Source organism: Leuconostoc rapi (assembly GCF_016908715.1).
Lineage (GTDB): Bacteria > Bacillota > Bacilli > Lactobacillales > Lactobacillaceae > Leuconostoc > Leuconostoc rapi.
The window spans coordinates 1-115,343 of the sequence record NZ_JAFBEK010000004.1; the positions used below are offsets into that span (position 1 = coordinate 1).

At 37.9% G+C, this 115,343-nt stretch carries 124 protein-coding genes, 1 pseudogene and 2 riboswitches (1 of these 127 running past the window's edge); of the genes and pseudogenes, 34 read left to right on the plus strand and 91 right to left on the minus strand.

Going from position 1 to position 115,343, the window contains the following annotated elements:
• Nucleotides 1-89 precede the first annotated feature (89 nt).
• From JOD28_RS04980 to JOD28_RS05130, 31 genes are all read right to left on the minus strand, one after another.
• The gene (locus JOD28_RS04980; RefSeq protein WP_239531110.1) at nt 90-293 is read right to left on the minus strand and encodes a hypothetical protein; all 204 of its coding nucleotides are present in this window, start codon (nt 291-293) and stop codon (nt 90-92) included.
• Complete coding sequence (locus tag JOD28_RS04985; RefSeq protein ID WP_204769776.1) at nt 283-1,224, minus strand: carbohydrate ABC transporter permease; 942 nt, start codon at nt 1,222-1,224, stop codon at nt 283-285. Before JOD28_RS04985 ends, JOD28_RS04980 begins: the two co-directional genes overlap by 11 nt.
• Nucleotides 1,225-2,301 carry an ABC transporter ATP-binding protein gene (locus JOD28_RS04990; RefSeq protein WP_204769777.1) on the minus strand — a complete coding sequence of 359 codons (1,077 nt, stop codon included), beginning with the start codon at nt 2,299-2,301 and terminating at the stop codon, nt 1,225-1,227. It lies immediately after the preceding gene.
• A gap of 213 nt (nt 2,302-2,514) precedes the next feature.
• Nucleotides 2,515-3,435: an aldo/keto reductase gene (locus JOD28_RS04995; protein ID WP_204769778.1), complete on the minus strand. Its 921-nt coding sequence runs from the start codon at nt 3,433-3,435 to the stop codon at nt 2,515-2,517.
• Between the two features lie 267 nt (nt 3,436-3,702).
• A complete protein-coding gene (locus JOD28_RS05000; protein ID WP_338087867.1) occupies nt 3,703-4,959 on the minus strand; it encodes an ATP-binding protein in 1,257 nt (418 codons plus the stop codon).
• Nucleotides 4,949-5,947, minus strand: a complete 999-nt coding sequence (locus JOD28_RS05005; RefSeq protein WP_204769779.1) for an AI-2E family transporter — start codon at nt 5,945-5,947, stop codon at nt 4,949-4,951. The genes JOD28_RS05000 and JOD28_RS05005 overlap by 11 nt, the downstream gene beginning before the upstream one ends.
• Before the next feature lie 136 nt (nt 5,948-6,083).
• Complete coding sequence (locus JOD28_RS05010; protein ID WP_204769780.1) at nt 6,084-6,572, minus strand: glutathione peroxidase; 489 nt, start codon at nt 6,570-6,572, stop codon at nt 6,084-6,086.
• 109 nt (nt 6,573-6,681) lie between these two features.
• Nucleotides 6,682-7,731, minus strand: a complete 1,050-nt coding sequence (locus JOD28_RS05015; protein ID WP_204769781.1) for a 2,3-butanediol dehydrogenase — start codon at nt 7,729-7,731, stop codon at nt 6,682-6,684.
• Between the two features lie 118 nt (nt 7,732-7,849).
• Entirely contained in the window at nt 7,850-8,422 is a 573-nt protein-coding gene (locus JOD28_RS05020; RefSeq protein ID WP_204769782.1) for a uracil-DNA glycosylase family protein, read from the minus strand.
• A 34-nt stretch (nt 8,423-8,456) separates the two neighbouring features.
• Nucleotides 8,457-9,194 carry a 3-oxoacyl-ACP reductase gene (locus JOD28_RS05025; protein ID WP_204769783.1) on the minus strand — a complete coding sequence of 246 codons (738 nt, stop codon included), beginning with the start codon at nt 9,192-9,194 and terminating at the stop codon, nt 8,457-8,459.
• The gene (locus JOD28_RS05030) at nt 9,194-9,754 is read right to left on the minus strand and encodes a QueT transporter family protein (protein ID WP_204769784.1); all 561 of its coding nucleotides are present in this window, start codon (nt 9,752-9,754) and stop codon (nt 9,194-9,196) included. Before JOD28_RS05030 ends, JOD28_RS05025 begins: the two co-directional genes overlap by 1 nt.
• Before the next feature lie 3 nt (nt 9,755-9,757).
• Nucleotides 9,758-9,805: riboswitch (PreQ1 riboswitch) on the minus strand.
• Between the two features lie 65 nt (nt 9,806-9,870).
• Nucleotides 9,871-11,169 (minus strand): RNA polymerase sigma factor RpoD, encoded by a 1,299-nt coding sequence (gene rpoD / locus JOD28_RS05035; protein WP_204769785.1) that lies wholly within the window; start codon nt 11,167-11,169, stop codon nt 9,871-9,873.
• Nucleotides 11,170-11,237: 68 nt separating this feature from the next.
• Nucleotides 11,238-13,097 carry a DNA primase gene (dnaG, locus tag JOD28_RS05040; RefSeq protein WP_204769786.1) on the minus strand — a complete coding sequence of 620 codons (1,860 nt, stop codon included), beginning with the start codon at nt 13,095-13,097 and terminating at the stop codon, nt 11,238-11,240.
• A gap of 432 nt (nt 13,098-13,529) precedes the next feature.
• Nucleotides 13,530-14,522: an IS30 family transposase gene (locus JOD28_RS05045; RefSeq protein WP_204769787.1), complete on the minus strand. Its 993-nt coding sequence runs from the start codon at nt 14,520-14,522 to the stop codon at nt 13,530-13,532.
• Between the two features lie 762 nt (nt 14,523-15,284).
• The gene (locus JOD28_RS05050) at nt 15,285-17,255 is read right to left on the minus strand and encodes a thioester domain-containing protein (RefSeq protein ID WP_204769788.1); all 1,971 of its coding nucleotides are present in this window, start codon (nt 17,253-17,255) and stop codon (nt 15,285-15,287) included.
• A gap of 22 nt (nt 17,256-17,277) precedes the next feature.
• Nucleotides 17,278-18,099: a sortase domain-containing protein gene (locus tag JOD28_RS05055; protein ID WP_204769789.1), complete on the minus strand. Its 822-nt coding sequence runs from the start codon at nt 18,097-18,099 to the stop codon at nt 17,278-17,280.
• A gap of 11 nt (nt 18,100-18,110) precedes the next feature.
• Nucleotides 18,111-20,177: a GumC domain-containing protein gene (locus JOD28_RS05060; protein ID WP_204769790.1), complete on the minus strand. Its 2,067-nt coding sequence runs from the start codon at nt 20,175-20,177 to the stop codon at nt 18,111-18,113.
• A 15-nt stretch (nt 20,178-20,192) separates the two neighbouring features.
• Nucleotides 20,193-20,582, minus strand: a complete 390-nt coding sequence (locus JOD28_RS05065) for a hypothetical protein (RefSeq protein WP_204769791.1) — start codon at nt 20,580-20,582, stop codon at nt 20,193-20,195.
• A gap of 204 nt (nt 20,583-20,786) precedes the next feature.
• Nucleotides 20,787-21,131 carry a hypothetical protein gene (locus JOD28_RS05070; RefSeq protein WP_204769792.1) on the minus strand — a complete coding sequence of 115 codons (345 nt, stop codon included), beginning with the start codon at nt 21,129-21,131 and terminating at the stop codon, nt 20,787-20,789.
• A gap of 23 nt (nt 21,132-21,154) precedes the next feature.
• Nucleotides 21,155-21,628: a hypothetical protein gene (locus JOD28_RS05075; protein ID WP_204769793.1), complete on the minus strand. Its 474-nt coding sequence runs from the start codon at nt 21,626-21,628 to the stop codon at nt 21,155-21,157.
• 33 nt (nt 21,629-21,661) lie between these two features.
• Nucleotides 21,662-21,982 carry a hypothetical protein gene (locus JOD28_RS05080; protein WP_204769794.1) on the minus strand — a complete coding sequence of 107 codons (321 nt, stop codon included), beginning with the start codon at nt 21,980-21,982 and terminating at the stop codon, nt 21,662-21,664.
• Between the two features lie 11 nt (nt 21,983-21,993).
• Nucleotides 21,994-22,590: a hypothetical protein gene (locus JOD28_RS05085; protein WP_204769795.1), complete on the minus strand. Its 597-nt coding sequence runs from the start codon at nt 22,588-22,590 to the stop codon at nt 21,994-21,996.
• 2 nt (nt 22,591-22,592) lie between these two features.
• Nucleotides 22,593-23,150, minus strand: a complete 558-nt coding sequence (locus JOD28_RS05090; RefSeq protein ID WP_204769796.1) for a hypothetical protein — start codon at nt 23,148-23,150, stop codon at nt 22,593-22,595.
• Nucleotides 23,137-23,580, minus strand: coding sequence for a thioredoxin family protein (locus JOD28_RS05095; protein ID WP_204769797.1), 444 nt, complete (start codon nt 23,578-23,580; stop codon nt 23,137-23,139). Before JOD28_RS05095 ends, JOD28_RS05090 begins: the two co-directional genes overlap by 14 nt.
• A gap of 14 nt (nt 23,581-23,594) precedes the next feature.
• On the minus strand, nt 23,595-24,842 hold the full coding sequence (locus tag JOD28_RS05100; RefSeq protein ID WP_204769798.1) for a phage tail tip lysozyme: 1,248 nt from the start codon (nt 24,840-24,842) through the stop codon (nt 23,595-23,597).
• Between the two features lie 3 nt (nt 24,843-24,845).
• Nucleotides 24,846-25,040 (minus strand): hypothetical protein, encoded by a 195-nt coding sequence (locus tag JOD28_RS05105; RefSeq protein WP_204769799.1) that lies wholly within the window; start codon nt 25,038-25,040, stop codon nt 24,846-24,848.
• A 1-nt stretch (nt 25,041) separates the two neighbouring features.
• On the minus strand, nt 25,042-26,997 hold the full coding sequence (locus tag JOD28_RS05110; RefSeq protein ID WP_204769800.1) for a type IV secretion system protein VirB4: 1,956 nt from the start codon (nt 26,995-26,997) through the stop codon (nt 25,042-25,044).
• Between the two features lie 2 nt (nt 26,998-26,999).
• On the minus strand, nt 27,000-27,653 hold the full coding sequence (locus JOD28_RS05115; RefSeq protein WP_204769801.1) for a hypothetical protein: 654 nt from the start codon (nt 27,651-27,653) through the stop codon (nt 27,000-27,002).
• A complete protein-coding gene (locus JOD28_RS05120) occupies nt 27,653-27,982 on the minus strand; it encodes a hypothetical protein (RefSeq protein WP_060391577.1) in 330 nt (109 codons plus the stop codon). The genes JOD28_RS05115 and JOD28_RS05120 overlap by 1 nt, the downstream gene beginning before the upstream one ends.
• A 194-nt stretch (nt 27,983-28,176) precedes the next feature.
• Nucleotides 28,177-28,551: an ASCH domain-containing protein gene (locus tag JOD28_RS05125; protein WP_204769802.1), complete on the minus strand. Its 375-nt coding sequence runs from the start codon at nt 28,549-28,551 to the stop codon at nt 28,177-28,179.
• Entirely contained in the window at nt 28,529-29,602 is a 1,074-nt protein-coding gene (locus JOD28_RS05130; RefSeq protein WP_204769803.1) for a hypothetical protein, read from the minus strand. The genes JOD28_RS05125 and JOD28_RS05130 overlap by 23 nt, the downstream gene beginning before the upstream one ends.
• Nucleotides 29,603-29,860: 258 nt before the next feature.
• Between JOD28_RS05130 and JOD28_RS05135 the strand changes: the two genes are divergently transcribed.
• From JOD28_RS05135 to JOD28_RS05150, 4 genes are all read left to right on the plus strand, one after another.
• The gene (locus JOD28_RS05135) at nt 29,861-30,640 is read left to right on the plus strand and encodes a ParA family protein (protein ID WP_204769804.1); all 780 of its coding nucleotides are present in this window, start codon (nt 29,861-29,863) and stop codon (nt 30,638-30,640) included.
• Nucleotides 30,640-30,921, plus strand: a complete 282-nt coding sequence (locus JOD28_RS05140; RefSeq protein ID WP_204769805.1) for a hypothetical protein — start codon at nt 30,640-30,642, stop codon at nt 30,919-30,921. Before JOD28_RS05135 ends, JOD28_RS05140 begins: the two co-directional genes overlap by 1 nt.
• Nucleotides 30,922-31,016: 95 nt before the next feature.
• Complete coding sequence (locus JOD28_RS05145; protein ID WP_204769806.1) at nt 31,017-31,517, plus strand: helix-turn-helix domain-containing protein; 501 nt, start codon at nt 31,017-31,019, stop codon at nt 31,515-31,517.
• A complete protein-coding gene (locus JOD28_RS05150; protein ID WP_204769898.1) occupies nt 31,469-32,365 on the plus strand; it encodes an IS3 family transposase in 897 nt (298 codons plus the stop codon). The genes JOD28_RS05145 and JOD28_RS05150 overlap by 49 nt, the downstream gene beginning before the upstream one ends.
• 52 nt (nt 32,366-32,417) lie before the next feature.
• On the opposite strand, the gene JOD28_RS05155 is transcribed toward JOD28_RS05150, so the two are convergent.
• From JOD28_RS05155 to JOD28_RS05185, 7 genes are all read right to left on the minus strand, one after another.
• The gene (locus tag JOD28_RS05155; RefSeq protein WP_204769807.1) at nt 32,418-32,915 is read right to left on the minus strand and encodes a hypothetical protein; all 498 of its coding nucleotides are present in this window, start codon (nt 32,913-32,915) and stop codon (nt 32,418-32,420) included.
• A gap of 62 nt (nt 32,916-32,977) precedes the next feature.
• Nucleotides 32,978-35,080: a pLS20_p028 family conjugation system transmembrane protein gene (locus JOD28_RS05160; RefSeq protein WP_204769808.1), complete on the minus strand. Its 2,103-nt coding sequence runs from the start codon at nt 35,078-35,080 to the stop codon at nt 32,978-32,980.
• The gene (locus JOD28_RS05165) at nt 35,077-38,097 is read right to left on the minus strand and encodes a type IV secretory system conjugative DNA transfer family protein (RefSeq protein WP_204769809.1); all 3,021 of its coding nucleotides are present in this window, start codon (nt 38,095-38,097) and stop codon (nt 35,077-35,079) included. Before JOD28_RS05165 ends, JOD28_RS05160 begins: the two co-directional genes overlap by 4 nt.
• Nucleotides 38,084-39,985, minus strand: coding sequence for an AAA family ATPase (locus JOD28_RS05170; RefSeq protein ID WP_204769810.1), 1,902 nt, complete (start codon nt 39,983-39,985; stop codon nt 38,084-38,086). The genes JOD28_RS05165 and JOD28_RS05170 overlap by 14 nt, the downstream gene beginning before the upstream one ends.
• The gene (locus tag JOD28_RS05175) at nt 39,982-40,473 is read right to left on the minus strand and encodes a hypothetical protein (RefSeq protein ID WP_204769811.1); all 492 of its coding nucleotides are present in this window, start codon (nt 40,471-40,473) and stop codon (nt 39,982-39,984) included. Before JOD28_RS05175 ends, JOD28_RS05170 begins: the two co-directional genes overlap by 4 nt.
• A gap of 15 nt (nt 40,474-40,488) precedes the next feature.
• The gene (locus tag JOD28_RS05180) at nt 40,489-42,744 is read right to left on the minus strand and encodes a toprim domain-containing protein (protein ID WP_204769812.1); all 2,256 of its coding nucleotides are present in this window, start codon (nt 42,742-42,744) and stop codon (nt 40,489-40,491) included.
• Complete coding sequence (locus JOD28_RS05185; protein ID WP_060391591.1) at nt 42,731-42,997, minus strand: hypothetical protein; 267 nt, start codon at nt 42,995-42,997, stop codon at nt 42,731-42,733. The genes JOD28_RS05180 and JOD28_RS05185 overlap by 14 nt, the downstream gene beginning before the upstream one ends.
• Before the next feature lie 456 nt (nt 42,998-43,453).
• On the opposite strand from JOD28_RS05185, the gene JOD28_RS05190 reads away from it, so the two are divergent.
• The 13 genes from JOD28_RS05190 (at nt 43,454) to JOD28_RS05250 (ending at nt 48,389) form a co-directional block, all read left to right on the plus strand.
• Nucleotides 43,454-43,885 (plus strand): JAB domain-containing protein, encoded by a 432-nt coding sequence (locus tag JOD28_RS05190; RefSeq protein ID WP_060391592.1) that lies wholly within the window; start codon nt 43,454-43,456, stop codon nt 43,883-43,885.
• 113 nt (nt 43,886-43,998) lie between these two features.
• A complete protein-coding gene (locus JOD28_RS05195) occupies nt 43,999-44,376 on the plus strand; it encodes a hypothetical protein (RefSeq protein WP_060391593.1) in 378 nt (125 codons plus the stop codon).
• Nucleotides 44,358-44,573, plus strand: a complete 216-nt coding sequence (locus JOD28_RS05200; protein WP_060391594.1) for a hypothetical protein — start codon at nt 44,358-44,360, stop codon at nt 44,571-44,573. The genes JOD28_RS05195 and JOD28_RS05200 overlap by 19 nt, the downstream gene beginning before the upstream one ends.
• An 81-nt stretch (nt 44,574-44,654) precedes the next feature.
• Nucleotides 44,655-44,927: a type II toxin-antitoxin system RelB/DinJ family antitoxin gene (locus JOD28_RS05205; RefSeq protein WP_060391595.1), complete on the plus strand. Its 273-nt coding sequence runs from the start codon at nt 44,655-44,657 to the stop codon at nt 44,925-44,927.
• On the plus strand, nt 44,914-45,195 hold the full coding sequence (locus JOD28_RS05210) for a type II toxin-antitoxin system YafQ family toxin (RefSeq protein ID WP_060391596.1): 282 nt from the start codon (nt 44,914-44,916) through the stop codon (nt 45,193-45,195). The genes JOD28_RS05205 and JOD28_RS05210 overlap by 14 nt, the downstream gene beginning before the upstream one ends.
• Nucleotides 45,196-45,603: 408 nt before the next feature.
• Nucleotides 45,604-45,831: a hypothetical protein gene (locus tag JOD28_RS05215; RefSeq protein ID WP_060391597.1), complete on the plus strand. Its 228-nt coding sequence runs from the start codon at nt 45,604-45,606 to the stop codon at nt 45,829-45,831.
• Complete coding sequence (locus JOD28_RS05220; RefSeq protein WP_224132426.1) at nt 45,828-46,142, plus strand: hypothetical protein; 315 nt, start codon at nt 45,828-45,830, stop codon at nt 46,140-46,142. The genes JOD28_RS05215 and JOD28_RS05220 overlap by 4 nt, the downstream gene beginning before the upstream one ends.
• A gap of 222 nt (nt 46,143-46,364) precedes the next feature.
• A complete protein-coding gene (locus JOD28_RS05225; RefSeq protein ID WP_060391598.1) occupies nt 46,365-46,583 on the plus strand; it encodes a hypothetical protein in 219 nt (72 codons plus the stop codon).
• 365 nt (nt 46,584-46,948) lie between these two features.
• Nucleotides 46,949-47,191, plus strand: a complete 243-nt coding sequence (locus JOD28_RS05230; RefSeq protein ID WP_060391599.1) for a hypothetical protein — start codon at nt 46,949-46,951, stop codon at nt 47,189-47,191.
• On the plus strand, nt 47,166-47,531 hold the full coding sequence (locus JOD28_RS05235) for a hypothetical protein (RefSeq protein WP_060391600.1): 366 nt from the start codon (nt 47,166-47,168) through the stop codon (nt 47,529-47,531). The genes JOD28_RS05230 and JOD28_RS05235 overlap by 26 nt, the downstream gene beginning before the upstream one ends.
• Nucleotides 47,518-47,811, plus strand: a complete 294-nt coding sequence (locus JOD28_RS05240) for a hypothetical protein (protein WP_060391601.1) — start codon at nt 47,518-47,520, stop codon at nt 47,809-47,811. Before JOD28_RS05235 ends, JOD28_RS05240 begins: the two co-directional genes overlap by 14 nt.
• A 17-nt stretch (nt 47,812-47,828) precedes the next feature.
• Entirely contained in the window at nt 47,829-48,122 is a 294-nt protein-coding gene (locus JOD28_RS05245; RefSeq protein WP_060391602.1) for a hypothetical protein, read from the plus strand.
• An 18-nt stretch (nt 48,123-48,140) separates the two neighbouring features.
• Nucleotides 48,141-48,389 (plus strand): hypothetical protein, encoded by a 249-nt coding sequence (locus JOD28_RS05250; RefSeq protein ID WP_060391603.1) that lies wholly within the window; start codon nt 48,141-48,143, stop codon nt 48,387-48,389.
• A 1-nt stretch (nt 48,390) separates the two neighbouring features.
• Here JOD28_RS05250 and JOD28_RS05255 read toward each other — a convergent pair whose 3' ends face one another.
• The 6 genes from JOD28_RS05255 to JOD28_RS05275 form a co-directional block, all read right to left on the minus strand.
• Complete coding sequence (locus tag JOD28_RS05255; RefSeq protein ID WP_060391604.1) at nt 48,391-48,579, minus strand: hypothetical protein; 189 nt, start codon at nt 48,577-48,579, stop codon at nt 48,391-48,393.
• A gap of 164 nt (nt 48,580-48,743) precedes the next feature.
• A complete protein-coding gene (locus tag JOD28_RS05260; protein ID WP_060391605.1) occupies nt 48,744-49,493 on the minus strand; it encodes an SDR family NAD(P)-dependent oxidoreductase in 750 nt (249 codons plus the stop codon).
• A 28-nt stretch (nt 49,494-49,521) separates the two neighbouring features.
• Nucleotides 49,522-49,821 carry an alpha/beta fold hydrolase gene (locus tag JOD28_RS09765; RefSeq protein ID WP_224133035.1) on the minus strand — a complete coding sequence of 100 codons (300 nt, stop codon included), beginning with the start codon at nt 49,819-49,821 and terminating at the stop codon, nt 49,522-49,524.
• The gene (locus tag JOD28_RS09770; protein ID WP_224132440.1) at nt 49,793-50,284 is read right to left on the minus strand and encodes an alpha/beta fold hydrolase; all 492 of its coding nucleotides are present in this window, start codon (nt 50,282-50,284) and stop codon (nt 49,793-49,795) included. Before JOD28_RS09770 ends, JOD28_RS09765 begins: the two co-directional genes overlap by 29 nt.
• Nucleotides 50,285-50,379: 95 nt before the next feature.
• A complete protein-coding gene (locus JOD28_RS05270) occupies nt 50,380-51,387 on the minus strand; it encodes an NADP-dependent oxidoreductase (protein WP_060391606.1) in 1,008 nt (335 codons plus the stop codon).
• 11 nt (nt 51,388-51,398) lie between these two features.
• A complete protein-coding gene (locus tag JOD28_RS05275) occupies nt 51,399-52,406 on the minus strand; it encodes an NADP-dependent oxidoreductase (protein WP_060391607.1) in 1,008 nt (335 codons plus the stop codon).
• Nucleotides 52,407-52,574: 168 nt separating this feature from the next.
• Between JOD28_RS05275 and JOD28_RS05280 the strand changes: the two genes are divergently transcribed.
• The 3 genes from JOD28_RS05280 to JOD28_RS05290 all read left to right on the plus strand — a co-directional run bounded on the left by JOD28_RS05280 (nt 52,575) and on the right by JOD28_RS05290 (nt 53,935).
• Entirely contained in the window at nt 52,575-53,123 is a 549-nt protein-coding gene (locus tag JOD28_RS05280; protein ID WP_060391608.1) for a TetR/AcrR family transcriptional regulator, read from the plus strand.
• 187 nt (nt 53,124-53,310) lie between these two features.
• Nucleotides 53,311-53,457 carry a hypothetical protein gene (locus tag JOD28_RS05285; protein WP_156415752.1) on the plus strand — a complete coding sequence of 49 codons (147 nt, stop codon included), beginning with the start codon at nt 53,311-53,313 and terminating at the stop codon, nt 53,455-53,457.
• 10 nt (nt 53,458-53,467) lie between these two features.
• Nucleotides 53,468-53,935, plus strand: a complete 468-nt coding sequence (locus JOD28_RS05290) for a hypothetical protein (protein ID WP_180384638.1) — start codon at nt 53,468-53,470, stop codon at nt 53,933-53,935.
• 181 nt (nt 53,936-54,116) lie between these two features.
• Here JOD28_RS05290 and JOD28_RS09910 read toward each other — a convergent pair whose 3' ends face one another.
• From JOD28_RS09910 to JOD28_RS05395, 20 genes are all read right to left on the minus strand, one after another.
• Nucleotides 54,117-54,194, minus strand: a complete 78-nt coding sequence (locus JOD28_RS09910) for a putative holin-like toxin (protein WP_404819044.1) — start codon at nt 54,192-54,194, stop codon at nt 54,117-54,119.
• 334 nt (nt 54,195-54,528) lie between these two features.
• Complete coding sequence (locus JOD28_RS05305; protein ID WP_167343926.1) at nt 54,529-56,589, minus strand: ATP-dependent DNA helicase; 2,061 nt, start codon at nt 56,587-56,589, stop codon at nt 54,529-54,531.
• A 313-nt stretch (nt 56,590-56,902) separates the two neighbouring features.
• Nucleotides 56,903-56,983: a putative holin-like toxin gene (locus JOD28_RS05310; RefSeq protein WP_167343931.1), complete on the minus strand. Its 81-nt coding sequence runs from the start codon at nt 56,981-56,983 to the stop codon at nt 56,903-56,905.
• Between the two features lie 331 nt (nt 56,984-57,314).
• Nucleotides 57,315-57,911: a hypothetical protein gene (locus JOD28_RS05315; protein ID WP_060391611.1), complete on the minus strand. Its 597-nt coding sequence runs from the start codon at nt 57,909-57,911 to the stop codon at nt 57,315-57,317.
• Nucleotides 57,912-57,940: 29 nt separating this feature from the next.
• Nucleotides 57,941-58,330 (minus strand): hypothetical protein, encoded by a 390-nt coding sequence (locus JOD28_RS05320; RefSeq protein ID WP_060391612.1) that lies wholly within the window; start codon nt 58,328-58,330, stop codon nt 57,941-57,943.
• A 215-nt stretch (nt 58,331-58,545) separates the two neighbouring features.
• On the minus strand, nt 58,546-58,788 hold the full coding sequence (locus JOD28_RS05325) for a hypothetical protein (RefSeq protein ID WP_089896169.1): 243 nt from the start codon (nt 58,786-58,788) through the stop codon (nt 58,546-58,548).
• A 15-nt stretch (nt 58,789-58,803) separates the two neighbouring features.
• Nucleotides 58,804-60,288 (minus strand): MobP2 family relaxase, encoded by a 1,485-nt coding sequence (mobP2, locus tag JOD28_RS05330; protein ID WP_143471123.1) that lies wholly within the window; start codon nt 60,286-60,288, stop codon nt 58,804-58,806.
• Nucleotides 60,272-60,580 (minus strand): hypothetical protein, encoded by a 309-nt coding sequence (locus tag JOD28_RS05335; RefSeq protein WP_089896168.1) that lies wholly within the window; start codon nt 60,578-60,580, stop codon nt 60,272-60,274. Before JOD28_RS05335 ends, mobP2 begins: the two co-directional genes overlap by 17 nt.
• Nucleotides 60,570-61,283 carry a hypothetical protein gene (locus JOD28_RS05340; RefSeq protein ID WP_089896165.1) on the minus strand — a complete coding sequence of 238 codons (714 nt, stop codon included), beginning with the start codon at nt 61,281-61,283 and terminating at the stop codon, nt 60,570-60,572. The genes JOD28_RS05335 and JOD28_RS05340 overlap by 11 nt, the downstream gene beginning before the upstream one ends.
• Nucleotides 61,284-62,069, minus strand: coding sequence for a DNA/RNA non-specific endonuclease (locus tag JOD28_RS05345; RefSeq protein ID WP_089896173.1), 786 nt, complete (start codon nt 62,067-62,069; stop codon nt 61,284-61,286).
• 365 nt (nt 62,070-62,434) lie between these two features.
• A complete protein-coding gene (locus JOD28_RS05350) occupies nt 62,435-62,812 on the minus strand; it encodes a hypothetical protein (protein ID WP_089896160.1) in 378 nt (125 codons plus the stop codon).
• A gap of 208 nt (nt 62,813-63,020) precedes the next feature.
• Entirely contained in the window at nt 63,021-63,989 is a 969-nt protein-coding gene (locus tag JOD28_RS05355; RefSeq protein WP_089896158.1) for a hypothetical protein, read from the minus strand.
• A gap of 4 nt (nt 63,990-63,993) precedes the next feature.
• Complete coding sequence (locus tag JOD28_RS05360) at nt 63,994-64,428, minus strand: single-stranded DNA-binding protein (RefSeq protein ID WP_089896156.1); 435 nt, start codon at nt 64,426-64,428, stop codon at nt 63,994-63,996.
• Nucleotides 64,418-64,774 carry a hypothetical protein gene (locus tag JOD28_RS05365; RefSeq protein WP_089896154.1) on the minus strand — a complete coding sequence of 119 codons (357 nt, stop codon included), beginning with the start codon at nt 64,772-64,774 and terminating at the stop codon, nt 64,418-64,420. Before JOD28_RS05365 ends, JOD28_RS05360 begins: the two co-directional genes overlap by 11 nt.
• Nucleotides 64,743-65,021 carry a hypothetical protein gene (locus tag JOD28_RS05370; RefSeq protein ID WP_224132441.1) on the minus strand — a complete coding sequence of 93 codons (279 nt, stop codon included), beginning with the start codon at nt 65,019-65,021 and terminating at the stop codon, nt 64,743-64,745. The genes JOD28_RS05365 and JOD28_RS05370 overlap by 32 nt, the downstream gene beginning before the upstream one ends.
• A gap of 18 nt (nt 65,022-65,039) precedes the next feature.
• Nucleotides 65,040-66,005 (minus strand): replication initiator protein A, encoded by a 966-nt coding sequence (locus JOD28_RS05375; protein ID WP_089896152.1) that lies wholly within the window; start codon nt 66,003-66,005, stop codon nt 65,040-65,042.
• A gap of 4 nt (nt 66,006-66,009) precedes the next feature.
• Nucleotides 66,010-66,270 carry a helix-turn-helix domain-containing protein gene (locus JOD28_RS05380; RefSeq protein ID WP_204769813.1) on the minus strand — a complete coding sequence of 87 codons (261 nt, stop codon included), beginning with the start codon at nt 66,268-66,270 and terminating at the stop codon, nt 66,010-66,012.
• Nucleotides 66,271-66,566: 296 nt separating this feature from the next.
• Nucleotides 66,567-66,884, minus strand: a complete 318-nt coding sequence (locus tag JOD28_RS05385) for a MazG nucleotide pyrophosphohydrolase domain-containing protein (RefSeq protein WP_204769814.1) — start codon at nt 66,882-66,884, stop codon at nt 66,567-66,569.
• A gap of 300 nt (nt 66,885-67,184) precedes the next feature.
• Nucleotides 67,185-68,447, minus strand: coding sequence for a 2-hydroxycarboxylate transporter family protein (locus JOD28_RS05390; RefSeq protein WP_204769815.1), 1,263 nt, complete (start codon nt 68,445-68,447; stop codon nt 67,185-67,187).
• Nucleotides 68,448-68,463: 16 nt separating this feature from the next.
• Nucleotides 68,464-70,092: a malolactic enzyme gene (locus tag JOD28_RS05395; protein WP_204769816.1), complete on the minus strand. Its 1,629-nt coding sequence runs from the start codon at nt 70,090-70,092 to the stop codon at nt 68,464-68,466.
• Between the two features lie 141 nt (nt 70,093-70,233).
• Between JOD28_RS05395 and JOD28_RS05400 the strand changes: the two genes are divergently transcribed.
• Nucleotides 70,234-71,133, plus strand: coding sequence for a LysR family transcriptional regulator (locus tag JOD28_RS05400; protein ID WP_204769817.1), 900 nt, complete (start codon nt 70,234-70,236; stop codon nt 71,131-71,133).
• Nucleotides 71,134-71,255: 122 nt separating this feature from the next.
• Here JOD28_RS05400 and ribH read toward each other — a convergent pair whose 3' ends face one another.
• The 4 genes from ribH to ribD are packed head-to-tail and all read right to left on the minus strand — an operon-like array spanning nt 71,256 to nt 74,560.
• On the minus strand, nt 71,256-71,729 hold the full coding sequence (gene ribH / locus JOD28_RS05405) for a 6,7-dimethyl-8-ribityllumazine synthase (protein WP_204769818.1): 474 nt from the start codon (nt 71,727-71,729) through the stop codon (nt 71,256-71,258).
• Nucleotides 71,730-71,748: 19 nt separating this feature from the next.
• Complete coding sequence (gene ribA, locus JOD28_RS05410; RefSeq protein WP_204769819.1) at nt 71,749-72,939, minus strand: GTP cyclohydrolase II; 1,191 nt, start codon at nt 72,937-72,939, stop codon at nt 71,749-71,751.
• Nucleotide 72,940: 1 nt separating this feature from the next.
• Nucleotides 72,941-73,531 (minus strand): riboflavin synthase, encoded by a 591-nt coding sequence (locus tag JOD28_RS05415; protein WP_204769820.1) that lies wholly within the window; start codon nt 73,529-73,531, stop codon nt 72,941-72,943.
• Between the two features lie 12 nt (nt 73,532-73,543).
• Nucleotides 73,544-74,560, minus strand: a complete 1,017-nt coding sequence (gene ribD / locus JOD28_RS05420) for a bifunctional diaminohydroxyphosphoribosylaminopyrimidine deaminase/5-amino-6-(5-phosphoribosylamino)uracil reductase RibD (RefSeq protein WP_204769821.1) — start codon at nt 74,558-74,560, stop codon at nt 73,544-73,546.
• A gap of 116 nt (nt 74,561-74,676) precedes the next feature.
• A riboswitch (FMN riboswitch) is annotated at nt 74,677-74,826 on the minus strand.
• A 191-nt stretch (nt 74,827-75,017) separates the two neighbouring features.
• Here ribD and JOD28_RS05425 point away from each other — a divergent pair.
• From JOD28_RS05425 to JOD28_RS05440, 4 genes and pseudogenes are all read left to right on the plus strand, one after another.
• Nucleotides 75,018-76,721: an alpha-glucosidase gene (locus JOD28_RS05425; protein WP_204769822.1), complete on the plus strand. Its 1,704-nt coding sequence runs from the start codon at nt 75,018-75,020 to the stop codon at nt 76,719-76,721.
• Between the two features lie 21 nt (nt 76,722-76,742).
• Nucleotides 76,743-78,157: pseudogene (locus JOD28_RS05430) on the plus strand (glycoside-pentoside-hexuronide (GPH):cation symporter).
• Nucleotides 78,158-78,179: 22 nt separating this feature from the next.
• Complete coding sequence (locus JOD28_RS05435) at nt 78,180-78,422, plus strand: hypothetical protein (protein ID WP_204769823.1); 243 nt, start codon at nt 78,180-78,182, stop codon at nt 78,420-78,422.
• A gap of 72 nt (nt 78,423-78,494) precedes the next feature.
• Nucleotides 78,495-79,484: a LacI family DNA-binding transcriptional regulator gene (locus JOD28_RS05440; protein ID WP_204769899.1), complete on the plus strand. Its 990-nt coding sequence runs from the start codon at nt 78,495-78,497 to the stop codon at nt 79,482-79,484.
• 85 nt (nt 79,485-79,569) lie between these two features.
• Here JOD28_RS05440 and JOD28_RS05445 read toward each other — a convergent pair whose 3' ends face one another.
• A complete protein-coding gene (locus JOD28_RS05445; protein ID WP_204769824.1) occupies nt 79,570-84,234 on the minus strand; it encodes a glycoside hydrolase family 70 protein in 4,665 nt (1,554 codons plus the stop codon).
• Nucleotides 84,235-84,384: 150 nt separating this feature from the next.
• Here JOD28_RS05445 and JOD28_RS05450 point away from each other — a divergent pair, with 150 nt between their 5' ends.
• Nucleotides 84,385-84,648 carry a helix-turn-helix domain-containing protein gene (locus JOD28_RS05450; protein ID WP_204769825.1) on the plus strand — a complete coding sequence of 88 codons (264 nt, stop codon included), beginning with the start codon at nt 84,385-84,387 and terminating at the stop codon, nt 84,646-84,648.
• Nucleotides 84,572-85,234, plus strand: a complete 663-nt coding sequence (locus tag JOD28_RS05455; RefSeq protein ID WP_239531112.1) for an Rgg family transcriptional regulator — start codon at nt 84,572-84,574, stop codon at nt 85,232-85,234. The genes JOD28_RS05450 and JOD28_RS05455 overlap by 77 nt, the downstream gene beginning before the upstream one ends.
• A gap of 111 nt (nt 85,235-85,345) precedes the next feature.
• On the opposite strand, the gene JOD28_RS05460 is transcribed toward JOD28_RS05455, so the two are convergent.
• The 7 genes from JOD28_RS05460 to JOD28_RS05490 form a co-directional block, all read right to left on the minus strand.
• Nucleotides 85,346-85,645 carry a PTS sugar transporter gene (locus JOD28_RS05460; RefSeq protein ID WP_204769827.1) on the minus strand — a complete coding sequence of 100 codons (300 nt, stop codon included), beginning with the start codon at nt 85,643-85,645 and terminating at the stop codon, nt 85,346-85,348.
• Between the two features lie 17 nt (nt 85,646-85,662).
• On the minus strand, nt 85,663-86,523 hold the full coding sequence (locus JOD28_RS05465) for a PTS system mannose/fructose/sorbose family transporter subunit IID (protein WP_204769828.1): 861 nt from the start codon (nt 86,521-86,523) through the stop codon (nt 85,663-85,665).
• Between the two features lies 1 nt (nt 86,524).
• Nucleotides 86,525-87,388 carry a PTS mannose/fructose/sorbose/N-acetylgalactosamine transporter subunit IIC gene (locus JOD28_RS05470; protein ID WP_204769829.1) on the minus strand — a complete coding sequence of 288 codons (864 nt, stop codon included), beginning with the start codon at nt 87,386-87,388 and terminating at the stop codon, nt 86,525-86,527.
• Nucleotides 87,389-87,412: 24 nt separating this feature from the next.
• Complete coding sequence (locus tag JOD28_RS05475; RefSeq protein ID WP_204769830.1) at nt 87,413-87,907, minus strand: PTS sugar transporter subunit IIB; 495 nt, start codon at nt 87,905-87,907, stop codon at nt 87,413-87,415.
• A gap of 15 nt (nt 87,908-87,922) precedes the next feature.
• Complete coding sequence (locus JOD28_RS05480; RefSeq protein ID WP_204769831.1) at nt 87,923-88,354, minus strand: PTS sugar transporter subunit IIA; 432 nt, start codon at nt 88,352-88,354, stop codon at nt 87,923-87,925.
• Nucleotides 88,355-88,571: 217 nt separating this feature from the next.
• Nucleotides 88,572-89,438 (minus strand): DNA-processing protein DprA, encoded by an 867-nt coding sequence (dprA, locus tag JOD28_RS05485; protein ID WP_204769832.1) that lies wholly within the window; start codon nt 89,436-89,438, stop codon nt 88,572-88,574.
• 73 nt (nt 89,439-89,511) lie between these two features.
• Nucleotides 89,512-91,392 (minus strand): ABC-F family ATP-binding cassette domain-containing protein, encoded by a 1,881-nt coding sequence (locus tag JOD28_RS05490; RefSeq protein ID WP_204769833.1) that lies wholly within the window; start codon nt 91,390-91,392, stop codon nt 89,512-89,514.
• A 103-nt stretch (nt 91,393-91,495) separates the two neighbouring features.
• On the opposite strand from JOD28_RS05490, the gene JOD28_RS05495 reads away from it, so the two are divergent.
• Nucleotides 91,496-92,434: a dihydroorotate oxidase gene (locus tag JOD28_RS05495; protein WP_204769834.1), complete on the plus strand. Its 939-nt coding sequence runs from the start codon at nt 91,496-91,498 to the stop codon at nt 92,432-92,434.
• 99 nt (nt 92,435-92,533) lie between these two features.
• Here JOD28_RS05495 and JOD28_RS05500 read toward each other — a convergent pair whose 3' ends face one another.
• A complete protein-coding gene (locus tag JOD28_RS05500; RefSeq protein ID WP_204769835.1) occupies nt 92,534-93,781 on the minus strand; it encodes an acetate/propionate family kinase in 1,248 nt (415 codons plus the stop codon).
• A gap of 159 nt (nt 93,782-93,940) precedes the next feature.
• Here JOD28_RS05500 and JOD28_RS05505 point away from each other — a divergent pair, with 159 nt between their 5' ends.
• Both JOD28_RS05505 and JOD28_RS05510 read left to right on the plus strand, forming a co-directional pair.
• Entirely contained in the window at nt 93,941-94,843 is a 903-nt protein-coding gene (locus tag JOD28_RS05505; protein WP_204769836.1) for an N-acetylmuramoyl-L-alanine amidase family protein, read from the plus strand.
• Nucleotides 94,843-95,142: a hypothetical protein gene (locus JOD28_RS05510; RefSeq protein WP_204769837.1), complete on the plus strand. Its 300-nt coding sequence runs from the start codon at nt 94,843-94,845 to the stop codon at nt 95,140-95,142. The genes JOD28_RS05505 and JOD28_RS05510 overlap by 1 nt, the downstream gene beginning before the upstream one ends.
• A 75-nt stretch (nt 95,143-95,217) precedes the next feature.
• Here the strand turns inward: JOD28_RS05510 and JOD28_RS05515 are convergent, their stop codons facing one another.
• From JOD28_RS05515 to thrC, 3 genes are all read right to left on the minus strand, one after another.
• Nucleotides 95,218-96,201, minus strand: a complete 984-nt coding sequence (locus tag JOD28_RS05515) for a 5-formyltetrahydrofolate cyclo-ligase (RefSeq protein ID WP_204769838.1) — start codon at nt 96,199-96,201, stop codon at nt 95,218-95,220.
• Nucleotides 96,202-96,257: 56 nt separating this feature from the next.
• The gene (gene glyA, locus JOD28_RS05520; protein ID WP_204769839.1) at nt 96,258-97,490 is read right to left on the minus strand and encodes a serine hydroxymethyltransferase; all 1,233 of its coding nucleotides are present in this window, start codon (nt 97,488-97,490) and stop codon (nt 96,258-96,260) included.
• A 112-nt stretch (nt 97,491-97,602) separates the two neighbouring features.
• Nucleotides 97,603-99,063 (minus strand): threonine synthase, encoded by a 1,461-nt coding sequence (gene thrC / locus JOD28_RS05525; RefSeq protein ID WP_204769840.1) that lies wholly within the window; start codon nt 99,061-99,063, stop codon nt 97,603-97,605.
• Nucleotides 99,064-99,168: 105 nt separating this feature from the next.
• Between thrC and JOD28_RS05530 the strand changes: the two genes are divergently transcribed.
• Genes JOD28_RS05530 through JOD28_RS05540 form a run of 3 tightly spaced genes read left to right on the plus strand, consistent with a single transcriptional unit; the run spans nt 99,169 to nt 102,694 of the window.
• Nucleotides 99,169-100,455: a homoserine dehydrogenase gene (locus JOD28_RS05530; RefSeq protein ID WP_204769841.1), complete on the plus strand. Its 1,287-nt coding sequence runs from the start codon at nt 99,169-99,171 to the stop codon at nt 100,453-100,455.
• Nucleotides 100,452-101,333 (plus strand): homoserine kinase, encoded by an 882-nt coding sequence (thrB, locus tag JOD28_RS05535; protein ID WP_204769842.1) that lies wholly within the window; start codon nt 100,452-100,454, stop codon nt 101,331-101,333. The genes JOD28_RS05530 and thrB overlap by 4 nt, the downstream gene beginning before the upstream one ends.
• 2 nt (nt 101,334-101,335) lie before the next feature.
• On the plus strand, nt 101,336-102,694 hold the full coding sequence (locus JOD28_RS05540; protein ID WP_204769843.1) for an aspartate kinase: 1,359 nt from the start codon (nt 101,336-101,338) through the stop codon (nt 102,692-102,694).
• Nucleotides 102,695-102,780: 86 nt separating this feature from the next.
• Here JOD28_RS05540 and JOD28_RS05545 read toward each other — a convergent pair whose 3' ends face one another.
• From JOD28_RS05545 to JOD28_RS05585, 9 genes are all read right to left on the minus strand, one after another.
• Nucleotides 102,781-103,749, minus strand: a complete 969-nt coding sequence (locus tag JOD28_RS05545) for an asparaginase (protein ID WP_239531114.1) — start codon at nt 103,747-103,749, stop codon at nt 102,781-102,783.
• Nucleotides 103,746-104,537 carry a DNA repair protein RecO gene (gene recO / locus JOD28_RS05550; RefSeq protein WP_204769844.1) on the minus strand — a complete coding sequence of 264 codons (792 nt, stop codon included), beginning with the start codon at nt 104,535-104,537 and terminating at the stop codon, nt 103,746-103,748. The genes JOD28_RS05545 and recO overlap by 4 nt, the downstream gene beginning before the upstream one ends.
• Before the next feature lie 37 nt (nt 104,538-104,574).
• On the minus strand, nt 104,575-105,486 hold the full coding sequence (gene era, locus JOD28_RS05555; protein ID WP_204769845.1) for a GTPase Era: 912 nt from the start codon (nt 105,484-105,486) through the stop codon (nt 104,575-104,577).
• Nucleotides 105,487-105,578: 92 nt separating this feature from the next.
• Nucleotides 105,579-106,055 carry a diacylglycerol kinase family protein gene (locus tag JOD28_RS05560; protein WP_204769846.1) on the minus strand — a complete coding sequence of 159 codons (477 nt, stop codon included), beginning with the start codon at nt 106,053-106,055 and terminating at the stop codon, nt 105,579-105,581.
• On the minus strand, nt 106,039-106,521 hold the full coding sequence (gene ybeY, locus JOD28_RS05565; RefSeq protein WP_204769847.1) for an rRNA maturation RNase YbeY: 483 nt from the start codon (nt 106,519-106,521) through the stop codon (nt 106,039-106,041). Before ybeY ends, JOD28_RS05560 begins: the two co-directional genes overlap by 17 nt.
• The gene (locus tag JOD28_RS05570; protein ID WP_204769848.1) at nt 106,502-107,512 is read right to left on the minus strand and encodes a PhoH family protein; all 1,011 of its coding nucleotides are present in this window, start codon (nt 107,510-107,512) and stop codon (nt 106,502-106,504) included. The genes ybeY and JOD28_RS05570 overlap by 20 nt, the downstream gene beginning before the upstream one ends.
• Before the next feature lie 61 nt (nt 107,513-107,573).
• A complete protein-coding gene (locus JOD28_RS05575; protein WP_204769849.1) occupies nt 107,574-108,770 on the minus strand; it encodes an ammonium transporter in 1,197 nt (398 codons plus the stop codon).
• A 177-nt stretch (nt 108,771-108,947) separates the two neighbouring features.
• Nucleotides 108,948-110,369, minus strand: a complete 1,422-nt coding sequence (gene pyk, locus JOD28_RS05580) for a pyruvate kinase (protein WP_204769850.1) — start codon at nt 110,367-110,369, stop codon at nt 108,948-108,950.
• A 94-nt stretch (nt 110,370-110,463) separates the two neighbouring features.
• Entirely contained in the window at nt 110,464-113,805 is a 3,342-nt protein-coding gene (locus tag JOD28_RS05585) for a DNA polymerase III subunit alpha (protein WP_204769851.1), read from the minus strand.
• A gap of 126 nt (nt 113,806-113,931) precedes the next feature.
• Here JOD28_RS05585 and JOD28_RS05590 point away from each other — a divergent pair, with 126 nt between their 5' ends.
• Complete coding sequence (locus JOD28_RS05590) at nt 113,932-114,129, plus strand: DUF2929 family protein (RefSeq protein WP_204769852.1); 198 nt, start codon at nt 113,932-113,934, stop codon at nt 114,127-114,129.
• Between the two features lie 33 nt (nt 114,130-114,162).
• Here JOD28_RS05590 and JOD28_RS05595 read toward each other — a convergent pair whose 3' ends face one another.
• Both JOD28_RS05595 and JOD28_RS05600 read right to left on the minus strand, forming a co-directional pair.
• A complete protein-coding gene (locus tag JOD28_RS05595) occupies nt 114,163-115,044 on the minus strand; it encodes a type I 3-dehydroquinate dehydratase (protein WP_204769853.1) in 882 nt (293 codons plus the stop codon).
• Nucleotides 115,041-115,343 carry the 3' portion of a hypothetical protein gene (locus JOD28_RS05600; protein ID WP_204769854.1) on the minus strand. 252 nt of this gene lie beyond the right edge of the window, so the window shows 303 of its 555 coding nt (coding positions 253-555); the start codon falls outside the window, past its right edge; it ends in the stop codon at nt 115,041-115,043. Before JOD28_RS05600 ends, JOD28_RS05595 begins: the two co-directional genes overlap by 4 nt.

Below are 115,343 nucleotides of genomic sequence, written 5' to 3' on the forward strand. Positions count from 1 at the left end.
GATCAATGCGAGACCAATGAAAACACTCAACTGGCAATCACCACGAAAGGTTTTTCAGCAGTTTGCAGTGTTCGGTTAATTCTTGCAATCTACCATTTTAACATCGGTGTTGTTGTAAATACCTGAACGTAGTTATTCAATACAAGGTGGTTGGGAATCAAATTTCCTTGGGCAATAGATGCACTTGATGACAGACTTAATGATAATCCCAGCAGCAACGGTAGTATCAGAACTATAGCTATAACTGTTAGCCCAGTAAATCGTATCGTTTTTTGAATGGCGTTACTTTGCATTTTTATCCGCCCTTCTTTTATTCACTCTGAATTGAATTACCGTACATAACATAATAATAAGTGTTAGAATAACTGATTGTGCACTAGCCCGGCCTACGCTGTGGTTAACAAAAGCATCTTGATAAATTGCATAAACTAATAAATTAGTATGATAATCTGGCCCACCTGCTGTTAAAATGTCTACCTGACCAAATGTTTGAAATGCATTAATTAGGGTGACCACTGTCACAAAAAAGGTGGTTGGCTTTGTAGCCGGCAAAGTAATTTTACGAAGTCGCAACAATTTAGAAGCACCATCTAAATCGGCTACACGATATAAGTCTTCCGAAATTGCTTGTATAGCACCTAACAACACTAAGAAAGCAAAGCCAAGATTCATCCAAACAGTCGTCCCAATAATGGCTACTAATGACCAAATGGGATCTGATAACCAGTTAATTGGTGGTAAATGCAACTGAGACAATAGTTTACTTAATAATCCGATTTGCGGATTAAATATAAATAACCACAAAATTGAAGCCACTGTGACGGAAACACCCATGGTTGAAGAAAATATTGTTCTGAAAACAGCTATGCCTCGGATACGTTGACTAGCAAATATCGCTAACATATAGGATATTATAATTGTCAAAAACGTTGTAAAAACAACGAAAACAACTGTCACAGTAAACGACGTAATGAAGCTATCCGATAGTATTAAATTACGAAAATTTCTTAAGCCAATAAACTTAATCGGATGACCAGCTAAATCTGTTAATTGTGTGCTTAACCATAATGTTTTAACCATCGGATAAAATACAAACACACCGAGAACTAAAACAGATGGTAGCAGTAGTAAAAACCCTAAAACACCTTGCCTATATTTTGGTTTTGTTGCCTTGACTTTAGCTTGACTCTGCTGCGCCTGATGGCGTGCCTGACTAATCATCATTTAACTCACCACCAATGATTCCTTTCCAATAGTCATCCGTTGCCCATCAGAATTAAAAATCATAGCCTTCGTGTTTAATATATCAAATGTCACTGAATCACCAAGTTTGAGTGACGTTTGTTCGTTTAATTTTATCCTGATTAAGTTGGGCAACTTCATATCAATCGCAATATTTGTGCCATCACCCAAAGGCTCAATTTGAGCAATCACACCTGAAAATCGTCCTGTTGGTGTTAAAACAACATTTTCTGGTCGAATTCCTATTTGATATGAGCCACTTTTAATTGGACCGTTCAGTTGCAACGTTATACCATTACTTAGCGTGAGTTTATTCTGATCAATTTCAACTGATAGTAAGTTAATTGCTGGTGAACCAAAAAAATCAGCAACGAATGTATTGACGGGATGATTGTAGAGTTCAAGCGGTGCCCCAACTTGTTCAATTTTACCTTGATTCAATAACATGACTTGGTCGCCCATTGTCATAGCTTCCGTTTGGTCGTGTGTCACATATATAACGGTTAACCCTAATTGTTGTTGCAGCGTCCGTATTTCTTTTCTCATTTCTGCTCGCAGTTTCGCATCCAAATTAGACAACGGCTCGTCCATTAAAACAATTTTAGCCTCAGAAACCAAAGCTCTAGCAAGCGACACACGCTGTCTTTGTCCACCTGATAAATTTCCAGGCCGTTTATCTTGGTAGTCTTCTAAATGAACTAAGCTTAGTGCTTCGCGTAATTTTTTTGCTTTAATTTCCTTACTAACATGTCGTGCGGACAAGCCGAAAACAATATTTTCCGAAACTGTCAAATTCGGCATCAACGCATAGTTTTGAAAAACCATCGATAAATGTCTATTTTTAGGTGGTAGCGTCGTGACATCTTGATCATTTATGATAACCTGTCCTGAATCAATTGGTAAAAAGCCTGCGACTGCATTGAGAATTGTACTTTTCCCTGATCCTGATGCACCAACTAAAATGTAAAATTGACCATCTTCGATTGTCGCGTTAATGTCGGTTAAGACTTCCTCACCATTAGCATAGGTCTTTTTTATGTGCTGTAATTCAATAGACATTTGCGCTTATATTCCCTCTTTCATTGAACATCGATGTTAATTAGCTTTGTTAACAAACCCACTATAGCAAGTTCATGTAAATATATTATCTTTATCGCGTAACAATCAAGTGAAGAAAATCGCCAATATGTAAATAACCCTATCTTTAATCAATGACTTAAATTTTTCATACAAAAAAACAAGCTTATCAAAAAGCTTGTTTGGTTTACTACGTTAGAATTGACCAAATAAATGATCAATCGTTTGATATTCTTGTGGTGACAAGGTTACTTTTAAAGCAGCTACGTTGTTAGCTACTTGTTCAGGAACACGAGCACCAGGGATCACCACACTAATTTCTGGATTAGCGATATACCAAGATAAGATGGTTTGTGCGACTGTTGCCTGATGTTTTTCAGATATTGATTTGATTTTTTCTAAATTATTAATAATAACTTCAAAAGCATCAGGCGCCCATCCACTGAACTTGTTCGCATCCTCTATGGTATATTTCCCAGTCAACAAACCTGATGCTAATGGGAAATATGGCACAAATTGAATATGATTCTCTTTTAAATATGGCCAAACTGTCTTTTCAACGTCACGATGAACGAGATTATAATGATCTTCAACATAATCCACTTGACCGTTTTTGTTAGCTTCTTTAATCTGCGCTAGATTAAAATTAGACACACCAATCGCGCGAATCTTACCTGCTTTTTTCAGCTCATTTAATGCGGCTACTGCCTCATCTTTCGGTGTTTTTTCATCTGGAAAATGAATATAAAAAATGTCAATGTAGTCTGTTTGGAGTCGTTGTAGCGCATCGTCAACAGCTTTTTTCAAAAAAATAGGATCGTTGTTCAACGATAAATTATTCTTTGGATCTTGAGCTGCTTTCGTTGCAATTTTAAAATTTTCCCTTGGGTAACCTTTAATTGCTTCGCCAATGATTTCTTCAGAGCGACCTAAGCCGTACATATAAGCTGTGTCAATCATCTGTACACCAGAATCTAAGGCTTCTTTAACAACCTCATAACCATCATGATCATCAAGACCGTCAAATAAATTGTGCCCACCCACTTTGTTAGTACCAATACCCAATTTACTTGCCCTAGTATTAATTTTTGTTACCTGTTCTTGGTCAATTACCATACGATTTATCTCCTTTACTGTTTATATTGGTCATTATATAACAATTTTTTTCATCATGCAGCTAATTCGCTTGGTGCCTAACATAAGTAAAACTCATCTTTGAACCTTGTTTTAACGCAAGACTAAAAAAATACCAAGAAACAGGCAAGGGTGTGTCGCCCTTGCCTGTTTCTTACAATGTTATATTTATCTTGCAGCAATCTGATTAAATTTTTAAACCGCCTATTCCTCTTGAAAAAATGAATATTTTTTCGCCAAAAATCGCCCTTAAAATCTTGGGGATGCTGTATCATGCAATGCTTGTGGCTTGATAACAGTCACTTGCTTGGCTTTCTTCTTGCCAAATAATTTCAACATACCAGAACCAACTGCTAGGTGTGCGATTTTTTCTTTATTATATTTCCCAAGAATAGCGCTAATTTCTGCTTGATCTTGCAATTTATGCACTAAATAACTGCCAAAATGCCCCCTTAGTTGTACTGGCAGGTCTAAAGGTGATTGTGTTGAGAGCACAGTATAAATACCATACTTTCTACCTTCTCTCAAAATTTTAAAAATGCCAGAATCCATCAGATCTGAAGGATGATTTGGTATATAGCGATGCGCCTCATCGAGAAAAATTGTTAGTGGCAGACGATCTGAATTTTTTGATCGAATATCGAGCAACTGTTTAAGCAGTATCGATATCACTGTTTGGCTACTTTCAGTGCCTACCGCCAACGCACTAACATCAATCACTAATGAGCGATTTTTACTTGCTAAACGCGAAAAAAGCTTCAATACATAATTAAGGTCCGTTTGTGTCACCATTGGTTGTGATGGATAATTATAGCTAACACTATTGCGTATACCATAAATGCGTTGCAGACGGTCATTAGTAAGCAACAGCTTAGCGTGTATGATGTTATCCCAGAAATGTTGAATACTAGGATAATTGTATTGTTGCCCTAACAAATTAAAGTCAGGTACGTCATTAGTTGAAGGTATAATGAATTCTTCAATTATTTGGTCGGATAACATCGCTGGATTATAATCTTTTCCAGACATCACAAGCGTCTGGATTTGTTCATTAAATACAGCAATTGATTTATTTAGTTTAAGGTATGTGCCAGTTGATGCCACAACATTTTGTTGAATCTTTAAAGACTGTATTGCAGCTTCTAATTTATGTTTCAAGGTCTCAGATTTAATCGCCAATATGCTTGCCACAGCATCATTATTCAAATCTGCCATTTGTAAATTAGCATTTACACCTAATTGATAAACAACCGCATGATCAAGATGTCGATACTCACCCGTTGCATCAAAAATAATAGTCGTTTGACCCGCTTTTTGTAGCTGTTCAACTAAACTAAGCATAGAAGTAGATTTGCCACTACCCGTTGCTCCCACTACTAACAAATGATGTGCTAATAATTCATTCAGATCGACATCTATCTGTTTACCACGTTTTGTTTGAATAAAGTTTTTAATAAGACACCTCCAAAATGATTGACCAGACCGATCAATAACATTATTGACTATGAAATTTTTGAATACGGAAAAAATCTAACAAAAAGGTTAAAATGGGTAATCCAATAACCAACCCCCATACGCCAAATATTTTTTCCATAATAATCAGGTTCAGTAAAATAACGAGTATCGGCATATGTGTTCGTTGCGACATAAAATGTGGATGCAAAAAATAAGATTCAAGAAAATGAATGCATGCAACTGCGATTAAAATAACCAAGACCGTATGCCAATTGCCGATGATAAATGCCGTAATTGCTAAAGGCACTAAAGAAATAACTACGCCGAAAACAGGAATTAATCCTAAGATAAAAATCAAAATTGTAAATCCTATCAGGTAAGGAAAATGCAAAAAGTATAGGACAATAACCATTGCAATCGTGTTAATCATACCAATCATCAACTGCACTTCAAACAAACGTCCTAAAATTAGAATAAACCGATGAACAATAATGTAAAATTCGCCAAAAAATTTTTTATATGGACTGTGTAAAAAATGTAGTGACCAAGATTTCAGTTGCGGGTAGGTCATACTAAATATAAAACTAAACAGGAGCGCCAATACTAATTCATAAAGCACATGTCCCACTTGATTTAACTGGGAGAAACCTTTAGAGATCAATTGATCCGTATTAAGAGAATTAATATACTGATGAACATTTTTATAGATTTCTCTTAAAAAACCATCCGCATGCCAACTGGAATCCATTGTCAATGTAATCATACTTTTCACTTGATGCACAACCGTCGATGCACCGTGATTAATTGACAATATAATAATCGCAATGAATATGGCATATACTACGACAATTGATAAGGTCCGCGATAACTTTAAAAACCGTGATAAACGCTTGGCCGCATTGATCGCCAAATAAGAAAATATAATTGTTAGTAACAACAAGGACATAAACTGTCTTAAAAAGAAAATAAGTAAAATAATAACCAATAAGACAAAGTAACGATAAAATTGGCGTTTCTGCCAAGACGAAAAGATGTTCATATATATCTCCTTCTACATCATTTATTATATACGAAATATCTCTATGAGGTAACCCAATATAAAAACGCACCAAATCTGTTGGAAATGTTTAACAGATTTGATGCGTTTTCAATTCATGTCAATATCACATAAAGAATTAAGCTGTTTGATCTACAACACGTTTAATATCCGGTATCATATCAACTGGGTTCGTTTTGGGGGCAAAACGCTTGACAACATGCCCTTCACGATTGATTAAAAATTTCGTAAAGTTCCACTTAATCGTTGTTCCTAATGGGCTATCTGCATTTTTCTTGAGGTATTTAAATAGCGGATCTGTATTTTTACCATTGACGGCAATCAGGTGATGCATTGGAAATGTCACACCATAGGTTAATTGACAAGCTTGGGCAGCTTCATGACTAGAATCTAGTTCCTGTTTGAACTGATTAGAAGGAAATCCTAATATAACTAATCCTTGATCTTGATAAGTTTGATAGATCTTTTCAAGATCTGAAAATTGTGGCGCAAAACCGCATTTTGTCGCAGTATTGACAATGACCATTGGATGTCCTCGAAATTTGTCCAAAGAATAAGTTTTGCCATCTTCTGTCATAACAGTAAATTGGTACACATCATCAGACATAATATTCTCCTTTCTAAATGAATAAACTAGTTATCGTTGGCTTAATTCTAACACTTTTCACCGTAATATAAAAGCAGTCAGCTTCCAAAGAAACTCACTACTTTTTATCTCATGATTTTGTTAAGTCAACTAAAATTTTAGCTTGTGATTTGTCATGCGTCAGTGATTCAAAACCATCTGACACAATATTATCTAATTCAATAACGTCAGTAATGACAGGCTTGACATCAATTTGCCCGCTGCTGACAAGTTCTACCGTTTGCTCGAATGTCTCTTTTGAATAAGCAATTGTTGATGTTAATTTAACACCAGCATTTGTTAATTGCATTGGATTGAAGGTAATTGGCCTAGCAAATATTGATACAATAACTACTGTACCACGCGCACGTGTTGCATCGATGGCTTGTTCGAAAGTTGGTTGAACGCCTGCAACTTCAAAGGAAACGTCAGCACCAGTTGGTATGATTTCTTTAATTGCAGCAATCGTATCAGTGACCTGACTAGGATTTATAATATCAGTGGCGCCCATTTCAAGTGCTTTATTAAGACGCACTTCAGACAAATCAACTGCAACGATTTTAGTCGCACCAGCGGCTTTTGCTGCAGCGGCTACCAAAACACCTATTGGACCGGCACCAAATATAACAACTTTTTCACCAAATTTAAGGCCGCCTTCTTTAACAGCTTGCACTGCAACAGCTGTTGGTTCGATTGTGGCAGCCAATTTTAATGAAAAGTCTTCTGGCAAATGATACAAATTTTCTTCAGGCACGTTGACAAACGATGTAAAGCCACCATCTGTGCTCAAACCGATAAAGCTGTAGCCATCATAAACATCTAAGTCATCTGATGATACACCTTTGGTTACAGTGGGATTAATTGACACATGATCTCCTACCTTAAAGCGTGTCACATCGGTACCAATTTTTTCAATCACACCTGAGAATTCGTGACCCATTGTCAGTGGGGCCTGACCACCAGTCAATTCATCTGGCTTGTTAACAGGAATAAATACTGGTCCCTCAAGGTATTCATGCAAATCGCTACCACAAATACCTGCATAAGAAACACGTACAACTACTTCATTGTCCTTGGCTGGTTTCAGTTCAACGTCTTCCACGCGAACATCCTTAACATCATGCCATACTGCTGCCTTCATTATAATTGCTCCTTTACCAAAATATATTGCGTTACTGTCAAACAAAAATGTTTGACCTTATTATAGCACCATTCTTAAAGAAATGGGCACCACCAATGGCACATATTTTCGAGATGGATCAATGATTCAATATATGATCTACTTGCCGCCTAAGTTCTGGTACAACATCTGCTTCAAACCAAGGATTCTTTTTTAACCAAATATTATTACGCGGGGATGGATGCACAATCGGAAAATATTTCGGCAAAAAGATACGATATTCTGAAATGACGTGTGTTATTGTTTCTTTTTTATCAATAGGTAAATAGTATCTTTGCGCATAAGCGCCAATCAAAATGGTTAGTTTAATATTTGGCATTTCAGCAATTAATTGTCTATGCCAAGTTTCCGCAATGCCCTTTCGTGGTGGCTTATCACCAGATTTTGCTTTACCAGGATAGTAAAAATCCATTGGTAAAACACCAATTTTACCAGAATGATAAAAAGTGTTATCATCAATGCCCAGCCAATGTCGTAGCCGTTCACCAGAAGCATCATGCCACATAATACCACTACTTTGAACCCGCAAACTGGGTGCTTGACCAATGATTAATATTTCCGCAGTTGGTGGCGTCACAAAAATGGGTAATAAACCAGCCTTGGTATAATCAATATTTTGTTTGTCATGGACAATGTCATCAAATAGCGACATATTACATCTCCTAACTGAGTGATAACATACTAAATTAATGACCCAGTGTCCACCCGCCATCAATCGGCAAAACAATGCCATTAATGTAATCAGCTTGTGGACTAGTCAAATATAACGTCAGATCAGCTACTTCTTGCGCTGTCGCCCAACGTTTCGCAGGTGTTTGATCCGCCACTTGCTTTGCCATTTCAGCATCACCGGCAAAATCTGCACGATTCATTGGCGTTTTAATAGCGCCTGGCGCAATAGCATTAGCATGTATACCTTTTGAGGCGTAGTCAAAAGCCAGTTGCTTGGTGTAGCCAACAATGGCATGCTTACTTGCCGTATACGACGCACCACCGCCGCCAGCTGAAAAACCAGCAATTGAAGCCATATTAATAATATGACCTCGTCCACGTGCTAACATTGCAGGTAAAACAGCATTACTCAAGATAAACATTGGCGTTAAGTTCGTATCTAATATTGATTGCCATTGTGTTAGGGACGTGCTTAATGAATTTTTATAGTCATCTAAAACGCCTGCGGTATTGAGCAATATATCAAAGTTAACGACATTAGTTAACTCTTGAAGCAACACAGTTAATTGATCATGCTGACTCAAATCAATTTGAAACGCATGTAACCTTGTATGCTTGATAGGTATTTGATGTGAATCCAACGCGTAAATAGTTGCCCCTGCATTAAGGTACGTTTCTAATTGCGAAAAACCGATGCCAGATGCGGCACCGGTTAACAATATATTTTTATTTGTATAATTTTGTTCAATCATTATTTATTTAAATCAATAACCTTACTTAGGGCATATATCACAACCCCACCAACAATTAATGACACAATTTCACCCGGCACAACGCTTAAATAGTATGCTAACCATTGTGACATGATACCACCAGTTGACCCAGACGGAAAGGCACCTTTTGCACCAATGTTAAATGCCAACGTGAATTCTGCAGCTAGTATCGCCATCCCTATCGTTGCAACGACAATAGAACTGATTAAAATTTTAAGCCCTGCTTGCTTAACTCGACATGTTAATAAGTATGTGATACTGGTCATAATAACTGTGCCCAGTGTGCCAAATACCCAATCAATCCACCCCAATGGGGACACTAAGTTAGCGATAAAGACACCTAGCCCTAATGAAATGATATACCGTTTATTCCAAGCAGCTAAATGATTCAAACCCTCTGAAGCACGTAATTGAACGGGCCCGAATGCAATCGGTTGAATAACAAAAGTAATGGCAGCATAAATGGCGGCAACGATTGCAACTAATGTAATATGCCTTGCTTGGCTGTTTGTTTCATGTTCTAGCGTATTTTGTAACATAAAAATCTCCTAGTTTTTTTATAAGCGGGAAGGTTGATGAACCGCTACTTAACAGCATACCACAGGATAATAAAAAAAACCACGAGATCGCGGTTTTGAAATATAAATGACTATTTTTAGTTATTGCCATCATCCATAAAATCTTTTAATTGCTTCGATCGACTAGGATGACGTAACTTACGTAAAGCTTTTGCTTCGATTTGACGTATACGTTCACGAGTTACCCCGAATACACGACCGACTTCTTCTAATGTTCGTGTTCGCCCATCTTCTAAGCCAAAACGTAAACGTAAGACATTTTCTTCACGGTCTGTCAATGTCTCTAGAACCGATTCAAGTTGTTCACGTAACATTTCATAAGCTGCTGAATCAGCTGGTGAAACTGCTTCATTATCTTCAATAAAGTCCCCTAAATGTGAATCATCTTCTTCACCAATAGGTGTTTCAAGTGAAACAGGTTCTTGCGCAATCTTCAGAATTTCACGCACCTTATCAGGTGTTAAGTCCATCTCTGCCCCGATTTCTTCAGGTAATGGCTCACGACCTAAATCTTGCAACAACTGACGTTGAATACGAATTAATTTATTAATTGTTTCAACCATGTGCACTGGAATACGGATTGTACGCGCTTGATCGGCTATCGCACGTGTAATCGCTTGACGAATCCACCATGTGGCATATGTAGAAAATTTGAATCCCTTGGTATAGTCAAATTTATCAACAGCTTTCATCAAGCCCATGTTACCTTCTTGAATCAAATCTAAGAATTGCATACCACGACCGACATAGCGTTTCGCGATAGAAACAACTAAACGTAAGTTAGCCTCGGCTAATTCTTGTTTAGCTTCAACATCGCCATCTTCGATACGTTTGGCGATGTTAATTTCTTCATCGCCTTTCAAGAGGTTAACACGACCAATTTCCTTTAAGTACATACGTACAGGGTCATTGATTTTGATACCAGCTGGTGTCTCTTGTGCTTGATCCAATTCTTCCTTGGAAGGCTTGTTCTGCTTTGCTTTTAATACTTCTGGTGCTGGTTCGCCCTTTTCATCAACAATGGCTACACCAGCATCTTCAATTTTTTCCATTAAGCGTTCAATATTTTCACCATCTAAATTAAATGGTTCAGCCAAACGCTGTGATAAAGCCACATATGTAATCGCTTTTGCTGCTTTATATTCGGCAATTAAAGCTTTCACTGCTTTATCATATTCAGGATTTTTAATAATACCAGACTTTTTAGCAACTTTAGGCTTTGAAGCTTTGCCTGCAGCCGCAGCCTCTTCTGGTGTTTTGCCCTGTGCTAAGGCTAATAATTCGGCCTTTTTTGCACGGCTATTATATGAGATGTTTTGCTCATCTAGATAATCTTTGATGTCTGAAATTTTACTTGACGATAAGATTGTTGCCATTGCTTGTTTCCTCCTAGCATAGGGGCTTATCAGGAGTGCCCTATGCGCATACACTCCTGATCACAGAATCACTGTGATTGTTTTTTCTTGATATTAATCAATTCTGTCATTAACTGTAACAACTTCGTATCATCATGTTGCTGCTTAGCAATAGCAATGAGTTGCTGTAACTTATGAATCTGTGTTTCAATAGGCGCGTCTTGCATAATAATACGTAAATAATCGCTAATAGCCTCTTTTTCAATGGCTAAGTCGCCATACGTACGCTCCATTGCCATAATTTTTTGATTTAACTCTGGCTTTTGAATAAAATCCATATATTGTGCAAGGTTAAATGGGCCAGGATTTTGTGCCTGGTAAATATTAGTTAACATCATTAGCAGTTGATAGTCAGAATGTAAAAAAGCAAACCCAGTTGTTTCCTTCACCCGCAGCATCACCTGGGGTGACTTAATCATCGCCATCAAAAGCGCCCGCTCTGCTTGCTCGACTTGCGTAATGGTTTGATTAATCGTAACGCTTATGGGCGTTTCAGCTTCAAAATTGTTATGATTGACAGGTGGTTCAACCATGGCAAAATCGTCTCGTGTCGTACGATGACGACTTTGCTGTGGCTTTTGATCAATACTTTGTTTTAACTGTGCCTGTAATGCCTGTTTTTCAGTACCAAATTCATTAGCAATGCGTGTTAATTGGATATCTTGCTCAACTGGTGTCGCTAATTTTAACGTGTCCATCACTTCTTGTAAAAAAGACAAGTATTGTACTTGATTGCTGAGGTTTTTACCAGAACGTGCTGCATTGACTAAAAATTCAACCGGTGTTTGAATGTTTTGTTCTAATACCTGTTGTAATACTTGCAAACCACGCTGAATGCGCACTTCATCAGGGTCGAGATTATCTGGTAAATGGACCACACCAATGTCAATATTTTTAGCATGCTCATGAATAAGGTTGATAGATCGACGTGCTGCGTTTTGACCTGCCTCATCACCATCATATACTAACAAAATACGTTGAGCAACACGTGCTAACTGCTGAACATGTTCACGTGTCAACGCAGTTCCCATTGTTGCAACACCAACTGATTTGCCAGACATGTCAGCAGAGATAACATCCATAAATCCTTCAAAAATCATCACTGTATTTGTCTGACGAATATGATTTTTAGCCAAGTCAAAATTATATAAAATTTTGCCCTTCGTAAAAAATGGACTTTCAGGGCTGTTCATGTATTTAATTTTATTATCATGACTCAAGGCACGACCAGAAAAGCCAACGACTTGCCCACGTTCAGTTTTAATTGGCCAAACAACTCGCCCCGAAAAGCGATCTCTCAAATCCCCTTGAGTATTGGTTATAAAAAGTTCAGAGGCCGTCATGACTTCAGGAGAAATATTTTGATCTTTAGCATAACTCAATAATGCACTATCTTCCGGTACAAAACCAATGCCGAACTGTTTAATGGTATCATCAGTTAATTGGCGTTTATCATGAAGGTAAGCTAATGCCTGTTCTCCAGACGTTGTGTTAAGTAGTATGTGCTGATAAAGACGCTGTGCTGCTGTATGTAATTGATAAATGCTTTGTGTTGTGCCGTCCACTTGATGGGTTACACTAGCAGAAATACCACTATCGACTGTTATATCAGCCTGCTCAGCTAATGCCAAAATAGCTTCTGGATAGCTAAGCCCTTCTTTCTCCATCATAAAAGAAAACACAGACCCTGACCGGCCACATGAAAAACAGTTAAATACTTGCTTATTCTCTTCAACAAATAATGACGGGTGGCGATCGTCATGAAACGGACAAGAACCAGTCCACTGACGACCACGCTTGACAAGATCGGTATACTGACCAATCACATCAACAATATTTACTTTTTGTCGCACTTCAGCAATAAATGCTTCTGGAATTCTACTTGCCATAGACCACCTTTCAACAATAAATGTCGCAAACCACAGTCTGCGACATTTGAATTGAACTACACTAAATTATACGTCTCATTTGTTAGTTTGTCAAGTGCTGGCATGTCTGCTAGAACACTGTTACATCAACATTTTAAAATTGCACTATCGATATTATGTTAACTAATTTATGTTGGCACATGTCAACCCCAAATAGAATATTGACACACTTTTCATCTTTTTTTTGGTTATCTTTTAGCGAGCCATGCTTGCCATATCAATGCTGATAGTGTTTATTACAGTTTAATGACATTTTGAGAAAAAAACAAAAGTTTCCCTTGTTTTTTTTCACTCCTGTTCTTTACTAACGTTGTTCTTTTCTAAATGTCATCACAAATAAACCACTCCCTTTGGATTGGTTCGTCACATAGTGGCCTCTTTTAACACAACGAATTAGCCTTTATTCGTCTTAGTCTTCTTGGACAACAGGTTAAATTTATCTGTTGGTGTATGCCAATTTAAGACACGCATTGGTCGATCATTTATTTGCTTTGTTGCGGAGTTTATTCGGACCTGTAATTCAGTTGTAAATCTTGTGCCTTTAGGATAAAAATCTCTAATTCGCCTATTTCGCTCTTCATTCGAACCACGCTGCCATGGCGCAAAAGCGTCAGTAAAGTAGACCTTTTTATGATATTGATGCGTCACTGTTAGAACATTGGTCGTATTCGTAAACTCATTGCCACGATCAAACGTCATGCTTTTGACTTGGTCACTATAAAATTTAAAAAAGAAATCCATGGCTTCTCGGATTGATTTATTTGTTTTACTTCGGGCTTTAACTGCCACTAAAAAACGCGTCTTGCGCTCTAAAAACGTGAGCAACAAGGCTTGACTATCTCGAGGGCCTTCCACCCCGTCGACTTCCCAATGACCAAATTCTGTCCGTTCTTCAACCTTTTTTGGTCTTAAACTTATATGGTGGATTGTAAATAACGCCCGATCCGTTGTTGCACCGTGATAATGACGTTTCTTTTTGATACGATAAGTCTTTGGACGATATTTTAGATAACCATCACGAGCATAATTATATAATGTATTCGTTGAATAAGGCACGCGACTACCTTTAGCCACTTGTTCTAAGGACCAAGTACGCTCAAGATAGTCATTAATCACATTTTGCCAATGTCGTGTGATTTTAGTTTTTCGTCTGGATGCCAAACGTCGGCGCGTCTCAGCTTGAACCTGTGCCCAATCTGCATTATACGGGAAAATAGATGTGTTATTAGTCACATCAGGTCGCATGGTATTGCGATGGACTTCATGATAAACCGTTGAAACTGATCGATTGACGACCTTCGCAATATAGGCATAACTGCGACCCTCATGTCGCAAAGTTTCTATTTTGACGCGTTCGTTATGTTTTAAATGGCAAAAGTGTCGCATATTTACTCTCCTCGAGAACCTACTATTTATAATGGGCTTATCTTGTATCAAGGGAAAATTTGATGAAAAAAACAGACATATATAATGATGTTATATACACGGACATATCTACGGTTATACTAGCTAACATCTTTATACTATACGTATGTTATACAGGCTAATATAAATGCAACTATATGATATTGATAAATATATGATAAGTACACTATATCCAAATAATGATCGTCAAAATTGCAGTTAAATCATTGTGCTATCTGGGTATCAATACATCTTGTCAAGCTTGATTGTTTGTCTATGCAAAAAAAATAACCAGTAAAGAGCCTCAGTTCCACAGAACATCAAGGTCAATGACACAACTGATTACTGGATATTGGTTGAGTGAATAAATTGATTATATAGCTGTTTCAATACTTAATGATGATAAAATATGAAGCGTTATGATTATTTTTTGTTTGAATTTTGTCGACAATTACTTACTAATCTATCAATTAAGCCATTTAAATTTTAGCATATTGTGAAATTCATATCAAATGGGATCAACTGATAATTGATCAATCGATAAAAAGCAATGCCATTTAATGACATTGCTCTATTGCCTATATTCTTAATAACCATTTCTTGTGTGCCGAAGGGGCTCTGAGTGTGCGACCCTCTCTTATCATCTGTTGTGACATGGCGATAGGTGTTAATTATGTACCCCAAGCCAATTGCTTGGTTTTTTTGCTTAAAATCTTAAAAGTGACCTAATATGACTGAAACACATTATTTTCCGGTATGCTTACTACGATTAAAAAGCGACTTGATTTGTTCACGTTTGATAAACGCACCAATTAAAGCGATTACTGAGGCTAAACTTGTGGCAATTATTGCGCCATATGACCTTGAACCAGTGCCTGTATTGGCTGTATCTTTTGCTGCTGCCTTCGTCCATGTCAATGGTGCTTTGGCTTCTGCTTTGCGTTCCTTAGTCTGACTTGACTTCACTGCAAATTTGTCTGTCCCTGAATACGTGGCTTTTACTGGCTTAGTCTTGTCCACTTTGACTGGTTGATTCGTATTAACCTTATCCGTGCCTGTTGTGGCTTGTGTCTTCATGATGAACACACCCGTATTCTGATTGTTTGGGTCTTTTGACACATTAGCCCCTGATACATCAACGGTTGCGCCCTTCTGATACGTATAGGTTTCTGTCGCTGTTGCTGTATCACTTGCGCTTGCTTGAACTGTCGCATCACCTGTTAAATTAGTCGTCGCTGTTTCTAAGAAGTCCGCTAACGACACAACAGATTGTCCAATGATTGAAAAACTCAATTCGTTTGTATCCGTTGCTGCATCTTTTGGCACGTTAACTTGAAGATCAACGCCATTTTTAACCACAATTGTATTGTCTTGGTTAACTTTAATTTGCTGACCATCTTGGGTAATTGTGGCACCATTTGGTAAGGCCTTACTCAATTTAACTGTCAATGTATCAATTTTATCGTCGGCTTTACCACTAATTGTATTGGCCACACTAATCTTGCCACTAGCGACCGTCTTTACAGTGCCTGTATAGCCCTTATCTAATTTCAATGTTGTGGTCTTGTCTTTGATGATACTGTGAACGTCTGTTGATGTGACCTTAAATGTTGGCATAGTTGCCTTTGGCGTGAACACGAAAGTATTATCTTGACTTGTATTTGTTCCGGTTATCGTTGCTGTTGGCTGTAAATCTTTAGCACTAAAGTTGACCATAGCTTGTGAGATAACACTATCACCATCTTTTTGTGCGTCTTTCAGAGCATCTTTGATGGCTACTGTACTCTGCTTTTTCATGTAGTCAGTCATAGTACTTTTAGAAGCTGTTTCTTTTGAAGCCAAGTCCTTGTCAACTTGCGCAGTCACACTAGCTGTCTTGGCTGCAACATCTTTAGCTAAATCAGCTTGCATCGCTTTTTCAGCTTTGGCTTTTTCTTCGGCTTGAGTATCCTTAGTCAAACTGGCAACACCACCCGCCTTTTCCAGTGCTTGTGCCTTAGCATACAATGCCTTTGCACCCTTAATTACACCGCCACTATCTTCTTTCAAACTAGACAACGCCACCATTTGCTTGTTAGTATTTTCTACCTTGCCTCCATTTTCAGCTGCCCAAATAGCTAATTGCGTCACCGCGTAAGCACGTGTACCTGAATTATCGCCACTCACACCCAAGTCAGCACTCGAGACGTTAGGATAACCTAATACCATGGCACATTGAATAAGTTCTGACGCGTATTTTGACAAATTAGCGTCCCATGCGACATCTTGATTAACTGGGTTGCCCTTTTGATTTTGCAAACAATAAGCAAATTGTCCTTTGGCAACCATTGCCACAACACTTGTCACACCACTATACTGAACACCTGAATTTTTAATGGTAATACCATCAACCATCACACCTGCTGGATCATTATTAAGTTGATAAAAACTAATCTTATCACTGCCTTCATCAATTAATTTGCCCATACCATTTTTATCATTATTAATGGCACGTATTTCGCCTTTGTGACCCGTAATATCTAATAATGACTTCGGCACAGAATTTGCCGTAGCTTGTTTGGTAATTGGCGCATTATTTGTCGTATCAGCGTTAGCTACGACAGGTACTAACATTGGTGCCATAGTTAACACTAAGGCACCTACTGCTAAGCCTTTTTTACTCCGATTAGTCATATTTACCGCTAATTGCTTAAGTTGTTTCTTTGAATAATTCATTATTTGTTTTCTCCTAAAATTTCTATTCTAATATACCCGTTAAAACTAAACGTTTATTGCAAGTGAAATCTGTATAATTGGTCGCACGTAAGTGTGCTTGAAAATCAGCGTCTTCATCACAAGCAACTAATTGAATCATTGGTTTTGATAAGTGAGCCTGTTCATGAGCTGCAACCTGTTGATTAAGCATCTGGACAGGCACACCGCTTTGAAAATTTGTAATTTTATATGTGTATTGCTTTTTGCCATCACTGGCAAGAATTTTTTGCCCGACAACACTTGCTTTTGTCATGTTTTGCATCGCTGAAAACTTTGTTGGCCATGCTTGACTGTCTCCCATATTATGACCAAATACTGAAATATATCCTTGACCAAACGTCACATTTGGTTCAAATATACCCACACCAATCGCTAAGACATGCGCGCTAGTTCCTTCGTAGACTGGTTCATTAATCCCATAACTAGGTACTTGTACATAGGCTCTTAAGGACTCGACTAACGGACTATCCGCCAATTTCCTAATCTCATCAGGACTCAAGTTTTGACTTGTACCTGAGTAGTCAGGTTTGGCTACTGCTTGATTAGCAATGGCTTTTTTCATTTCGGACACACTTTTAACTTTTTGTTTTTTTGCAAGACCCTGTGATTGCCTAGCAATCGCTTGATTCTCCAATAGCATATAATTGTTTCCCAACCAATAACCCACACCCACAACAATTACTGCAAAGAAAACAAACCAATAGGTTCTAATTCGTTTTCTTATCGTATGATGACGTCTTTTTTTAAGACGGCTAGGCTTGCCATTTATTTGGCGATGCTGCATTTGTTTACGATTAATGGCCATAGCATCACCGCTTAATTGTCAAATGGGACAACATAATCATAACCATCATGATGAACGGTGATGGTCTTGTCCTGCACTGACACTACTGGTGTTGTAACCATTTGACCATTGATAGTGGCTTCAACATTCTCACCGACATGATAGCGGTCAGCTAAAGTCGATGAACTGTTTGCTTGTGATGATGAACTACTAGAACCACTCGTTGAGCTACTTTGAGAAGATGTTGTGTTCGTTTTTGATTCAGGAGCTAAAATGACCGTTGCGTTGCCTTCGTTGTGACTACTCGCTGATACTGTTTTTGATGATTGGGCTGACGTATCATTTTTTTGCTGTGCCATCGCATAACCACCAAAGCCAACACCACCAATGGCAAGTACTGCCAACAGGCCAATGACGGTTGATTGCCACTTGTTTGCTTGCTTTGATGCAGGTTTTGTTTTCATTTGCGCCGTTAACAAGGTCATCAATTGTTGATTAGTCTGATCTGGTGATGATGTAGCCTGTAGATTATTAAGTTGTTGTCGCAATTGAACTAATTCGTCGTTTCCCCCACCCTCTTTAAGTTTCAGCTGCTGTTCGAGTTGCGTATTAGATTGCTTCAAAACTTGAATTTGTTTCTCTAAATCACTCAAATTATTAAAGTGAGTTTTTGCACTTTCAAGCTGTGTTGCACTAATCAAGGCTTTCTCGTGCGCTTCTTGGTACTGTCCCCTATTTGTGTTGATGTCTTCTTCGAGCTTCTGTTGCATAGTCATTAATGACTTGGTATTTTGAGCCATGAGTTCATCGCGCATTGCTTTAAGACTGGTAACAGTTATCTCATACGCTTGAACTTTGGCTTCAGATACTTGGTCATCAACAGTCGCTTGAAGATTATTCTGCAATACCTTGGAACGCTCAAGATACCAATGATCTAGTTCTTGAGAAACTGATACTTTCAATGACTCTAAATCATTCACGTAGTTGCTTTTAAGACTTGTTAAGGCCGTTTCATGACGCATGTTTTCATCCGTCACAGCAGTATGATAATCTACTTCACGGGCTTGATGTCGTTGCGCATAACGCGTTTCGAACTCATTCACTCTTTCTGCTTTGAGTTGTGTTTCAACGGTTTGTGTCACATCAGTTTCACGCATCTCATCAACGGTAGCCTTAATTTTGAGTTGTTGTTTTTGCAGCAACTCAGTCATCACTTGTCGTATCTTTTGCGTGTAAATCGTGCTGGTATCTTCCAGGAAAGTATTTGCTTTAACTCGGTCTGAGTTTAAACGACTTTGAACATAATCGACATTTTCAGCAGGTAGATTATTTTTGACATCACTCACCTCAAAAGTGCTTGGGACGAGATTCACACGATCAATTAACTTTTGCGTCTGTTCACTATCAGATAAGGATTCTTGTGTTCTAGGACTTTCGATTCGAGTACTTGTCATGGCAGAATCAGCTTGAGTTTCAATCTCAGGTGCTTGTTTTTCCATTTGAGGAATTACCATTGCCTTTGGATTTTCAGTAACTGAGGCTTCTACCACTGACACTGGGCGTTGGAATTTACTTGGCTCAACAGCTAATACTTCCCCCGTTTCACGAGCCTGACGAAATTGATCCTCAGTAGGTAAAACAGGTAAATCATCTTGTGATAAGCTACCGTCACTAACCGCAGCATCAAGCAAGGGTTGCAAAGCTGCAACAATAATATCGTAAGACATGTCTTCATCTTGACGAATGTCAGTGTCGTTAAAAATATGATCAGCTGTACTCACAACAATGTTTTCAAAGCCAGCGGTTAACGTTGCACGCTCCCAACTCAAACCCGTTGGCTCCGCACGTCCTTTATCGTTGGTGACATAGTAAGTGACGTTTCCTAATTGAATGTCATGATCACCAGCACGCACGACATCATTGACCAATCCTGAAGCAAATTTTTGCAAGCCAGAAAGTGACACATTTGGCCAGTTCTCTGTCATACCACTCGATTCTGCTAGTTCCTGAATCACCTCATCCTCAAGATTAAGTTCAGATTGCTCAATGCGAGCAAAGAAAGGATCACTCAATTTAGTTTGTTTTTTTTTGCCAAACATCTCTCTATCCCTCCTTTAGAACGGCCAGTTGATGACGTTTCCGCCACCAGCAGTTGTGGCAGTTTGCCAAATCCATGTCACTATTAGCCCAGATAACGCACCACCACCAATACCAAAGAATGCGTGCAGCAATTTACTGTTACTTTTTTCTGCCAGTCTTTCATTCCCAGTCGCGCGCATAATGAACCCACCTAATATACCAATGGCAGCAACGACGATTAACACGATGTACAGAATAGAGATGATTTTCGTTCCTCCTGTTTTGGCAGCATCACCAATATCCGCTGAGACAAAGGTTGGTAGCCACATTGGTAAGGAAGCAACTAATCCTGCTAACAGTTGTTGCAAGCGTGATATCGGCCGCCGTTCCCATAGAAACTTGTTATTTACATTTGACTTTATCATTTAAAAAGTCCTCCTTTTCATTGTTGTGTTATTAACACACGTACAGAATAACAAGGATTGAATAAAAGTCATAAACCGCCACAGTTAGATTTTTTAAAAACAAAAACACCCTCGTATTGAAATATTTACGAGAAAAAAGCCCATCCAATTGGATGGGTTTTGAGTAGACAAATGTTCAGGATAATTTTGATTTCGTAAAGTTCATCATTGGCTATTTACTTTTTTCACATCATTGATTGTTGCATTTAGTGACACTGTTTTAAAAATACCACTGGGAAAGTTAGCCTTAACACTTTCTGCAAAGTCCTCATTTGTCTTTTCAAATTGCATTGCTGCCAAAGGGTTAGGTGTGAGTTGGACAGTATCATAAGTCCAATCTAATCCGCGATAAAATCCTTCAAATCGATCATCTATAACACTCAATGCGCCTTGAGGGCTCGCTATATTTAATTGTGTTAAACCGTTAGCGTTCAAAAACCAACCGTCAGTGACTTCAAATATCAACAACTCATCATGAAGTTTTTGTTTCATATATTCTGTTTCAATCATCTTTTACCTCTCCCACATTATTTTCAGTTGTATTTCACTGAGTAGAACTTTGCATTGAGAAACAATGTTGCATAGTGCTCTTGACAAATTTTCTGTTCTAAAGGCTTATAATGATATGCTTCATTAATATTTGGTGTCAATTCCAGAGTAATGGTTGGATCGTCAAGATGAATATGAATAGCCACGTTATTTTTTAAATATAAATTAGGTGAATATTCAATAATGGCTGAACGGTCTGCTATTATTTTGTCTAATGTTTCTAGATCAAATACTATTTTTTCCAATTTGGCATTTCCATTAATTTGTTGAGCTGCATGCAATAAATCACGAGGCAAGGAACTGTTAGGATTAGTAAAACTATATGAACCAGGAAGGTCTTTTGTCAACGCAATGTGTTCAATAACCTCCTCGCCATATGACAACGTATCATTAGAAACAAAATGACCATCAGGAAATTTTATGACATATATTGTTTTAATCTTATCTGTCGAGGTCATATACTTTTCCTTTAGAATTTAATCTCATAAATTTCATAGGTTACTACTAGCCTTTCTTAATTCACGTTTGTAATCAAAATAGTTTATCAAGCCTTCAATGATTGTAATCACTAGTCCACAGGCAATCGGAAGCCAAAACATAAATTGCCAAAAACCCAAAGACATGTGGATAGCCTCTGCAATTTTAACAGTAGAAATATGGCTCCCATTACTAATGTCACTTGATGTCATTGTCGGAATTGTTGTCATTGCAACAAAAGTAAAGCTAAAGAAAAGTGTTCCTGCCATGGCAAACGACCAAGTGCTAAATCTTTTAACATATCGATTAAAAATTTTAAATTTATTGTGATTCATATTATTCTCCTTTACAGCACACTGCTGTCACTTTGTAATTGATAAGTACCAATACGATCTAGTTGTGTCACGAGATTAGTTTTAGGGTTGTAGCTAACATTGTAAACAAAACGAGTAGTGGCATAACTTGCGTCCTTGAGGTGGCTTTTAACAAAGACAATCACCTTCCCCTTCACTTCTGTGGCGCTCGCTGAGGTTGGTAAGAAATCCATGTGATCATAAGTCATCACAACACCAGTTTGTGTAATCATTTTGTCTGGATCCGCTTTAAAGTCCAAACTATTTTTGACGACATCCTGATTCACATAAGCCGTCATCTGTTTGGCTTTGCCGTCAAATTCCTTTTGAGAGGCAATTGTCCAATCACACGTAAACAGTTTATCAAGCAATGTGGATGCGGCTGACACATTAGGTTGCTTGGAATCTAGTACTGTACCAACTTTTGCTTTCTTATTGATGAGTTTACTTTGTTGCACTGCTAATTCATTTGCGGCGGTCTGATGCGTTTTAACAGCTACTTGTGTGGCTAACCAAAAGCCTAGTCCACCAATTACCAGAAATATTGGAATAGTCCAAATCAGGACTATTTTTTTAGTTACTTTTGTCATGATTATTTCCTTCCTGAGGTATCTTTCACAGCACCAGTTTGTAGTTCAGTAATTTTGCCATTCTCAATATGCATCAATAAAGTGGTACTGGTTTCTGTTTTGCCTAATTGATACTTCACAGTCCCAAATCCAAGACCTGATCCATTAGCGGCTGTTGAATAAACAATGTCGTTACTTTCTAAATGAAACGTTGGCGTACCCTCATCGACATCACCACCAAAGGTTGCGCCCAGAAAAGCAGACGTTACCTTATCGGTGGCCACACTGCTCGTCACATCGGATTTATTGAGTTTTGGTAACAATGCAAACATTTCTTTAAGAAAAGTATTGCCGGTCTTTTCAACGGCCTGCGTGTCGCGAATATCTGCTGTTTTGACCTTATTAAGTTGTTGTGCTTGGATTTTATAATCATTCGACTTTGCTTGAGTTGTCTTGATCTCTTTTTTAACTAGGTCATTGCTTTTGACATGGCGTTGATAGGCTAAACCTTGTTGTGCTAAAAATAATAATGACAGTATCAAGACAAAAGCATAAACCCATTTTAAATTAATTTTTGTCATCTTTTTCTCCTGCTGTGACGCGACTAATTGTTTTAGAATTTGTTGAACTGGTACTATCAACGACTCTGTCACCCTTGAGGACAATCACTGTTGGTACTTGAGTGACCCCGTACTTAGCCACATAAGTCTGTGACTCATCTTTATTAACGTTAATCACGATATAATTAATTTTATTTTGATTGTCGTGAATGGCTTTTTTGATCGTACGACGTGCTTTTTTACAGTCGGAACAGCCAGGTTTATGAAAGACCAGGACTGTCGTTTTTTGACTATCACGCGACAATGAATTTATCTTGTCTGCGACATGCCTTGTATCAGGATAGCCATTATTAATCTCACTCTGATACAAGTACGTGCCACCAAGCACAATAGCGGTTGCAAAGACAGCTAATATCCCTGACACAACTGCCCCTTTTTTCATTTTAGTCATTTTCATACCCCGCCTTATTTGCTTTTATCAGTGCTAGAGTTGAACGGTCCACTTGGGACAACAACGTTCGTGCCTGCTGGTTTTGGTAATTTTAGATAATCACCTGGTGATTTTAAGCCTTTAGTCTCAGGTGCCCAACCATACTGACTTTTAGTTTGGACAGCGAAATGAACATGAATACCGGTAGCTTCGCCCGTTTGACCTTCGTGGCTAATGTGTTGACCAGCTTTGACTTTATCGCCGGTGTTGACGACAATTGCTGATTGTGTTGGCGCATGACCATAATAGGTGTAGACATTGTCGGTACCTTGAATGACAAGCCAATTTCCGCCTGTATTATCAAAGCTCTTAGCAACGACTGTGCCATCATGAACGGCATACACATTACTTTCACCACCATTCATCGTGTGCGCAACAGTTTGGAAATCGACCCCATAATGTTCTGCCCCTGTTAAACCACCATAATTTGGATAACCCCCAGTGATTTGATATTTCCCCATCACTGGCAGACCATCTGTATTAGTCACAAGACCAGTATCACACGTGGCATCAGAAATCGCACTTGAATTTGCGTCATCTGAGGTATCACCGGTCCCAGAGTCATTGCTCCCCCCATCAAAGATATTAATGTCTCCTGGATAGTCTAAATTGAATAGTTTCTTAACTTCTTTTGCTGTTTTGGCGGTATCCGCAACTTTACGTTGTGGATCATTAACGCCGACACCTTCAAACTTAGTATCCCAAGCGACCATTGAACTGTTAATATTATTAGCTGTTGCTAAATCAATTAGAGTTGCTTTGTGGGTACTGTGTAACTCATTAATTGCTAGTTGAACCTGAGCTTTTACAGTATCGGCAGTATTACCATAACGATCTCCGTTAGTCGTCCCACTTCCCCATTGCCAAATCCCTTTAACTTGCCCTAAAGGATTATAGGCTTTGGGATTAAAGCCACTTTCTCGTAGACCAATCGCAATGGCTGCGGCAATGTTATCACCAGACATTTTAACTTCTTTATGAAAACGGTCAATGGCATGTTGGATGTAATGGTGGGTGCCAGAATTAGGATCTTTCCAATCACCACCAAATACTGAGCCACCGTCATCAATAGTTGTATCGTCATTCCAGCAATCGGCGTTTTGCGTTGAAAAAACCATCACACACATCATCACAATCACGATCAGAGATAGGACTATTGTGCCAATGAGGCCAAGTTTAAGGTACAAGCGTCGCTTTTGATTTTGAATCCATTGTTTAAACATGGGTTAACCTCCAATTAATAGGCTCAAGATTTTAAGAATAAAAACAAAGATGAAGCCACCAATCACGTACCAGATAATCTTATTATCAACTGGTTGTGGTTTGTCACCTTGATCATAATTTTTTACAAGCCGCTGAGCCTCGTGCTTCATTTTTTCACGATTGTCACGGGCTGTTTTAAGTGGGTGTGGCCATTTCATCTTATAGTCCTCCACCAAATAAGTTAATTTCTGAGTCATTGAGATCAACGTGCATGAATGTTGCTTGTTTACCAACCAAATTCATTAAGAAGTCACCTTGATCTAATCCCTGAAGCGCTTGTAATTGGCCATCAGTTATATTGGTTTCACTTACCACACTACGTAGGCGTGTGGTATCGGTCTTTGAAAGACGGCCAATAATTTGCTTAGGAAAACGCCCAAAGAAAGATGAAGCAGCACGACTAGCCTCAGTATCTGATGCGTTACCGGTTGGTACCACGTTTTTTAGTCCTGGGAATATAGCAAACATACCGAAGAAATCTTTACCATGTTGCGCCATCATGTTATCGCCAAAGGTAATGCCTAATGAGTGCTTAGCATTGAAAATATCATCTGCTTCATCTTGGATCCACCAGAAGTATTTTGGTGGATTGCCATTGGTGTTTGCTTGAGTTGAGACCTCACCATGTTTAATTCGGTCACGTTGCTGCGTACCATTAATCGTGATGTAACTTTCCATGAGTGATAAAATGGTGAAATATTGGGCGTTGTATAGGTCATCTTCTAACCTTGAAAGGCCACTGGTATCAAAACGAATCAAACGTTCACCAGACAAATCAGGCATTGTTGTCACACCATTTACCATGTCACCATGATTTTGAATCAAGCTGCTAATCGTCGATAAGATATTATCTAAACGCTCTACGGCGGGTTGCGTCATATTTCTAGTGAGCATATTACGCGTTTCCAGGAAGGTTTGAAAATCTTCGAGAATCGGATAATCCTCATCACGTAAGCCAATCACACGTAAATCTTGCGGGTTATCTTTTGGTGACAACGACCACATGCGACGCTCAACGTAAAAATCGGTGATCAAGTTACCCAACATCTCTAATTCTTTTTTGTCTGCTTGCGGATTCAATGTGGCGTAGTAAGTAATGACTTTTGTACGGTGTTGGTTGAAGCTAGAAATGACATCAACATTCCCGTTAGCATCCAAGACTGTGCCAAACACTTGTAGCAGGTTAATAATATTTTGGCTGCCATCAAGGGTCAATGTAACCCCATAATAGGCATTAATAAGATCACGCCATTCGTTTGATTTATCAAATACCCAAACCGTATCACCACGAGAAACCAACGGACCAAGATTCTTTTTTCCAAAGGCACTTTTACCAGAGCGTTCCCCACCAACAACCAGATTGTAAGCAGTTAATTGTGTGCGATGGTCATTGTAACTCGGATCATACATTACCTCACCCCGTTGCATGGTCAAACCCATATACGAGCCACGTGGATGAGCAATAAAGGTCTGGTTAAAAGCATAAGAACCAGCCAAAGCATAAGCCTTCATTGGGAAGCCTCTATCCTTGATGGTTTGGTTTTCAACCGACATGGCTGGCATGAAGAACTGTTGGAAGTGTGTTAATTGCTCCGAAGGATAAATTTTCATGCGGTAGTTAGAAAGCTGTTGTTGAATTTCTTTCACGCGACGACGTAATTCCTCAGGCGACACATCCGTAACCAACAATCGGACATAAACCCGTTTGTAAATTTCACGACCATTACGCGCTTCGTTTAAATCTTGCAATGTAATTTCAGCATCTTGTTCAGCCTCTAAGGCGTCCCCTTGTGAAGTCACATCACTACGTGCCTTACTTCGCAAGGTATTTGTGGCTGTTTCAAGGGCTTTTTGGACTTCAAATTTATTTTCCGTCCCGATTTTAATGTCCACAATCGTGTTTTTGTGGTTGATGAGTTCTTTAAACCAGCCCTGTAGTTGTTCGCTCTTGGGATAGTCATAAACATTAATGATTGCACTACTGGCCATCCCATCATCAAAGTAAGTGGTATGGAATTCAATGCCGCCAAGGTTTTGCACTTCTTCAATTAAATCAAGGTTGTACCCTCTTGCCTTTAACGCTGAGCGCTTAGCAGTATTTAAACTTGTCCGCATAATTACTTTTCCTCCAATTCTAAGGTTTCCCCAGGGTTGTTAATCTGATACATGACCATTTTTTTACGGGCTAGAGAAACTGGTTCAGGGGTGAACGCCATGCCAGCATGAGCAATGAAATCACGACGATTCTTTTCTAAAGCAGCTATCGTCTTACCATAAATGACTGCGGTGTATTCTTGATGCTTAATGTCACCAACCACATTTTTTTCAATGTTAATTTCTTGTAAAATAGTTTGTCGCATCATCAATAACTGTTGGTAGTGACGATCATCCAAGTCTGCACTGTTTAATTCGTTTTCGATTTTGACCAATTCATGTCCCCATGAGGCTTGTTGGATGCGCGTGTCAGCCGGTAATTGACTGACAAAAATATCAAAGTCTTCAACATAGATGGACAATAATTGATGGAAGTCTGCAATGATAGCGTTTGAACTCTTGTCTCCTTCGGCGTTCAAGAAGTCTAAATCTTTCCCTGGTAAATTGAGCATATCAGCATATGTGTCATCAGTTAGTAGAATTGGATGACCTAGTTTGTTCAAGATGTCCTTGTAAGGTAAAGCAAAAAAGATGGGTATTGGTTTCCGACTATCCAGTGCTTGTTTTACAACCGTTAACCCTTGTTTTCTTTGCGTTTGTTTGGCTTTAATTCCCATTATTTTTCCTCTCTTTGCTTATTATCAGTCACAGCTACGAGATCACCAGTAGCGTGCTTTGTTGATTTTAAAATGCCACGTAGCATTTCTTGATACATTAACCCCATTGGGTTACTTGGACTTGGTAAAATGAGAAAGCCAGCTAATAGTGCATTACTAATAATTAAAATCAAGCCATACCTACCAATATTGTAGGGATAAAATGATTTAATCATTAAGTAAGTGATGCCAAAGACAATCGCTAGAACAAAAATTCGTTCCATCGTAAAAAATAGCCAGCGAGACACTTTCTTCCAAATATTTCGCCCAGGGGTAAAATGGTCATACATAAATAAATCTCCTTTAATCAATTATTTTTGCCTGGATTGAAATTCAATCTGATGTCATTCTATACAAAATAAGAGATAAGTCATAAACCGCCACAGTTAGATTTTTAAAAAAAAAAAACTCAGAGAATCCTCTGAGTAAATTAATATAATATTATTCATAAATAAAAAAACCTCTGAACGAGGATTTTAGGAATTTATATATATATAAAAGATTGTGGAGCGGCTTTGATAGATGGATTGAATTCTTTAAGAGATTTTGGTTCCAAATAGGGAGTAACTTTTCCCAGTTCTATTGCGTAAACCTCATCTTTATTATCAAAGTAATCAAACAATTCAGCTCTTGAAATACCACTAAAACCTTTTGTTTCATTCCAAATTTTTGATTTTGACCCTTTTAGAATATTTCTTACTTCTACTTCTGCAACTACCAATCCGTCAGGTAATGTTGAATAAATTACGATTGAGGATACGTCCTGTCGTGCAAAAATGATTCTACGATATTCATACTTTTTTGTTCCAGCCAGTATTTGACGAACATATTCTGGTTTAATCGATAATAAAGCTTTCATTGGTTTCTCCTAACTTCACAAGTTCAATAAAACTCTTCTTCTCAATTCTCTGAACAACAATTCGTTGATCTTCATTTATGATGTTATTATTCAATAGTTTTTCTCGGTTAGGATATTTTTCAAAAGAGAAGTTATACAAAAACTTAATGACCCAAGGATATGTTCGTTGCTTCCAAAATCTGGAGAGTTCATCAGAACTAAAAACTGATTTATTTTTAACGTATTGTTCAAAATCAGTAAATGTGACAAAATTAGATAAATTCTTAACTTCAATTACAGTACCAACAGAAGTGGTAACGGAACGATAATATGCCGATCCTTTATAATCAGTCATTCTGTAAGCAATAAGATGATCTCCAAAAGTCAATAACTGCGAGTTAACGGAAGCAGACAAGTATACCTTTTCGATATTATTTATTGAGCTTGTATCTGGGACAGAAATATCTTTTTCCGATTGTAGATTCACATCACCAAACATTAAGCTATGAAATTTAGGAAGAACAGCCAATAAGTAATCAGTACCGTTTTGCTGGGATATAAACGGAAATATTTTAAATGGGTTACTTTCAATATTAGAAGGTACATTTTTAACAAAAACTAGCTCGTCTTTATTCTTTGTTCCAAATAAATCAAAACCATATAATTCAAGCAGCTTTTTTAACCCTTTTGTTTTCTCGTTTTCGAACAAAGTAACATAGATTTTACTATATTTTGAGGAATAAAAAGCAAACTTTCTCATTGCTATTGCTAGCAATCTCTTCCCTAGTGCTGAATGATGATTCCAATCAACCTTAAATGTCCCTATTTTAATTCGGTTCCCATCCAGAACCGGACTTACACCCGGCTCTGGACCAGTCTCTGTTTTCAAAAATAAAAAAGCAATAAGGTGTTGATCATCATCGTATGAAACATAGGCTTTCTTACTTTGGCTTGCTTTAGTCTGAAACCAGCTGTTAAAATCAGAATATGAATTTCGTAGTGAATCAAAGAAATTATCATTAACATTTATAGACGAAAACTGCTGATATACTATATGATCTTGTTTTTCCATATTCCTACCCTAATATTTTATTAACTTCATCAAATATAAATAAATTGTATCTATCATTAATGCACATTTTACTAATAGCTTACAGTTTATCATAAAAATGAAAAAAAGAATTAAAAAACACATATTTTAATTATAGGTATATTATAACATAAAATATATTATATGTTATAATATATATGTACACAAATTTTACGTGCCTGGATTGATGGTTCACTCGTTATTTCGTTTTGACGAATAAAATAACTAAGGAGCTTCATCATGAGTAAAACAATTACATTTTCAGCCTCAAAAGGTGGCGTTGGTAAAACAACGATGACATTCAACTTTGCAAGTTACTTGATTCGTCAAGGCTACAAAGTCTTGTTAATTGATTCAGATTATCAAGGTAACCTGTCATCTACATACGAAAGTTATACGAATCAAAATACACTATATGACGTCTTCACCGGCGGTTTAGCCAAAATACGACAACTTAACCCACAATTGGGGTTAATACCTGCTAGTCCCCATTTAGATGAACTAGAAGGTACTCTACAATCAAAGAACAATAAAAACTTCATGATGATGATGTGGTTACAAGATCACCTTGAGGAAATTAAGGACTATGATTATATTTTAATTGATACGCATCCGGAATTTGGGACGTTAACAAAGAATATGATTGCCGTTTCTGATTATGTTGTCGTTCCACTAGAACCATCTGAGTATGGTTTTATCCAATCGAAACAGCAATTTGACCTGCGGATGAAAGAATTCCGCGATGACGCAGTAGATATTCGCACACGGGCATCATTGATTGAAGCAAAAGTATTATATTTAGCAAATCGTGTGAAGCATAATACTCGGTCAAGTCATGAATTTGGCCAGATGATTGATCAAATTGATAATTTAGTCGCTGTATTAAATGAACGCGAAGTCTTTAATAGCTCGACTATGCTAAAGACTCCAGTCTTTGATCTAGAACAAACTAAGCGCAACCCGAAAACACTCCAACAAATAAATGCTGCTTATCAGCAACTACTAGAAAGCGTAAAATAATGGATTACGATAAAAAAGACCCACGTATGTTTGATGAGGCTAGTGCGCAAAGGCAACTAGCAGAGGCTTTCAGAAAGCCCACCTCCGAACCTCAAGCATCATTAAGCCCTGATTTCAAAATACCAACGTCTAATATTAGTTCACGTAAGGTGCAAACCACTTACACTATTCGCCCTGAGATAAAGCAAGGCATTGATCAATTGGCTGCTAAACAGGGCTTTCGTTCATCAAGTGCTTTCGTTGATCTGATATTGGCGCAAGTTTTAGACCAGGCAAAATAAATTTAAGCAAGCAAAAAGCCGTGATATAAAAATGAAGTGAACCCAATAACTTGGACAGAATAAAAAATCTGTTCAGAAAGTTATTGGGTTTTTCTATGTCAAAATATTCAAATGAATTTAAATTAATGGTCGTTAAGGAATGGTTATCTGGTCAAAATAGTTTGATTGAATTAGTCAAAAAATATGCCATCAATAATGATCACGCGATTCGCGAATGGCGTGATGAGTATCTCGTGACTGGTTCCATTGGTTTTAAAAACCAGAAAACCTATTCAGCAGATTTTAAAATGACCGTGTTGAACTATCTTGAAACACACTCACAATCAGAGGCGGCACGCTATTTTGCGGTCTTCCCTAGTACAACAATCGCTAATTGGTTGAGAACGTATCGAAAATTCGGGTACAATGGGTTAAAACCTAAACCGAAAGGTCGGCAACCAACTATGGGGCGCAAACGCATTCATCCACTCACACCAGAACAACAAGAACTGGCTGACTTAAAGCAAGAGAATCATCAACTTGAAATGGAGAATGCTGTTCTAAAAAAATTAAAAGCCTTAGTGGATCAACGAACCGAGAAAAACAAACGGCAGTAACGTCACTAAGGCAGACTAAATATTTTAAAGTGGATGATTTATTAGCTCTAATTGGCTTGAAACGCAGTACCTATTATTATCTAGAAGCTCATCCGCTCAATACGGCATCAGACAACAAAATAGCAGACGTAATCCGTCAAATTAAGTCACCTCAATTCCAAAACGAATATGGTTATCGTCGCGTGACAACGTTGTTGCACGACCAAGGTTATTTGGTTAACCATAAGCGCGTGCTCCGCATTATGCGTCAAAATGCACTCCTCAGCACAACGTATAACACACGTAAACGCCGCTATAATTCCTATCGCGGCACAGTAGGTCGGATTGCCGAACGTGTCATTAAACGCGACTTTCAAGCTGACGCACCTTACCAAAAGATCGTCACAGACGTCACTGAAATGCAATTAAACGATCATAATAAAGCTTATTTGACGGCGTTTGTCGATTTATATGCAGGCGAAGTCCTGTCGTATCATTTAGCCAAAACACCAACCATGACGCTTGTCATGCGGCCATTAAAAGCATTGTCAAAGCATCGTGGGGCTATTATTCATAGTGATCAGGGATTCCATTATCAGACACCGCTGTTTATTAACACGTTAAAGGATTTTGGCATGACGCAAAGCATGAGCCGTAAATCAACACCAGTCGACAATGCACCAATTGAGAGTTTCTTCCATATTTTGAAAGCTAATATCGTGCATCATAAACAGTATCAATCGTTTCACGATTTCAAAGTGGTCGTGGATGACTTTATCAATTATTACAACAATCACCGTATCAAACAAAAACTCAATGGTTTGTCGCCGGTTCAATATCGGCAACTCACCACTGAGTCTGTTAGTTAATTAATTCTATGTTGTCCAACTATTGGGGTTCACATCAAAAATCACGACTTTTTTATTTCTTTATGTCATCCGGGTTCATTCCTGCGTAGTCCTTATTATATGCTTTCACAGTTTCATAGTAATTCTCTGGGTAACCGTCAGTCTTTATTTGTTTGGCAATATCGTCCAATGGCATGTCTATCCTACTATTCTCAACAGTATTAGAAGTGCCAAAGGATTCTTTTACGCCATCTTGATGTCTTTCTGATTCAGGTTTTGCAAGATAGTTATTTGCCCAGTTAATGAAATCTTGCTTAGTCCAGGTGGTGAAGTAATCATTATAGACATGACCTTTCATCTTAGCAGCCTTCTTAGCATAGACCTTTTCATTATTAGTATCTTGCACAGAAGTTGAGGCAGATGAAGCTTTTTCACTAGCTATATAACTTGAAGATTGTGCCTCAGGGGTACTTTGTTTTTGTTGGTGTAACATGGCTAGCAAAATAGCAATCACAACCACGCCAATAACCACTATCGTGATCCAAATTTTGTTTTGCTTGAGTTTCTCCATGTACACTCTCCTTCAACTTAACTACTGTTAATTTTACCGTATTCAGTCACAAATTAACAGTATCACTTATCTTCCTTTGATTTAACGGTTGATTGATTCTTATTTTTAGCCATTTGTTTAGCGACCACACTTTCAGCCCAAGCACGATCCTTTGCTTTTTGTTCATCCGGTGTGAGGGATTTGTTAACTGGCGATTTTCCTGATAACGTGCCACTCAAACGTTGCGGTATTGTTCTTGACATGGCAGATGGTGTTGCCCCTAAGCCTTTTGGTTGAACCACTGTGCCTCCGCTGACAATCGGCCGTTTATTTGTATTGGTATTGTTACTGTTTGGTTTAGAATCTAAACCTTGATGTGCCCCCGTCATCGCATGACTCATATTGTTTTGACTACCATGATCATTTGAGGTTGGTATCTCCGTCTTTTTGGCTGCACCATCTGAGGCCTTTGCTAAAGCCTCATGTACATTTTGCGGTTGATTACCTGCAGGCGTGACCTGTTCAGTATTTGGTGAAACGGGCGTATGACGCTTATTGAAAGCATCCACAGCTTGTTTACCCCCTTCAAAGTTATCAGCGACACCGCCGGCATAGTCTTTAACATTGCCAACGGCTTTATTAACGCCATCTTTAACTTTACCACCAGCTGCTCGACCAGTGTTCTTGAGTAGGCTGCTTGGATTCTTCATGGCTCCAACGGTACGTCCAGCCATTTCAGCGGCTTTTGCGCCTTTACCAGAAGCCAGAACTGTTGCATCCATACCAGTACTACCTGATTGCTGATTATTAAGTGACTTGCTATTATCCAAGCCTTGATTGCCACCAGAGTTGACAATTTTCTGGCCGAGTTCACGGTTCTTTTTCTTTTGTGCTGGAGAAATAGCACTAAGACCTTGTCCAATATGTTTTTTAGCCGATTTGGTGGCACCCCCAATCATCCGCGAAGCTTGCCCGGCTAACATCATTGATGCCACTGGATTATGACCGGAACGCACACCAGTCCATTGTTCAATCATCTCAAACCCACCTGCTAAGCCTTTACCACCAGCCAACAGTGCTGCGATTGATAGGATTGTAAACGGCCACATACCAAGGTTTGGAATACTATTAATTGTAATAAAAGCGAATTCGACCCAAGCAAAGAAGAAAATTAAAGAAATTGGCATCATCACAATACCAGTAATTTGACCCTCAATCATGCTAAGCACTTGTTGAACACGTTTTCCTTGTGTACCATCACGAAGCCCAAAATAGACAATTGACCCTGCCATAAAGGCCATTTTGTAAACTGATGATAACAAGCGAACAATGGCTCCTGCTACTACAATAATAAAGACAATTTCTCCACCAATAATCCCTAGCCAGTTGGTCTTCATCACAGGGTAATCATCTGCGAAGGTTTTCCCTAAGACAAGGGAATCACCAGTAATATCAACCATGTTGCTATTACCACCAATTTTCTTGGTAAAAACTGATTTTTGTGGTTTTGTCAGGCCATCAGTGTATCCTGCATCGCTCATGACTGAATGATAGTCAGATCCTTCAATTTGGGCGTTAGTAATGGGCTTGTTTTTCATGGCTGTTTTATACTTGCTCATACTAAAATTATTGGCTGCTAATCTAGATAACTCAGTAGAATTACCTTGCCACAATTGTGTGATTATTGACTCTGGTTTAGTTCCCATCGTATCTTGGTTAGTTGCTGTGCCAATACTGATCATTAAGCCAATAATCATTGGCAGCGCACTAATCACTGCAACAGTTATGGCAATTCCCTTTGGCCACTCACGTCCTTTACGACCTGAGGTCGCTGTGAATTGAATCCATTGCACCATCATCATGATGCCAAAAATTACAAAGCCGAGGTATAAAAAGTCTTTGAGAATATTTCCTAAATTCCAATCCATATAAACAGAGTTGCTGGGTTCAAAAAATATATTCATAAAGTCTAGTAATTTAAATGATGAAGTATAGGCGGAATAAACTGCATCCGCAATGTAATAGAAAATTAACGCAATACTGTGCATGAATAGCATGATTAGTGTTAAGAATATGTGTGGCAATGGCGACAGGTATTGTGACCATTGCGTGTAAAAATCAGCTGTTGGGCCATTCGCAGGTAATGTTTCTGCCAAGGAATTTAACCCCAGTGTTAGATTTGTCATTCGACTTCTCCTTGTTGTGTTGCAGCATTAAGCTGCTTATAGATTTCCCACATGTATTGGGGTTCGTTGTTAAGTAACCGGAGGACGGTTGCGTTATTATTGTTACTAGGTAGTTTTAAAAATAGACCTTTGTCCAAATAGCCATTAGCGCTGGTTTGTTCTTCTGTTTTATTTGACCGTGGAATGCGTGTTTTAATCGATTTTTCAACAATCAAACGTAGATCAACGTTATCTATCTGTGCCTCGGTCATAAATGGCTCATTTGGATTAAAGTTTTCTTTCCAGTTAAGATAACGTTCCTGGTCACTGATTTCCTGATTAGTAAGCATACCAGGTGACCCCACATTTTGTTGCGAGTTGTCCAAAATATCATTGATTGCCTCATCTGTTAAAGCGCTAGCTGATCGATAATCAATTGCGTTACGATCAGATTCCCCATCTTCAAGTGAGAGTTGTAGTTGTTGCGCCAATTCATCAAAATAAGGGACAAAATCATGATACAAATCATCATATTTTAAATCATTATGTTGCGCTTTGATATTGAGATCTGCCGTGTAGTAATCTAGTGAATACTGCTTGCCTAGTAGTTCATAGGCAAAGGGCATTCGATAAGCGCCTGTAGAGAAAATTGGCAGTGGCCGCACATCTCGTCCCTTCTTATCTGTTCGTTTGATCGTCCGAATGGTAATCATTTCACGTGGACTTAGCTCGCTAATTTCTTTTGCATCTAAGAGTCTAACTTTGCTGACCTGAATTTGACGATTACCACGATCTTGACGATCTAACCCAATTTGTGAGTTCACAGATTCAGTTTGAACCTCTACTTCACCTAATTGTTTTGATAAAGCTTCGTTAGTTGACTCATCATTGGTTAAAATATGGAACCAATTACCCGTGTTACCGTTAATGTCGTTAGTTTCCATTTCAGAATAGTGTAATCGTGGTTGCGTCAATGTTTGGATGTACAAATCAACTATGTGACCGTAAGTTAGGCCACGCGTCAAAATGTTGGTAAATCCTGGTATGCGTGGGAACATTGAGAACTCATTAAGTTTATATAAAATCCAATTATCCATTTTCCGACGTGTGATTGTGGCCGCAATATCAGTGTTCACCGAGAAGACCTGGGAGATAAATAAACTGGCCAAAGCAGAGAAGTCATCGTTTGATTGTGGCGTGATAATGAATACTGCCATTGGCCTTTCAGAATAGCGTAATTGTACGCCAGGGGTTTCAGTGGCATTGATTGGCTTGATACGATCTACCAGACATTGAATCACCGGCTCTTGAGAATATTTATCTCGCTTAATCTTGCCATTGAGCAACTTTCGTTGTACAATTTTACCAGTCAATGTAAATGACTGTTTACGCATGGTGATTGTGTTGCCGTCATTATCGAGTGACAGCTCAATTCGCCATGAAGTGGGTAAACAATTGTGGATAGGATAAGTTAAGGTGCCCGATTGGGACACCGTTAACTTATCCTTTTCTATTACCTTTTGTTTACCCAATTCATAAACTCGAATACTCACATGAACCCCTTTATAGCGGTCAGAGAACTTCATTTTGAGCATTCTTGGAAATCCTAGGTCAGTCAAGTTGATCGTATTAAAAGTTGTAAGTCTTGTAATGGACTCTGAGGCAAACAAGTTCAAGCGGTTCATCACAGAAAAGGAAATTGAGGACTTGGTTTCCCCAGTCGCCGACAAATATTCAGCGGCATTTAAAATAATCATGTTACGTGCTGGTGTACGCGGTAACTTACCTAGATTAGTCATATACCTGGTCAACCCATCACCTGACTTATCCGTGAATTTGTTCATATCATTGATAAATTGCAAGACGTTTGAAATGGTAACCATTGATTTATCCTGGTGGCGTACGGCCAGATATAATACGGTTAACATGACTGCTTGGATGGTGCTTTCAGCTGCACTGTCCCAAATATCTTTATGACTCGTTTCTTCACCACCAGGACCCCCAATTACCTGGACGACCTGACGTAATTCTGTATTCGCACTATCCCAGTCGCCGTCAAATGCGTAGTCCATTGCGATTTGTAAGGGATTCCAGGATTCAGATTCACTAGGATTCATGATATTTAGTAATTTGACATCGTAGCCTGCTGATCTTAACGATTTGTAACTCATTTTTGCATCTTCGTTTTTGGCGTCCGTATCAATAATATTCCACTTAATTTCTGCCCGTCGCAAAATATCAATGAACGTATAACCACGCATTTGATCCTTCGACGATCGTGTCATACCCGTTGTTTTTGAATGCGTGTTGCTAGTGTCTAGCCAATAAAAACCATCAAACCCGCCTGTCACTATTATTTGATTTTCAAATAATTTGGGTAAATGAGCCAATAATAAGGGTCGTATTTTTTTATATAAACCACTAAATACTAGTGAATTCATTCCCAGTGGCCGTTTAAACCATTGCCAAGCCCAAAGTATTGGGTGAATCATAAAGAATTCAAAGGTATAGCCTTGTGTGTGTAATACTGGTTGACCAGGTTTACCTTTGAAATTTTTATTGCGGTCAGGTATGAGCTTATAGGTCTTATCGACTTCTCGTATCTCTGCAAAACGATTCGTGTTTCGCGTTTGGTCTCTAAAAAGTTGATACCAATCATAGATACGTTGGAAAACATACTTTTTGAGGAGTAACAGAAAGACGAGTCCTAATACAATACCTGTGACTAAGGTGAGCCTAAAGAGAATTAAAAACATGTTGAGTGGGTTTAGCACCGTTAGCGTCATGTTCATCAAATCTGTAAATTCCGGCCACTGCGTGACTCCACTTTGAACATAAAACATAAAAGCTTGAATATAGGGACCGGCCACTCGAACGATTAAATCAACCAAAATCGTGACGTATAACGATACGACCATAACAATCATCGTCGCTAAAATGCCATATAGCCAAAGAAACCAAGAGCGACCACGCCAACGAATGAAACTGTCACGCATAAATTGACGTTCACCCCGATAATCCTTTTTAAATAGTTTCATTGCTTGATGCCTCCTTAACGGTTGAGACGACGACTTGCCATTCACCATAAGGACTCGTTAATGACGGTGGATTGCCAATCGCTCTAAAGATAAATGTATCAAAGTCTTGCGTAACTCCCTGACGTTGCTTGATAATTGCCGCTGCTACGGGATCACTCACATAAGTTGCAATCGTATCATCAATTGGACGAACACCTCGTGAAGGCTTATAACCCACATCAGCGATATAATTCGCAATTGGTGAACTGATTTCTTGTTGGTCATTTAAATACTCAAAGCCCAGGTCAAATGAGGGAATATATTTGGCCACATTTTCTGTACTAAATAAAATATTGAAGCCACTAGCTTGCGCTTTTTGGTTAAGACGCGTGAGTTTGAGAGCAACAATTTTCACCATGTCTGTCATATTTAAAACATCAAACACCACAATAGCCCCTATTCGAGCAATAAACTCAGGCCGATAGCCATCGCTCTGTAAAGCAATTTCAAGTTGTTCTTCAAAGTTGGCTTGCCGTTTTTTGTCTTCTTTAACGGACTCAGACTTGGAATCACGATTCATAACAGCTTTGGCCCCTGAGTTAGTTGTCATGATAATGATTAAATCTTTGAAATTAATAACACGACCATATTCATCGCTTAATCGTCCATCGTCTAAAACTTGTAGGAGCAAATCCATCACTTCTGGATCAGCTTTTTCAATTTCATCTAACAACAAGACCGCATAAGGAGTATGCCTAACTTGTGTCGTCAGCTGATCTTTAAAACGTTCCAAGCTAGTCCCTGCAAATTTAAACTCCGACATGTCAAAACGGATAAAATTTTGATTGTTACCAAAGAGATTGCCAGCTAATTGTTTGGCCGTTTCTGTCTTACCCACACCAGTCGGTCCCATAAAGAGAAATGATTCCGGTTTTGAAGTATCCGCCAGTCCTGCCTCACGATTCGTGAGTTTCATAGCTACTTTTTCTAAAGCTGTTTCTTGCCCAATGACTTGGCTCTTGAGCTGAGGTAGTAAATTCAATAGACGTTCATCGGTGGTTTGATTGATGACGTATTCGGGCACATGGTAATCATCATGAATGATCGTCGCAACATCTGTACCATCAAGGACTGTTTTGTTAGCTAATTTGGCGACACTGAGTGCACCGTCTAGCAGCATAATGGCTTTTTCAGGAAAGTAACGATCAGTCATATAACGCTGTGCTAACGCCATAATTTTGTCTTGAACTGACTCTGGCACTTCAATACCAGCATTGAGTTGTAGAGCAACTTTAGCCAAAACATTTTTTGTTTGCTCATAACTCAATTCTGGCACTTCAATCAAATCAAATCGGCGCATTAACGCGCCATCACGTGCGACGTATTCATGGAATTCTTTGGTCGTGGTTGCCCCAATAATTTGGAGATCATCACGACTCAACGCAGGTTTGATTATATTACCAGCATCTAATGAGCTGCCGGCTGTTTCAGCACCAGTACCAACGATTTGATGAATTTCATCAATAAAAGCAATAACCGTTTCCTTGTTAGCAATTAATTCATTAATGATCGCTTGAAATTTATGGGCGAACGACTCACCGTCACTACTCTTCATTAAATTGGCCAAACTAATTTGGATCAAATGTTTTCCCTTTAAGGCAACAACGTCTGTATTTAACAGCTGTCTGGCTAAATCTTCGACAATCGCTGTTTTACCAACACCAGGTAAGCCAACTAACAGTGGCGCATTTTGAATCTGTTTCATGAGTGAAACCATCATACGACGTGTGATCGCTTCACGTTGATAGGCTTGATATTTATCAGGATCAGTCATGACCTTAGCACTAATGTCTGTAGTATAGCGATCTAGATAAGGCGTGAGACTGTTATGCTGTATTATTGCATTCATTCTTGACCTCCCTGGTCGCTGAAGGGATCACCATAATCAATTGAAGCCACCTTTGTTTCGTTGTCAGCGTCGTGTTCTTGTGCTAAACGTTCTAATTCACTGCTACTCGCCTCAATTTTATCAATTGCTTTTTGACGATCAACCATCAACGCGGCGTATAGGTCGCTTTCTTTTGAATCATCTAACTGGTGATTGAGTTGTCCTATTTCTGGCAGTTCATCAGCGGCAATAAAATCGCCTTCTGGATTATAAATCGCTTCAATTTGCATTTTTTGACTCGTTTGTTTTAATACCACAACCACTTCTAAACCAAGAATTGGATCACCCGCAGGAAAGAGCTCATGATAACGATTAGTTTCAAGTGTTAAAGCCATCGCACTTTGTTGCCCTTGTTCCTGTTGTTCCTGGAAAGATAGAATCATCACTTTTGGTGATTTCGTGAGGCCAGTGATATAGCCTGTGAGTTCTTTAACGTTTTCTTGTGACATGTCTTAGCTCCTTTATTAAATATGTCTAGTACTGGTTTGATTGACAGCCTGATAGCTTTGTTCAACGACAGCGAGGTTATCAGGCTTTAGCAATTTTGATGTTTTGGTTTGGCGCACTTCGCCATGACTCAAGTTGTCGGATAAATATTGCGTCACATCGGTACTTGCTTTTAAAGCTTGACTAATCACTTTACCCGTATTTTGATCTGCCAGGGCTTTCAAATTCTTTGACCAACCAGCCATGTAATCAACACTTTTTTCACCTGGCTCAATGCCTAGATTTTTGGTGATGACATAACTGGATAGTTCTGCCTGGGTTTCTTTAATCGCCGTTGGCCAATTGTTTTGGCTTTGCAAGGAATGAAGCTGTGCATGCGCAATTTCATGCGCTAAGGTATGAATTTTATCAGTTGGTGTTAAGTCACTTCGCAACAAGATAAATTTCTCATCTTGGTTTTTCTTTGATTGCACAAAAGCGCCCTTTGCTTGTCCTTGCCAAGTCATTGGTCTTTTCGCAATTTGATCGTCCACACCCTGGTCAATGACAGGTACTTTTATTTTGTCTGCGAACTTCAACAAGGTTTTATAAGCAGCATCGAGGTGCTTTGGACTTTTATCAGTGGCCAAATCAATTGGTCGATTAGGTAACAGGCTTGGTAACTGTGCTGCTGTGGCATTGGTTTGACGGACATCAAAAACTGTTTCAACTGGATAATGTTTGATACTGCGAACTTCTAATTGCTTGTTGTTGGCCAATTCCTTTTGTTGAGATGTAGCGTCCGCCCAGCGTATCTTTTCCCCATTACGATCAATAATGGTTTTTAAATTAGCCGGTGCACCAAATATTTTGATGCCTTGTTCACCCTTATTGACCTGGATACCATCAGCCGACCATTGTTTATAGCCTTTTAGTAACGTTGCTTGAGGATTCTGCAATTGAATGAGCATTGAGTTACGCGCCGAGTAATTGAGGCCAGTTGCGGTAAAATCGAGTAACTTTTTGAGTTCCTGTTGGTCTTGTTGGTACTTGGCTACTTTCCCCATTGCTTCTTGGATGATTTTTTTGTTTTTTAAAGCATTTTCTTTGCGTCGATCAGCTTTATTTCGTCGTGGAATGTCAGATTTAACAGGTCTTTTCTCACCTTGGTTTACTGGTTTGATGATGCTCGTGTTCTCGTCGTCCTGTTTTAAATTGCTAGTTGGCGTTTCAAATGTCTCTAATGCCTCTAAACGGTTGGCATTTTCAGTCATAGTCATGACTCGTGTACCAAGGATGCCTGCTTTTAACTGTTCATTCCAATCTTTACCTTGCAAAGGAATCTGACGTTCTGCGGTAATTGCTTCATTCGTGATTGGATTTTTGAAACTAAAACGATCGAAGTAATCAGCAGCCTTAAAACCGGCTTTATCATTATCAAACGCCACAATGATTTTATTGAATTTGGCCTGCTTAGCAGTCACGGCATCATTGAGGAATTGCACCCCACGTTTGGCATCAGTGCCTGATACAGATAATAATGTGGCATTGTTTTTAACCATGTCTTGATGATTTTGTTGCGCGTAACTGAGTAAATCAACTGGGCTCTCAAATAAAACTAATGTTTGATCTCCTGTGCCAAATGAGAGATTGTAACCAGTAGATGTGTCACTTCCTGCAAATATCTTTTTTGATGACCCACGTTTTTTGAAGTGCTCGAAGTCTTGCTCAGTTCCTTGTCGATCTGCGCCGACGATTTTTCCAGTAACATCCTTCCACGGGAAGATGACTGGATTTTGATGGAGCTTATCCCCTTCTCGGTAACGGCTGCCCTGCACAACTGCGCCACTTTTCAATAAATTGTCAACGAACTGTGGATTAAGCTTTCTCTGGTTAACTAAGTAATCTTTGACAATCGTTGTTTTCTGGGTTTTAAAGACTTTATCGTAATCAAATTTGTAACGAGGTGTGGTGCCTTCATAAAGTTTGGACACGTCAATGTTTTCCCCCTTCACAAAGCGAGCGTAGGCAAGTTGATTTTTAATTGCCGGCCCTTTGCTTTCGCTATCAGATTTGCCAAGTTCGTAATAATGAATGAAATCGACTAAATCACCCTTAGCACCAGTTGAATTCCAGACAAAGCGATTAAGTTTTGTTCGAACCACCAAACTATCATGATCTACCATACGTAACTCAGAGGATGTATCAGTTGTATAGGGAATGCCCTTCCAATCACAGTATCCACGGATTGGTAGTTGCTTGAGCTGTGCCCGTTCTTCCTTACTGATCGTCATGATTTTGACCGCCATCTTCTTTTATAATTGGTAAGTGATTCAATTCGGAAAATGCCTGGTCAATGTCATTAGGACTCAAGTTCATTTTTTCCAGTAATGAGCGGCCCAGTTCAGCTATTTGCGCATCATTTAGTGCTATCATCTCTTTTTTTATCTGACGTTTTTCTTCCTGAATTGCCTTCATTTGTAAATCCAGTGCTACTACACGTGCCTGCTTTTCTTGAATTTGTTGATTCATACTCTTTTTTGCCATGTGTTATTGCTCCTTTTGTCTAATATAGGGTCAATATATCAGGAATTTAAAAAAGTTCATAAAGCGCCACAGTTAGTTTTAAAGGATTTAAAACACCCCCAGTCCCCCAGACACAATCTTGACAGGTGTGGTTTAATACCACACCAATCAAGACCGTTGGGGGTTCAAAAAAAGCCATCGCACAAATGTTTACTCTGAAAACATTTGTGCGATGGCTTTTTTCCTGCTGGCTGTTTTTTGTGCGGTTATTCTGGTGTATGTGACTACCAAAACTTTAACAAGCTAAACAAATCTAAGGACTAAAGTCCAAAGATTTGGGGCTAAATTTGCAAGGCCAAGCACTCCGTGTCGCTACGCGAGCTTTGCAAACTCGCCCTGGCTTGTTGTCGTTTGTCCGTTCACAACACCATCAGAATAAAACGGTACAAAAAACAGCCGTCAGGAAAGGTTTTTAAGATGACTATGATTAACACATCACCTCATGGCTACCAATTACGAGAAGTAGCCCCTAACTTTACCGCCAATTCGTCAACCGCTGTTGGCCAATATCTACAAGAACATATTGGCCGCCAATTACAAGAACATTTTGTGGTGTTAAGTTTGAACGTAGCACTAGAGGTGATTAGTCTTGATACAATTGCCATTGGTCAAATTACGGGCGTCAATGTAATGCCACGAGAAGTTTTCCAAATTGCTTTACTCAACAATGCCGCTAGCATTATCATTACCCATAACCACCCCAGTGGTCATGTACTCCCTTCTCAAACAGATAACAAATTTACACAAAGATTAAAGAAGTTAAGCGACATGATGCATCTACCCTTACGTGATCATTTTATTGTAAGTGGTAAATGTTATTATTCATACGCAGAAAACGAGCAACTATAAAGGGAAATCTTATTTCTGATGAATTAGCGGATACAACACGACGTTTAAAAAATGAACTCGACTATCATGAACGAACTGAAATTTTATATTATACAGAAAGTTGGTAACAAGAAATGGCATGGTACACCTCCCACAAAGCGTTAATCACTGAATATCTATGTATTGAACAAAATATTTCACTTAATGAAGAGTTGGTGTCATGGCGCGATATGCCTAAAGATTACCAACTAATTCGCTTACAAGCCTATATCAATCATTATCAAGATGGTGACTATGATTATTTTTTCTCACTACATTCTGCTAAAAACCCATTAACAAATTTAGTATTTGATGAAGATGTCACGACATTAGTTTGTGGTAATTCTAAAGCCAGTTGTGCCACAATTCGTAAACAATTGTTTAAGTTAATGAATGACTGGTGGTGTGATAACCCAGAACGTCACTCATCAAAAGCAAAGGAACAGGATAAAGCATGTCAGAATTTACAGTAATTAGTATTGAAGAAACAAATGACGGCATTGCCTTTGCCAAGTTGAAAAATGGTGATGACTTGTCGCTAGCAAGCAATGGCGTTGCCCGTTACAATGGCAGTCTATTCAAAGATTATAGCGACATAATATCTCATGTGACGTTAGAAACGATATTTGATGCCATGGCACACGAAATTTATAATAAAATGAAGCGTTAATACATTTATATCCTATTGGTTTACTATAGTAGGCAAATAGAATACTTTTGTGTTAAAATGAATACAGAGGTATAAAAGATAATGACAACACAAAAAAAAGCCAATTTAAACGTAAAAATTGATCCACAACTCAAAACAGAAGCCGAAACTATCTTTGAAGACATGGGATTAACAACAACCGCAGCAGTTAATATGTTCATTAAACGTGTGATTGATGATAGAGAGCTACCCTTTAAACCAAGAGTGACATCAACACTTGATAAAGCGCTTGATGATATTGAAAACAACCGTGTTGAAACCTATGATACGGCAGCAGACTGGAAAGCATCGTTAAAAGAATATGTACAAAGTTAGACAGTCAAATCAGTTCAAAAAATCAGTTAAACGTGTTGTGAAGCAAGGAAAAGACCTTGATAAATTATTTCATATTGTTGACCTTATTTTAAGCGGTGATCCACTGCCGGCTCACTATAAAGACCATGTTTTAAATGGAAAAAAATGGCACGGCATTAGAGAATTACACATTGAGCCAGATTGGCTCCTTGCTTATCAGATAGACAATGGCGAACTTGTCCTATTACTCGTTGACACGGGTTCTCATTCACAAATGTTAGGTATGTAAAAAGCAGTTAGTTATTAACTGCTTTTTACATATCATAAAATACTTCCCCCAGTCCCCCGGACACAATCTTGACAGGCGTGGTTTAATACCACACCAATCAAGACCGTTGGGGGTTCAAAAAAGCCATCGCACAAATGTTTACTCCGAAAACATTTGTGCGATGGCTTTTTCCCTGCTGGCTGTTTTTTGTGCGGTTATTCTGGTGTATGTGACTACCAAAACTCTAACAAGCCAAACAAATCTAAGGACTAAAGTCCAAAGATTTGGGGCTAAATTTGCAAGGCCAAGCACTCCGTGTCGCTGCGCGAGCTTTGCAAACCCGCCCTAGCTTGTTGTCGTTTGTCCGTTCACAAACACCATCAGAATAAAACGGCAACACAAAGCAGCCGTCAGGAAAGGGTTTTTAAGATGATACCAATTTACTTTAGATTTGAAAAATCAACATGTGTAACACAACGCTGGGCTTCAGCTGATAGAAATATTGTTGTTCACGGTGGCTACCCTGTGGCTTTTCAAGTTTACAATCACTGCCGTAGCAAAGATTATATTCTTAGTGACATGACAACTTTTTTTGCGGAAAGATACGGCCACAACATTCAATTGATTGAAGTAAAAACAACGGAGAAAAACGCATGACAAAGCAATTCTATGATGATTTTAGCAAATTACCAATCGCAAAAATGGCCCAATCTATTGCGGATATGACCTATTTGTTTAACGAAACTAAAATTCCCACAAATCATTACAAAAATCAATTAAGTAAAGGTTTTGAAGAAATGGTTGAAGCCAATGTGAGTGTGGCTTTGGTAAATACTATATTTAATACCCTGCAAGCTTTGCAAAAGGAAAGCCCTAAGTTGTTCTATCAAGCTATGTTGTGCCTTGACACCAAAGTGAAGCCAAGTAGTATTACCCCTAGTCAATATCAAGCAATGGAATTTACCTGATCGCAATTTGAATTGAGCAAAAAGAAAAATTTCTTTGATAAAGACTTTATCCAAATTTTTAATCAAGTCGAAGAAAATGGTCTAACCTATTACACGCAAAATCAACAGGAGACAGATGACAATGACTGATGAAGCAATGGCATTAAGTGCCTTTATTGTTGGCGAACTCACTCAGGGTCATCACATCACATTAAGAACGACAATTTAAGGGGAATAATAAATATGGCAATTGTGAACGTGACATATGTTGAAACTTTAGTTAAAACCGTAGCAGTGAATGTCCCAAATACGTTCACAGATGAACAGAAAATAGCGCAAGCTATTCTAGTTGGTAAGCAACACTATTTTGAAGAAAAAGTTGTTTTAGGTAGTAACGATTTCGATAGTCGAGAAATATATGCCGAATACAAGCAAATAACAACTGATTACGAAAAATTTTAAACGGACATAGGCGCGTGGATTGATAAAAGTTAACGGTAATACTTTTTTGCCGTGTTCCCCAGACCCGCAAGCGGGATCAAATGCGCTTCGCTTACCTGCCATGCTCATGGGTGTCATTTCGCTTTGAGTCAAACATTGTGCCACAACCAGTGACTTGTAAGCTGTGGTGGTTTTACCACAGCAACAAGCACTAGCCCCAAATAAAAGGGCTACGTGAATTCGCTCCGCTCTCCCTTTTATTTGGGGCTGCTTGTGACGCATTGTCTTCGTCAAAACGAAATAACACACCAATCACAGACAGGGCCGGCAGGAAAAGGTTTCTGATTGGTTGGTCTACATAGGCTTTTTAGCCCAGGAGCATGCACATGTCACGAGTCACAAAATTTTTATTACTGATACCAGCCGCTATTATCATGCTAGATGTTTTGCTTATGATAATTAATGGCACGCTATTAATGGTGCTACTCACCTTTTTTGGCTTTTATCTCATCGCCTCGTTGGCTTTCAAAGAATCAGCTTTCGAGTCTTTGAAACGTTGGATCAATACGGGGCATCTAAGCAACAATCACCAGGAGGTTAATTATGGTCAACCCACACGAAAATCTTAAACAGAAAATTATGCGTCAAAGTGCCCTTCAAGAAGTTCAACAAACCGTTGCCACCTTTAAGTCGCTTGAGGAGTCACTAGACCAATTGTTGGCAATTGAATTAACGCAATTGGACACCCAATATTTACATCTCGCTGAATTAGCGGCTGATATTGATGATGCTGAGTTTAGTCACGAATTGTATCTTCTAGCTAATAATCATTTAAAAGCACGTCGTCAAGGGCTTAAAACAATGATTTTGCTATGTAGAAACGCACGCATTAGTAACTCAGCAGTCTTAATCAGACTGGCAGACCGCCAATCTCACTTAGAAAAGGAAATACCTGATGTCAAAGATTAAAGCCTGGACACCTTCAAAACCAAAGAAACGCGATTCTAAAAGAGACGCTCGCCTTGATAAAATTAGGAAGAAACTTGCCCTATATGAAAAAGATTATTTACCGCAAGAATTGCGTCAAATTCAAGCACGACAAACAGAAGCACGGCAAGCTGCTAAGTTAAAACGTAAACACAATCAAGCAATCGATCAAAAACGGCGCGAACGGGCACAAAAAGCTTTGGATAATACGTCTTATAGCAATAAAAAAGCAAAAGTGCGTTTTGTCAAACATAATCAATAACCTAAGGAAGTCAGAATATGGAGAAGAAAATCCTAGAAAAACTAATCATAGTGCCAATTGATGGCCAACCTACCTACCCAAATCTAGCCAAAAAAATATACAACGACACCTTATTCGGACCACGGATTCAACGACGGGTGCAAAGGTTATTATTAGATCACCCAGAAGGCTTAAACGAACGTGGTCATGATTGGTATTTTGGCTACCTAGTCTGTGCCTACACGCAAGTTTATTTTGGCATCAAAAATTTATTAAATTACCAAAGCGTCACGCAAGAAATATTTCAATATTGTTCTCAACAAAAAAATTAACGACAGGAGGTAATCAGTATGTTGGTATTTAGTTTATGTATTTTAGCGATGGTTACTTGTTGGCTCTTAGGACATATCATTGGTTGGATTTTATATACCCTGATTATTTTGTTTGGGACACTTTTTATCCATTGGCGGGTGATTTTGGTTGGAATTATCGTATTAATTTTTGTCGCTAAGTTTGGTTGGCTCATGTTACTAATTACTGTGGTTTCACTGTTTTTTGGCATGATGATTGTGCTAGAATGTGCCAGTAAAAAAGACTAACCTACTTACTGGTGACGGTTAGCCCTGTTTCATGTTTAATTTGTTGCTTGATTGCCGGTATCTGTTCACGGTATGTTCCTTCAAGGCGAGCAATCTGTTGTGATGTTGTCGCATAGCCTATTTTATAATACTCAAAAAATATATTTATCATACCGGAATAGACTTCATCCACAATCCGAACTTCATAAATTGTGTTCGATTTTCATATCGTTACACGGACGTCGATTTTATAAGTTATGTCGAGAAATTAATCATATAATCCAATACATTTATTATAGTATTATTAAGCTTCCTTTATGACAAATGCTTAATCTTATTTTAAAAATTGCCATGTATAAAATTTCTTTATTATCCTCAACGACGACCGGCTAATGCGCCACCATCCAACACCAATTCTGAACCTGTTGTATACTTGGCTTCGTCTGAAGCTAGATATGTCACAGCTTTAGCAACATCTTCTCCTTGACCAAATGGTGGAATTGATTCATGTTGTTGCTCCATTGCTAATTTCATATCTGGTGGTAACAAGGCTGTCTCAACAAATCCGGGATGAACCGAGTTCACACGAATAGTTTTATTCATTGCAATAGCCTCTATAGCAGCAGCTTTAGTGAGCATGCGCGTGCCACCCTTTGAAGCAGCATAGGGACTTACGCCAGGCATACCAGCCATCATACCTAAAACAGAAGAAACATTGACAATTGACCCTGCTGTCATTTTATTTAACGCTGCACGAATACCTAGAAAATTACCCGTTAAATTGATATCCATGACATTTTGCCATTCTGCCAAACTTGTTTGTGACAGTAACTTACCTGAAGCACCTACACCCGCATTATTGACTAATATATCAAATTTACCAAACTTACTAATAGTTGCATCAACAACAGTGTTCCACTCGTCTTCTTGGCTAACATCTTGCTTTAAGTAAATCACGTCATCTGAAGTACCCAATTCTTTTGCAACTGAATTTCCTAATTCTTCACGACGTCCTGTGATAACAACTTTGGCGCCTTCAGACAAGAAGTCCTTAGCAATTGCTTTACCAATTCCTGAAACACCACCAGTAACAATTGCAACTTTATTCTTTAAACGATCTGTCATAATAATTAATCTCCTATTTTTCCAATAACTAGTTTTGTTCTAAAAACTTATTAACATCATTCACAAATGTTTCGTAATGTTGAAAAATGCCACCATGTCCAGCATCTGGATAAATGATAAGTTTACTTTTAGGTAATCGACGCGCCAACTCAATTGAATTTGGCGTCGGCACCATACGGTCATGATCACCGTTCACTACCAATGTAGCCTGCGTAATTTTAGATAAGTCAGCAGGATCAGCTAATCCCCAATGTCTAATAGCTTTCAATTGTGTACGATAAGACGACCAGCTGGTTGACTTATCGCGTCGTTCTTTTCTTTCCTCCAAACGTCTCAAAAATTCTTTTGCTTTTTTTTCGGCCGTTAGCAGTACGCGTAAAGAAAAGATAAGTTTTAACATCTTTTAGAGTAAAGACACTTCGAATAGTGTCTAGATCAGAGAGTCTTGCGACGTTTTCAATATTTTCACCACCTCGAGGACCGGTACCAGACAAAATTAATTTACGAACCAAATTAGGTTCGTAATTTATTAATTCTTGGGCAATCATACCACCCATCGAAAAAGATAAAACATCAATTTTTGACAATCCCAATGCCTTAATAAAATCTAAAGCATCTTGAGCCATCTGCTCAATGCTATTTGGCGTTTTTCCGCTAGATGAGCCGATACCTTTATTATCAAAGGTGATCACCCAATGTTTCTCAGCAATGCCATCAATAACTCTAGGATCCCAATTATCAAGATTGGCCGATAAATGTGTAAAAAATACGACTGGAATACCTTTTTCCACCTAACTCGCGGTACGCATATCTCGTACCATCTAAACTTGTAATCGTCTGATTTGGTGCTCTTATATAACTAGTTTTCATAAATAGCATTTCCTTTCTAATATGTGTTCTCTAAATTTAATAGAACTTTTCCTTGGCTTTGTTGCGTTGCAATTTTTTTTATTGCTTCATTAACTTGTAAAAAAGAATATTCCGAATCAATTATTGGTTCAAAGTGTGTTTGTTCAATAAATTTAGTTACCTGTTTCAATTGTTCCCCATTGGCTTCTACGTATAAAAAATCATATTGTACTTTAGATAGTTGCGCCAAATTATCAAAAACAAAACCAATGAGTGAAAACAGAATTTTTCTAGAGTACGAGAAATTTTGATTACGTTGAGCAAACCTTTTATTTGGTCCACCGTTTAAAGAAATCATACGCCCACCTGGCTTCAACAATTTTAAATGTTTTCTTACAGTTTCAACGCCACGTGTATCAATCACATAGTCATAGATATGTTCATGTTGATCATAATCTGTACTCATATAATCAATAAATCCAGCATTCAACTTCTCTGCTATTTTCCTTGAAGGTTTGCTGCCACTAACTGTTACTTGCAATCCCTTAGATATGGCGTAGGGTACCGCAACTTGACCAAAACCACCTGTACCACCGGAAATAAACAATCTCTCACCAGCTTTTGGTTTGATCATCTGGAGTATTTGCATAATCGTTAGTCCAGACAAAGGCACTGCTGCTGCTTGCGCAAAAGACAAATTTTCAGGCATTTGCGCAACATAATCAGCGTCTACTGCAATGTATTCAGCAAAAGCTCCCATATCATCAAGTGATGGCATGGTATACACATAATCACCAGCATTAAATTTATTGACCTGAGAACCAACTTCAACAACAATTCCTGAAAGTTCATTTCCTAAAGTTTTTGGAAAATCGTAGCGACCAAATAATTTCACTTTTCCAGTGAGTGCCAACACGATATGAGGATCAACACCAGCTACCATAACTTTGATCAATAGTTGATTATCTCTTATTTTAGGGGTAGAAATATCATTGATGTCTACGTTTAGTTTGGGAGAATATACTGACATTTGTACTGCTTGCATAATAATTTTCCTTAAAATCTAATAACTACTTTTCCTTTAGGGTGACCATGCGCAACCAATGATAATGCTTCGTTAATATCATCAAGCGTAAAGTGAGTGGGGTCAACAAAAGGTACAATATTATTATCTTCAATAATTTTGGTTACTTCTTGGAGTTGTTTTCCATCACTTCGTACAAAAATAAAATGATATTCAATATTCCGTTTCGCAGCTTGACTATCAACTTTCATACCCGATATGGAAAATAATTTTTGTTTCCACAATGGAAAATCATTTGCTATAGCATAACGCCTATTTGGGCCAGCTTGAAGCGAAAGTAAACGCCCACCGCCATCAGATTTGATGATAGATAATTCATGGGCAATTTCGCTTGCTCCTAATGTATCAATGACATAATCAACATCATGCAATACTTCCCAATAATTTTCTCTTTTATAATCAATATATTGATCTGCCCCTAACGCCAAAATGTGCTCTTGTGACTCGGAGTTGCCACTAACAATAACTTTCAGTCCCATACTTTTGGCAATTGGAACGGCTAGTTGTCCAAAGGAACCAGACCCACCCGAGATGAAAACTGATTCTCCAGCTTTAGCCTCTAATTCTTCATGTAATCCTTGAAATGCTGTCAAACCTGTTAGGGGGACTGCAACGCCGCTAACAAAATCAAGATTAGCAGCAAGAAGTCCAATCGCATCAGCTTCGACAGCCACATATTCTGCAAATGCGCCAATTTTTGTTAGTGGCAATCGGGAATAGACCGCATCATTAACCTGATATTGTGTAACATTCTTACCAACTTTTACTACAATACCTGACATTTCATTGCCAAGAATCAATGGCATGCTATAATTTTGTATCAGCTTTACAGCACCTGTTCCAATTAATTTTTCTAATGGGTTGACTGCTGCAGCTTTTACCTGCACCAAGACCTCATCATCATTGATTTCTGGTATTGGAACATCGACAATTTTAGCTTCAAAGTTTTTTGAATATTTTATTATTTGTGCTGCTTTCATTACTAATCACTCCTCAATTTGTTATTACGTTACATTTTACAACACTTGTTACTTTTTATATTATTCTTATGAGTAACAAATGTCAAGCTTTGTTACTTAATGATTAGTGTGATATCATGTAATAGACTTTAACTCTTCATTAATGTATAGAAAGTGGACAAAATAATTATGGAGAAACTAACACAAAAAAAAATCATCGATACCACCAAATTGTTAATTTTAGAAACAAACACAACTGATGTGACACTTTCTCAAATTGCGAATAAACTAGGTGTCACACATGGCGCTATATATAAGCATTTTAAGAATAAACAAGAATTGTGGGAGGCCGTTGCAAAAGGCTGGTTTAATCAAATGATATCTGAACAAATTACTATAACAGCACAAAATATGCCAGACAAAAAGACCTATTTACACGATTGGTTATGGCTATTTGTCAATGCAAAAAAACGTGCTTATAATGAAAACCCAAAAATGTTTGTATTAAATACGCAATATATTGATAATAACCCCTTTGCCTTGAGATCGGTTCTAAAAGAATCTTACCAAAAAATTGACGCTATAATGAATTATAATGATCCAGATTTAGAAAAGGCTGAAGCTATTATGTCAGCTTTTGCCGTTTTTACGCTACCAAATTTCAAAGAGCTATGGAATTTACCTGATTATCAAAAAAGATTCGAAGCAATTTGGAATTTAATTAGTTTTGGGATATAGGTTTTTTAAACAATCGCTGTCATCAATTAAGTATTTCAGTATTACCACGTCCATAACGTAACCCAAAGTAACAATTGATCTATTTAATACCTCTATATTTAACGATATAATTCATTCAAAGTTAAGAAAGAGGTAAAAGACATGACAAAACGCATGAAGGAACTAAACAGTAGTATGGTATCGTGATATGGAAACTGCTACAGGCGTATTCAATGATACATTTGACTTGTACCAGTTTATTACTAACTTACAAGGGTTCTCAGACAACTACAACCGTACAATTGAAGCACTAGCACGCTATGCAAGAAACAAATTTGAAAGTTACAACTCTTAAAGGAAGAATCATGAAATTAGATGAATATTTAAAATTAAATAACACCACGAGATACGAAGTTGCTAAAATATCCGGCATACCAGAAACATCATTTAAAAGTATACGTAATAGGGATGTGAACAACCTATCTGGGCGTTTTTACCGCGCCATAGGGTTAGTGTTAGGCAAGACCGGCGGACAGATATATGACGAAATCACAGCTGATGAGAACACGGTGTTTAACTTCTTGGGTAAACACCACGTACACGACAAGGAACGTGTGACCGAACTACTGGATTACATGCTGTATTTCAAAAAACATGATATTGATGTTACTAATGTATCATTTAACAGATTTGAGAATGAAATAGAAAACGGCAACATTTCAGGAGATGAAGATGATGTATTGAAAGTCATTGATAATTTGATCGAAAATTTTAAAAACATGAAAGAAAATGTTGAATCAGGTAATTTGCCAACACTTGAAAAAATAGACTAACCACGTATATATCCCCATATCTTTCAATATCAGCAAGCAAGTTATTGAAAATAGAATAACTTGTTTGCTATAATAAAGACATAAAAAGCCGTAGCACGAACTACGACTCCTAGCAAACCCGTTTCGACGGTGACTTCGTTTTTAATCAGTTATGACTATCTACTTGCCAAAGCTAAGATAGTCATTTTTTATTGCTGTTTTTTATCAGCTCAACAACTAATGCGATCAACGCTAGGACAAACATCCCAAAACTAATCATTAGTTGTAAAATATCCGGTACGGACACCAGGCATCTCCTTTCCTAGGATCTGGGTTTACAGTTTTAACACCATAAGCACCACCACCTTCCAAGATAGCCACCATCTTAACTTGTTTGCAGTAATTAGTATAATATATCTCAAAATTGCAATTGGTCTAAAACTCAAACGCTTGTGGAATTTAAAAAAACGAGTAATAATATAAGGCTTCCGAAGACTTTGTTAAAATTTTTTTGGAACCCTTATTTTTTACACCATTGACAAGCTGATATATCGGCGGTTTGAATAGCCATCTTCAGTATTATGCTATCTTGTTTTCTCTATATCCAATATTATCTAGGTGTGCCATACCTTACCTTTCATTCCATCTTTAAACAATTCTTCTCTTACATACTCCTCACCCTCGATATCAACTCCATTTAACCAATTCATGTAGAAAGTTTTCATTTCATCATAGTTTGTATGCAGAAGAATATTATGGCCTTGAAACCAGTCAACAATTCTAGGATCAGTACTTATTCTCGGATCTGTAATAACCAGGGTACCATAATCCTCTGTGGTTCTTATTAATCGACCAATTCCTTGTTCAAGTTTAATAAACATCATAAAATATTTTAGTTCTTCAATCTGTTTGGCATTACCCTCAGAATCCTCGGCATTTAGCTCATCCATCTTAATTGTATAGAGAGGATTAGAGATGACTGGGAATGGCAACTTAGTGATGACTAAACCTTGAAGTGCAGTGCCTGGAACAGAAAATCCAGTATAGTAACTTCCAGAACCAACCAGTATAGATTTTTTATCCTTTTTAAATTTATCAACGGTTATGGGATTTTGACTTTCACCTTTCTTTTGAACTAACACAGTCCTGCCAATCTTATCACTGACATTACGCAACCTTTTACCAATATTATCCTTTAACTCTAACGATGTAGTAAGTATCAATATTCCTCCTGCAATACGCTCTGCCAACACATCTATTTCATAGACTATATGAAAGGCGTGCCTATTCGCATCATTAATAATATGCGAATTACGTTTAATAGGGTTGAATTTGTCCATTCCTATTCCATAAATTTGTTTATCCCATTCAAAAATGGACGAATATTTATTCAGAATAAATTCTTGATTCGTCAAATACCAATTTTTTGCCAAAATTTTGGGTGCAGTACGCGTCCCAGCATTCGCAGAAAACGTACCTGACAACAATATCAGTGGATTATTCGAAGACAATCTCTTTAAAAATAAATTTAAATTTTCGCCAAAATTTTTAGGGGCGTAGCAAATTTCATATGTATCATGTGTAACGTCAAACTCATACCAAGATTTATAAACCTTTGTCAAAAGCATTGTGTCTAATTGCTCAGAGATTTTAGCTAATTTGTTAGTAGCAGAATAATTAAAATCATTCCTTGCTTGGGCTAAGGCTTCTTTCAAATGTTCATTTATGCTTCTAAAAATTGCAATTTGAGTGTTTTCAAATTGGAAAGTACCTCGTCCACTATAGATTTCATCAGATTTTTTATTTAATTCTTTTATCATCTGATTAAAATTAGCTTGTCTATTTAATGAGAGAAATTGACGAGCTACCTTCTTTAAATCTTTCAGTCGAAACCGTTTGGTGTGTGCTTCCAAAAAGTTTTCCTGGAGTTCATGTGCCTCATCAATCACAATTATTTTATTTTTCAAGTCGAGGACCGGTGGATAAGGTTCAAGATTGGCAGTTGTTAAGTAAGCGGATATCAGTTGCTGTTGGTTGGTAATTGTTAAGTGACTGCTTTTCTTTAAGTCTCTACGATATTGATGACCTACACAATCACAGGAATAATTTTCTCCACTGGGAATCTTAATCAAATCCCATTTCTCTGGCGTAATGTCAAATTCGAAGTCCGTTATTAATTCATCCTTTAATCCAGTTATTGTTTTTTTAAAAAAGCGATTCAGTATTTTTTGTTCTTCTGATGAAAAAGAAGTTTGATTTAATTGATATCCTTTAAAACAAGCAGTATTATTTTTCCCCATAGCTAACTTTGCCTCGTGAGGATACAACAAACCAAGATCGATCAACGTCTTTTTTTCTTCGTGCCATAATTGAGATTGAAGTCCTATTGTAGCAGTAGCATATATAACTCCTTTGAATGGAAGGTGCATATTTTTTGCTGCAACGATTGCAGGAATTAGAGTTCCCAATGACTTTCCAGTTCCAACAGGTGCTTCTTCAAATAAAACTTTGTTAGAACCATATTCAGTATTCCTACAATTTTTAATATAGGAGTAAATATCTAAAGCCATTTGAACCTGAGCATGCCTAGGAGAAGAATTATATTTTTTAGCTAGTTTTTGATCAAATATATCAATTATTTCATCGCTTAAGTCCGTCATTTCATCTCCGTTCATCTTCTCACAGAAGAGTGGTCCCATTTAATCCCAAACCAATCTGCTTATTTTACTTAGTAACCGTTAGATGAAACATATTCTTAAAAATTCATATTAAAATATTGCGTATCCATTAGTAACTCTCTATTATTATACGAACATCGGTTCTCATATGCAAGCAAAACTTTCAGTAAGACAAAATAAAGATGGCGTGTTATAATAAAGACATTAGAAAAGAGCCGTAGCGCTAACTACGACTCCTAGCAAACCCGTTTCAGACGGTGGCTATAATTTAGTTAACTAAAATAACCATTATCAGTCAAAGATAAGATGGTTATTTTTTTTTGCTAATTTTTTCGATTAACAAAACTACGAACGTCAAGATGCCTAAGATGAATCCACCAAAGGCAAGCATGAGTTGTAGCGCATCCGATACGGACACGAGGCCTCTCCCTTCCTAGGATCTGGGTTTACAGTTTTAAAACCATAAGCACCACCACCTTTCAGGATAGCCACCACCTTAACTTGTTTGCTTCAACTAGTATACCATACGCCAGAATAGCAATTGGTCTAAAATCTGATTTCTTGTGAAGTTTTAAAAAAAGTTAACCAAAATAGGTCTTCCAAAGACTTTGTGAAAGTTTTTTTGGATGACCTATTTTTTGTTACTTATAAACGTTGATGTAACGTTACTTATGATAGTAACTGTTATGTTAACTTCAATTGGTATAGTTACAAATTGAACTTTAAATGATCTTGCGAGTATAATACTGACTTTTCTGCTGCCAAAAATTTTTTTTACCATCATCAGTAAGTTCGTACATTGCAAATATATTGGATGCTTTTTCTTGTATAACTACAAAAAGCGCAGCTAATGATTCAAATAAGTATTCAATGGTGCCAAATACAGGCAATGAATTTACGAAATTATGACGTAGATTTTGATAGGCGTTATTATATTTGCAGTTGACACGTCCTTTTGTATCTAAAATAAAGTCTCCATCTTCCTTAACCATAACCACTCGTTTTTCAATCATTTCAAACACATCGCTATAATCTTTTTTACTTAGCTTATAGGAGTTCATTGTTACGAAAACTCTTGGTTTTGAATTTTCATTATTAAACTTATTGAAAAAAAATTCATCGTAATTTTGTTTGTCAGAACCTTCAAACTTGGCGACTGACTCAATCAAAGTGAAGATTCTAAGTTCTAATTCACCTATAAAAGTTGAATAGACATTTTTTTGTTTTTCGTCGAAAGTAATTTTATAAGATAAATCAACAACTTCTTTTTCTATATTTCGATATATCATCAAAAATTCTTCGGGAACTGTCTCTGTCATTTGCTTTCTCACGCTAACTCAGTTTTTACTTAGAAGTCTTTAAAACTTAATTTGACTTCAGAAACAGTATCATCATTAAGCTCTACTAATGAGTTATAAATTCTTGGTTTTTTATCGAGGACAAAGATTGCGTCTAAGTCTCTCAATTGGTCGGCCGATAAGTATGAGAATGTTGGATCTAAGTATTCAGCAAGTCTTTTTTGTAATTGCGAGTAAACTTCTAAATATTTCTCATTGGAATAGTTTGTAAACGCAGTTCCTTCTGTAACCGAATTCCAAACTGTGTATAAAGATCCATCCGTTCTTTGAACCAAAATTACACGATGAACTGATGGCATACCAAGGTTTGTGATTACTACATCGGCATGGCCTAACTCTTTATCTGCTGATGATTTAATGTAAGACTTGTTTTCTAACATAATGTCCTCCTATTAGTTAACCCTAATTATACAACAACAATGGCATTTATAATTGGAAAAACCATCTCTTTGAGATAATCGGAGCAGTCCAGTTGATGTTTCACAATTTTTTTTGTGAAAGAGCTATGTTCAACCCAATTTTACAATCTATCATTTATTGACCCTTTCTTTGGGATTTTTTATTAGATCTTCACTATTCATTATCTTGGACTCTATTAACGGACTATTAGTTCAAAACGTTCTTGATTTTCTATTTCTGTCAGTAATTTGCTCAGACTGTAATCAGTAATGTCGAATTTATCCGCAAGCATCTCACGACGATTATTATCAATATCCTTAACTGTGAATCGTTTTGATAGAAGTCGGGATAGTTTAACTGCTACCTCAAGTCTAGGTAAGTGGTGATAGCGGTCATCTTTGTTATTCGCATAAGCGCATATATAATCATTTGTTGTCATAATAAAGTTTTCTCCTTACATTCCTCTTGATAGTTGATCTTCATATTCTTCTTGAATCTTTTCTTGTTCAACCTTCTTTTGATTTCTTAAGAATTGGCGTTCTGCATTAGTTTCCGCACGAATGTCTTGCCGCCAAAGGCGATTTATCTTATTAAATGAGCTGCCACGAACTGGTATTTGGTTATCAATTTTGTTTAAACTTGGCTTAGGTTCCTTGTTCAAGGGCTGATTGGGGATATTTTTTTCCTGAGGGTTAGAGGCAATTTCTGGTTTCATATCAATAATACCTCTGTTACGCTTTTTGACATGAGTCAACAATTCTGTCATTTGTCGGTCAATATCATTAATTGAATTATCTTCAATTTGCCCTAAATGCCGGTAAAGTTGATTAGCCAAACGCTTACGTAATTCATCATCCTTATTCTCTGACCATTTGCGTTGACCTTTGTGCATGACTCCTTTATCTTTAGTGTTTATTTCATCATATTGTTTTGTTAAACTTTTAAAACCACTATACTCTGTCTTCAATTCTTTTGAGAATATTGTGTCAAGTAACTCATTAGTCAATTGATTGGCATGAGCCATCCTGCCACCTTTCCTTGAGTTAAGTGTCGTATTTCCAACTTGCCAACGCCCCTTCATGTCCTGAGGCAACGCACTATAAATATTTTTGATATCCTGAGAATATTTAGCCGTCAATAAGTTTTCAGGGGCACTTTCAACTATCTCTTTTTTTAATGCCCCCACTTCCCGCAAAACTTCTTCGTGCCTCATTAATTCCTGTGAACCCATCTGTTGCTTACGAAATTGTCTTTTGGCTTGTTCAATGACTGCTAACGGTATCACTCCAATTGGTTGTCCCTTGTATGGACCTTCTGATTTAATCATTTCAGGTCTAGTTTCAGCGGTTTTCTTTGCAAACCACAAGTGCATATTTAAGTGATCAGTGTCTTGATGTATCACACCAAACCACACAACATCTTTTTCATTTTCACCTAAAGATAAATTAAACCCTTTATTGATTAAAGTTTTAGCCACTTCTTGTTCCGCGTGTTTTAACTTATTCTGGTCAATCACTTGCGTTTCGGGATCATACAGGTTATTTTCTACTAACCAATCACCCCTAATTGAAAACGCTAATTCATGAATATTGTTGCCATTGGCTTGCGCTTCATCTAGTTGTTTTCTCAGTTGTGAAATATCGTGGTTATCGTAATTGAGTTTTTCTTCGCCAAATATAGGATGCGTCTCTGTCACCGACGTGCTTCGATTAGCGTATCCGCGTTTGTTAAACTGTTCTTTCAATGCAATTAAATCAGTTATTGAAGCATTATTTAAATCACTTGTTTTCTCGGAATTATTGGCATAATCAACAAGATTGGAATAGGCTTGTCCTTTCGCACTCGCCGAACTTGAGGTGACAAATTGTGCGGGTAGATTGACCATTGCCGTATTTTTTTCACCTAGTGCAAAAGCTGCAATCTTACCAGTTTTCGCCATTTCCCAATTCCTCCATAATGTCTTGTAAAGATGTGAAATCTTGAGAATAGGCGCTAACCAAACGGATGACTCGTTTGGTTGATAGGTTGAGCATCTTACCAACTTCATTATGTGATTGTTGATAATTATTAAGCAGCACATGGCATAGTTGTGATAGATAGTAATTTGTTTGATCACGTTCCGATTGGCTATCTGCCATTTCGTGAACTTTTGTAGGATGATGCCAATTAAATTCATCAATTTGTTTTAAATATTTGGATAAATTTGTTTTTGTGTGGTCATCAGTCGTCATAAATCTGCCCTCCAGTTTGATGGTATTTTTTAATTAATTGTTTGTCTCGCCCACGAATTTTTTTATATTCTGCATATGCTTGTCCTAACTCATTATTAGAATTGATTTCTGTTGGTGCACCGAATTGCTGGAATTCTGTTTGATTGATTGGGTTGATGGCATATTTTACAAAACCATTTTGTGGATCAATGACCTCTGGAATATATTCTAGTTGTCGTTGCTGCATTGTCAAAAGGAATCCTAGTAGATTTTCTATATTTGATATTTGTGTTATTAATTTTAAATCATCTTTTTTTGAGCTGACACCATTAACCTTCTGGGCCAGTTCTGAAATACTTAGACTTGCATTGCTCGAATTGAGCGCAATATTTTCTACGAAGAAATGCAAAACGAATTTGTAAATACTACTTCGACTAAATTTAACGTTTAACGCACTTGGGTGTCTGTTAACCCAATGCACCATTTGTTGAAAATACCATTCTTCATCTCTGGAATTTTTGATACCAATCATTTTTGGTTTCGCATCATAAATTGATTGATCTATGTCAAATTCTTGTAACAACTTATCAATAAAGTCTAGTTCTGATTTAACCTCTAAAGGAATTTCAGTAGGTACAGTGTTTTCATATTTTTTCGATAGGCTATTTCTTCTTTTGATGAGTGCTTTCATTTGTTCAGTCTTGAATTCTATTGAATCTTTCACTTATTCGCTCCTCTTAGCTTTGCCGTTTAAGTAGTTTATCTGCCAACCATCTTGAACGTTAAAAACATAGATATTAAATTTCAAAGTACCATCATTTGACTGTGCCATCATGTGAACGCCACGAGGTACTAATTCAACATTTTTGTATACTGGTGTCACTTGGTATCGAACATAGTGATCTGTTGATTGATGCAAATAATCGGCAACTTCTGTTTCATAGGTCACCATACTTTTTGCATTCACGCGACTATCAGCATTCAATTGTCGTGTCCCTGTAATTAGATTTCGACCTTCGTTGTTTAATCCAGTAAATTGATAACCAATCAGGTGGCTACGATTATATAACCAGTCCGTATTATTAGTCCCTGTTTTAATGGCATGATAGCCTGGTGTTTTGATTGTTAATCGCTCACGGGCTTTATATTTTTGCGAAGGCGGCATTAATTTTTGATTCAGTAGTGCATTAGCAACTTGTGGTCTGCCAAGCCAATCAAGTGACGATAATTTTTGCCATCCGTCTTGTTGAAACTGTAATTCTTTTTTGTTGAAAATAGGTTGATTATTATTGATTTCAACAACTGTTTGTCCACTATAATTTAAACTCGCAAGTTCATCAGTTTGCGTTGGTGTACTACTTTGTTTTTCGAGATTGACAACTTGTGACTGCGCACCAATTGAAACAATTTTTTGTAAAATAGTGACACGGTTTAAATATGCAATTCCTATCAACACAATAAGTACTAATAATATTCTTCTAGCAAATCTACCACGTTTATAATTTTTCATTTGATACTCTTCTCTTTTTTTATTTATAAATAAAATCAACCATATGTTTAAAATTTGAAGGCGGGTCCCCTAGGACAAATAAGTAGATTAAAAATGTCACGATAACCATAAATAATGCGGAGTACAGGACAATTAATATTTTTTTAAGATCCTCATCTACTTGTTTATTCCTGTCATTAATAACCCAGATAATTAAACCAGCCGCCGTTAATATATATATAATCGTACCAAAGATATTATTAATCAAACTTTCTTTTAAAGGGATAAGAACGTAAAAACATAAAAGTAATAAGCCTGACCAAATTGTCAGTACAATTTGAATAATCTTCATCTCATATTTCCTTTCTAAGTATTCACAAATTTATTTATTCAAAATCATTCAAGTCAATTGACTTTGGTAATTTTTTTTCCTGAGGGCGAGCGTTTTTTTGAATTCGTTCTACCTCATCATTTAAGTCTGGGAAATACATTTCAAGTCGTGCAAGAATTGTTTTAAACATTTCACCAATAGCGATTGTATTTTCGTTCAAACCATGTATCACATTGTTGTTTGACATAATCAAATCGTCCAGGTAGCTGTGCAATATGTTTGTTGCGTTATCTTCCTTGATTCTTTTTGCGTAATCTGTAATGACGATACGCAATAATTCGTTTGTTGACGTTCCTTCTTCTTTTGCACGTTGATCAATGATGAATAAATCATCTTTTTCAAGACCACGGACTTCTTTTCTAACTAATGCCATTGTGAACCTCCATTAAATCTTAGTAGATAGGTAACAGGTTAAGGGGAAATGTCGGCACGATGTGCCTAACTCCCGCCGTGCGGGCATTTCAAGTGCTGGGACATTTCAAGTGAGGTTAAACCCTTTTTAAACCACTGTTAAACCTTTTTTAAACCCTTTATCGTTAAAAAAAAATAGCCCATTAGGGAAACTAACAAATTATTTTAATTTATAAATCGGTTGGTCTTGGTAACAAAGATTTGCCTTCTTGAACCTGTGTTTTGCTCTTCTGTGTCTCATTGATATTTGCCTTAGCATGTTGAATATTTGATTGTGCATTACTAATTTGTGTTCGTATTTGAGTAATCGCATCGCGTGCATTATCAATGCTTGTCTGGGTATCTGAATTATCAGATTGGGTTAACATTTTTTGATAATTTTTGATGGCTGATTCTTGTTGATCAATAGCCTTTTGATATGCCACAATCGCTTTTGTATTCTTGCTAATCAACTTCTGTTGTGCTGTAATCTTGACATCACCTTCACTGATTTCAAGTTCTTTTTGAGTAACAAATGTCAGTGTGTTAGACTTGGAAACTTTGTCACGATTAATAATAAATTTACCGCTTGCATCGTGATTTGATGACTTCGTTTTCTTATTGCTCGAAGTATCGGAACTAACGCTACTTGGCGCTTCAACTGCGGCAGTGTTAATACTTTTATCTTGTGCTGTTAATGTCACAGCATTAAATTTATGACTCAAGTTTTTGAATTGCACCACGACTGTATTATTAGAAGTCGGTACCACACGACCAGTCACTTGATTACCACCATGATCTGTCGTTGCCGTGAACTTTATCTTACTAATATCCACTAAATCTTGATCAGAAACGGCACCATCTGAGATTGTATAATGCAATTCAAGCACACCATTATTTTTGTTAAAAACACTTTTTGTGAGGCTTGCCGTTTTGTTTAAAGTACCAAACGAAATTGGTGTGTTTAATTCTGTACTAGGCAGATTAGACGGCCGTGGTGTGACAGTAACTAGTACTGTTGTACTAAAGGCAATCAAGATAAATAGGCTAAATATGCCAATTAAATTTCGGCGCTGATGTTCTAAAAACCAGTCACTGAAATTTCCGAAATGTGCCAATAAAGACTTGATTTTATTCGCTAATGTTATCATTGCACTCATTTGTTTACCCCGCTACAAAATTGAAATCATCACTGTCAAAATCAGGATATGGTGGTAAGTCTTTGTCAGAAATGTTGTTATTATTTTGAGGCGTTTCTAACGTTGCACTATCTTGTTTTTTTGTATCTGATGCAGGGTTATAGATACGAAACTGAGTCACTTGGTTTTGGATGGTGTAAATTTTTTCACCCGTCGTTTTATCAGTGTAATTGTGATTTCTCATGACAAATTGCACTTCAACAACTTGTCCAACTTCCGTCACATAATCGTGGATTAGGTCGGCCGTTTTGTTAAACGCAACATAATCAATGTATGTTGCTTTACCATCTTTTAAATCATTGATTGCGAGTTTAAAATAAACAATTTTAGTTTGGTTTTCACCTCGAACAGTGAAGGTAACATGACGGACCAACCGGCCAACATGGTGGTTAATTTGCATAATAATTTCTCCTTTTTTGATCCAACGTCTCTATGACTGGTTTGAGTTGTTTTAATAAATAATCTTGAATCGTTGTGTTTAACTTGAAGACAGGAATTTGATTACCGGACTCGCTACAAGGCTTCTTTTTTAAAATTTTACAACCAACATAGTGATTCCCTAAAAAATCATCAAACAGCTCACCTTTGACCTTCATTTCTTTTGGTGGTAACCAAACAAAGGCCTGTCTAATCACAGCTTCCACTGCGTTACTTTTAAGTGCGTGCACTTGAATGACAACGTATTTGTTTTGTTGAATTTCATTTAAACTTTGTTCATCCAGCAGTGTCAATTGTTTGATTTTCATAATTTGCTCCTTTAGGTCTGGCCGCTTCATGAAATGGGAGTTGGTAGTGTGACATCAATCGTTGTATGATTTTGAATGATTGATTGGAAGTGCGATATAATCTCACTGCACCCTCACTTGCCAATTCATGTTTCTCAATCGCTGTGATAATCTGTTGACTCAGCTCACCAGATGAATTGGCAACGAATAATATATCAGCGTTGAAAAAATCTACTGCAATAAAAATGTTATATTGATTTGCCATCATTGCTCTACCCTCTCACATTCAGATTGACAATCTTGACACAGATTGTCTCGTTGTAATGGCGATATGGACACGATCATCTAATCCTTTTGAAAAATACGAACCAAACTTTTGGTAATTAGTTAAGTGATCACTCATGTATGCTAATTGTTCCTCAGCGGCCTGTTTAATTATGGTGATGATACTATCTTCGCCGTAAGTTAATTCCTTTACAGCTAAGATAGTATTCCCATTGTGAAGCTCGTCTAGCAAGTAAGTTTTAGCATGGACTAATGCATTGACTACCACACTAGCTTGTTCTGGGTCATCCAAAAGCAGGTCAGGAATTAAAACATGAACTAATGATCTGACATCTTGATTAGCAGCTAAGAGTTCTCCCATTGCGATTAATGAATCACTAGATGAATTTTTTGTATTTGAATTTTCAGCATTTATATTGTAATTCTCCTCATCATCCAAATCTTTAATATTTTCAATTTCACTTAAATCAGTCTCATTCAACTCAGTATCATTAGAGTCGCATTTTGAGACTTCTTGAGTTCTCAAATTGAGAATACCGGAAGTCGTATTTTGAGAATACCGGAAGTCGCAATTTAAGACTTCCTTGTCATCACTGGGTTTAGCAGGTATTTGATCAACATTTTTGAGTTCTAAGTTGCAAATATAGAGTCGATTTGGTTTATTAAATCCTTGGCGTTCTTCTTCTAAAAGACCAAATTTTTGTAATTCTTTCTTAATTCGAATCACTTTATCTTTACCAACACCTAGCTTTTCACCTAATTTGATATTGGGATAATACAAATAAACGTTACCTTGTTTATCTACCCAATTATTCTCAAGTGATAGCTTGAACCGATCTTTTAAAATTGCATAGGCTAATTTTGATTCTGGTTTCATGTCATGATAAACATCATTCTCAAACAAACCTTTTGGCATCATGTAAAATCGTTCACTGGTGTCAACTTGTTGTCTACTAATTCGTGGCATAACGCTATTTCCCTTCGGGGCTTATATTAATCTCATTTTTCATAGATAATTTAAAATTGCGATACCTATCAACCTCGTTTAGTAATTCGACTTCCGGAACTTCTAATACACGCGCTAGTGCCGCAATTTCGTCAGCATATACACGACCAATGTTCCGTTCAATTCTAGACAAACGATTGGGTGTAATGTGCATTAAGATGGCAGCCTCATCTTGAGTTAACTTATTTTGTAACCTTTTTTGAATTAAATAATCTCCCAAAGACATTAAACGTTCTCCTATTAAATTTGATATATTATGTTTGAAAAATTACAATTACAAGTTCTTTTCAATAAGAGAAACAAATTTGTAACATCACTTAATTAATAAAAAAAAGCATCCTACTTTAAGAGTAGAAATGCTTTTATATCAAGCCCTCAAACAGTAATATTCTATTTCATAATAGGATATACAACTAATTTATGTTGAAAATATATTAACGCTGGAACACACATATACTTTTTAAGCCATAGCAAGCATTCTCAACCGAGTCACTCAATATACCTTAAATGTTATTGGTATCATTAGTTATTAAAACGTTTTTTAAGTTTATTTTCGCTCTGCATCATTAGGTCTGAAACATCTAGATTATATTTATCACTCAAAATCAAAACTTGATCTAAAACGTCAGCCAATTCTTCTTTTAAGTGGTCACTAAGCGTTGAGGGTTTCTGCGATGCCTCGCCAGGATGATCACGTCCCAATTCAATAGTTCTAACCGTTTGCGCCAACTCGCCTACTTCTTCCATCAGAAAATTTAGACGGATAAAGGGTGAGTATTGATACCATTCACGTTCTTTATAAAAGTCGATTAACCATTGTCTATGTTCATCAATTATCATTATAAGTCTCCTTTTTTAAATGTTGGTATTAACGCTTCATTCGCATTTTTTGGATGAGATCGAAAATTTACTCCGCGCTATCACGTGTTAATACTTGAGAATTACTTTATGTTTTGCTTTTTAGAACAACAACCTCCAAAAAAACTGTTTATTCTTTAATTATACGAACGTGTGTTCGAATAAACAAGCGAACAAAAAATTAATTTTATAAAAAAGGAGTCGTATTTTTTTATTACGGCTCCAGTCGTCGTTCTCTTACTAAAAAACAACCTAGTTTATATCATCTTCAATCATGTTAATTTAATGCAAGAAATGAATGAGCACGCCTCCCAAAATCAGAACGATTGCACCGCCCATTCGATTTCCCATTTGAGCGAAAGCAATCATATCCATTCGGTTTGAAGCAGATAGTACCGCCACATTACCTGTGCCGCCCATACTATTGTCCGCCATTCCTGCAGCAATCGCAGATTCGACAGGATATAGGCCAAACAGTTTTCCAATCAGGGCGCTTGCAATACCCATTACAACAACACTGGTTAACGTTAAAAGAACAAATTTCCAGGTCAATGATTGTTCTAATACATGCAAATCAATCAATGCCAACCCTATGCCGGCTAATACTGCATGTGTCAAGTTGCCCATGATAATTTTGTTGAACATGACTACTGACTCCTCAAGCTGAGTCGGAATCAAGTTAAATGCCTTAACAATAATAACCAAAATAATAATGAAAGCATATGCATGAATTTTAGGAATAAAGCTATTTAAAATAGTGCCAACCAAGAAGAATGAAAAGGCTAACATCATGCCAACCCCAATACGCGTAACATCCAGATTCTTTATTGGTTTGCTTTTTTCATCTTCATTGATTGGCAATAAGACACCATGACCATCATACTTTGTATTTGCGCCAACTTTTGCGATTAATGCTGCACCTATAACAGCTAGAACATTCCCCAAGGTAACGGCAGGTATTAATTGAGAAAACATTGATCCGGAACTCACACCCAAACCTTGAGCGTAAATGTGCGACAGTGGCACAGCTCCAGCACCTATACCACCTGCCATCATTGGCATAGAAACAAACATCACTGAATGTCCAAAACCAATTCCCAGTAACATGCCAACCAAACCAACAGCAAAAAATCCTATAATCATGGCTGCTAAAGATACTGGGATAAATCTGACAGCCGCTTTAAGCAATAAATTACGATTCATTCCCAGAATGGCCCCAACGATTAATGCAGCAATATAAAAGTCTAATAACCCTTGGTCATTTAAAAATGTTTTAGTAGCATTTACGACATTCGCAGGTATAATGCCACTTGTTGCCAATGCAGCCGAAGCGAAAATGGTAAAAACAGATCCACCGCCAAGATAGGATTTAAACACAGGTAAGATATTGCCAATGTAGTAAAAAAGATGACCAAGCAAAACTAACAACAATGTCAAACCGAGCATATTAAGTGGCAATTTATTGAGTGCAATCGTAATGGCTAATATGATCACCATCAGGATATACAATGGCAAACTAACACCACTAATTTTTATTTTTGTCATTTCATCTATGTCCTAATTAGTATTCCGCAGACCATTTAGCATCTTGAACAGCCTGCTTTGGATCATCAATTTTTTCGCGATTAAGCCCTTGTTTTACAACACTTTGCGCTGTAATTTCAGCTATTTTTTGTGAGAATTCAGTTAGATTTGAAACGGGAGGTAATACAGCTGCACCTGGTTCATTAACGTCAACTAGACCACCTAGTGCATGGATTGCTGCAGATATGGTTTCTTGTGTCAACAACTTGGCCGTTGAGGCAACAAGACCAAAACCTAATCCAGGATAAATTAACGCATTATTTCCTTGTCCAATTTTATATGTCACGCCTTTGTAGGTAACATTATCTGCAGGAATGCCAGTTGCTATCAAAGCCTTGCCATCAGTCCATTTGATTAAGTTTTCTGCAGTTGCTTCAGCTAACTTTGTCGGATTTGACAAAGGAAAAATAATTGGACGTTTTGTATTTTGTGCCATCGATTTTACAATGGTTTCTGTGAATGTTCCTGGCTGTGTTGACGTACCGATTAAAACAGTTGGATGTATTTCATCTACCACCGCTTGCAAATTATCTAATTGTTCTGAATTAACAAATTCTTCCCGAGAACGCGTGAACGACTTTTGCGCTTCAGTTAAATCTTCAGTATCATCAAATAACAATCCCTGTTTATCAACAAGATAGAAATGACTGCGAGCTTCAGCATCGGATAGTCCAGCTTGTTTTAATTCTGAAAAAATTTGATTAACAATTCCCATACCAGCCGTGCCGGCACCGAATGTGACAAATTTTTGGTCAACTAATTTTTCTTTTGATATATTTAATGCGCCGAATATGCCTGCTAAAACAATCATTCCGGTTCCTTGAATATCATCATTAAATGTGGCAATACTGTCTTTATATTTATCTAAAATGACTTGTGCATTTGAACGGCCAAAATCTTCCCAATGCAGTAATGATTCTGGGAACAATTTTTGTTCAGCAGCCACAAACTTATCAATAAATTCAAGATACTTTTGACCAGCAATACGTTCATGCTTGTTTCCTAAATACAAAGGATTTTCCAATAATGTTTTGTTATTAGTACCTGCATCAATGCTTACTGGTAATACTGTCGCTGGGTCAATTCCAGCGGCAGCTGTATAAACCATCAATTTACCAACAGCAATATCAACACCATTAACGCCCCAATCCCCCATGCCTAATATGCCTTCAGCATCAGTCACAACCACTAACTTAATATCTCTACCATCAGCAGCATTTTTCAAAGTGTTTTCAATATTTTCTGGATGATCGACTGACAAAAATGCAGCATTTTGAGGGTTAGTGTAAATTTCATTATATTGTTCAATAGACTCTGCAACAACAGGATCATAAACAATTGGCATGAATTCTGAAACATGCTGATCCATTAAATGATAGAACAATGTCACATTCTCATTAAATAAGTTCATAAGAAATATTCTTTTTTCAAGTAAAGGACTTTTCGCCTGAAATTGTTTGTAAGCTTGATCCGCTTGTTCTTCAATCGTTTGCACTTGACTTGGCAATGTACCAGTTAAACCAAATTGTTCACGTTCGGCTGTAGAAAAAGCCGTGCCCTTATTTAAAAATGGATTACGCAAAATGTTATATCCTGTTGTAGTCATGTTATTTCCTCCAAGAAATTTATATTTTAATTGACAACATATTTGACTATACGCGGTCATTTGTTTTATAGTCAAACTAGGCATTTACTATAAATTTATTTTATATACATCATGATTAACATTGATATTAAGGGGCTTTTAATGAAGACAGAAGATTTTACATACTTTAATGAATTATATACGAAAAAAAGTTTTACCAAAGTAGCTCAAACTTTTGGCGTTAGCCAACCATCAATTAGTACAGCATTAAAACGATTGGAAACGTATTTTAAAAGCAAGCTAGTTATCAGGGGGAATTCACAAACTGAACTAAAATTTACGCCCGCAGGTGAACAATTATATAAGCATACCAGCTCCATTACGACGGAATTAGATAATGCTTTACACGAATTGAATCACTTGAAATCACATATTACAACAATTGGTTTACCACCAATGTTAAAAAGTGCATATTTTGCAAAGATTGCAGTAGCTAGTAAAGAATTTGACAAACGTTTTAATATTAAAAATATGCACATTTATGAAGCTGGATCTAATGTGTTGAAAAAGTCTTTGATAGATGGCGAGGTTGACATTGCATTATTAGGGTCACTAAATAGTGACGTCACCGATGAATTACTGCAGGAACCTTTTGTACAAGCTAATTTTAAAATTTACGTTTCAAATAAAAATCCCCTTTCAAAAAGGAAAAGTCTATCCTTTGCTGATCTAAAATCAGAACACTTTGTCGCGCTAGATTCGAGCTTTATTCATAATCAAGCGATAGCTTATTTTGCCAATGCAGGAAACATCAGGCCAAAATTTTTTATGAAAACTTCAGATATCAATTTTTTGATGAATATGGTTTCAGAAAATTTAGGTATCGCCTTGTTGGCTGACATCGTTAAGCCGACAACAGCAGACATCGTTACCTTACCATTAACAAACGAGAATCAGCCTACATTCATAGGTAGTATTGCATTTAGAAAAAATCACATTCTAACCTCCGAAGAGAAGATGTTGATTACTATTCTCTCGCAATATTCACGTACCAAAGAATGAAATGATGGTTAACTGGATAAACAATATTTGTTGAAACATTTAAAAATCATAATCAACCACTATCCCCTCTAAAACAAACGGCAAATGATATCTATCATTTGCCGTTTGTTTTACTATCTAATTTATTCTTCAGAATCGATTTGGTCATATACTGACAACAATTCCAACAAACTAATCGCTACTTCTGATCCCTTGTTACCAGCTTTAGCGCCTGATCGATGTTGTGCTTGTTCCAAAGTATCAGTTGTTAACACACCAAAAACAATTGGGACATTTGAATTTAAGCCAACTTGAGCAATACCATTTGAAGCACCGTTGATAACAAGATCATAGTGATCCGTATCCCCCTTAATTACTGCACCTAACGTCACAATGCCATCATACTGATTTGTTTGAACCAATTTGTTTGCTGCTAAGGGTATCTCCAGTGCACCTGGCACCCAGATAATGTCAATCGATTCTGATGCAACACCATGCATGTCTAACGCTTCCTCTGCGCCTTTGATCAATTGCTCAACGATCAATGTATTGAAACGACTAGCCACAATGGCGATACGCCGTGTTTCGTGATGTACCAACTTACCTTTATATATCATTAATTTTTTCTCCTAAACATCACAACATGTGATTGAATTTTTCTTTTTTAGTGGTCATATAATTTTTATTGATGGTATTAATACCTGTAATTAAAGGAACTTGTGCGACAACTTCAATACCATAATCACTCAACGATTGCATTTTATTGGGGTTATTGGTCAGTAGCTTAATTCGAGTTAATCCCGCTAATTTTAAAATCTCAGCCGCTTGCTTGTAATCACGTTCATCCGGTTCATGTCCTAAAGCGATATTGGCATCAAAGGTATCATAATGGTTTTCTTGTAGAATATAACTCTTAAGTTTCTCATGGATACCAATGCCACGACCTTCTTGGCGAAGATAGACCACTGCACCACCTTCATGATTAATCATATCCAGAGCTGCATCTAATTGTGGGCCACATTCACAACGTAACGATCCAAAAACTTCTCCGGTCAAACATTCTGATTGCAAGCGTACCAACGGAACGTCTTTAGCAACTATTTGACTACTAATCAATAAATCAGGTTGATCGTTCTTGGTGTCATAAGCTGTTAAATTAAAATCACCATGCGCTGTCGGCAAATGAACAGTTGCTTGTTGCTTAATGGAAAACGCTTGATGCGCTTCTCGATAGGCAATCAAATCTCGGATTGATAATTGGACTAAATGATAGGTGTCAGCTAACTGATTCAAAGCATCTTCACGAGCCATGGTGCCGTCTGCTGCCAAAATTTCAATAATATAAGCCACTGGCGGTACACCGGCAATCTTAGCCAAATCGACCGCTCCCTCCGTATGGCCTTGTCTTGACAAAACACCATGATCTTCAGCAACTAAAGGAAAAACATGCCCTGGCGTTTCAAAATCACTTGCCCGACTACTTAGGTTAGCGAGCTGTTTGATCGTATGCGCACGTTCATAGGCTGACACGCCTGTTGTGCTATCGATATGATCGGCACTGACAGTAAATTTTGTTTGGAATTTTTCAGAATTTTCTGTTGTCATTTGTCTCAAATTAAGTTGTTGCGCACGATCCTTTGTCATCGGAACGGCCAAAACGCCACGTCCTATTGATAGCGCGCGATTAATTGTTTCACCACTTGCAAATGAGGCCAAGCCAACAAGATCGCCTTCATGTTCACGATTTTGATCATCTGTTAAGATGATTAATTGCCCTTTTTTGAGCGACTCGACTGCTAAGTTTACTTTTTCAAAGCTAGTTAACATACTAATCCTCCTGATTTAAGTATTTTGCTAAAATATCCGTTTCAATATTCACTCGATCATTTACTTCAAGTGAGTCTAGGTTTGTATGTGTTAATGTATAGGGAATTAAACCAATTTGAAAAGTATCATTTAACGTTTTCACGACAGTTAAACTAACACCCGATATAGTGATCGATCCTTTGGCAACAATTTGCCGCATGCTTTGATTGTGCCCTACTTTAAAAGTAAGCATGACTGTCTCATCTATCTGCCATCTGTTAATCACTTGTGCAGTAGTGTCAACGTGTCCTAAAACAAAATGACCATCAAAGCGTTCTGATGCCAAAATAGCCTTTTCAAGATTAACGCGTTGTCCGACACGATAATTTTGAACAATCGTTGTTTCAAATGTGGGCATCATAATATCAAAATCAGCATAATTTTGTTCAGATGCAATCATCGTCAGACAAACGCCGTCTACCATGATGCTAGCGCCCAATGCGCTATCACTAAAATAATTTGTTTCGGTTGAAATTCGCAACCGCATGTTTTTGTCATTGATTAACATCATATTTTCTAATTGACCAATGTTTTGTGTTATACCAGTAAACATACTTACGCCTCCTTAATCATTGATATAACGTCTCTTCACTGCATTACCAACGCGTGTTTCTGATTCAGGCATTTGCTTGCATATCACGCCTGGTACACCGCTACCTAATGTCACATCTGTTTCATAAATCAACTTTTCTTGCCACAGATTTTCTGCTATGAATGCGTTCATGAGTTTCGGACCGCCCTCAATCATGACAGATTGAATATTTTGTTGGGCCAAATGTCGCAACACGCCCGCCAAACCATGAGTCATCAGATAAACGTTGTGGCTTTGATTAGCAAATGCCATATTCTCAGTATAAATAATCCAACGATTAGAAAAATCAAAATGATTGTTTTGTAACCGACCACGTCGATCAATAACAACGCGCATGGGCTGCTGATGACCACTATCAACTAATCTAATCGTCAGTTGCGGTTTATCAACCAAAAAAGTCTCACTGCCAATCATAATAGCACTTCTTTTCGCGCGCTCTTGATGAACATCTATATCGGCACGATCGTCAGTTAATTTTGTACGTTTGTGATGACCCGATGACACAAAACCATCTTTTGATACAACTAATTTCAACTGGACATAAGGTTTTTTTGATTGAAAATAATAGTAAAATTCTGGATTAAGACATGCGCTGTGATTTGTATGCAAAACGGCCACTTCAACACCTGAAGCTTTTAACAAAGCAACACCCTGACCATTCGTTGTAGGATTTGGATCAATACTGCCAATAACGACTCGTCTGAGGCCCCATGTTGACATTGCCTTGGCACATGAACCGACTTTACCAGATGATGAACAAGGCTCCAACGTAACATACATCGTTGCACCAATTATTTGATTTTTATCTTTCAAATGATTAAACGCGTTAATTTCAGCATGTGCTTGACCAAATACATCATGGTAACCCGTCGCGATAATTTGATTATTCTGGACGATAATTGCACCAACACGTGGATTCTCAAAAGTCTTGTAAGCAACTGCTTTAGTTGCTTCTTGAGCAGCTAAAGCCATAAATGTTAAATCATTCATCTTTCACCTCCTGAATTGTTAGAACAAAAAACCCGATGTGTCATGAATACACATCGGGTTATGATAGTTTAGGTCAATTCAAAAAAGTTTGATACATAAAAAGCATCAAAACGATTCTAAATCTTCTCCCATCCAGACTTTAACTGTCGGTCACAGAATTTCACTGTGTCAACAAGACATTCAAAATGTCTCGTTCACGGACTAAGGTACATGATACACATACCATCACCGTCGGTCGGGAATTACGCCCTGCCCCGAAGATTATTGTTTAACAGTTTAAATACTAACAGCAATGTACTTTCTAGTCAATAAAATTATTTTTATTATCTCGCATGATGACCGTTAACCGATGACTTAATATTTCAAATTGTAAGCGCTTGCATATATCATTCTTTGGGTTTATACTATAGCTGAACAGATAAATGGAACGTTCCAAGTACAAGAAGAGAGGTCTAATATGTCTAAACAAAAATGGTGGCAAAACGCTGTTGTCTATCAAGTTTACCCGAAAAGCTTTCAAGATAGCGACAACGATGGTATTGGGGATATACGCGGTATTATTAATCGACTAGATTATATTGCGCAACTTGGTGTTGATGTCATTTGGCTTAACCCAATTTATAAAACACCAGATATTGATGGTGGCTATGATATTTCAGATTATCAAGATATCAATCCCACCTTTGGTAACATGTCAGATTTTGAGGAATTACTTGCCAAGGCGCATGCGCGCCATTTAAAAATCATGATGGATCTTGTCGTGAATCATAGTTCGTTTGAACATGACTGGTTTAAAAAAAGTTTAGCCAGTTCAGAACCAGATAATCAGTATCGTGATTATTACATTTGGCGTGATCCTGTTGACGGACATGAACCAAATAATTGGGGATCATTTTTCTCAGGACCAGCATGGACTTATGATGAACAATCTGGTCAATACTACTTACATTTATTCGCAAAAGAACAACCAGACTTAAATTGGGAAAATCCAGACGTCAGAAATAATATTTTTGATATGATGAATTGGTGGGCTACCAAGGGTATTGATGGTTTTCGAATGGATGTTATCTCCCTACTTTCCAAACCAGAAGGCTTACCTGATGCACCATTAGTAGACGATCAAGTTTACGGCGATTCCGGTGCAATGGTCGCCAACGGCTCACATGTTCATGAATATCTCCAAGAAATGAATAAAAAAGTGCTATCCAAACATGACTGGATTACTGTGGGTGAGACAGCTGGTGTCACTACTGAAGAGGCACAGAAGTATGCCAACGTTGACGATAGTGAATTAAATATGGTCTTCCAATTTGAACATGTGAGCTTGGATGGTAATACAAATCCAGCACTTGGTAAGTGGTCCGATCGCCGTGTCACCTTACCTGATCTGCGTGCAAATTTAGTAAAATGGCAGAAGAGTCTCGCAGGTAAAGCATGGAACAGTCTGTATTGGAATAACCATGATCAACCTCGTACCGTGTCTCGATTTGGCAATGATTCAGCAGAATTCAGAGTATTGTCTGCCAAAATGCTAGCGGCTGTTCTACATTTCATGCAAGGCACCCCTTACATTTTTCAAGGTGAGGAATTGGGCATGACCAATGCGAACTATCAAACATTGTCACAATATCGTGATTTAGAAACACTAAATATTTATGAAGATGCCGTCAATAAGACGCACCTCGTTGAACCAGAAACCATGTTAAATTATCTCAGGGCACGTTCAAGAGATAATTCCCGGACGCCAATGCAGTGGAATAATCAGCATAACGCAGGATTTAGTGAACATGAGCCTTGGCTTGAGGTTAATCTTAATTATCAACAAATCAACGCTGAAGCGGCATTATCTGACAAAAACTCTGTTTTACATTTTTATAAACATTTGATTGATTTACGACATACGCTACCTGTCATCACTGATGGCCAATTTGATCTGGTGATAGGTAATGAAGATGACGCTGATGTTTTTGCTTATCACCGTTATGATGATTCACAAACCTTATTAATCATTGCTAACTTCACTGATAAGTCGCTTAATCGTCATTACGAGTTACCAGATGAACACGAATTACTGATTCAAAATTATCAAAATGATCAAGGCGATACCTTACGCCCATATGAAGTCAAAGCTTATCGCTACAACACTAAAATTACACATTGATATTAAAAAAAGAAGGTTAATATGATGACAAGTAATAATAATGTGGTTCAAAATCAGCAAGTTACAGGAAAACTACCGTGGAATGAGCGCTTTAGCTATGGTCTGAGTGATTTTGCCTGCAGCTTCACATTTAGTTTAATCGGCACCTACTTAATGTATTTTTACACCGACGTTTTTGGTATCTCGGCAGCTGCCGTCGGTACATTAATGTTAGTTGCGCGTGTTATTGATGCATTAGACGGCCCATTTTGGGCATTATGATTGATCACACACATACAAAATGGGGACGTAGCCGTCCTTACTTACTGTGGTTCAACGCGCCTTTCACAATTTTCACGATTCTCTGCTTTACAACACCTGATCTACCTATGAATTGGAAAATTGTTTGGGCATATGTCACCTATATCGGTATCGATGTTCTTTATTCCGCAGTCAATATTCCGCTCACCTCTATTTTGCCTAGTATGACCTCTAATCCAGATGAACGTGTACTGCTATCGACAATTCGCTCACTATTTTCTAACTTTGGCGGTACCTTAATTTCAGTTATTGCACTGCCCTTAGTAACATTATTTGGGGGAACGAATAACCCTAGGCGTGGCTTCTTCTGGTTAGCAGTTATGGCCGGACTCGTATTCTTTGTTATCTATCTAATTGTGTTTGCAAACATCCGTGAACATGTTAAGACACGCCAATCTGAAAAGCCCCTACCTATCAAAACATCATTAAAGGCGCTAAAAAATAACTGGCCTTGGGTCATCGTTGTCGGCTTAAACTTTATCTATTGGTTAGGGATGCAAACCAAGGGACAAGTGACAATTTATTTCTTCAAGTACAATCTAGACAAACCCGGACTTGTTTCGTTAGCCCTATTCTTTAATGCAGTCGGACTGATATCAGTCTTTTTCACACCTTATGTCGTCACTAAACTTGGCAAAAAGAGAACTTTGTTGACAGGATTAGGAATTAGTATTGGCGGTCAACTTATTCTTGGATTGGGTGCACAATTACTTAATATTCCAATTGTTATTATCGGTACTATTGTCGGAAACTTTGGTAATGGCTTTGTCGGCGCATTAATCGCCGTACTATTAGCAGATGCTGTTGATTATGGTGAATGGAAAAATAATGTTCGAGCCGAAGGTATCGTCACTTCAGCATCTAGTTTCACAGCCAAATTTGGTATGGGTATTGGTGGCGCAATTACAGGTATGCTCCTATCTGCTGGTCACTATGCGCCGAATAAAGTTCAAAGTGCTTCTGCCCTATTTAGTATCGAAGCCAACTATGTCTGGGTTCCTCTAATTGCGCTTGTTATTTCGTTTATCCTTATTCTTCTTTACCGCTTAACACCCGAACGAGAAAAGTTAATGCGCCGTGATTTGACCTTAAAGCATAGTCGTGAAGATCAAGAAGATCTCAACTCAGCACTATAAAATCAATAGAAAGGAAACCACCATGTCTGAAGAACAGCTCCATATTAATCCAAATGACTTTGCCATGAAAATTATTGGACAAACGCCAAAAGATCCTGAAATCAACAATCAACAATTCATCAAAAGCCAATTGACGCTATACTTAGAAGCTTACTATCTTGTCAATGATTTCAATCAGCTAGAAGTTTCACAACTTGAAAAGATGAAACAGCAACAAATATCAGAATTATTTGATAAAATGTTATCAGGAAGATTTTCTGTTTAACAAAGCAAAAAAGAACGTCCTTCATTGGGACGTTCTTTTTATAAAATAAAAGCAGGTGCTAAATTGTCTAATATGAATGATGTTGCTCGTATAGCGGGTGTTTCACGCGGTTCTGTTTCTAATTATATTAATGGCCGAAAAACACGACCTGATACACAAAGCAAAATTGAAAAAGCTATTAAATCACTCAATTATGTGCCGAATGCTACTGCACGTGCTTTAAAAACGAGCCGTTCAAATTATGTGATATTCATCATACCTACAGTTAACACCCCATTTTTTTCCGAACTCAGTTATCACGTCCAGCTAGAACTCAAAAAATTTGGTTATAAAATGATTTTGTGTAATTCCAATAGTGAACCTAAAGAAGAATTGGAATATATTCAGATGGCCAATACGCAAAAAGTAGCTGGTATTATTACGATGTCATATGCCGACATTGCTGACCTAGTATCACCTGATATTCCATTGGTTTCGATTGAAAAAAAAGTATCAGATAATTTTCCGATTATTATCTCAGACAATTATCAAGGTGGTCGCTTAGCTGCTCAAAAGTTACAAAAAGGTGGTGCAAAGCAACTGCTCTTCGTCTCAAAATCACCCGTAAAAGATATTTCGAGCGTCCGTCAACAAGGATTTGTTGACTATTGCCTAGAACATCATCTAACTTATGATACATTTTTGACACGAGACATCCCCAACTTCATCGATGACTTTAAAGATTTTATTCTAGAAAATAAGATCGATCATGCCTTTAAATACGATGGCGTTTTTTCAGATTCTGATGAATATGCTAACGCTTTCTGGCATCTTTTACTTCAGTATGACATTAGCGTACCTGGTGATGTTCAAATTATTGGTTTTGATGCTGCTCGTACCTATCAAAGACAACCTACTTTCCTCTCCGCTATTCGCCAACCCATTGAACAGATTTCATCAGAAGCAGTGAATAGACTATTGTTGCAACTCCCCCACCCAGAACAGCATAGTCAAAAAAATTCAATCACTGTATTACCGATTACTTTTCAACAAGGTGTAACGACAAAAACTAAGAAGCAATGATCAAATCATTGCCTACCATATAATAAAAGTGTGCTATAGCAACTATTGATGCAGTTACTATAGCACACTTTTTAATTGAAATTTGTTAAGCCATTTTCATCACGCCGTCAACACCGAAATATTGCCATGAACCATCTGACAATCTTTCAAAGCGATCTGTTACCATCTCACCTGAATCTGCGTCATAATAACGTGTTTTGCCTTGCTTATCCGTCACCGCTTGTCCTTTGATTTGGTGGTAATTGTCATCAAAAAACAACTTTTGACCATTAATTGTTTGATTACCCTTAACAGCGCGGCCATTAGCACCAAAGTAAAACCATGAACCATCTGACAGTTTTTCAAAGCGATTAACAATCACTTCACCCGAATCAGCATCATAATAAGTTGTACGTCCTTGATTATCAACGTACTCATGCCCTTTAATCTGATTATAATGATCATCGAAATAAAGCTTCTGACCGTTGATTGTTTGACTTCCCTTAACAGCACGACCATTTGCGCCAAAGTATGCCCAATCACCATTAGATAACTTTTCAAAGCGATTAACAATCATCTCACCTGAATCAGCATCATAGTAAGTGATTCGTCCTTGATTGTCAACATATTCATGTCCTTTGACTTGACGGTAGTTATCATCGAAATACAGTTTTTGTCCTTGAATAGTCCTTTGACCCTTAACAGCAACACCATTTGAACCAAAGTAAGCCCATGAATTATCCTCTAACTGCTTAAATTGATCAGTCAACATATCACCAGAATCAGCAGAGAAGTAGCGCAATTGACCATCAGCACTTGTGACTAGTTGCCCCTTGACTTGAATACCATCACTGTTGAAATATTGAACATGTGTTTGTTGGTCTATTTTAATCGTTGTTAGGCCTTTATTTGCCATCGCACCATGTTTGTCAAAATAGCGCCATTGCTTCTGACTATCCATGAAATAATCACCAACTGCTTGTTTACCTTGTTGGTTAAAGTAATAAGTGTCGCCATCAGCATCTGTCAAATAAGCATCTTGTAACTCAATACCGTTTGGCAAGAAGTAGTAGGTTGCGCCATTGATTTTCTGGAAAGAATATGTCATGTAGCCATTCTTATCAAAATAATACCAATTTGAATTTTCATCTTGAATAAAGGTATCTTTCGCTTGATAACCGCTCGTTGAAAAATAAGTCATCCCCTTATCATCAGAAACAAATCCTGTATTTGATATTTGATTGACCAATTGTTTTGGCAAAAAAGCATTACTTTTATCTCCTGAGACAACCTTAAAGTAGTCATTAGTTGCCCAATCTTTCAAAACATAGTAAGCACCTCGTCCTTGGATATTACTACCATTGAAATACTTTGCGGACCATTCTTGAATTTTTTCACTTGGATCCATTGGTACCCCAGTAGAAATTTGATTTGTTGTAAACAAATCAGGGTATGCTGCTTTGATCGCATCAAGGAATGCGCCACCATATAGTTTCTGATAGTCACCCCCACCCACAGTTTGAGCAGCATATAGTGTTTTATTAATCACTGAATTATCATTATAAACACCTGAATTATTGACACGTTCTGCCGTAACAACTTGCTGACCTGTTAAGTTATAAATTTGATCTGGCACCCAGTCGGCCATTGCTTTAATACCTGATGCGTGCAACGACTTAATCGCATCACGCAATTGATCGACTGTACCATACTTTGTTGGTGTGTTAAAGCCAAGATCATAGCGGTCAGTAAATGCATAACCGTTTTGGATAATTGAATCTAAGAAACTACCATCTGTACTTGATCGGTACTGTGGTGCAAATTCAAAACTAGTAATACCCCAGTCCTTATATAACTGAGTATTTTTAGCAATGATTGCATTCGTATATTCATCCTCGCTTGTTGGGGTAGATTGAAAGTTAGAAAAACTTTCATAAATAACTTGAGAATCTAAAGCCGCGTTTGAATGTAAAGTTTGACCGTTATTCACTGTTGCTACATCACTATCAGATGTGCGGGCATCCTGTGTGTCCAATGCATCAACTGGTGCCCAAGCCGCTAAGTATCCTGAAACTTGTGGATTAGCCACGCCTTGAATTTCTGAAGCATCAAAAATTAATTGCCCATCAGCATCGGTATACTTAATACGTGATTGATCAGTATCTGATTGATTAATTTCAGTGACAATACCATCTTTTGTTGTCAATAATATCGGACGATAAGCTTGATTTTTATGAGCTGCACCCATTTGTACAATAACTCTGTCTGATTGACTTAATTTCAGGTCAGGATTATTAGCTTCAATAACTGCGATACCTTGTGTGCGTGTCTCACTAGTACCTTCATCAGTGACTGCCATAGCGCCTTTACCATAACGTACAGATGTGAGTACACCATGATTAGAATTTGCGGCCATCGATGAATCACCAGCAACGTAGTGCATCGCCATCGTCTGACCACCAGATACATATTTCAAACGTGATTGCAGCAACGTGTTAATAGCGTCATAGTAAGGTGACTTGTTCGCCATGTACTGACCATCATCAGTAAAAAGATCGCCGTAGTAAACGCGTGGCACAGTATCCTTGTTTGTCAACAACAAAGCATATGTGCTTGGAATGTTGAACTGTGTAAATTCTTTATCCGTTTTCAACTGATCAGCATTATAAATCTTAAATGCTTGTGTTAACTCATCTTGTGTTGGTGTCAAACCATCTGAATTAGGATTGATTTTTTGTTTAATAATTTCAGCAATAACCGTCTGTACTTCACTATCATGTGCCCTTACAAAGGAGTAGTTTGGTCTGGCAGTATTATCCGTATCATCAACTGTACGATTCACTAAACTATTCGTTATTAATGGCTCTAATCCACTACGGACCGCATGCCCATCTTGATCAGTAACTGGCATTGTCAAAGAATATTTCAAAGATAATCTTAGTTTATTATCCATTGACAACTGATTATCACCATGATCTTTGACATACTGAGCATCGTTATCACTCCAATCTTCTAAAATGGATAGATGTTGATTTGCAGTCGCATCATTCTTATCGACACCATAGGCCGCTTTCATATAATCAGATTGAATTTGTAATAGATCAGCATCCACATTATCGACCGCATCCACACGAATACTATCAAAGTTCGCATCAGCATCTTGATTTGTAATTGAACCAAAGTTTAATAGATAGTACAACCAGTTAAGTTGCTCAGCCTGAACAACAGGATTAGAATTATCAACATCATTAGCTAATAAGAAATCATAACCACCCTGTGTTGGATCTTCTGAATAAGAATAATAACCTTTTTGGTTAGTTGGCGTTCTATTCAAAAGGCGGTAATCAGAATTGGCATTTGGTGTTTTATCACTATTAACATATAATAAAGCACCACCTTGTAAGTGATCTTTGTCATCACCGGTTGTTTGATACTCACTAGCGATGTTCCAATTTGGTTGGCTGTCAACAAAATTAGATATTGTCTGCTTTAACCAATCGGTTTGTTGATTTTGACCTATTTTTTGTTCAATATTAGTTTGAACATCGTGTGCTGCTTTGTTCAAATCACTTTGGTCATCTTCATCAGTAAAATCAACTGAATGTTGACTCAAACCAGCATTTTTCATATAGTTCAAATAATTAACTTGTGTGACTTTGTCTGGCCACCAACTCATCAATAGTGGTCGAAAATCATTGTCAGTTGACGGCGTCCAATTTTTGCCATCCGCGAGTATATCAGTTGGTCGATACCAGCTATCTGCAGTTAAATAACCATCAATATCAGTAAAACTGTTTGCCGTATCGTCATGAACAGCATTATGTTGTGAAAAATTATCATTTTGACTTGTTAGTCCCTGTTTAAATTTATAATCGTCAGTTGGTACTAAGAAGCCGTTATCCTTATCAAAATAGAGTACATGACCATCAACAATTGCAGTGAAATTCTTTTTAACTTGACCATTATCGTCAATATAGACCGTTTTACCATTAACTGTTTGAATGTTCTTTGAACTGTATTGCGTTTGTGCAGACGATGTGTCACGTTTATCATTTTTGGCCGACGGATCACTAGTTGTTGTGGTATTAGCTACATTATTATTGTCAACACTACTTTTATCTGTCGTGTCCTGATTATTCCCATCCTTGACAGTGTCGGTTTGATTGCTTGCATCTTTGTCAGGAGTAGCTTGATTATTGTCGTCCTGATTAGTATCAGTTTGTATATTAACAGCCTTACCATTATCGCTTTGATTACTTGTATCTTTATTAGCGTCAGTCTGAGCGTTAACATCTTTATTTTGATCACTTGTATCTTTATCAGCACTAGGTTGATTATTGTTAGCATTCTGCGCAGTATCTGTCGTGCTTGGTACGATAACATTGGCTGGTGTGTCATCATTATTTTTACCTGCTGTAGGCATATCTTGTGCGGCAGCATTCGTTTGAGTATTATTAACTGGCTCTGCTACCGCAGCGTCATTATTAGTCCCTTGATCCTGATTACCTGTTTGCGTGCTATTCGATGCTGGATCATCATGTACCGCGACGTTATCATCACTTATCGTAGCATCTTTTGCACCTGTGTCTGAAACAGATGTATCAATGGTCCCATTGTTTGTTGCCACTACTTGGACAGCCGATTCACCATGTGTTGTGTCGGCGTACGTTTGCTGTTGTACTGCTAATCCAAAACTTAAAATACCAGCAGCAACCCATAATTTACCAGATTTGTACAACTTCTTACGGCAAGTTGTTTTTTCATTCTTCATGTTATTCTCCTCCAAGAAATAGTCATTTTTTCATCAATTGTCACTATTAATAATTGCTTATTGACAGCAACAACCTTTTCAATATACACTAATAAAATACACAACTTCATAATATTCAAAAATGAATATTATGACTCGGAGAAATTTACTATGATAAAAAATGATAATATTATTAAAAAGATTAGAAAGTCAAGAGGCGTTTCCCAAAAAGAATTGGGCCATTTAATTGGTTCACAATCGATGATTTCTCGCATAGAAAATAATCAAAGTTCCCCCACTGATTACAATTTACAGGAAATTTGTCAAATTTTAAATATACCCATTAGAGAATACTTCGATGCGACATTTGGGAAAAAAAAACAATTTAGCCCTAATAAAATCTGCTTTAGAACATGCATATATCAAACAAGATAAAATTGTATTACACCATATTTATAGTCTTGCTCAAGACAAAGCCGTTGAACAACCAGAAAATTTGACACAGCGCCATTTTGCTCTAATGGCTAAATCAACGTTATATCATTTGGATTACAAATTAACGACTGAATCGATACAGCATGAATTGATAGATTACTTTTTTACCATTGATATTTGGCAATACTATGATCTTTGTTTGTTTTTTTTTGTGCACAATATGATAAACGTTGAAAAATTAAAGCCATATATTAATGATATTTTAAATCAGTACCTCGCCAACAAATTATCAACGGTAGCTGATAATATGGTGGCGCCTATTTTAATCGCGTTTTTAGAATCAACTATCATACAAAAAAACACAGCCATCACTAAATCACTGTTCTTGCGATTGGATTTTCTTAATCTTTTCGAACAAAACATGACTTTCCAAACCTGGCTATTATTTTTGCGCGGTCTATTTGAAAATCATAAAACAAAAATTAGTGATGCTTACAATATTGTTATCTCGCTTCACATGACGACACCTCAAAAATTATTTGATCATACACAGCAATATTATCAGCGATTAACCAGAAGAGACTAAAGCCCTCACCAATAATCATTCTCGCCTGAGATTAACAAACATCAAAAATGCGTCAACTAGATCAAACTCTAGTTGACGCATTTTATCTGCCGAGTGATTAAACTCCTGACATTATCCCACAGTGCCATTCATGATTTTTTCATAACTATCGATAACTTTGGTCACATTTTTTTTACCTTTATAAATGACATAACCTACTGTAAACATTAGAATAACACTCACAACACTCAAACCAATACTTGTCATCATTAACCAAATACCTTCATGTCTGAGAAAATAAGTCATTAGTACGCCAATACCGACTAGCAGTGAGAAGAATGACTGCCAATGCTGCAAATTACGCAGCATATTTTCTTGAAATATAATTTCCTCTTTGTATCCTTGTGCAATACTTTTGGTATCTGTTATCATAAAACTTCCCTCATGACTTAATAAGTTAATCCTGGGTTAAAGAATCCGAGCAATACACCGATTAGAGCAACAACAACCAAAATTAACATCACTTTGATTGGTGAAATATTCTTTTTAGCCATTAACCACCAGCAAGCAACGATGAACGCTGCCGTTAGGAGGCCAGGGTAGACTGAATCCAATTTATCTTGTAGTACTAAGTAGGCTTTACCTGATGAATTCGTTAATCTAAACGACGTTTTTACCGTAACCCAGGTGGCAGCAACGCCACCAACCACCATACCACCCACTGTGGCAATCGCTTTTCGAACGGCTTTACCTTGTGCGCCAATTAAGATACCAACTGCTTTATCACCTAACTCATAACCCTTAAAGTAGGCAAAACGCATGCCGAAATAACCAAGTAGGTTCCAAACGATAATATAAAATATTGCACCTAACGGCGAACCACCATCAGACATACCCAAGGCAATACCTAGAATAACAGGAATTAACGTTCCGACAACAAGTGAGTCACCAATACCGGCAATTGGTCCCATTAACCCAGCACGTAGTCCGTTAATGGTCGTATCATCAACATCCCCATCACTACCACTATTAACTTGGTTCGCCCTGGCTTCTTCCAAACTAGCGGTGATACCAACAATAATTGTGCCTAACTGCGGCTCTGTATTGAAGAACGCCGTATAGGTTTTCATTGCCTTTTCTTGGTCTTCTTTATTATCATATAGTTCCTCAACAATCGGCAACATCGATGTTAAGTAGCCAAACGTTTGCATATGTTCTTGAGAAAACGCTGTTAAATGACCGTAAAACCAATGATGAAAAGATCGATTTAGCGTTTTACGAGAAAGTACTTTCTTTTCTGTATTAGCCATCTTAAATATCCTCTTCTTCCTCATCATCATCAATAACCGCACCGCCTGAACTACTTGCTACCGGTTGTTTATTGGTACTAATCGCCATATCCAACTTGTAAAAAATCATGGCAAAAATTAACGATACAACTGTTACAGAAACTAAATTGAGTTTTAATGATGCCGCAAATGTAAATCCCACAAAGAATGGTATAAAGTCAAGTGGCCCTTCTACGATTTGCTTAAGTAAAATAGCAATTCCGACACAGGGTAGTAAAGCACCTACTGTGAATAAAGTTTTCATTGGAATGCCATCCATTGGTAACGCTGTTTTAAGCGCTTGAACGGCACTTGAACCAAAATGCGTCATCAGCACGGTTGGTATGAAAGAGAAGAATAGATGTGAAATCCAAGGATAACCCCAGTCAACCGCATACAGTTTTTTAAAATCACCTTTTTCAACTGCGCGCCAACCCATATGCTGCCATACGAGGTTCATCGTTGCAGTACCGTAAAACAATACAGTACCAACAGTACCAACCAAGGTACCCATTGACTTGGCTAAGTCAGCAGCATTTGCTGATGTTGCTGAAAGTCCTTGTGCATGAATAGCCACCATAGCTAACGGAATACCGATATAAGACACAGCCCTTAAATCCGCAGATACTGTACCACCTGGTGTTACTAAGGCAATATAGACTAACTGCATGGCAACACCGGCAGCAATACCTGTTTTCATATCGCCTAATACAATCCCACACACCAAACCACCGACTAATGGTCTGCCTAACGTGTAATTACCAATCGTAGATCCCGCCATACCTGGCATAGAAGACAAACTGGCAAAAATACCTAGAATACTTGCTTGTATCCAACTAATTGTCATTTCCCTAACCCCTTTTATGTTAGTTTACAAATCAAATTTACCTTTGAAATCATCCCAATAACCAATTGAAACATCAGGTAAAAGCTGGAACTTGACTTGATATCCCTGTTTTTGAATGGCTTCAAAATCAAGGGCTTCTTCGGGTAGAATTGATTGGTTATTGCCAAGCTTAATCGCGCTAGGTCGATCATTAGCTGGTCCGACAATGACTTTTTTAATTTCACTTGGTACAAAGCCGTAATCAACAAGGATGGTTTTCATGTCTTGCGGTGTTTTAGTGATTAAAAAGTATTGGCGATCAGAATCTAAAACTTGTTGCGCCTTTTCTTTAAAATGTGCCAATGTCCATACAAAGGTCTTCTTCTCCGAAGCACTTTTAAAAGCATCTTTTAAAATAGGATTATTGGCAGCAGCATCATTCACCGCTATCAAGCCATCACAAGGATACTCTTTTGCCCAACGGGTCACAGTTTGACCGTGTATAATTCTGTCATCGATACGTACAAATGAAATACTCATAAGTTCTTATTCCTTTCAAATTTCCTCATCATCATCTATTTCATTAACTATTTCAAACTTTTTAACTGCCGTTGTTGCTTCGTTCAAAATAGCTGTTACGAATGTGTCTTGGTCCAAACTGTCTTTTAAGATCGCCGCATTGAGTGCCATCGGAAAATTCATGCCACCTAGAATGACAGTATTTGCTAACTTATCCTGTTGGTTTAAAATATTTGTGACAGTCGTTAACGGACTACCACCAATAATATCAGCCAAAACAATTAGCGAGGCATCAACATCAAAACTAGAGATTAACTTTTTAACACGCACTTCAAACTGCCCAATATCCTCATCAGATTGTAGTCCAACAGCTTCGACTGTTGCTATATCATCGCCAATAAACATACTGAGGGCATCTCTCAAACCCTCTGAAAATTTGCCATGACTTACCAAAATGAGATTTTTCATTCATTTTTCCTCTTGCTTTCATGTCAGTATACATCTTATTTAGGTTATGCATGTAAGCGTTTACATTCCCTAAATCATATTTTACGCTTACGTGACAAAAAAAACAATCCCATTTCTCAAAATATGCTTAGAAACAACAAAAAGTCAAATAAAGTTAGGGTTAACTTTATTTGACTCTCATAAATTGAAAAGAAATGATGACTATCATCGCACACTTTTAAATGGTATCCAATAATTGAACACTATCGCGAATATCTTGTGGTTGCGTCACCAACTTCGCACCCAGACTTAATAATTCATTTGTGCCATGAGATGTTTCTGAAAAAATTGATCCAGGTACAGCTAAGACTTCTCTGTTATTTTGTAACGCAACATTAGCCGTAATCAAACTACCAGATTTTTGTTTTGCTTCAACCACTAAAGTTGCGGAAGATAATCCTGCAATAATGCGATTGCGTGCAGGAAAATGCGACCGCTGGGGACCAGTTCCTGGCATATATTCACTTAATAATAAGCCTTGTAGCGCAATTTGTTTTTGAAGCGCCTCGTTGCGTCTTGGATAGAAAACATCGATACCTGTACCAATGATTGCAATCGGTACCCCTTGATGCGCAAACGTTATTTGATGAGACATTACATCTATCCCCTGTGCTAAGCCTGACACGATAGCAACACCATCATTAATTACATCTGGTAACATATGTCGTAAAGTTGCCATGCCATATGTCGTCGCCTGTCGTGTACCAACAACGGATAAACTTGGTAATTTTAGCGCGTCTAATTGACCGGCATAAAATAAAATCATCGGTGGCTCATATATTTCACGCAAGCGTTGGGGATATACAGCATCAAAAAATGTGATATACGACACATTGACAGTTTGTGCTTGTCGTAATGCGCCCGCATAGCTCGCACGAATACGACTATGATAGGTCGTTTTGGTTATTTTTAGTAGAAAATCTAATGGCCACGGATAAACTGTCGGTGTCAAGGACTCGTTAATCAATTTGATGATATATGAAGCCGTGGCTGACCCGATACCCTGCGTCAAGTGAATTGCTAATAACTGTTGGTTTAAGTTCATATTCTATTCCTCAAACCATCATACGAAAAACCAACCTCTGTGTCACAACATATTATTCTGAAACAACTTTAAGTTAATGATCTACAATGTCACTCAAATATTCCCAGCGTGTCATTTTCTCGTCTAATTGCTGTTCCAAAGTTTCTGTTTCTTTTTGTAATTCACCTAGTTTGACATAATCTGTGCCATTTTCAAGCATATCATTAGGAATTTCGCCTAACCGCGTTTCAAGCTGGGCAATATCATCTTCAATTGTTGCCCATTCTTTTTTCTCACTATAAGTCAACTTTTTCTTTTGTGTAACCATCGGTTGCGGTTTTTCAATACTTGTTTTTTCTACTACCGTTGTTTTGGTATCAAGATGTGTTGCTAAATACTCGCTAAATAACCCATCATAACGCGCCACAACACCGTTTCCTTGGAACATATACAGTTGGTTAGCAACCTTATCCAAAAAATAGCGATCGTGGGAAACTGTTATCACAGCACCTGAAAAGCCTGACAGAAAGTCCTCTAATACAGTTAATGTGCCAATATCTAAATCATTGGTTGGTTCATCCAATAACAATACATTTGGTTGTTGTAGCAATAGTTTTAATAAATATAATCGTCGTTTTTCGCCACCAGATAACTTACGAATCAATGTGCCATGCATAAATGGCGGAAATAAAAACTGTTCAAGTAGTTCAGACACACTGACTTGGTTACCGTCTTTGTCTGTTACCGAACTCGCAATATCAGTTAGGTAGGCAATCACACGCTTGTCATCTGGGATTTCTTCGGTAACCTGCGTATAGTAAGCCATTTTGACTGTTTCACCTAACTCAATCACACCACTTGTCAAAGGTATTTTGCCAGCAATGACATTTAAAAACGTTGACTTACCTGCACCGTTCTCACCTGTAATACCAATCCGATCACCACCAGCTACGCGTAAATTAAAATCGTTAAACAACACCTTATCATCAAATTTCATGCCCGCATGTTCAATGACAATAACTTTTTTACCCAAACGTTGCTGCCCCAGATTGACGGCAACATCATCATCTAGTTTTAAAGTTCCCATTTGTGCTTCTAATTCGGAAAATGCATTTTCGCGAGCTGTTTGTTTCGTTGTACGCGCACGTGCTGATTTATGCATCCAAGCCAATTCTTGTTTATATAGCTGTTGTTGTTTATGTTCAGCCACCTTACTTTGCTCAACACGCTGCGATTTTCCAATCATATAATCCTGATAATTGCCCTTATATTCATAAAGATCACCAAATGATAACTCAAAAATACGCGTTGTAACAGCATCTAAAAAGTAACGATCATGGGTGACAACCATGACAGCACCTTTATAGCTTGCAAGATATTTTTCAAGCCAAGCAATCGAATCAAAATCTAAATGGTTCGTTGGCTCATCTAAAATTAGGAGATCCGGCGCCTCAATTAAGACTTGCGCTAAACCTACGCGCTTTCGTTGACCACCAGATAACTCGCTAACTTGACGTTGTAATTCAGGCATATGCAACTGTGTTAAAATTGATTTAATTTGCGCTTCTGTTGTCCACGCCTCATCTCTATCCATTGCATTCTGGGCATCTTCAAAATTTTGAGCGACCTTAACATCTGTTGGCTGTTTACCGAACTGCTCTAAAGCATATTGATAGTGTCTAATTGTTTTGAAAACTGGCTGATCACCTGACAATATCGCGTCCATTACTAATGCGTTATCGTCTAATGTTGGGTTTTGTGTTAAGTAACCAATTGTATAATCATTTTGCTTCGTCACATGCCCTGAGTCGGAAGGATTCACGCCTGAGATAGCATTGAGTAACGAGGTTTTACCCGATCCGTTAACGCCGATGAGGCCAATGCGATCGCCAGCTGTAATTAAAAATGAAATATCGTTAAATAACACTTTTTCGCCATACGTACTTTTTAAGTTGTCTACTCTAAATTGTTTCATAGTATCATTATACCTAATATTTATCCTTTTTATCTTTCTAAATTTTTGTTATACTTAGATCAATATTTCACTAGCACTTGTAGTCGTCATAGGAGACATTAATATGCAACTTACTGCCAACATCCAGAATTATCATTTTGACCACATTTTGCTCAATGCAGCTGGCGTCATGTGCCAGACAACTACTGAACTGGATACTGTTCTAGCCTCTGATTATACAGGTGCAGTTGTCACAAAGTCTGCCACACCAACGCTAAGAGAAGGTAACCCCGAACCACGTTACTTCGAAATTCCCAATCATTTGGGAACAATTAATTCAATGGGTTTGCCCAACGCCGGCTTTGATTATTATATGTCGTATGTGTCCGAAAAACAAACAACCAAACCCATCTTTTTTTCAGTTGCAGGATTATCTAAACAAGACAATTTGGACATGTTACATCAATTACAAGATTCAGATTTTAAGGGGCTTATTGAATTAAACCTGTCATGTCCTAATGTGCCAGGTAAGCCACAAACTGCTTATGATTTTGAAACCACAGAACAAATATTATCTGAAGTATTCACTTTCTTCACCAAACCACTAGGTGTTAAATTACCACCATATTTTGATATTGCTCATTTTGATATGATTGCTGATATCTTAAACAAATTTCCACTAGCTTTTGTGAACACGATTAACTCGATCGGTAATGGTTTAGTCATTGACGAAGTTACTGATACCGTTGTCATCAAACCAAAATCAGGATTTGGCGGTATTGGCGGACCATTAGTTAAAGCCACTGCTTTAGCCAACGTTCGTGCGCTACGCCAACGGTTAAACTCATCAATTAAGATTATCGGTACTGGTGGTGTCACCACAGGGCGCGACGTCTATGAACATATTCTTTGCGGTGCTGATTTAGTTGAAGTTGGTTCTCAATTAGCAATTGAAGGTATTGATGTGTTTGAGCGACTTGAAAAAGAATTAGCCGATATTCTGACAGAAAAAGGTTATACCACACTTGATGATGCACGTGGACAACTCAAAACGATTTCATAATACCGTTTTCTATCGTATGCAGAACATAAAAAGGCGTTGATAGCGATTGACAGGTTTTAAACCTTGTCAATCATTCAACGCCTTTTTAGTATTAATTTTTTAACGCAAAGCTTCCACGTCACGAGCAATCATCAGCTCTTCATTAGTTGGAATTAACAAGCCAGCAACGCTTGAATCATCAGTCGTCAATATGGCTTCTTTACCACGTACATTATTAGCTTCAGCATCTAGCTTAACACCAGCAAATGCCAATGATTCCAAAACCTTAGCACGCGTCACGGCATCATTTTCACCAATACCTGCTGTAAATATGACTGCATCAACACGTCCAAGTTCCGCAAAATATTGCCCAGCATAACGGATCACACGATCATAAAACATATCAAGTGCCAACTTAGCATGAGTATTAGTTTCTTGTACTTCTTCTAAGTCACGCATATCACTTGAAATCGTAGAAACACCTAGTAACCCAGACTTTTTATTCAAGACAGACAGCATTTCTTCGTTTGATAAACCTTCACGCTCTTGGATGTAATAAACTAATGATGGATCAACATCCCCTGAACGTGTTGCCATAGTCAAACCAGCTAATGGTGTGAAGCCCATTGATGTGTCGTATGATTTACCATTCTTAATTGCAGTAATTGAGGCACCCGCACCTAAATGAAATGAAATGGCATTGAATTCATCAAGTGGAATCCCCAGCTTTTTCGTTGCGCGTTCAGTAACATAACGGTGCGATGTACCATGTGCACCATATTTACGCGCACCATAACGTGCATAATATTCATAAGGAATGCTATAAAGATAGTTCTTTTCAGGCATTGTTTGATGGAAAGACGTGTCAAAAACTGCAACAGACAACGCATCAGGTAGCAGTTTTTGAAAGGCACGAATGCCCATAGCATTTGCTGGGTTATGCAGTGGCGCGTAATCAGCCAAGCGATCAATTTTTGTTAAGACGTCATCATTAACAACAACAGAGTGATTAAACCATTCACCACCAGCAACAACGCGGTGGCCAACACCTGTGATTTCATTAAAGTCTTTTACAATACCAAGATCAGTTAACTTTTGTAACAAGACATCGATTGCCTGATCATGGTCTTTAATTGACATCTCATGTTCAAATTTCTGACCACCATTTTTTGTCAATGTAATATGACCTTCTTCAGCGCCAATCAAGCGTTTAGGCTCAATATCTTTGCCATATTTGATCGAAATTTCAGCATTATCTTGTCCGATTCGTTCAATAATACCTTGCATCAATACCGTTTCTTCAGGCATCTCTAACAATTGAAATTTGAGTGATGAACTACCGGCGTTTACTGCCATTATTTTTGACATTGCGTCTACCTTTTTACCTTTATTATATCTATTCATAACATACAATAATTTGATATGTCATAGCATTATTGTAACATTTTTTGAATATAAAGGACACTTGATGTCCAGCAAAATATGTTACAATTATTTGTATATAAAATTTGCATGAGCAGGTAAAAAATGATTAAAAAGTGGTTATTACGTAATTTAATTGGTGTTATCGTGACTATTTCTATCTTAACCACCACGTTTTTGTTAGTCTACTCTCTTGCCAATAAAAATAAGATCACAACCTACCCAAATCAAGTACAATTTCGGAATGGTCCCGGGCGACAATATTCGGCAACTGCTTCACTCAAGCGAGGCACCAATCTCATTATCATGTCAAAAAGCCATGGCTGGTACAAAGTCCGACGCACCGACAATGAGCAAATCGGTTGGGTTGCTGGCTGGGTTGCTGAATCAAAGACGTTGCGCACTGCAACTGCCATTAGCGAAGCGACTATTGTGTTAGACCCAGGTCATGGTGGCGTACCCAGTAAAAAATATGATGGTTTATCTGGCGATAATGGCTCATCATCAGCAAATGGCAAATTTTTTGAAAAAACATATACCTTACGCACAGCTAGACATATGAGAACTGCACTTCAAAAAACCGGTGCACGCGTCTTTATGACTCGTGATAAAGATGTGCTCGTACCATTGCTTCATATTCCACGTCTAGCAGAAAAGTATCAAGCCGATGCACAAATATCAATTCATTTTGACCACGCGGGCAACGAAAATGGCACAACAGAAGCTAGTGGTATCTCTCAATACTATTACCACAAAAATGGTAAGTCACTTACTCAAGCGCTGAATATGTCATTGAATCATTTACCAATAAACAACCGCGGTATGGACGATGCGCAATATGTTGTCTTAGATAAAGTCACCCGTCCTGCAACACTATTAGAATTAGGCTATATCAATAATCCTTCTAATTTTAAGCTCATTCGGACAACGAAATATCAACAACAAGTAGCCCAGCTGACTGTGCAAGGTTTAACGACTTACTTTAAACAAAATACGGAGATGAAATAATGCCACTATTTAAAAAAACAAAGCAAGCTTTTGAAGAAAATATTGCCAATCAAACGACTGAACAAGTTGAAGACCATTTAGATGGCATGATTGTCCAACCGTTCGCCTATAAAAAACTGTTAATTATATACCGTATTGAGCAATATCCTAGTACAAGTAATCATATTGACAATAAAATTCTTGAATTTGATACAAAAGAACCCTTATCTGAACGGCGCTATAACGAAATTATCGCCCGTTTAAAAAATGATGATAGCGATCGAATTGCCATTGTCAATATTTTGCCACTTGTTGATTAAATGTGTCTAAAAAATCAGCAACACGCTTTATCAGCGTGTTGCTGATTTTTTGATACGCATAACATATTGTTTTAACTAAAATACACGTTCAAACTGTTCCAATACAACCTCTGTATCTTCATTCAGCTGATAGCTGTATTGCGCTAATTCTTGCTGCCAAAATTGCGTATGCACGCGTTGCCAATAAGCAAGTGTTCGATCGCCCTCACCTTCAAGATAAGCATGTCGTTCATCCACAAATTTAAATTTTTCAATAATCACCTGTGTTGTTTTAATGATTGCAACTGGTAAACTTTGCTTATCTAGTACAATAAACAAATCACCAACTTTAGGTATTGGTTCATGATCTAATTGATATCCTTTTGCCCAACTTGCAGTGGCAGTTTTTGTACCTGCAATAATTAACTGTGCTAATTCATCTGCCATATCCGCCGTACCAAACTGACCTGAGACAGGCACAGGTGTGTCCAACGGTAAGCCAACTTGCGTTAAATATTTTACCCAATAATCAACTACCTTTGATGCATTCACGTTTAGTATGATATCAACTGATTGATCATGCTTTTCAACAGGCAACCATTCAACTAATTGCACACCTAATGCTAATGCAATTGATTGCCCTCCGTAATGCGACAAAAAACGGTCATAATATCCTGCACCATAGCCTAAACGTTGACCAGCCATTGTAAAAGCTAAACCAGGTACAATAACTAAATCGATGGTATCAGTATCAAACATCTTACTACTCAAAGGTTCTCTGATCGCCATGGCTCCTAAACGATATTCGGACTGTTCGCTTATTTCAACAAAAATCATATGTTTATCAATAATTTTTGGCACAACCGTTCGTTTATTTTCTAACCAAGCGCGCTGAATAACGGGTTGCGTATTGAGTTCTGTTGGCATACTTAATACCACAGCAATGACTCTTGCATTTTGCCATTGTGTTGTTTGAAACAGCAAATTGCGTAATGTCGCTTCTTCCGTTTCTCGGTCAAGACCAACATACTGGGCTAAGCTTTTTTTTTGATTAGCACGAACCATTTGCTTATCTAACATTTTTACTCCTTAATACAGTAATAGAAAAAAAGTCGACTCATGTCGACTTTCACCATTTACTCAAATAGATGTGTCATAGCTAAAATTTCTACTTCTTTTTTAACTGTCTTTAGCACCTTGGCATCATCATAATTTTGAATTGCCGTCACAATAAACTGGGCTACTTGGCGCGCATCATCTTCATTGAAACCACGTGTCGTGATGGCAGGCGTTCCAATGCGGATACCAGAAGTCACAAAAGGACTCAATGTTTCATTTGGCAACGCTTCCTTGTTGGTTGTAATTGATACCGTGTCTAACAATTCTTGTGTTTGCTTACCGTTCAAACCGGTTTTTGTCAAATCTAGGTTAAACATGTGATTATCTGTACCACCAGCAACAACACGAATATCGTCTGTTTGATTGAAAACATCTGCCATTGCTTGTGCATTTTTGATGACCTGTGCAGCATAATCCTTAAACGCTGGTTGTAAGGCTTCACCAAACGCAATCGCCTTACCTGCTATAACATGCTCTAATGGTCCGCCTTGTGTGCCAGGGAAAATAGCTGAATTAATCTTTTTAGCATACTTTTCTTGCGATAAAATAACGCCGCCTCTTGGTCCGCGTAATGTTTTGTGGGTCGTTGACGTTACCACATCAGCGATGCCAACTGGATTAGGATGTAATCCTGCAGCAACAAGACCAGCAATATGTGCCATATCAACCATCAAGTAAGCACCTACTTCGTCAGCAATAGCACGGAACTTTGTGAAGTCAATTGTCCGAGAATACGCAGAGGCCCCAGCAACAATCATTTGTGGTTTTACTTCACGGGCTTGAGCAGCAATCGCTTCATAATCAAGACGTTCTGTTTCTGAATCTAAGCCATAAGTATATGAATCATACATTTTACCGGAAAATGATACCTTAGAACCATGTGTCAAATGACCCCCTGCATCCAAGTTCATTCCTAAAATACGATCACCAGGTTGCAAAAAAGCCATGTAAGCCGCTGCATTGGCCTGTGAACCAGAGTGTGGCTGTACATTAGCATATTCTGCACCAAAAAGTGCCTTGAGTCGATCAATTGCCAATTGTTCAACAACATCGACGTATTCCGTACCGCCATAATAACGCTTATAAGGATAACCCTCAGCGTACTTATTTGTTAAAACAGATCCTTGTGCCGCACGGACACTTTTTGAAGTGAAATTTTCTGAAGCAATGAGTTCGATCGTTCGATTTTGACGAGCGCCTTCTTGTTGAATAGCACTCCAAACTTCGGGATCGCGTTCTTTAAATGACATAGTGTTCTCCTATACGTTAATAGGTTAATTATAACGTATTTAAGGATGATTTTTCACCAAGTAATCCGGAAAGCACCGAATTATTTGATGCAATATAGCCGTTTGTTCGGCTTTAAAGTATTTCGTGTCGTAAAGTTGCTAGGATTTGTTTAGCATCAATGACTTGTTTATGACGCACTGGTTTAGCAAACAAATCCACAACTGGTACCGGTATATCAGTGTTCGTGGCTTGTGATAATTGTTTTAAAGCTTCAAAATCAGATTGCGGTGTGATTTCTAAGGCTTGCAATACAGTTTGTGGGAATTTATAGGGACTAGCAGTAGCAGCAATGAGCGTTGGACCCGAAACTTCTTGTTGCCCATAAACGTATCGTGCCACAGCTGTATGTGGATCAATCGTATATTGTGTTGCTTTGGCAACAGCCTTAATTGTTTCAGACACTTGAGTTTGGGTTGCAAATCCCGAAACAAACTTGGACAAATTCTGACGTGTATCCGCGCTTAATGTATATTCACCTTTGTCAGACAAATCATGCATATAGTTTCTGATTTCTTCACTATTTTTGCCACTTGCAAAATATAACAAGCGCTCTAGATTACTAGAAACAAGTATATCCATGGCTGGTGCATTCGTAACTTTAAAAGCACGTTGACGATCATATTTACCCGTTGTAAAAAAGTCAGTTAGGACGTTATTTTCATTTGACGCCACCACAAACTGCTTAACCGGCAGACCAATTTGACTGGCATAATAGGCCGCCAACACATTACCAAAATTGCCAGTCGGCACCACAACATTAATGGCATCACCAGCTTTAATATCATTATTTTTAACTAACTGCGCGTACGCATATATATAATAGACGATTTGAGGTACTAATCGACCGATATTAATCGAATTAGCCGATGAAAATTGCATCTGATTGGCTCGTAAATCTTGTGCCAATGTTTTATCAGATAATAATGACTTAACCGCTTTTTGCGCATCATCAAAATTACCTGTAATGGCAATAACATGAGCATTGTCAGCAGATTCTGTTTTCATTTGTTGCCGTTGAATATCACTGACACCAACTTCTGGATAGAAAACAATAATCTCAGTCTGTTCAACATTTCCAAAACCGCTCATCGCAGCAGTTCCTGTATCACCAGAGGTGGCGGTTAAAATAATTATTTTATCATGTGTGCCCTGCTTTTTTGCAGCCGTTGTCAATAAATGTGGTAATGCCTGTAAAGCAATATCTTTGAAAGCTAGCGTCGGACCATGAAATAATTCAATATATGTTAGATCTGCCTCTTGATGAGTCGACACAATGTCTGTCGTATTCCACTGTTTGCCATACGCTTTAGCAACCACATGATCGATTTCAGCAACACTGAAATCATCAAAAAATGCATCAAAAATTTGGGTCGCCACATCTGAATAAGTTTGCGTTTTTAGTGCTGCCCAATCAAGCGTTATATTAGGCCAATCTTCGGGTACGTATAACCCGCCATCCGGTGCGATACCATTTAAAATAGCTTGACTGGCCGTGACCGCTGGTGCTTGACCACGTGTTGAAATATAGTTCATACAATGCATCTTCCTTTTGTTTATTTATTAAATTATAACAAATAACTACAATTTTATGAATAAAAATGATAGAATTATAAGAATAACTTGATTAAGGAACGGATTATGGATATTGGAATTGGCCTTTTTGGCTTAGGAACGGTCGGCCGTGGTGTCGTCAAAATTTTACAAGAAAACGCAGAACAAATTACCAAACGTACTGGATCACATCTCATTGTGAAACATGCTGTCGTACATAATTTAAATAAGTCACGAACGGGATTTATCCAAGACTTCCCTATTACGGATCAACCAACAGACATATTAGATAATCCTGATATTCAAATCGTTGTCGAAGTTATGGGTACCCTAAATCAGGCGTACGATATTATCAAACAAGCTCTCAATGCCAAAAAGCACGTCGTTACTGCCAATAAAGATTTGATTGCTAGCCGTGGTCAAGAACTTGTTGCTATCGCTAAAAAAAATGGTGTTGATTTATTCTTTGAAGCTGCCGTTGCTGGCGGTATTCCTATATTACGAACGCTGTCTACTAGTTTTACTGCGGATGAAATTTCACGTGTAGCTGGTATTATCAATGGCACAAGCAACTTCATTTTAACGCAAATGACCACTAATAATTTATCCTACAGTGACGCCTTAAAACTAGCTCAAGACAAGGGTTTTGCTGAAGCAGACCCTACAAATGATGTTGAAGGTTTTGATGCTGCTTTCAAACTCATTATTTTATCAAATTTCGCTTTTGGCGTTCAACCCGTGTTAAGTGATCTGGCAATCACTGGTATTTCCAATTTAACAGACACAGATATCGCGGATGCTAACGCTTTAGGTTACGCTGTGAAACTATTGGGTGTCGCACAACGTGTTGGTGCCACAAAAGAGGCCATTAGCATTGAAGTAGCACCCCATTTGGTGCCTTTTACTCATCCCTTAGCTACAGTTCACAACGAAAATAATGCTGTACTTGTCAATGGCGAATCTGTTGGTGAAGTGATGTTATATGGCCCTGGTGCTGGTGAAATGCCAACTGCCAACTCTGTACTGAGCGATTTAACAAACGTCGCTACTGATTTGGCACTTAACACGCCAGGGAACCCCTTTAATTCTTTTAATCAAGACCTCAATTTAGCTAAACCTTCGCAGCGCGTTGCGCGTCGTTTCATTGTCATCGAAGTTGATGACACACCAGGGGCTATGTATTCAGTTACTGGTATGTTTGCTGCTGCTAAAATTAGTTTTACAGATCTTAAACAAACACCAGCTGCTAATGGTACCGCACGCTTAGTTGCTCTGACACATCCCTCAAGTGATGCGCAATTAAATGTTATTCGAACAACTATTCGTAATGCGGACGGTATTAATTTAGCTGCGGAGTACAAAATATTCTCATGATAACCATTAAAGTTCCTGCAACTAGTGCTAACATTGGCCCTGGTTTTGATTCCCTTGGTGTGGCGTTACAACTATACCTCACACTAGAAATTCATGAAAAAACAACTCACTGGATCGTTGATCATGATTTTAATGATGACATGCCACATGATGAAAATCATTTTATCGTTCAAAAAGCACTACTATTAGCACCGCAATTAGCACCACACCACATCATTGTAAAATCTGATATTCCTTTAGCCAGAGGCCTAGGTTCGTCTTCTTCTGCACTCTTAGCAGGATTAGCCATGGCGAATACAATTGATCACTTAAGCTTATCTGACGATGCCATCTTAGCATTCGCCACAAAGTTAGAAGGTCACCCAGATAATGTCGCTCCCGCTCTATTTGGTGGTGGTATATCAGCGTACTATGACGGTTTGAAAGTCTACCATGCCCCATTAAAAATACCGGAAAATGTTGATTTTGTGACATTTATTCCAAATTACGAATTGTTAACCTCTGAAGCACGGGCAGCGTTACCTACAACACTATCCTTTAAACAAAGTGTTGCAGCAAGTGCGATTAGCAATACACTGATTGCTGCGTTAAATGCAGATAATTTTGATACTGCCAGTTCATTAATTGAACAAGATCAATTTCATGAATTATCTCGAGCTAAGCTCGTACCACAATTAGCTGTTATTCGCCAAGTTGCTCATCAACTCGGTATTACTGGTACCTATCTATCTGGTGCAGGCCCAACAGTGGTTACCATTGTCCCCAAAGATCGAGTGACTACTTTACTAACAGCATTAACTGCAGCCAATTTACCGGGAAACCTCTACCGCTTAGAACAAGATGTCAGTGGATTAACCATTACGAAAGAAGAAAAATAACTATGAAAGTTTCAAAATTTGGTGGCTCATCATTAGCTGATGGCCGTCAATTACAACGTGTTTTTGATATTATTCAATCAGATGCAGAACGTAAAGTCATTGTGGTCTCTGCTCCTGGAAAACGATTTAAAGATGATACAAAGGTCACTGATTTACTCCTAGCCTATGCCAAAGCAACAGTTGAGGATACTGATACAACTGATATTATTGAAACAATTAAAAATCGTTATCATGCCGTCGGCAAATATTTTGATCTACCTGCCTACGAATTGGCTGACATAGATGAGCAAATTGATCATCTCTCAAAAAAGCACTATCGCTCGTTTGATTTTCTTTATGCTGCTTTTGCAGCCCATGGCGAGTATTTAAATGCACAACTTGTTGCTAAGGTATTCAGCCATCTTGGTGTTCCTGCTCGTTTTGTAGATCCTAAAGAAATTGGTCTACATGTTGATGATCAAGCACGTTCAGCCACATTTGATACCAAGTCTTACACAACAATTGCTGAACTTGATTTAACCACTAGCGAACGTCTCATTATCCCTGGTTTTTTTGGTTATACTCAAAACGGTGATATGGCGACATTTTCACGTGGCGGCTCAGATATCACTGGGGCAATCATGGCTCGCGGATTAAGTGCTGATTTGTATGAAAACTTCACTGATGTGAGTGCTATTTATGCAGTTAACCCAACCATTATTGAACATCCTGCAGCCATACAACAAATGACTTACGATGAAATGCGTGAGTTATCCTATGCTGGCTTTGCTGTTTTCCATGATGAGGCTATCATTCCAGCCATTCAAGGTGGTATTCGTATTAACATCAAAAATACTAACGACCCTGATGCGCCCGGTACTTTTATCGTCCCACCAACAGAAGTACAGCAAACACGTCCTGTAACAGGTATCGCTAACTCAAATCGTTTTTCGGCGTTATATTTGCATCGTTACCTGCTAAACAAAGAAGTCGGATTTACATTACGCATATTAGAGATACTCAAGCGGCATAATGTATCTTATGAACATATGCCTTCTGGAATTGATGATTTAACTATTATATTTGATAAAACACGTTTATCACAAGAACAAGTAGATGGTATGCTTGCTGATATTGCATCAGACATCAAACCTGATATTTTAAAGTGGTTACCTAGCTATGGCATCATCATGATTGTTGGTGAGGGTATGCGAAATCGTATTGGCGCGCTCACGGACATTGTGACACCACTGAAAGAAAATCATATCAGCCTACAGATGGTTAACCAAGGCGCGAGTGAAATTTCAATCATGCTTGGCATTCAACCAGATTTAGCAGATCGTGCCGTTAAAGCCATCTATGACAATATTTTCGAATCATAAAAGCCATGAGACTCTAAAGTCTCATGGCTTTTATGATTTGTTGTTATGATACCTGGTTCAGTCACCTCAAAAGACATAGAAATGTTTCATACTTGATGCAGGTAATCTCTTAAATCTTCGTTGTTGAGTTGGCTGTCTAATCCGACGAGTAACTTTAATCGCGCTTTTTGGCCATTAATGCTAGTTGCAAAAATTGCCCCTGCTTTCTCTAATTGTACGCCGCCGCCTAAATAATCATAAACTGGTTCCGCAACGCCATTAAAGCTTCTAGATACAATAACAACGGGAATATGGCGCGACAAAAGATACACAACCCCGTTTGCCGCTTCTCTTGATAGATTACCAGCGCCCAGTGCCTCAATCACAATACCATCAATATTTGAAGCAGCCAGTAATTCTAATAATTGCCCATCCATTCCCGCATAAGCCTTTAAAACTGGAATACTTTTATTAACATTTTCAACTGATAAAACACGACGTTTTGGTAAATCATAAAAATAGATGATTTGTCGCTTGGTCAAAAGACCCATAGTACCACTAATAGGTGAACCAAAGGTTGCGACATTGGTCGTATGTGTTTTTGTTACAAAACGTGCGGCGTGAATTTCATCGTTCATAACAATTAGCACACCTCGTCGACGTGAATTATTGTCTGCTGCAACACGTAAAGCAGATTGGTAATTATATAAACCATCAGAGCCTAATTCATTAGAAGAGCGCATCGCACCCGTAATCACAATTGGAAAATCAACAGATAACGTACTGTCGAGAAAAAAAGATGTCTCTTCAAGCGTATCTGTACCATGTGTAATCACGACACCATCAAAATCATTGCCCGCAGCCACAATTCTATGTTGAAGCGCTAACATGTGGGTTGGTCCAATATACTCACTTGGTAAGTTAAAAATGCTTTCAACTGTTAAATCAACATCTGGAAGCGCCATTTTTGCACCTGTTAACGGATTTTCAACACCCGTTTCAACATCGCCATCCTCATCTTCATGCATTGAAATGGTGCCACCTGTATGCAATACAAGTATTTTTTTTATTGTCATGATGTACCCTCTTTTTTCTGCCGAGTTTGTTTTAAAGTATTCTGCCACGAATGCATTTGTTCAATAAATTTTTTAGCCCGTGGTTTTAAACCAACTTGACTATCATAAATATAATCGATTACCTGTTGTAACCCACGCTTAGTGGTAGATGACATGTTAATTTGATGAATTTGTCTCAAATCAATCACACTGAATTGTCTCAAATAATACATTGTTTTTTGATCTAACATTAATCGATGATCATCTAACGCATAATGCGCTTCCGAAATAATGCCATTATATTTTTCCGAATAATCAAAGCGACCATCCGATTGGCCACTAATTGGGTCAACACGCCAATTTGGTGCGACACCTAATGGCACAAGTAACTGAATTTCAAAAATATTAGCAATGATTTGCGGATCAAGCCCTTCGTTTAATTTCTGCAGGGCTAACACTAATTGATTATACCAACGTGCCAAAGGATCGCCTTCTTCAAATATCTCATCAAGTAAGCTAACAATCAATGCCGCGTAAGCGTTTGCTTCAATATCATCCATCAAGCGTGGATAATTAGTGATGTGTTGTATATTGTTAATATAACCCAGACCTTGCTGCTTCTTTGGAAAAGCACCCTCGAATATGGCCAGTGTATAGGGTTGCGTAGCGGCGGCTAAATGGGATTTTGGCCTTTTTGCTCCTCGTGCCAAAAAAGTTCGTAGCCCACCTGTTTCTGTGAGTATACGAACTAGCAAATCATTATCTTTATACTGCCTTGTGTATAATACAACGCCTTTAATTACTGTCATATATTATTCTGATTTACTGTATGCGATTGCGTTTGGATTAATAATCTTCTTTACTGTACCCAAGTGATTGGAGCGCTTGTGGTCGATCACGCCAACGAGGTTCAACTTTAACCCATGTTTCAAGGAAAACTTTATCACCCATTAGTCGTTCAATGTCTTTTCGTGCTCGTGTGCCAATATCTTTAATCATAGCACCCTGCTTGCCTATAATTATATTTTTTTGAGTCGAACGCTCCACTATAATAGAGGCTTGAATATGAATTTTTTCTTCATTCTCACGCGAAATTTTATCAATAACAACAGCTACTGAATGGGGTACCTCTTGTCGTGTTAACTGCAATACCTTTTCACGAATCAGTTCGCCAATGACGAAACGTTCGGGATGATCTGTTAGTTGATCAGCATCGAAATATTGTGGTCCTTCTTCAAGATTTGCAACAATATTATCTAATAATTCTGGTACATTATCGCCTTCACGTGCCGAAATTGGGAAGACTTCTGTCCATTCAGGTGCGTCTGTTTGGTAGCTCGCAATAATAGTTAGTAAGTCTTGTGGCGAAATTAAATCAACTTTATTAATTAGAAGATAAAGTGGTGTGTTGCTAACCTCTTTTAAACGATTGATAATAAAATCATCCCCACGCCCTCGTGGCATGCCGGCATCAACCACAAACCAGATAGCATCCGCCTCATGTAAAGCAGAAAAAGCTGATTTCACCATAAAATCCCCTAACGAATTTTGTGGTTTATGTACACCTGGTGTATCGATAAAGACAACCTGTGCTGCATCGGTGGTATAAATACCTTGAATTTTATTGCGCGTTGTTTGTGCCTTATCTGACATAATCGCTATTTTTTCACCAACAATACGATTAAGTAACGTTGATTTCCCCACATTGGGGCGACCAATAATAGCAACAAAGCCTGATTTGAATTGTGTTTCTGTCATAATAAATGCGGCGCCTAGGCCGACTTTTCTCCTATACTAAAGAAACATCACTCGTTTCTTAGAACAATACAACTAATTTGTCTGATAATAACTCACTTTTGAAATTGATGCAATAAGTCAGAAAAATTAGTAACGATACCAAATTGACGCCAAACATAAGGCTGAAAAATAATCAGTAAGATGATAATTTCAACACCAACAGCCACTAACACAGCTCCCGCTGCAACATCTTTAGCAAGTTTTGCCAATGGGTGATATTTTTTTTCAACAACCAAGTCAACAACGGCTTCAATAATTGTATTTAAAAATTCACTAAAAATGACAATAAAAATCGCCATCGTGACCCACAACCAGTCTGCACGATATAGCCCGTAATGTAAGCCAGCAACTAAGATCATGAAAGCAAGTACAATATGGATTCGCATGTTACGTTCACGAACCAAAATCATCCAAATACCATTCAATGAATTACGCATCGCCTTAAAAAAATTATTATTGCGGTCCGTTTGTTTCGTCACCTGATCAGGTACATCTTCTAATTTTGTTCTCTCATTATCTCTTGAGGCCATAATCATCCAAAATCCTTCGTTGTAAATCAAACATTTCTTTTTCTTCTGCTTCACCAAGCATATGATCATAACCATTTAAGTGCAAAAAGCCATGCACAACTAAGAACCCAAGTTCACGTTCATAACTATGACCTAAGTAGGTTGCTTGCGAAGCAATAACATCAACGGATACTAAAATATCGCCAATGTTTTTTGCAATGTCATTTGTCCACTCTTGATCAGGTAAAATATCAAAATCATCCTCTCCCTCTTCAATTGCGAAACTAATCACATCTGTTGGTTTATCAACACCACGATATTGACGATTATAACGTTGGATCTCGTCATTATTGACAAAAGTCACAGACATTTCTGTGTTGTCTGGCAGATTTAAAAATATACCCGAAAAATTTAAAATAGCGTTCACTAAATCTTGATGATATTGGCTCACGCCTTGGTTTGTTTGGTCAATTATTACCAAATCCATTGGTTCCTTGCTCCTTTTTTAATGCTGCTAATTTTGTTTCGGCAGCTTCATAGGCATTGACAATGAGACCAACCACAGGATGGCGTACAACATCGGCACTACTGAAATTAACAAAAGACATGCGATTAACATCTTTCAAAATGCGCTGCGCCGAAATAAGTCCCGATTTCGCACCTCTAGGCAGATCAATTTGTGATATATCACCGTTCACAATCATTTTTGAGCCAAATCCAAAACGTGTGAGAAACATTTTCATCTGCTGATTAGTCGTGTTTTGTGCTTCATCTAAAATAATAAATGCGTCATCCAGAGTTCGACCTCGCATGTATGCTAATGGTGCAATTTCTATCACGCCACGGTCCATTAACCGCTGTGTTTGTTCAGCACCAACAATTGCATTCATGGCATCATATATTGGTCTTAAGTAAGGGTCGACTTTTTCTTTAAGATCTCCTGGCAAAAATCCCAATGATTCTCCTGCTTCAACTGCTGGCCGTGTAATGATAATACGTTCCACTTCACCACGTTTTAACGAGGAAATTGCCATAACAACAGCAAGATACGTTTTACCAGTTCCAGCAGGTCCAATACCAAAAGTAATATCATTTTTGCGAATGGCTTGCACATATTGACGTTGTCCAAAATTTTTAACCCGAACAGCGCGCCCCTTATTATCTCGAATGAGCGTTTCAGAATACAAATCACCGAAATAATCAAGTGTGCCACGTTGCGCCATCGTCACAGCACTAACAACATCCGTTGGCGAAATATTAATTTGATGCTTAATTAAGTTGGTCAATTCTTGTAACACAGCGTAGGCCAGATGAACTTTATCTTCATCACCAGAAATTGTCATTTGGTCACCACGGGCATGTAGCTGAACACTGAGACCTTCTTCTATCAAACGTAAAAAGCTATCATTGACGCCAATAAGCTTCGTTTGTTGTTCTGCATTTTCAAATGTAAATATTTGCTGAATTTGTGCTGACAAATTACAGATCCCCTTTATCGTGTTTCTTTTAATTTTAACACAAAAAACGGGCTCATGCCCGTCATTCAACCGTTAAATCATGTAAAATAGCGTCGTACCCTTTCTCTTCTTCTATTGCTGACAATCTCAGCGGCGCTGCTATGATCGCTGTTATTTTTGCAAGAATAAGTGTGCCAATCGCAGCAAAAGCTATTGTAAACAAAATAGCAACTAACTGTTTCCAAAGTAATGAGATATTGCCACTAACTAACCCTGCGACACCACCAATATTTTTATCTGCAAACACACCAGTTAGAATGGCACCAACAGCACCACCAATGCCATGAATACCAAAAGCATCTAAAGTATCATCATAGCCAAAACTATTTTTAACAAACGTAATGCCAGCAAATCCTATAATACCGGCCAGTAATCCCATGACAACCGCAGACCACGGTGCTACAAATCCCGCGGCAGGTGTAATGACCACTAATCCAGCAACACCACCGCTAGTTATGCCGGCTAGTGTGACTCTGCCATGCGTTTTGTACTCTACAAGCCCCCATGTCAGTACGCTCACAGCTGAAGCCAACCAAGTGTTAACCAAAGCTAGTACAGCTGTGCCATTTGCAGCCAATGCAGATCCCGAATTAAAGCCAAACCAACCTACCCAAAGTAATGCGCCACCGATCAAAACATATGATGGCCTAACCGGAATATGTTTGTCATTATGACGATGACCAATCATTAGTGCTAATACTAAACCAGTTACACCACTTGAAATATGGACAACAGTGCCACCAGCAAAATCAATTGCACCCATTTGCGCTAGTAGACCACCACCCCAAACCATGTGTGCCAGAGGAGAATAAACAACAATTAACCATAAGGTAATAAACACAATCATCGCCTTAATTCGCATTCGACCAATAACAGATCCAGTAATAATGGCTGCTGTAATGATCGGAAACATGCCCTGAAACAATGCAAATGCGCCATCTGGAATTGTCAATGATTTAGTAGAATTTGTAAATGAAACATTAGCCAAAAACAAATGCTTAAAATTACCGATAATCTGACCACTACCACCAAAAGCTAACGAATAACCAACTAAAAACCACGTTAATGAAGCAATACCAATGATTAAAACGGGTATAAACATCGTATGTAGTAAATTGCGTTTTTCACCTAAGCCACCATAAAAAAGTGCCAATCCTGGTGTCATTAACCAAACTAAAGCCGAAGATATCAACACCCAAGCCAAATCACCTGTATTCATAACAAAACTCCTCTTTATTTATTGGTACTATCATATCAGGTATACCAATTTCAGTGTTTTAGTTGTGATAGGTTTTATGACACAATAAAATAAGTCGTTTAAACATAAAAACGATTACTCCCAATTAATGGGGAAGTAATCGTTCAAGATCTAACCAGCAAGTTAGAGTAATATACTTTATACTGTTTGAACAGTAATCATGTTTGTTGTACCTGATTGTGACATTGGTACACCCGCAGCAATAACAATTGTATCACCAGAATTAGCCAAGCCTTGTTCTTTAACAGCTGTCTTAGCTAATGCAATCATCTCATCGATTGTTGCAGGTGCTTCATAGACAACTGGCACAACACCATAATTCAAAGTCAAACCACGTTGTACTCGTTCTGAATACGTAACTGCTAATACGTTAACATCAGGACGGTGCTTTGAAACCATACGAGCAGTGTAACCAGAGTTTGTTGAAACAACAACAGCCTTAGCACCTACACTGCGTGAAATACGTGTCACGGCAGATGCAACTGATTCAGTAGCACTTGATTCATCAAACAAAATGTCTTGATGACGACCATTTTCACGTAATGATGTTTCAGCCTTTTCATTGATTGCAGCCATTGTAGCAACAGATTCAACAGGATAATCACCATTGGCTGATTCTCCTGATAGCATTGTTGCATCAGTACCATCAAAGACAGCGTTGGCAACGTCGGAAGCTTCAGCACGTGTAGGGCGTGGGTTTTCTTCCATTGAATCAAGCATTTGAGTTGCTGTAATAACAGGCAAGCCAAACTTGTTCATCTTACGAATCATGTCTTTTTGGACCAAAGGCACATTTTCAGCAGGAATTTCAACACCCATGTCACCACGTGGTACCATCAAAGCATCTGAAACTTCAAGGATTGCATCGAGATTATCAATACCTTCTTGAGATTCAATCTTTGGAATGATTTGCACGTGTTCCATGTTCTTTTCTTTCAATAATGCACGAATTTCAAGCACATCTTCAGGCTTACGAACAAATGAAGCTGCAATATAATTAATTTCGTGGTCTAAACCAAAGCGAATATCATCAGCATCTTTTTCCGTGATTCCAGGTAAATTAATTGACACACCAGGTGCGTTAACGCCCTTACGTGAACCTAAGATACCATCGTTATCGATACGCACAACAAGTTCGCGATTGGCTACGTCCTTTTCAAGAACAGTTGTGCCAAGCAAACCATCATCGAACAAAACTTGTCCGCCTTCATTAACATCATCAAACAAACCGGCATAGGTAACAGCAATCTTTTCCTTTGTGCCTTCAAGGTTTTCATCCATTGCAATACGCAATGTGTCACCTGTATGGAATTCAATCTTACCATCAGCTTGCTTTGTTGTACGGATTTCTGCACCCTTTGTGTCCAACAAAATACCAACTGTTTTACCAGTGATCTTTTCAGCTTCATGAACTGCGTTCATACGACCCAAATGTTCTTCGTGATCACCGTGTGAGAAGTTAAAACGGAATACATTAGCACCCGCTTGGATCAACTTTACGATTGTTTCGACATCAGATGATGACGGACCAAGTGTTGAGACGATTTTCGTCTTTTTCATGGTTAAATAGCTCCTTAGTTATCTTGGTTGTTGCTTGTGCAACTCTACCCAAACTCTATTTTATACATTATTAGTTGTTTACACAAGCCTAATATTAATGACTTCTACGGAACACAATGTTATCATTCCCCAGTAATGGCGCCAATTCAATAATGACAGCGGTTTCATCAATCATCCAAAATTTCGCATCAAGTTTCTGATTACGATCACTTTTTTGCCAGTAAATAACAACAGGATTATTACCGTGATATTTCTTCAAGACGTTAATCACATCACGTCGATTCTCTGCTGTATCATGCGTGTCATCAAACCTCAAAAACCAAGTCCCTTTCGCTAACGATTGTACGCTTGGTGCTAAGCTCATTTGATTAGCAATAACTGACAGCTTATCGTTATAACGATCTACTTTACCGGCAATTTGAACAATGACTCCTACTTTTAATAAATCACTAACTTTAACTAATAAATGACTAAAAATGGTCACGCTGATACTCCCTGTCATATCAGACACCGTTATAAAAGCCATTTCTTCACCTTTTTTTGTACGAGTCTTGCGAATATTATCCACCAACACAATGGCTTTTATCATTTGATTTTTTTGCGTTAGATCTGCTATCTGGTCAAGGTGTTGCGTGGTGATCATTTCCGAATAACTGTCCAACGGGTGACCAGATAAGTTAACGCCAATCACTTCTTTTTCATGTGCTAATTTTTCAGTTGAGGAAAACTCAGCTATTTTTTTGATCTTAGTTTCATTTAAAATAAGGTCACCAAAACTAGCTGCCTCGATCAAATCATCCAATGCACTAATCAACTCTGCTCGATTATATCCAAAATCGTCTAATGCACCAGCATAAACAAGTTGAACTAAAATATCATGCTTACGAAACTTATCTGGTAAGCGGCGTACAAATGATTGAAACGATTGAAATTTGCCGTTATTGTGGCGCTCTTCTAGAAGAGTTGTCACAAAATCGGTTCGTACACCTCGAATATTATTTAACCCCATCTGCAGCGTCTCATCGGCTGATGTCCAAAATCTTTGTGATTGATTAACATTTGGCGCTTTCACTGTAATATCGCGTATCTTTGCCGCCATGACATAGCGGCGCACCTTATCAGGAGAACCCAAATTAGCATTCAAGACTGCAGTAAAGAAGGCCACAGGATAATGTGCTTTCATGTATGCAAGTTCAAAAGATAATTTGCTATAGGCAACAGCATGAGATCTATTAAATCCATAATTTGCGAATTCATCAATATAAGCAAAAATCTGTTCGGCCTGACTCACATCATGTCCTAATGACACAGCACCAGCAACAAACTGCTCATGCATCGCCGCCATTTTTTCTAGTTTTTTCTTAGACATCGCACTACGTAAAATGTCGGCTTCGCTCAAAGTGAAGCCAGCATAAGCTTCAGCAACTAACATCACCTGTTCTTGATAAACAATAATGCCAAATGTCGGCGCTAAAATTGTCTTCAAACTTGGATCAGGCATAGTGACATTTTCAAGTCCGTGGCGTCGCTTAATAAACGTCTCAATATTACGACTAGGGCCTGGACGATATAATGCGTTAACTGCTACAATATGTTCAAAAGTAGCGGGTTTTAATTGCCGTAGCACGTTTTTAATACCCGGTGATTCGAACTGAAAGATACCATCCGTATCGCCCGCAGCATATAAAGCTAATGTTTTATCATCATCAAGTGGAATATTACTAATGTTAAAATGTTTAGGTAGATTTGGTTGTGCTGCGTAAAGTGTTTGTGCCAAAATGGATAAATTAGATAATCCTAATACATCAATTTTGAGTAACCCTAAGGCCTCTACTGGATTTTTTTCAAATTGCGTCAATAAACGGTCATCTGTTCCCGACTGCACAGGTAATGTTTTTACCAAAGCATCTGCACTCAATACGACTCCTGCAGCGTGCGTTGAATAATTACGGGGCAAGCCCTCAATTTGTTGCGCAACTTTCAACAACAGATCACCATTTTCAATCGAGGACAACGTATTTTTTAGATTATCTGATACTTCTAGTGCATTTTGAATGGTTACCTTGCGACCCTGCTTGGGTTGAGGAACAGCATTACTAATGCGACTCATCATTGCTTGTGATACGCCGAAAACTCGGGCTGTATCTCGTAGTGCCTGTTTAGCAGCTAGTGTACCGAATGTTAAAATTTGAGCAAAATTACGTTGGCCATATTTATCATGCAGGTAAGCTAATACTAAGTCACGTTTATTGTCAGGCCAGTCAATATCAATATCTGGCATTTGAACACGTTCTGGATTTAAAAATCGTTCAAAAAGCAGCCCAAATTGCAGCGGATCTACATCAGTAATACGTAATGCATAGGCCACCAAAGAACCCGCTGCAGAACCACGCCCCGCACCCATTTGAATGTCTTTTTGATGCGCAAAATTAACAATATCCCACACAATCAAAAAATAATCATTAAATCCCAAGCGATTAATGGTGTCTAATTCATTCTTCAGTCGTTCTTCATAGCGATCTTCTGACACTTTCTTTGATTTAAGACGATCGGATAATCCTTTTTCCGAAATAAATCTTAAATATTCACCGGCTGTTTGCCCAGGGTTTGGTAATGCAAATGCCGGTAATGATGCAGTTTGTTTGAAAACAATATCAACCTGACTTTTTGAGACAAGTTGTTCATTATGTTGATAGGCTATTTTTAGCGCATCAGTTGCTAAATAGGCTGCTTTAATTTGGTTCAGATCTTCTAAAGTGTGTGTCCCTAATTGCTGCGATAATGCTTTAATACCATCCAATTGTGCATTTGCATCAATTGCTTTTAACACTTGTGTTGTAAAAGCATCATCAGGATTAAGATAATCCACATCATCTAGCGCAATCAATTGTGCTTGGTTTGCGCGACTAAAGCTAACTAGACGCGCTTGAATTTGTGATGCCAAACTGGGATTAATTCCTAAATATAAATTTTCTGACTTTATTTGCCTCGTTAAGTCTTGCCAGTATTCAGTTGAATCATCATATTCGGCTGCGATAAATTGTGCTAATTCACTATCTTGCGATAAAATCACATTGATGCCATCTAAGTGGTCAGCAATAACTGTCAGGGTCATATCTGATGATTTACTTGTCATTTTAGCAGACGAAATCCACATTAAATTTTGGTAACCCACTTGATTTTCAGCAATCAATAACATGGGAAACGTAGTTGCTGTATTGACCAAACCATTAATAAACAATGTCACACCAAACAACGGCTTTATACCATACTTTTTAGCTGTTTGATAAAAGTCAACTGCCCCGTACATCACGTTGATGTCTGTCAGGGTCATTGCTTCATAATGCTTAGCTTTAGCTACTTGAATAATCTGTTCAATTGTATTCGGATTTTTTAATAAGCTGTAGGCGCTCAAGATTTGTAAAGGTGCGTACATTGGTCCTCCACTAACCCTCATATAGAGATGCGAAAATTTGTTCCCTTTAATTATACACGAAAAAGGTGAAAAAGGTTGCGATTTTTCATAAAAAGCGTATGATAGTTTTGTAAAGAGGTGAAACTTATGAAGTTTATTACTGCGGCTGTTTGGTCAATTATTTTTGGTGAAATTTTGGGATATATCGTCTCTCAATTAACTGGTGTTACTTATTCATTTGTATCTGTTGCCATTGTGACATTTATCGTTGGAGAAATTTCAATGATTGCAATCCCAACACTTTCAGGATCAGCTGCGCCAAAAGAAGTTTTAACTGAAAAGTAAAAGAAAAAACGTGAATTTGATTTCACGTTTTTTTTATTGCCAAGCTGCCAGTAATTGGCTAACTGTGAGCTGCCCAGGCGCGCTTGGTACCGCATGATCAAGTACCGCGAAAGTCATTTCCGAACCATAAGTATAACCCATAATCCGCGAGCGACGCCCAAGTTCACCCATACTCATTGTGACCAAAGGTTGCTTAACGGTTGCAGCACGTGTCTCGTCTAAAAGACGTTGTACATCTTGCTCATTTTTAGGCATCACAGCTAGTTTGATAATGTCCACACCACTTTGTGCCATATCTTGAATAAAAGCTGTCACATCTGGTGTCTGTTCAAAATCATGATAGGACAAAATAACCGGAACACCAACTTGCTGTGCTGTCGCTATAATTTTGTCGCGTAGGTCGCTATCCAAAGTGTATTCAATATCTACAGCCGTAAAATGATAACCAGAACGCAACGCCGTCACAATAAAAGTCGCATACGCAATCGGTGACATTTCACCTCTCCCCCCTTGCGATTTTGTCCGGTACGTTAGAATAATGGGAAAGCTACCTATCGTATTAAACACCGATCCCGTTAATTCTTTTATAATTTGCGCATTCATTGCTGGCCAATTGGCGTTAAATTCTTGCTGTGCTTTATCCATTTCTGCAAGCATTTTGGCCTCAGTCATAGCTGTTAATTTTTTCTGAGCGAGTTCGGTTTGTGCTCCTGCCCTAACTTGTTGCCACATCACTGCTTGACTAAAATCATCAGCAATATAATCGGCTCGCCATTCAACAATATCTGGATTTTGCTCTTGTAATTGGTTGGCAAAAGGTGTCAACTTGTCGGTTGGTCCCAATGTTAAAGGCACGGCAATAACCGGCTTATTGGTGATGCTTTTGGGTAATTGAAGAACTTCTCGTAGGGTCATTTTATTTGATACACAACCCAAATCATCTGTGGCGCTAATTGTTGCCTAATATGATAATTTGGATTTTCACTTTCTGGTAGTTTTAAAAATTGCTTTTCTGATACAATTGTAAACCGATTTTGGTCATTTATAAAGTCTGACATTGCGACTGGTTTGCTGGGAGAAAAAATAATAGACGGCCCCCAAGCATTATCTAAATGATTTGTTCTTAAATATTGCCGTAATAAGCCCTCTGTTGCGGCATGAATAATTGCTATGTTACGTTGATATGCCACATTTTCAATCAGGCTCATTGGCAT

Coding starts and splice junctions, on each gene's coding strand:
- JOD28_RS04980 (WP_239531110.1), bottom strand. CDS start 293: ATGCAAAGTAACGCCATTCAAAAAACGATACGATTTACTGGGCTAACA.
- JOD28_RS04985 (WP_204769776.1), bottom strand. CDS start 1,224: ATGATGATTAGTCAGGCACGCCATCAGGCGCAGCAGAGTCAAGCTAAA.
- JOD28_RS04990 (WP_204769777.1), bottom strand. CDS start 2,301: ATGTCTATTGAATTACAGCACATAAAAAAGACCTATGCTAATGGTGAG.
- JOD28_RS04995 (WP_204769778.1), bottom strand. CDS start 3,435: ATGGTAATTGACCAAGAACAGGTAACAAAAATTAATACTAGGGCAAGT.
- JOD28_RS05005 (WP_204769779.1), bottom strand. CDS start 5,947: ATGAACATCTTTTCGTCTTGGCAGAAACGCCAATTTTATCGTTACTTT.
- JOD28_RS05010 (WP_204769780.1), bottom strand. CDS start 6,572: ATGTCTGATGATGTGTACCAATTTACTGTTATGACAGAAGATGGCAAA.
- JOD28_RS05015 (WP_204769781.1), bottom strand. CDS start 7,731: ATGAAGGCAGCAGTATGGCATGATGTTAAGGATGTTCGCGTGGAAGAC.
- JOD28_RS05020 (WP_204769782.1), bottom strand. CDS start 8,422: ATGTCGCTATTTGATGACATTGTCCATGACAAACAAAATATTGATTAT.
- JOD28_RS05025 (WP_204769783.1), bottom strand. CDS start 9,194: ATGATTGAACAAAATTATACAAATAAAAATATATTGTTAACCGGTGCC.
- JOD28_RS05030 (WP_204769784.1), bottom strand. CDS start 9,754: ATGTTACAAAATACGCTAGAACATGAAACAAACAGCCAAGCAAGGCAT.
- rpoD (WP_204769785.1), bottom strand. CDS start 11,169: ATGGCAACAATCTTATCGTCAAGTAAAATTTCAGACATCAAAGATTAT.
- dnaG (WP_204769786.1), bottom strand. CDS start 13,097: ATGGCAAGTAGAATTCCAGAAGCATTTATTGCTGAAGTGCGACAAAAA.
- JOD28_RS05045 (WP_204769787.1), bottom strand. CDS start 14,522: ATGCGACACTTTTGCCATTTAAAACATAACGAACGCGTCAAAATAGAA.
- JOD28_RS05050 (WP_204769788.1), bottom strand. CDS start 17,255: ATGAATTATTCAAAGAAACAACTTAAGCAATTAGCGGTAAATATGACT.
- JOD28_RS05055 (WP_204769789.1), bottom strand. CDS start 18,099: ATGGCCATTAATCGTAAACAAATGCAGCATCGCCAAATAAATGGCAAG.
- JOD28_RS05060 (WP_204769790.1), bottom strand. CDS start 20,177: ATGTTTGGCAAAAAAAAACAAACTAAATTGAGTGATCCTTTCTTTGCT.
- JOD28_RS05065 (WP_204769791.1), bottom strand. CDS start 20,582: ATGATAAAGTCAAATGTAAATAACAAGTTTCTATGGGAACGGCGGCCG.
- JOD28_RS05070 (WP_204769792.1), bottom strand. CDS start 21,131: ATGATTGAAACAGAATATATGAAACAAAAACTTCATGATGAGTTGTTG.
- JOD28_RS05075 (WP_204769793.1), bottom strand. CDS start 21,628: ATGACCTCGACAGATAAGATTAAAACAATATATGTCATAAAATTTCCT.
- JOD28_RS05080 (WP_204769794.1), bottom strand. CDS start 21,982: ATGAATCACAATAAATTTAAAATTTTTAATCGATATGTTAAAAGATTT.
- JOD28_RS05085 (WP_204769795.1), bottom strand. CDS start 22,590: ATGACAAAAGTAACTAAAAAAATAGTCCTGATTTGGACTATTCCAATA.
- JOD28_RS05090 (WP_204769796.1), bottom strand. CDS start 23,150: ATGACAAAAATTAATTTAAAATGGGTTTATGCTTTTGTCTTGATACTG.
- JOD28_RS05095 (WP_204769797.1), bottom strand. CDS start 23,580: ATGACTAAAATGAAAAAAGGGGCAGTTGTGTCAGGGATATTAGCTGTC.
- JOD28_RS05100 (WP_204769798.1), bottom strand. CDS start 24,842: ATGTTTAAACAATGGATTCAAAATCAAAAGCGACGCTTGTACCTTAAA.
- JOD28_RS05105 (WP_204769799.1), bottom strand. CDS start 25,040: ATGAAATGGCCACACCCACTTAAAACAGCCCGTGACAATCGTGAAAAA.
- JOD28_RS05110 (WP_204769800.1), bottom strand. CDS start 26,997: ATGCGGACAAGTTTAAATACTGCTAAGCGCTCAGCGTTAAAGGCAAGA.
- JOD28_RS05115 (WP_204769801.1), bottom strand. CDS start 27,653: ATGGGAATTAAAGCCAAACAAACGCAAAGAAAACAAGGGTTAACGGTT.
- JOD28_RS05120 (WP_060391577.1), bottom strand. CDS start 27,982: ATGTATGACCATTTTACCCCTGGGCGAAATATTTGGAAGAAAGTGTCT.
- JOD28_RS05125 (WP_204769802.1), bottom strand. CDS start 28,551: ATGAAAGCTTTATTATCGATTAAACCAGAATATGTTCGTCAAATACTG.
- JOD28_RS05130 (WP_204769803.1), bottom strand. CDS start 29,602: ATGGAAAAACAAGATCATATAGTATATCAGCAGTTTTCGTCTATAAAT.
- JOD28_RS05135 (WP_204769804.1), top strand. CDS start 29,861: ATGAGTAAAACAATTACATTTTCAGCCTCAAAAGGTGGCGTTGGTAAA.
- JOD28_RS05140 (WP_204769805.1), top strand. CDS start 30,640: ATGGATTACGATAAAAAAGACCCACGTATGTTTGATGAGGCTAGTGCG.
- JOD28_RS05145 (WP_204769806.1), top strand. CDS start 31,017: ATGTCAAAATATTCAAATGAATTTAAATTAATGGTCGTTAAGGAATGG.
- JOD28_RS05155 (WP_204769807.1), bottom strand. CDS start 32,915: ATGGAGAAACTCAAGCAAAACAAAATTTGGATCACGATAGTGGTTATT.
- JOD28_RS05160 (WP_204769808.1), bottom strand. CDS start 35,080: ATGACAAATCTAACACTGGGGTTAAATTCCTTGGCAGAAACATTACCT.
- JOD28_RS05165 (WP_204769809.1), bottom strand. CDS start 38,097: ATGAAACTATTTAAAAAGGATTATCGGGGTGAACGTCAATTTATGCGT.
- JOD28_RS05170 (WP_204769810.1), bottom strand. CDS start 39,985: ATGAATGCAATAATACAGCATAACAGTCTCACGCCTTATCTAGATCGC.
- JOD28_RS05175 (WP_204769811.1), bottom strand. CDS start 40,473: ATGTCACAAGAAAACGTTAAAGAACTCACAGGCTATATCACTGGCCTC.
- JOD28_RS05180 (WP_204769812.1), bottom strand. CDS start 42,744: ATGACGATCAGTAAGGAAGAACGGGCACAGCTCAAGCAACTACCAATC.
- JOD28_RS05185 (WP_060391591.1), bottom strand. CDS start 42,997: ATGGCAAAAAAGAGTATGAATCAACAAATTCAAGAAAAGCAGGCACGT.
- JOD28_RS05190 (WP_060391592.1), top strand. CDS start 43,454: ATGACTATGATTAACACATCACCTCATGGCTACCAATTACGAGAAGTA.
- JOD28_RS05195 (WP_060391593.1), top strand. CDS start 43,999: ATGGCATGGTACACCTCCCACAAAGCGTTAATCACTGAATATCTATGT.
- JOD28_RS05200 (WP_060391594.1), top strand. CDS start 44,358: ATGTCAGAATTTACAGTAATTAGTATTGAAGAAACAAATGACGGCATT.
- JOD28_RS05205 (WP_060391595.1), top strand. CDS start 44,655: ATGACAACACAAAAAAAAGCCAATTTAAACGTAAAAATTGATCCACAA.
- JOD28_RS05210 (WP_060391596.1), top strand. CDS start 44,914: ATGTACAAAGTTAGACAGTCAAATCAGTTCAAAAAATCAGTTAAACGT.
- JOD28_RS05215 (WP_060391597.1), top strand. CDS start 45,604: ATGATACCAATTTACTTTAGATTTGAAAAATCAACATGTGTAACACAA.
- JOD28_RS05220 (WP_224132426.1), top strand. CDS start 45,828: ATGACAAAGCAATTCTATGATGATTTTAGCAAATTACCAATCGCAAAA.
- JOD28_RS05225 (WP_060391598.1), top strand. CDS start 46,365: ATGGCAATTGTGAACGTGACATATGTTGAAACTTTAGTTAAAACCGTA.
- JOD28_RS05230 (WP_060391599.1), top strand. CDS start 46,949: ATGTCACGAGTCACAAAATTTTTATTACTGATACCAGCCGCTATTATC.
- JOD28_RS05235 (WP_060391600.1), top strand. CDS start 47,166: ATGGTCAACCCACACGAAAATCTTAAACAGAAAATTATGCGTCAAAGT.
- JOD28_RS05240 (WP_060391601.1), top strand. CDS start 47,518: ATGTCAAAGATTAAAGCCTGGACACCTTCAAAACCAAAGAAACGCGAT.
- JOD28_RS05245 (WP_060391602.1), top strand. CDS start 47,829: ATGGAGAAGAAAATCCTAGAAAAACTAATCATAGTGCCAATTGATGGC.
- JOD28_RS05250 (WP_060391603.1), top strand. CDS start 48,141: ATGTTGGTATTTAGTTTATGTATTTTAGCGATGGTTACTTGTTGGCTC.
- JOD28_RS05260 (WP_060391605.1), bottom strand. CDS start 49,493: ATGACAGATCGTTTAAAGAATAAAGTTGCAATTGTTACTGGTGGTGTT.
- JOD28_RS05270 (WP_060391606.1), bottom strand. CDS start 51,387: ATGCAAGCAGTACAAATGTCAGTATATTCTCCCAAACTAAACGTAGAC.
- JOD28_RS05275 (WP_060391607.1), bottom strand. CDS start 52,406: ATGAAAGCAGCACAAATAATAAAATATTCAAAAAACTTTGAAGCTAAA.
- JOD28_RS05280 (WP_060391608.1), top strand. CDS start 52,575: ATGGAGAAACTAACACAAAAAAAAATCATCGATACCACCAAATTGTTA.
- JOD28_RS05285 (WP_156415752.1), top strand. CDS start 53,311: ATGGAAACTGCTACAGGCGTATTCAATGATACATTTGACTTGTACCAG.
- JOD28_RS05290 (WP_180384638.1), top strand. CDS start 53,468: ATGAAATTAGATGAATATTTAAAATTAAATAACACCACGAGATACGAA.
- JOD28_RS09910 (WP_404819044.1), bottom strand. CDS start 54,194: ATGATTAGTTTTGGGATGTTTGTCCTAGCGTTGATCGCATTAGTTGTT.
- JOD28_RS05305 (WP_167343926.1), bottom strand. CDS start 56,589: ATGAACGGAGATGAAATGACGGACTTAAGCGATGAAATAATTGATATA.
- JOD28_RS05310 (WP_167343931.1), bottom strand. CDS start 56,983: ATGCTTGCCTTTGGTGGATTCATCTTAGGCATCTTGACGTTCGTAGTT.
- JOD28_RS05315 (WP_060391611.1), bottom strand. CDS start 57,911: ATGACAGAGACAGTTCCCGAAGAATTTTTGATGATATATCGAAATATA.
- JOD28_RS05320 (WP_060391612.1), bottom strand. CDS start 58,330: ATGTTAGAAAACAAGTCTTACATTAAATCATCAGCAGATAAAGAGTTA.
- JOD28_RS05325 (WP_089896169.1), bottom strand. CDS start 58,788: ATGACAACAAATGATTATATATGCGCTTATGCGAATAACAAAGATGAC.
- mobP2 (WP_143471123.1), bottom strand. CDS start 60,288: ATGGCGAAAACTGGTAAGATTGCAGCTTTTGCACTAGGTGAAAAAAAT.
- JOD28_RS05335 (WP_089896168.1), bottom strand. CDS start 60,580: ATGACGACTGATGACCACACAAAAACAAATTTATCCAAATATTTAAAA.
- JOD28_RS05345 (WP_089896173.1), bottom strand. CDS start 62,069: ATGAAAAATTATAAACGTGGTAGATTTGCTAGAAGAATATTATTAGTA.
- JOD28_RS05350 (WP_089896160.1), bottom strand. CDS start 62,812: ATGGCATTAGTTAGAAAAGAAGTCCGTGGTCTTGAAAAAGATGATTTA.
- JOD28_RS05355 (WP_089896158.1), bottom strand. CDS start 63,989: ATGAGTGCAATGATAACATTAGCGAATAAAATCAAGTCTTTATTGGCA.
- JOD28_RS05360 (WP_089896156.1), bottom strand. CDS start 64,428: ATGCAAATTAACCACCATGTTGGCCGGTTGGTCCGTCATGTTACCTTC.
- JOD28_RS05365 (WP_089896154.1), bottom strand. CDS start 64,774: ATGAAAATCAAACAATTGACACTGCTGGATGAACAAAGTTTAAATGAA.
- JOD28_RS05370 (WP_224132441.1), bottom strand. CDS start 65,021: ATGATGGCAAATCAATATAACATTTTTATTGCAGTAGATTTTTTCAAC.
- JOD28_RS05375 (WP_089896152.1), bottom strand. CDS start 66,005: ATGCCACGAATTAGTAGACAACAAGTTGACACCAGTGAACGATTTTAC.
- JOD28_RS05380 (WP_204769813.1), bottom strand. CDS start 66,270: ATGTCTTTGGGAGATTATTTAATTCAAAAAAGGTTACAAAATAAGTTA.
- JOD28_RS05385 (WP_204769814.1), bottom strand. CDS start 66,884: ATGATAATTGATGAACATAGACAATGGTTAATCGACTTTTATAAAGAA.
- JOD28_RS05390 (WP_204769815.1), bottom strand. CDS start 68,447: ATGACAAAAATAAAAATTAGTGGTGTTAGTTTGCCATTGTATATCCTG.
- JOD28_RS05395 (WP_204769816.1), bottom strand. CDS start 70,092: ATGACTACAACAGGATATAACATTTTGCGTAATCCATTTTTAAATAAG.
- JOD28_RS05400 (WP_204769817.1), top strand. CDS start 70,234: ATGAAGACAGAAGATTTTACATACTTTAATGAATTATATACGAAAAAA.
- ribH (WP_204769818.1), bottom strand. CDS start 71,729: ATGATATATAAAGGTAAGTTGGTACATCACGAAACACGGCGTATCGCC.
- ribA (WP_204769819.1), bottom strand. CDS start 72,939: ATGTTAACTAGCTTTGAAAAAGTAAACTTAGCAGTCGAGTCGCTCAAA.
- JOD28_RS05415 (WP_204769820.1), bottom strand. CDS start 73,531: ATGTTTACTGGTATAACACAAAACATTGGTCAATTAGAAAATATGATG.
- ribD (WP_204769821.1), bottom strand. CDS start 74,560: ATGAATGATTTAACATTTATGGCTTTAGCTGCTCAAGAAGCAACTAAA.
- JOD28_RS05425 (WP_204769822.1), top strand. CDS start 75,018: ATGTCTAAACAAAAATGGTGGCAAAACGCTGTTGTCTATCAAGTTTAC.
- JOD28_RS05435 (WP_204769823.1), top strand. CDS start 78,180: ATGTCTGAAGAACAGCTCCATATTAATCCAAATGACTTTGCCATGAAA.
- JOD28_RS05440 (WP_204769899.1), top strand. CDS start 78,495: ATGAATGATGTTGCTCGTATAGCGGGTGTTTCACGCGGTTCTGTTTCT.
- JOD28_RS05445 (WP_204769824.1), bottom strand. CDS start 84,234: ATGAAGAATGAAAAAACAACTTGCCGTAAGAAGTTGTACAAATCTGGT.
- JOD28_RS05450 (WP_204769825.1), top strand. CDS start 84,385: ATGATAAAAAATGATAATATTATTAAAAAGATTAGAAAGTCAAGAGGC.
- JOD28_RS05455 (WP_239531112.1), top strand. CDS start 84,572: ATGCGACATTTGGGAAAAAAAAACAATTTAGCCCTAATAAAATCTGCT.
- JOD28_RS05460 (WP_204769827.1), bottom strand. CDS start 85,645: ATGATAACAGATACCAAAAGTATTGCACAAGGATACAAAGAGGAAATT.
- JOD28_RS05465 (WP_204769828.1), bottom strand. CDS start 86,523: ATGGCTAATACAGAAAAGAAAGTACTTTCTCGTAAAACGCTAAATCGA.
- JOD28_RS05470 (WP_204769829.1), bottom strand. CDS start 87,388: ATGACAATTAGTTGGATACAAGCAAGTATTCTAGGTATTTTTGCCAGT.
- JOD28_RS05475 (WP_204769830.1), bottom strand. CDS start 87,907: ATGAGTATTTCATTTGTACGTATCGATGACAGAATTATACACGGTCAA.
- JOD28_RS05480 (WP_204769831.1), bottom strand. CDS start 88,354: ATGAAAAATCTCATTTTGGTAAGTCATGGCAAATTTTCAGAGGGTTTG.
- dprA (WP_204769832.1), bottom strand. CDS start 89,438: ATGAACTTAAACCAACAGTTATTAGCAATTCACTTGACGCAGGGTATC.
- JOD28_RS05490 (WP_204769833.1), bottom strand. CDS start 91,392: ATGAAACAATTTAGAGTAGACAACTTAAAAAGTACGTATGGCGAAAAA.
- JOD28_RS05495 (WP_204769834.1), top strand. CDS start 91,496: ATGCAACTTACTGCCAACATCCAGAATTATCATTTTGACCACATTTTG.
- JOD28_RS05500 (WP_204769835.1), bottom strand. CDS start 93,781: ATGTCAAAAATAATGGCAGTAAACGCCGGTAGTTCATCACTCAAATTT.
- JOD28_RS05505 (WP_204769836.1), top strand. CDS start 93,941: ATGATTAAAAAGTGGTTATTACGTAATTTAATTGGTGTTATCGTGACT.
- JOD28_RS05510 (WP_204769837.1), top strand. CDS start 94,843: ATGCCACTATTTAAAAAAACAAAGCAAGCTTTTGAAGAAAATATTGCC.
- JOD28_RS05515 (WP_204769838.1), bottom strand. CDS start 96,201: ATGTTAGATAAGCAAATGGTTCGTGCTAATCAAAAAAAAAGCTTAGCC.
- glyA (WP_204769839.1), bottom strand. CDS start 97,490: ATGTCATTTAAAGAACGCGATCCCGAAGTTTGGAGTGCTATTCAACAA.
- thrC (WP_204769840.1), bottom strand. CDS start 99,063: ATGAACTATATTTCAACACGTGGTCAAGCACCAGCGGTCACGGCCAGT.
- JOD28_RS05530 (WP_204769841.1), top strand. CDS start 99,169: ATGGATATTGGAATTGGCCTTTTTGGCTTAGGAACGGTCGGCCGTGGT.
- thrB (WP_204769842.1), top strand. CDS start 100,452: ATGATAACCATTAAAGTTCCTGCAACTAGTGCTAACATTGGCCCTGGT.
- JOD28_RS05540 (WP_204769843.1), top strand. CDS start 101,336: ATGAAAGTTTCAAAATTTGGTGGCTCATCATTAGCTGATGGCCGTCAA.
- JOD28_RS05545 (WP_239531114.1), bottom strand. CDS start 103,749: ATGACAATAAAAAAAATACTTGTATTGCATACAGGTGGCACCATTTCA.
- recO (WP_204769844.1), bottom strand. CDS start 104,537: ATGACAGTAATTAAAGGCGTTGTATTATACACAAGGCAGTATAAAGAT.
- era (WP_204769845.1), bottom strand. CDS start 105,486: ATGACAGAAACACAATTCAAATCAGGCTTTGTTGCTATTATTGGTCGC.
- JOD28_RS05560 (WP_204769846.1), bottom strand. CDS start 106,055: ATGGCCTCAAGAGATAATGAGAGAACAAAATTAGAAGATGTACCTGAT.
- ybeY (WP_204769847.1), bottom strand. CDS start 106,521: ATGGATTTGGTAATAATTGACCAAACAAACCAAGGCGTGAGCCAATAT.
- JOD28_RS05575 (WP_204769849.1), bottom strand. CDS start 108,770: ATGAATACAGGTGATTTGGCTTGGGTGTTGATATCTTCGGCTTTAGTT.
- pyk (WP_204769850.1), bottom strand. CDS start 110,369: ATGAAAAAGACGAAAATCGTCTCAACACTTGGTCCGTCATCATCTGAT.
- JOD28_RS05585 (WP_204769851.1), bottom strand. CDS start 113,805: ATGTACGCACCTTTACAAATCTTGAGCGCCTACAGCTTATTAAAAAAT.
- JOD28_RS05590 (WP_204769852.1), top strand. CDS start 113,932: ATGAAGTTTATTACTGCGGCTGTTTGGTCAATTATTTTTGGTGAAATT.
- JOD28_RS05595 (WP_204769853.1), bottom strand. CDS start 115,044: ATGACCCTACGAGAAGTTCTTCAATTACCCAAAAGCATCACCAATAAG.